The organism is Burkholderia sp. RF7-non_BP4 (genome assembly GCF_001521935.1).
Lineage (GTDB): Bacteria > Pseudomonadota > Gammaproteobacteria > Burkholderiales > Burkholderiaceae > Burkholderia > Burkholderia diffusa.
On record NZ_LOTA01000087.1, the window covers coordinates 1 to 114,460 of the forward strand.

Below are 114,460 nucleotides of genomic sequence, written 5' to 3' on the forward strand. Positions count from 1 at the left end.
CGCTTACGAATGTCGAACGTCGAGTGCAAAGCACTCGACGTACTGCGGTTGAAGTACCGCGTACGTGTGAGATACAGATCACAACCTAATTACTGCTTCTTCCCAGATTGGTTCTGTTGGCCATGCCAGCAGAACAACCCTCTTTGCCTGATGACCATAGCGAGTCGGTCCCACCCCTTCCCATCCCGAACAGGACCGTGAAACGACTCTACGCCGATGATAGTGCGGATTCCCGTGTGAAAGTAGGTAATCGTCAGGCTCCCTAAGCCAAGAACCCCCGCCCGAACAGGCGGGGGTTTTTGCATTGGCGCTGCGGAAATTTCCGATGTGCCTGACGTGGGTTGCAGCTCGTCCTGAAAGATTATATGGCAGTGGACCTGAATGACCTGGCCCGCCGCACTTGCAGAACTATCGTCGCTTGTCACAGTTACTAACGGTGCGGAGCATCGGGCACCGAGCTATCTAGACGGTGGTGACTTGCGACGTTCACCATGGGCAATGCGCGGATCACCTTGGGGCAATCTAAAGTGTGTCGGAGTGTGACGCATAATCAATGCGTGACGTACTTTTTATTGTCGCAGCAAAAGGGGGGGCAATGCCTGTGATTCTCCCGCCAAGACGGGTGTCGGGTGTCACAAATGTTGAAAAGTCGCCCCATTGAATTTATGGGAGTTTTTCACTAACTCTGTCACGGCGCTTCGAGCTTTTTGACTCGAATAGTGAAAAAACTCGGCAGCCACGCCACAAAACATGAAAATTTTTGCGGGTGGGCCGCAGAGGCCCGCAGGACAAGGCTCTGCGCGCGCGGGCTGAGCGTCGACTGACAGGCATGAATCGCACAAGCATCGCGAACGGCGGACAATCTGCGAGGGTGGGACGCCGCGTCCCGTGAGCCGGTTCCAACTGACCCTGGCCCCAAACACGGCTGGCCCCACTTCGATTCCTCTGTGGAGCACGGCCATGAAATCGGATCGGATCTGTGCTGCCTGCGGCACACCCTTCACTCCGCTCATACATATCCCGCATCAACGCTTCTGCTCAGCCAAGGCGTGCCAGCGTGCTCGCCGGCGCGCATGGCAGCACGAGCGCCTTCGAGTCGATCCCGACTATCGAGAGAATCAGATCCGGGCTCAGGCCAACTGGCGAGCCCGACATCCTGACTACTGGCGGCACTACCGCGAGACGCACCCGGCCTATCGCGATCGCAATTGCGCGATGCAGCGACGACGAAATGTGCGGCGCACTGCTAGTGCTGTTGCAAACATGGACGTGTGGCCGGCATGTCGCCCACTAGCATCTGGATTCTACATCCTGCGCAACGCGGTTGAGGCCGGCGTTGCAAAGATGAACGCGTGGACGGTGCACATCGCCGTGCTGTCTGAGCCGAGGCCAGTTCCGGCGTGATTGCAAAGAGATGACGTGTTCGACAAGGGTCTATGGCCTGCTACCTTGGCTGTGTACTCGCTCGCATTCGACGTCATTGCAAGGCGCGACGCGTTCGCCGATACAAGTCCTCGTAGCTGATGTCGGGGACGGCGCAGCGAGGAGCGGTTGCCGGTGGGAGCTGGATCGTGGACCTCGATTGCACATGCGAATCCGTTGATGAGCAGGCCTGCAGGATGCGGGCTGCTGAATACGTTCGGATGTCGACGGAGCACCAGCAATACTCGACGGAGAATCAGCGTGATCGCATTCGCGACTACGCTGCTCGTCGCGATCTCGAGATCGTGCGGACCTACGCCGACGAGGGCAAAAGCGGTTTGCGTATCGATGGGCGCCAAGCGCTGCAGCAACTGATCCGGGACGTGGAAACCGGCATGGCCGATTTCCAGGTGATCCTCGTCTACGACGTAAGCCGCTGGGGACGATTCCAGGATGCAGACGAAAGTGCCTATTACGAATACATCTGCCGGCGCGCAGGCATCCAGGTCGCCTATTGCGCCGAACAGTTCGAGAACGACGGCTCGCCAGTTTCGACGATCGTCAAAGGCGTGAAGCGTGCGATGGCCGGTGAGTACAGCCGCGAGTTGTCAGCGAAGGTCTTTGCGGGTCAGTGCCGATTGATCGAGCTGGGTTTCCGGCAAGGCGGCCCGGCGGGCTATGCGTTACGCCGGATCCTGGTCGACGAGCATGGCCTCATGAAGGGGGAATTGCAACGCGGCCAACACAAGTGCCTGCAGACGGACCGCGTCATTCTGATGCCGGGCCCGGACAGCGAGGTGCGTATCGTCAACCTCATCTACAGCTGGTTCATCAATGAGTCACTCAATGAGCACGAGATTGCCGCACGCCTGAACGGCATGAACGTTCAGACGGACCTTGGGCGACCTTGGACTCGGGCAACGATTCGGGAGGTGCTGACCAACGAAAAGTACATCGGCAACAATGTCTACAACCGTGTGTCGTTCAAGCTGAAGAAATCTCGTGTCACCAATCCGTCGGAGATGTGGATACGCAAGGAGGGTGCGTTCGAACCCATCGTGCCGAGCGAAACGTTCTATACCGCGCAGGGCATCATGCGGGCGCGCGCCCGGCGCTACTCGAGTGAGGAGCTTATCGAGCGTCTGCGAAACCTTTACCGAAGCCGAGGCTTTCTATCGGGCGTTGTGATCGACGAAACGGAGGGCATGCCGTCCACCTCGGTTTATGTGTATCGCTTCGGTAGCTTGATTCGTGCGTATCAGACGGTTGGCTTCACGCCAGGACGTGACTATCGTTATATCGAAACGAATCGCTTCATTCGGCAACTGCACCCAGAGATCGTTGCCGAGACCGAAAAGAAGATCGCGGATCTCGGCGGATCGGTATCGCGTGATCCGGCGACGGACCTGCTGACCGTGAATCGGGAGTTCACTGCCTGCATCGTGCTGTCACGGTGTCAGGTGCGCAGCAGCGGCCGTAACCGCTGGAAGGTCCGGTTCGACACGAGCCTGCTGCCTGATATCACGGTCGCAGTCAGGTTGGACCAGAGCAACTCGACGGCGCTCGACTACTACCTGCTGCCGCACATCGATTTTTGGCAGCCTCGTATCAGTCTCGCGGACTGGAATCCGATCGAGTTCGAGAGTTATCGCTTCGACACGCTGGACTACTTATACGGTATGGCACAGCGAGCTCGGCTGAGGAGAAGAGCATGACTCAGCGTGAACAGCCCGGTGAGGTTCGGATGATCCCCATCAGCCAGATCGAGGTGATCAATCCTCGCGAGCGTAATGGTCGAGTTTTCGACGAGATCGTCACCAACATCAAGACGATTGGCCTGAAGAAACCGATTCTGGTCACGCCACGGGCAACGGCAAGTGGCGTGGAGAAGTATCTGCTCGTGTGTGGCGAGGGCCGGCTGAAGGCGTTCCGATCGCTCGGCGAAACGACGATACCAGCGCTGGTGGTGAGCGTGAGCGACGAAGATGCGTTCATCATGAGTCTGACGGAGAACATCGCGAGACGGCAATGCCGACCGCTCGAGCTGCTCGCCGGCATACGCGAACTGCAGGAGCGCGGCTACGCACCGAAGGCGATCGCCGAGAAGACGGGACTCACGCAGCACTACGTGCAGGGGATCTTAACGCTGTTGCATCAGGGTGAAGAACGCCTTGTGATCGCCGTCGAGAAAGGTCGGATTCCGCTGAACGCGGCGCTTTCGATCGTCGGTGCCGGCGACGATGATGAGGCAATCCAGGCGGCACTGCAGGAGGCATATGAATCGGGGAGATTGCGCGGGCGCCAGTTGATGGACGCTCGGCGCGTCATCGAGCGGAGGAAAGCGCTCGGCCGCACGGCGAATCGAAACATGACGCGCAAGGTGATGGACGTGACCACATCGAGCCTCGTCCGAACGTATCAGCATGAAGTTGAGCGGCAGAAAACGATGGTGCGGAAGGCGGAGTTTACGCAGCAGCGATTGCTGTTCATCGTTGGTGCCCTCAGGCAGCTATTTGGGGATGAGAACTTCGTCAACCTGCTGCGCGCTGAGGAACTGGCGACGTTGCCGAAGTATCTGGCAGAACGTGTATGGCCGAGCGGGAGTCCAGCATGACCGGCGTAGCACTTGGGTTCATTCCGGAACCACTCTCCGTTCCGATCATGAGCATCCTGCCATCACGGCGCACGCCTGCCGGCATGATGAACTCGCGAAAGTTCAAGCAGATCAGAAGCTCCATCGAAGAGGTGGGCTTGATCGAGCCGCTTTCGGTGACGCCGGTCGATCAGGCATCGGGCAACCACGTCCTGCTCGATGGGCATCTGCGACTGATCGCGTTGCAGGAGCTCCAGTTCAACACCGTGTCGTGCCTCGTTGCCACGGACGATGAGAGCTACACGTACAACAACCGCGTCAATCGACTATCGACCATCCAGGAGCACTTCATGATTCGTCGGGCCGTTGAACGGGGGGTGTCCCCGGAGCGACTCGCGAAGGCGCTGTCCGTAGATGTATCGCAGATCATCAAGAGGATGGCATTGCTGGACGGGATTTGCGCTGAAGCGACTGAGCTTCTGAAGGATCGACAGTTTTCGCCGGAGCTCGCGCGAGCGCTGCGGAAGATGAAGCCGACGCGGCAAGTCGAATGTGTAGAGCTCATGGTGGCAGCAAACAACCTGTCTGTCTCGTACGCTGAAGCGTTGCTCGTCGCGACGCCGGCTTCGCGGCTGATCGAAGGGAAGAAACCGAGGAAGCTTGCCGGCGTGAGCCCCGAGCAAATGGCGAAGATGGAGCGGGAGATGAGCAATCTGCAGGGACAGTACAAGGTAGTCGAGCAGACTTACGGGCAGGACGTCCTCAACCTCGTGCTCGCAAAAGGCTACCTAACCAGGTTGCTTGCGAACGAGCCGGTGCGCCAGTACCTGCAAGTCCAACAGGCGGACTTGCTATGCGAACTCCAGTCGGTCGTGGACATGATCGCTCTGGAGCAGCCAGTGCTCGAAGACGTAAGTTAGGAAATATTCAGAAAACTAATTAATTCATGGCCGCTTGGGTGCAGTGTAGTTGCACGGAATTACTCCCTGAAGGGTCGGAAGAATGGCCTTTCGCTCTTCTACCTTCAAAAGACGTACTGGTCGCGGTTGTTTGTTTGGGTTGTCTTTTGAGCCCCAAATGCTCGTAAAAACATACGCATTTGATTGATCGGGCCCAATAAATACAATTTTTCTCAACTGGCCGGGGGGAGAGTCTTTTCCCGTGCAGGCTTTTTCATCAAACATATCAAACTCCCAGGCAAATTTTGAGATTGCCATTGTTTCAATGTCTGACATTCCAATTGCAGTTTGGGCTGCGTATGAGAGGCAGGTTGTAAAAAGAGCGGCAGTTGCAGTCGCGGCAGCGATGACGCGTTGCTTTATGGGAATTCTCTTGTTTTTGAGTTCAAATAAACCGAAAAGTAGAAAGATGATAAGTTGAAGGGTTAGGAGAAATAGCGCCGTCCAAAGCGAAAGAATGCCGATTGACGACATGAATGCACCTGCACTATAGGCAATAGGAAGATTCGCTGATGCGCCGAGGAAATGAGCGGATATCCGACTGGTTGCATCAGAGTGCCCGATCCAGATCAATATTGCCAGCCCTGTCCATCGAATCCAAACGCAAAACGGACAGTTTAGTGCTTCGACTAGAGTGCGTCTTCTGCAAAAATGAACTGCGAGCGCTGCTAAGGGTAGCATGCTCATTGCGATTAATGTGATTGTGGCGTTGAAGACATCAGTTTCTTTGTAATATAGAAGGAATAGTTTAACGGCAGATGCAAAGAGGATCGTGTGCAATAAAACTACTCGTGGCATGGAGAATTCTTTTGCAATTGATTCGCTAAAAGCATCTATCTTCTGAAGAAGATAGTTTCTCTCAATAAACAGCCGAGTCCTCTTTCTGACAAAAATCGCACAGCGCATCATGCTGGTGATGATCCAGCTGCGTCGGATAAATTGTGAAATTTTGCCCAGTATCAGTATCGTTGAAATTGCGGCGCCCGGTGTAGCTAATATTAGGGCGGTGCCGATTATAATTTTGATGGCGTATATAATCATTATATTTTCAGTGAATTGCGTGTGAGAGTGTCGCCGGGCTGTCGGTTCAAATATTTTTCCCGAGATGCAGAATGCGACTCTTAATTTTTGGCAAGCATACGTTGCGCGTGGGCGACATAGGCGAGCGGGCGATTCATCGAAGCCCGATTGCCTCGAATGCTGTTGATCGCTTGATAGGCGGCACCAGCGAGCGACAGCGCGGCACCTGCATACGCGGTCACGTTACCTGAGTTTGTTGCCTGAAGTGTCAGCCCGGCACCACATAATGGGACTAATGCGCCAAGGGCTACCGATCCGAACGACGGGCGCATAGCATCCTCGATTTCAGCGATATCGGGTTTGCAGTTCCGCAAAAATGCTTCGTTAGCACCGATACGGTCGTCCGCATTCGGAAGCGTTGCAACATAGACACAATGCGCTTCGATCCGAGCGCGCAGAGGGGGGAGAAGATGGCCGTATTGACTCTTGAATCGCAGAAGTTTGTCCAACTGCACGGGGCCAGTTGGCGTCGGAAGTAGGTGCTGCAACACGACTTCTCGAGCTTTTTGGCGATGAAGGTCCCGTGCCGACGACCTAGGGCGAGCCTGTAACCCGGCGGCAAAAGTCATCTTGTTGGTCACGGGCGTCGCATTGACCTCAGGAATCGCCCCCAAGCACGCAGCCAGATAGGACATGAACATGGTCGCCGTGGTTGTCTCCACGTCGTACCACGGCCAGTCGACTTCCTTGGCGAGGCCAACCTCCACTAAGAAGCGAGGTATTTCACCAAGCTTCTCGGCATGAATCCGGGTGGACGTGTGTCGGGAGGGAAGTTCTGGGGTGCGCGGGCGGAGCCACTTCAGCCGGTGTTCGATCAATGTGATGAAGCTGTCATCGAAGCGCTCTAAACGACGAATGTACGCAGCAGGTATTACTGGTTCCACAAGGCCTTCGCTGAGTAACTCCCGCATGAACCCGTTCATCTGTTCGGGACGGCGCATATGGTCCATCGGAACAATGGATGATAGCTTGTCCCAATACAAGAGCGACTTCACTGTCCACGCGTCGTCAGGAAGCGTGATGTAGGGAAAATAGAGTGCGTTGGCGCGCATGTGGTTATTGCAATCTATAGTTGTGTCGATTTACGACGAGGTTGTACGTCTTCCGACTAGCGCAAGCCGATAGCGCGCTCCATCGCTTCTTGGCGGGCCTGGAGAATCTGTCGCCGCTCCAATTCGCAATCAACCGCAAATTGAAGCAGATATTCGAAGGGGTCGATGCCCAAACTTTTTGCAACTTCCCCCAAGGCCGTGGCAGCTTCGATTCGGCGGAGTTCGTCAAGGTCAGCATCGATGGTATTGGCCACTTCTTGAGATAACTTGTCGACGCGTGCCCTAGCCGCGGGAAATTGCGACAAGAACCGTTCATAGCCGATAGAGATCTGCTGAGCTGATAGTGATGGTGAACTCATAGATGTATGTTCAGTGCTGAAGAGGTATTCCGAAAAAGATTCGATTCCGGTTGGCAGAATTCATTGAGCTGCTGGAGCAGCGAGGCAGCAGATGCCAGTCCGAAAGAACGTGCCTAACATAAAAGTGCGTCCCTCCGATGGCGATGCTCTGTACCGGGTTGGTTCATCTATTCCGGCTCGAGTCAACGAAGATGTCCTGGGGAAACGGTAGGTCGATTGTATCCATGGACGCATTCATTCAGTTTTCACGATAGCAGATTGCGCCAAAGACGAACATAAAAGCGGCCACAGCCACTAGCCAGGGAAGGACCTGGGTTCCATGTATGGCCTGCCACTTGCCAATTAAGAGAACCAACGTTGCTGCCGAGCAGTGAGTTAAGATCGAAGACACTTCGTCCGATATCTTGCCCGAGAAGCGGGCGGCCCATTGCTCGATCTTCACCGGACGTCCTCTGCCCGAACGGCGGCTTAACTTAATGCAGAGATAAAGGGCAATGATGAAAATCACGTCGACTAGGATTGCTGCGAAGCCGATCAAAAGGACGGCCGTTATGTCGACCGGTTGACCGGCGTCAATGCTTCCCACGGCGAGGAACGGGGAGGTAAAGCTGCGCCCGAACTCGTTGAACGCACTGATGAACAGTGGGGTTTTCAACAGGACTGCGACGGCGGCCCATATTACAAAAACTTGCGGCACCCTCCTCTTCATGAACTGACTGACTCTCGAGAGCGTAACGAAGCTCTTCATCATCTGCCGCCCATCGACTATTTGCCACTCGTCTTTTTTGGGCTTTGCGCTGTTCATTTTGATTGGTCCCCGGTTCGTATGGATTTCTTCGTCGTGCACTTAGCAAGAACTTCATTGTCAGTGTTCTGGACGTAAGTCGAACGGACAACACAAGCTTTGTGCTCCGTCAAAGCATACATTCTCAGCATATCAAGCTTCACGGCCGTCGATACTCGTTGATTGAACACGCCGCGGCGGGCATCTGGTAGGCCGCTCAGGGAAAGCGGCCACAATATGGCCATCACGTACGACAGCACGACCGCTTTGAAGGTCGTCTAGAACTTCCGCCCGCACTTTGCCATCTTTATCTGCATGAACAGCTACGTCCGCATTCGCGTACGCTCCAGCGATATTTTCGGGGCCGCTCTGGCGGATCATCTGAGCCGTGTTACGAGTACATCGACTGGGAGCGGAGGGTCCGAGCGATGGACCATCGCGTGACAGTTGGCGCACAAAGGGATCAAATCCTTGATCGGATCGATGACGTATGACGCGCCGATTGAGCTCAGCGGCCGCAGATGGTGCACGTGAATGTAACCGCGCCCGATGTCGCCGTAGACTGCCTCGAAGTCAAAGCCGCAAGCCGCACACCGATACCCGTGGAAGGCTAGACAGGCCTTGCGTGCGACGGGGTTACGCTCGTAAGCGTTTACCGTCACGCGCTTCATCGCACCTTCGAGGATCGCGGGCGGCACGACAGCAACCTCGTCCGTCGGAATTTCCTCGGCCAACGTGCCTTCACCTCCATGGGCGGCGTTCATAAAACGCCAGCGCACTCGAGCGGGTATCTCGTCCGATACAGATATGGCGCGTCCCAGACCGGCGTACGTAAAGTTGTCGCGATCATTCTGGCGCCAGAAAATGTGAACTTCCGAGTCAGGCGCAGTCATTTTGGCAATCATCGGCTGAGTTCGGTGACTCCTGGTTTTGCCGCTCCAAACCAACTCATCACCCTCGAAGCTGTTACCGTAATCGTGCCCAGTCCGGCCCGGCGCCCCGACGCCGCAGAAGACGAGATAGGTTCCATCATGTTGGACGTATCCCGTGAGCCAACTTCCGCCGCTCGGCAGATCGGGGAGTCCAACTGCCTGCGCGACATCGCGACGGCTATAGCTGCCTCCCACATCGAACTGAAATTTCATTTTTGTTCCCCGGACACACCTCGGTTTGGTGTCATGCTACCGCACAGGCGCTCTCGGCTTCCGTGCGATGTGTGCAACTGGCATTTGAAAGGTGCAATCCGGCAAAGATGCTTTTCGGGGGCGTTTGGATACGAGATGGAGCCGAGACGAAAGTGAGCCGGAATCGTAGTGCGGCAGTCGCACCGTTGATCAAACGGATGTCCGGACAGGCCTAAACCGTGCCCATCGCTATGGACTCAATGTCGTTTACGATGATCCGTTAACTATATACAGACGGTCGCCAAAAGCCTCGAACAATAACGACAAGAGGAGAAACAGATGAACGAAGCATTTAAGTCCGCAGGCACGGGGTTGCCGATGTGGACGTCGAAGGAAGACAAACGTGGCATCGATCCGCTGGGCATGCAGACCACCAGCGTCGCCCTTTACCAGGAACTGCTTCCGGGCATTAGCAACGTGACTTTGCGCATGCGTTATTACGGCTTCTATGCGTGGCTCGCGCAAAACTACGCTGAGCGGATCGGAGAGACGTCGGCGGAGAGCTGGTGCATTTGTCTACGGCGTGCTGAAGCGCTGTACGCTCTCATCGCGGCCGCGGAGAACAACGAGCGTGGTGTGGCGGGTGTCATCTGGGCGGGCAACAAGTTGGCGCAAACCGCTTCGGGAGATCTGGTGTTCCATCCGAACACAGACCGGGGCAGCCATCCGCAGTATCTGAAGCAGAAGTTCGGTGCCTTTGGTGCAGCTTATGGCTCGCAACTCGTCGAAATCGGGGCGCTGGAGTATGTCGACGCGCATCAGGTGCCGGTACCAACAGTGGATGTCGGCGACCAGCTTGCGAAGCTGTTCCACGCGTCGGTCTGCGACGCCGCCGAAGTCTTCTGGCATGCCGCTCGCGAGGGCACGGTCTCGCGGCAGGAGCTTGTAAGACTGGCGATCATGCTTCCGTCACGAATCGAAGCGGGCAGCGAGGAATGCCGTTTGTACCAGGACTTGCTGTTCGCCAAGCTTCACCCGAAGCGGCCAACGGCGGTCATGCGCAGCCAGACCTTGCGCCTGATCCTACGCGCGGCGCAGGCAAATGCCTCTGGCATTGACGTGGCGAAGGTACGCTGGACGCTTTATGCCGGGCGAAACGCGGAAGGCGAAACATTCGATGAAGTTCCTTCGACCGAGGACGAACGCCGTTTCGCGTGGAGCGTATATCACGCCAACGATCTTCTGCACGTCGCCTACGAGGCGATTCTCAGGTTCGTGCTCGATGTGCTCGCACTGACGCCCGCCGGCCTGCCACTGGAACACCTGGTCGCAAAAGTGGCCGAACGGCTGGCTGACTCGCTGACGCACCATGAGGCTGGTACGTGGGACGCGCTCCTGATGAACATCCGGCTTGCCGCCGATCCGTGGTCCGACAGCGATGCGCTCTCCGAATATCGGCTTCACAACGACGTGCTTGGCATAGGCGATTCGGACGAAACTGATGGAGATGCCATCGCCGCGCGGGCGGTCTTGCTGCTGGCGGTTCTGCACAAGCGGTGGGAAGACCGGCTGGAGCGCGTCAGGCTCTATTGCCCGATCGTCACGGAAGGTGAGTTCGTACAGTCCATCGTGACTGAGCTGTCTGACCTGCGCGCGCACGCGCATCTCCCTCTGTCCGAACTGCTCACGCGGTTGGTCCAGTGCAGGATCGTCGAGCGGCATCTTTGGGTGGCGATTCAGAAGTTCCGTGGACAGGGCGATTATACGTTCCTGCTCGAATGCGACGACGGGCGCGTGCGGCTGCGTCAGGGTACGGGGCCGGTACTGACCAATCCGCGTCTGTCGTCCGCACTTACTTTCCTCAGAGACCTGCACCTATTGAACGATGCAGGCCCGACTGCCGCCGGCCTTGAGGTACTCGCCGCATGAAGCTCTTCAACTCCTTTGCGGAAACTGGCTATCACACCACCATCGTGACGACGTTCGGCGTGGACTTCGCCGCCTACGAGTCGATCGCGCTGCCGCGCTTGCGCGAGGCGGGCAGCAGCAACAACGTTTTGGTCGCCGATGCGCGGATGGTCGCGCAGGCCATGGAAGGCGGCCTCCGGCGACCGCGGTTCGCTGGCCGCCGCTATTCGGTTGTCGGCATTCAGCCCGCTGGCGTCTTTCATCCGAAGCTAGTCCTTCAGCTTGGGAATGTGTCGGGACGGCTGATGGTCAGTTCCGCGAACATGACCGCGGCGGGCCTCGCGGGCAATCTCGAGGTCATCGGAGAAGTCAGGACCGATGAAACCGATCCGTCTGCTGTGCCGATCCTGCGCGCCGCACTCGACTACCTAGAGCGGTTACTGCCTGACGTGTCGGTGGCGCGGCGTCAGCTGGATTGGGCTTTGAAGCGGACGCGCTGGCTGGCGGAGGCAAAGCCTGGCGACGACACCGTGATGTCCGACGACGATGGCGTGCTGGCATTTCTCGCCAGCGGCGGGAGGCGCGGCATCGGTGCGCGCTTCATCGAGCGGATCGGCGCGCGACGGGTCACGCGTTTCATTGCGGTCAGCCCGTACTGGGACGCGGACCTCGGCACGCTCGATCGCTTCAGGCATGAACTTACGCCTGATAGGACGGCAGTCCTCCTGCGCCCCGACACACGGCTCTTTCCCGTGCATCGATGGCGGAGTGACGCGCACGTTAGCCTACACGACCTCAAGAACGTGAAGAGCGCAGGCTCCAGCCGCTTCGCGCACGCCAAGATTTTTATCGCCGAAACGGAGACGGCGGATTGCGTCCTGTTCGGTAGCGCAAATTGCACGACGGCGGCTCTGGGCGCGGAAGAAGACGGTGTCAATGAAGAAGCGTGCTTGTATCGCGAGACCGCGCCGGGCCGGGCGGCCGAGTTGCTCGGGTTGGAGAGTGTGCTGACCGATGCGACGGCCATTTCACCGGAGACGATCGCCTCATACCAGCCTGCCGACGATATCCCGATGGCAGAGTTTCAGCGCCGCCTGCCAGGACGCTTCGAACTCGTCGGCGACCGGCTGTACTGGTGGCCGCCAGCTGGGCTCGATGCAGTCCACGCGGAAATCGCGCTGTTTGATAGCACCGGCGCGCGCCTGACGGTCAGCCTTGAGCGCGTTGGAAGCGGTGCCGAATGTTTTTGCTATCGATGCCGCGCCGAGGCAGTACCTCATTTCGCGCAAGTGAGCGCGGGCGGCTTCGAGTCGTCACTCGCTATCGTGACCGTCGAGCAAGCCCTCAAGGAAGCGCAACGCCGCTTTAGGAGCCGTGCCGTCGATAACTCGCTCGCGTTACTGGACGACGAGGATGCCATCGAAGGGCTGTGGCTGCTTGAAGTGATTCAGAAACTCCAAGCGGCGGAGCGCGAGGCAGAGGCCACAGCCGGAGGCCGGGCATCCGGTCACGAAAGAGAGGAGCGCGACCAGCAGGGTGAAAAGGATGAAAGCGTTTCGCGCACGCTGAGTTACGAGCAGTTTATCGCTGGCCGCAGAAAGGCCGCTGACGGCGGAAACGATGCATTGGTCAGCCATCTGGCATCGTCGCATCAGGAGTCGGTGCGCGGGTTCCTGAATGCGCTCATCGGGCGCGGGAGGCTACCCGTTGAGACCGGCGACGAAGACGACGCGGCGGGCCAGAACTGGTCGCTTGGCGATGAGACGGCGAACGGCGACGGCGCGCTCGATACCGACGACCGGTTCGGCTCGGACGATCTGGTGTCGTCAATTAAAGTCGACGCCGCCGCGCAGCGTTTGCGACGTCAGCGCCAGTACGTCAACGATACGCAAAAGAGTCTCATCGAAGCCGTTGAAAACTTCATCGAACTGCTCCAGAGCGAAGCCTCGAAGCGCGATCTAGATGTGGTGGACCTACTGCGTTTGCGTGCGCTGCTCGTCGTGGTGTTGGGCGCCGGCAGCCGGAAATCCAACTTGATGCCCGGGGATACCAATGCGAAGGTGTCGCGGCAGCAAGTGCTGCCGAGTGCGGGCGATGCAAGCTGGCAGCGACGTGTCACCCGGCTGCTCTACGAGCTGTTCCGCACGAGGAGCAGCGGACAGCCATTGATTGCGCGGGTTGTCGTAGATCCCGGGCTCGGCGGCGGTCTGCCTGAGGATGTGCTCGAGTGCTGGGCGACGTGCTTCTGGGCCCTGTGCGCAATGCGCGTTTTTGTTAGTGAAGAGGGCATCCCGGTACAGAACGGGCCCCGAGAGGATCGATTGGCTGCGGCCCTCTATTGCTTCGCCTCTCTGCTGCCAGAAGAAGCAATTGGCGATGCTGTGAGGGAGGTCTTCGCAGGTATGTCCCATCGTTACGGAGCGCGCCTCGGTGTAAACGAAGCGGCGGTGCTTGAGGAGCATGCTCGCCTTTGCACACAAGCGCGGGAGATGGCTTAATTTGCGTGAAGACCAAGGGAACTAGCGAGAATTGTTCGCCCGCGACACGTCAGTATTGCTTCAGCAGGGCGAGGACCTACGAAGACTAAGTGCGGTCGCCTAGAATGATATCGGGTACCAGCCCAAGTGGTGATCGCGTAATCTCGATCCGTTTCTGTGAAGTTGAGTCTAGCCATGAGCAAGAGGACAACGATATTCCTCGACATCGATGGAGTCCTACATCCAAATTCCGTGGGCGAGCTCGAATACGGGCCCAACGGACCGATGGTGGTCGGACAGGGAGTTTGTTCACTGCAGACTAAGCTTGCCGAACGTGTCAGCGGGAAAGCGGTCGACATCGCAATCCACAGCACCTGGATCTATATGTTCGACCTCAAACGCTTGCAAGATGAGTATCTGCGCGAGCTGAGCGCAGCTACCAAAATTTATCTCACGAACCGGCGTATCGAGAGCCGCTCGCTACGGATAACGGACTATATGCGAAGGCGTCGGCTGACGTTAGCCGATGTCCTGATTCTGGACGACGCCCCCAAGGAATTCGCGTCGGCCCCGGAACTACTATCCCGCCTCGTTGTGTGCGATCCGGCCCGTGGGATAGACGATCCCGCCATACTTCAACAGATTGATGAGTTCGTTTCCTAAGCGATAGTGATCGATGTCAGTCTGAGCCGGACTTCGCAGGATGCGTAGACGCAGGTCCATCTTGCATCGCGTAATGCAGAGCGCGGGCATCGTGTAGCGCATGGTGGCGACCGCCGAACTGGGCGTAGTAGGATTCCAACCGAACCTGGTCGATCTGGTCACGTATGAGAAGCCCCTGCCAGCCACTCGGTACGCCATCGAGGAGATCTACAAGAAGATCCCAGTCTCCTGCGAAGTCCATGCAGAAGATGCCGCCCTTGAATAGGCGCAACCACTCGTGAAGCGCCAGCTGGAGATCTTGGCGAGAGAACACGCGGTCCGGATATCGACCTAGCTGCGGCAGCACCGCTTCATGGACAAATGCACTGCAGGCGCGTCGATCGAAGTCGTTGCACTCGGCGTAGAACTCCTGGCCATCGTCGGCGACCAACGCAACGCTGATTAGATTGCAGTCGATGAAGTCGGTGAACTCTGTATCAACAAAAATTCGCATTGTCCCTCCTTGGTGTTCACCACCGGATTGGTAACGATATAAGGACGACGTTTCGCGTTCGCCATGTGGGCTCGCGTTACTCTCTCGGCGCGGGCGCAAGCCGCGACTCGACGATCGAGAGAAACTCAGCAATCGAAAACCCGAGCCCTCTGCACAGCGCGGCGACTGTGTCGAGCGTTGGCGACCGGCGACCCTGCTCCAAGAGCGAGATGTACGTTCGGTCTAGGTTTACAGCAAACGCCAGCGTTTCCTGCGTGAGATTTTGAGATGTCCGGAGCGTTCGCAGTGTGAGGCCGAATGCGACGTTATGGTTGCCGCGCGCTGGATAGGTGTCTAACTTGAGACGATAAGGGGTATTGCTTTGCGAAGCGCTGCTGTGTATTTTCTCAAGATCGATAGGTTCGATTTTCATTGGGTTTGAAATTGTAGATTCGATTCTCAACTGCACGAACCGTCGCCGAGTGAAATCGCCCGGCGACGGTTCGTGCTCTTGCCGGTTCCTGCAGTAGTAGCGGCTACTTGTTAAGTAGCAGAGACATCTGCAACGCGATAGAAATACTGCCGTGAGCGATCCACGGACGGCCCCGTGATCGCATCGACCCCCCGTTCGCTGAGGCGGCGCAGAGCCGCCTTCGGAGAGACGTTCCAACGTTTGGCAATATCGACCAGTGAGACGTAGGTTGATCGGAACTTCACGACGTCATCTTTTGTGACCAGATCTATCGCTCGACCATTGACGCGATACACCTCATGAGGCAATAGACCGGATCGGATCAGGTGATACGCAACCTCCTCCTTTATTGAAAGCGCCTGTGCGACTACCTGGGCGCTCATCGTCGATGGGGGAAGACACTTCGCATCGCAGATAACCGAACGGACATCGTCCTTGTGCACCAGATATGCTCCAATTCCGCGCACGCCTGCTGCCTTTCCGAACGATCGGATTGCCCCGCTAAGCAGCGACTCGATGACCCTCAAGAACACCGCGTTATCTCTACACATGTGGCGGAGTACATGTCTGAGCAGCAGAGTCTCCTCGGGCGAATGGTCCGCGCGGTCGCATGCGGGAAGATCAAGCAGGCGGCGCACTTCGTGCACGGATATAGACCACTTGCTCCTATGATAATTTGGAGCTTCCCCGATCAAGCCGGCAGTCAGCAAGATGCGAATCCGGCGGCGGCTTATGCCAAGCAGTTCGCTAGTTGCATGTAGATCGATGGCATCGCGAAGAGCGGCCCTCGTCTGCGCAACACTGTTTGCATCCGCGACAGCAAAGCGTCGTCCAATCGGACTACGAAGAATGCGAGCATTGAGTCGGCCGGTGGAAATCAGCCGCCAGATCATGCTGCGCGAGCATCCCAACTCCCGGCGAATCTCGGATGCGGACAGCATGGTGTGCCACTTTCGCTTGCTGAACGCGCGATGCCGTCCGTCGATGGCCCCATACCAGTGGCCATCGAGGTGTGCTTCGAACTCTCGCCTCATGAAGTCGAATTCATCGCCTGCGAGTGTCTTGTAAAGCAAGCGATAAAGGGCGGAGTATTTTCGACGAATGCTCGTTTCGGTAGTGCCCTTTTCATCGTACTTGGCCATCATCGACCGGAAGCTATATGGCCAGTGCAGCATTAGCTGAGCGCATTGATCTACATAGGCTGCGGCTGTGGTCAAATTTTGAAGCCCGGGGGTCCGGCCATGACGATGCGTATGGAGAGCAGATATGTGCGGCGCCAATGCATGGAGTAGGCGCAAGAATTGAGTCTGCGAAAGGCGTGTAAAAGGCTGCACAAGACGGCGCGACGCTCGCTGCTCAGAACTCGCTAGCTGCCTCGAACCGTTGCCGCTGCACCATTGCATTAACGTCGTATGTGTTTCCGGTGCTCGCTCCATTGTCATCTCGGCAAACCTTCGACCACACGTGCACTGTATGTATGACCCGCTCCTCCACGTCGACACCTTGCCGCATGCGTCGCACGACTCTCTTAGCATCGCGTTGTGTGCAGGGCATGCTACGAAAACGCTTAGCGACCATGCTGACCGGATGTAGTGGTCCTCGGCTAGGCATGCTGGGCACCAGCGCATACGAGTTCTATTGAGCCATGACTCCTTTTCGGGCGAAGCGGTGTCGCCCTCCCGTTTAATCCATGAAGGCCACGGCTCCGGCAGGCAATTTAGTTGTTTGGCCGAAACGAGGGTTAACTCGGTAAGGTCCTTGATAGTGACGGGATTTTTTTGAAGCAAGTTCCTGACGAAGTCGAAGCTTCCCGAGTATCCATTGATACCCAGGAGCCGGCGCAGATACTCGGTGAGGCTTTCGTCTTCGTGAGGTGGATCGCGAAGTAAGAGAGGGGTGAGGTTCATCTTGCCCCCGTTCTCGATTGACGGCTCATCTTTGGTTTCACACCAATGCTCTCCGCCGCAAACGGTTCTAGCCGCTTGTCTAGGCGACGAAGACAGAAATCCTTGTTAAACGGATTGAGTCGGCCGTAACCAGCCTCCCAAATTTGTTCGACGAAGGATTGCTCTAGGATGGCTTCTGAAACTATTGTCGAATCGGAGCGGAATGCGAGCATCAGCGCACGTTGAAATAGCGAGACCAGATAGCCGATTCGACCATCGGTCGCGTAGTACAGTCGCTCGAGTGCCTCGCATGACGAGGGCTGGAGTGCGCATTGAATTGGTAGCGCGTCGAATAGCGTCGACACAAGAGTCATAAATTCCTGAACTCGTGTCTCGTTGTCGAACGTCATCGGATTCATGGGCAGAGCAGCCGAAAATCGCCGTCGAAGCTGCCCGTTTGTGGCGACAAGTACCTCAGCGCGGCGAATGCCGACAAGAACGACGGGCTTCGCGATTCGATCCGCAAAGTTCTTGATCCAATCGCCCACCTTGTAGATCGTCGGCGACTGCCCTCGATCGTGAACATGTTGCAACTCGTCGAGTATGACCATATCGACCGAACATGCGTGAATCAGACCGATCAATCGTTCTGTCTTCGACGAGTTGGTCCCTTTGGATGGAGCTGGGTCTCCAATTTTCGTCAGGAGACACTCGGCGACCGAGCTGATAGTCGCTAGTGCTGGGATAGAAGCATAGAGAACAGGAACGACGTCGCGGTGCGGTTCAGAGTAGCGCTGATTTTCGCCCTCGACAACTTTGCATACCGTAGTTTTGCCACATCCAGTTTCACCGTATATGGCCAAACATTCGACGAGCCCCGTTTTTCGGTACAGGGTCAGCGATTCCGATATGCTGCGATAGGCGGTCTCGAATTGTGGAAACATGAGGGTTTCACGGCGAAACCGATCCAAGGCATCCAACTGCTTCGCAGATAAGGCTGAGATTTCCTTCATTTTTCCACCCGTTAGATGATGTTTCGCTGGATTCGATGTAGCTTTGCAGCGGAATCGAGGGTGTTGACTGGGGAGTTCATCACGCGGGATTTCTGAGGGGGCGAGAGGCTCGGCGTCGCGTTGCCGGACGGTTTTTCGTTGCTCACCCCTAGCGCCTTTGCTGCCTTTCGGCGCTGCTGGAGATGCTTCGAGTTTGCGAGGCTGGACAGGGCATCGGCAATTTCGATGCGTGCTTCCATTAGGCTCTTGGCGTGCTCGCCGTTTTCCTCTCTATCGCGGCAGTACTTCTGGATCATTTGGTGCTGCGCCAGGCGAAGTCCGTTGGCGTAGTCTGCTTGGACGGCCGGCACGCGAATTTTTTCTTGCCCGTCGGGCGCCCAGAGCCATATCGAGCCGAGGTCTTCGGGGTCGTACGCAACTCGAACACGTACGCCTATGCCGTATGTAGAAATGATAGGTAGTAGATCGTCGCTAGCGTAGTAAAGGCCATTGAGCAACACACCGTCATGGCGCAGACTACGCTTCTTGTAGATTCCAAGGTGCAAAGCGATTTCTTCGGCTGACGCAGGAAGATTCTGAGATACGCCGGCGATTCCTTCTTCCCACTTTTTGCTCGGAGTAGTACCGATACCCTTGTGTACGGTTTGCGCGTAGACGTCAAGAAGCCACTTCTCAAACAGATGAGTGAATTCGGAAATTGTTAGAACCGCGCTGGTGAGGGGATCGTAGTCACCGCGAGCCGCGAAATGGGCAAGGCTGGTACCCGGCAATCTATGAGCAAAGGAATAATTGCACGTCTTCAGAAAGCGCTCTATCACGCCCTTGAACCGAGGTTGCCTCTTTGGGCAAAACAACAACTGAATTTGCAAATCGAAGCAGGCGGCAGCCAGGGAATCACTGTGAAATTCCGCGCCGTTGTCGCATACCAGCACTTCGAACCGACCGTAGCAAGGCCAAGGGTTCTGTACAGTCAGATTTGGCACAACGGCTCTAGCGGGCTTCTTTGGAAGAAGTGCATGTCGGACTGAGCGCATGACCGCCAGCGTTGATGTGTCATCAAAGCTAATGTAATAGCCTAATGGCATTCGGCTGAAGACGTCGATCAGCATTGTCAAGGTTGGTCGACCACACGGAAGCCACGTTTTTTCATCCACGAGAAACACGTCGAACGGTGTATGGTCGATTTCTACTCGCTCAAGGACGCGGGAAACTTGTACACCTCGGCGAACTATTCGATATCGGCGATCAGCAGCGGGTTTTCCTTCATTGAGTATCGTGATGTCATACTCAGGCACTCTGTCGAACAATCGATACAGAGTCCTCCTATCGGGAATCTGAAGATGCTCGTTTGCTGGAAGAAAGTGATTGGCTTGAGTAATTTTTTTCGAAAGGCGGTCCTTGACATTCGTCATCGCCAGTTTGCGGGCGGTGGCTGCTTCTTCAACAATGCTTTCCATGAAGAGGTCAATGACTTTCTGGTCCGTTCGCGGTTTGCGTGGGCCTTTGAGGTCGTGTCGGGGTATTAGCCTGCGGGGATCGTTTGAGGTTCCAATCGCTTCGCACCAACGATAAATGGTTGTGGGACTCGGAGGTTTTTTATCGTTGATTGTCTGGGCTACTTGCAGTATGAATGGCTGTAAAATTTTCGGTGTGTATGATGGGCGACCATTCGATAAAATGAGATCCACGTATGCTTTCCGCCGGAGTGCAGCTACTTGTACTGATTTTTTAAGCTCGCAAAACGGACGCCCATATCGGGAGCGCAAGGCGGTGTCGTCAGAAGGGGCATCTGCCTCGGTGATACGTCGGGGTACGGCCACCATTCGCCCCTCCGCGTAGGCCTCCAAAATCTCCTGCTTTGTCTTGCGGACCAGATCCAATGTCTCGCAATTCTCAAGTGTGATGCTTCCGTTATCGAGTGTGCGTTCGATACGAAATTTCGCGCCATCTATCTTAAAAACCTGTCCTTTCGTCAATGAGAAACCATTCATGCTTGCTCTCCAGAGATATGTTGACGGGTGTGTTTTGGTCGAGCGGACGATCGAGAGGACATGTCGCATGCCCACGCATAAGAAGATCGACGACGACATTCGAACCGAGGAATGAGATGAGTTCTCCTAACGTAGAAAGCTCAGAGCAAGTTCTATTCCTTAGGCTACGGCGAACCGCATCGTAGTCGACGGCTGAGAGTGGCGCTTCATAGCGCAGGCGCCGGAGGTTGGTCAATCGTGGTTGAGTGCGAATGAGCTCATCCGTCAGAACTAGGAATGACAATCCGAGCCGATCTATGTGCTCTTCGATGCGATCAAATTTGGCCCGGATCTCGGGGGCAGCGAGACGACGCGCTGGCTTGATCTCTACAAGGAATTGTCGTCCATCCGTCAGGTCTAGCTGATAGTCGGGGGTGTAAAGGCGGCTCCGGTCTCCATCGGGAAACGAAATGCGTGTTGGCTGTTCACGATAGGACGCGATTTGGGGGGACATCTCGAATAGGACACATGCATCTGCTTCCAGCAAGTGTTCATATCCGACCATTCGGTTATTTTTGCGACTCGGGAAGAGTCCACGCGGAATTCCTCCAGACCGCGTCACGATTTTGCGGACCGGGGTGTGCCCGGCAGACCACGGAATCGATATCGACCTCGTGTTCACTGCTGCTCCTTTTTTGGGTGTGAGCTGCCCCTCGACAACCGATCGTTGTCGAGAATTGCGCTGGCGATGGGCGAGCGCTATCCGCGACTCGACAAAGTTTGCTCGAATCGCATGGGGCAGCGGATTGAAAGAAAAAAGAAGGGCTTGACTCTGGGGGCGGAGCGGAGGAGACTCGAAATCGCCAAATCGCGAATCTTCTTTAGTTCCGACCACAGAGCGCTGCAGGCCCCTCGGGTTTGCGGCGCTTTTTCTTTACATGGCACCTCCTTCGATCTCATCGATGCTGCTTGGGGCGTCGTGTTTCCGGTTACGAACCAGAGCGGCGTGAACGCTCGCGATAATCTCGATGTCGTCGGGACTCAGGTGTGGCAAGTCCTCTGCAATTGCCATGAACACGGCGTGCTTGCGGGGCGGCAGCTCTCCAGGCAAGCGGAAAAATCGCTGCGACCTGCGTGCCACATTCATTAGTTGGCGAATACGCTCGCTGTCGAGCTCCAGGGCTCGACCTAGCATCTCCAAGAATGGTGAGCCATCTGGCGTCCGCCGTCCCGTCTCTACTGCACTGATGTACGTGTCGTCGACGCCCATGCGTGTTGCGAGCTCTGCCTGAGTCAGGCCGAGCTCGAAGCGGCGATCTCGAACGAAGTTTCCGAGGGCGGTCATTGGTCGACTACATTTGGAAGATGGGACGGTAACCTAGGATAACGAGCCCTTCATTCGCCAGCAATCGATAGGCATTGGCATGGGCCATTGATAATGAAACGTACAGAATGTGATGGTCGTCTTTGTTGAGATAAATTAAATATTTGTTTTTGTTCCAAAGATGAATGTGCCTGTCAATATTCTGACGGAAGAGCTTGTCTTTTGTTAATTGTGATGTTCGCCAGGCTGTGCCATCTTCAAGTGAATTTACAGGCACAACTCAGGACCCTTCGCACGCGAAGGTGTGCTCTAAGGGGATAATATTTTTCTATCACCGTTCGATTTCGTTAGGTGTATTCGTGGCGCTTCATGCGTTGCTTCGCCGTCCGTTGATCGACGGCGTATGCGTCGAGTAGGGAAATGATTCGAACGGAAAATGCGGCTTGGTAGCGGGGCCGAAGCTTGCGCACCGACGACAGCGTGGCGGTTCGAAGTGGCATCAAAATCTGCTGGTAACTTGTGCGCTTCGGCGAACTCAGTGGGGACGGGTCGACGTAGCCGCTTTAGCCAAAATGCGTAATTTTTGTGCGGTGATAGCCTCGCATCTTCCAAGTGTCGTCATCGGAGTAGATATGCAAGCGAGGCATCAGCATGACCGGCGGCGGACAGAGGTTTTGATCGTTGCGTGATCGCACGTCTTCTGCAGTCGCCCCATCGCCTGCCGTACGGGGCAGGATGCAAATGGAAACGTACGTATCCGTCAACGGTACCCCCTCGCCCAAGGGTATGTGCCGAAGTCGCGGTGTACGGCGTTGCGTGCTCGTACTGGTCTTGCAGCTATCCCTTCTGGGAATCGACCGCGTGCACATCTGTACCTTGAGTCGGTACTTGCCATCGATCGTTGATTTCCCGATGGTTTTCCTCACCGATTCTTCTTCGTTCCGCCCGGGCACGCTCCACCGGCAGAACGGTCTCGAAGAGGCATCAGTGCTCTGTCGCTGGCTCTGCCCGGAAACGGGGGCTACCGCCGGTCTGACTGTCTGCTCAGCCGGTCTCGGAAAGAGATGGCCGTCAAGCGACAGTCAAAGCGCTGATTGCCCCGATTGTGCCGGGCTGTACCGATATAATCCGAGGTCTGCGACACGCGGAAGCAAGCATGCTGCGAGTCGTTGATCCAATTGGATCAAGGAGTGCTTGAATGAAGCAGCCAACGGGCGCGCCTGACGTGGTTTTGATGAACTACCCGTGGCGGGCTGTCCGCCAAACCAACGGGCCATCTACCGCAGGAACAAATTCATGACCTCGACAGAAAATCAGGTCGAACAGGACCTGATCACCAAGCTCGGTGATCTCAAGTATAGCTACCGGCCCGAAATCCGCGACCGCGCTGCTCTCGAAGCCAACTTCCGTGCAAAATTCGAGGCGCTCAATCGGGTGCGACTGACAGACAGCGAGTTTCACCGCCTGCTCGATAGCATCACCACTCCCGATGTCTACAGCGCTGCTCAGACGCTGCGCAACGTCAATAGTTTCGAGCGCGACGATGGAACGCCGCTGAACTACACCCTCGTCAATATCCGCGACTGGTGCAAGAACGATTTCGAGGTGATCAACCAGTTGCGTATCAACACCGACAACAGCCATCACCGGTACGACGTGATGCTGCTGATCAACGGTGTGCCCGTGGTGCAGATCGAGCTGAAAACCTTGACCGTCAGCCCACGTCGGGCCATGCAGCAGATCGTCGATTACAAAAGTGACCCCGGCAACGGGTACGGTAGGACGCTGCTGTGCTTCATCCAGCTCTTCATTGTTAGCAACCGCACCGATACTTGGTACTTTGCCAACAATAACTCACGCCACTTCAGCTTCAATGCTGACGAACGATTCTTGCCCGTTTACCAGTTCGCGAGCGAGGACAACAAGAAGATTACGCAGCTGAACGGATTTGCCGAGAAATTTCTGGCCAAATGCACGTTGGGGCAGATGATTAGCCGCTACATGGTGTTGGTGGCCAGCGAGCAAAAGCTGCTCATGATGCGGCCGTACCAAATCTATGCCGTCAAGGCCATCGTGGACTGCATCCACCAGAACTGCGGCAACGGCTACATCTGGCACACCACCGGCAGTGGCAAGACTCTTACGTCGTTCAAGGCCTCCACCCTGCTCAAGGACAACCCGGACATCGACAAATGCTTGTTCGTGGTGGACCGCAAAGATCTGGATCGCCAAACTCGCGAAGAATTCAACCGTTTTCAGGAAGGGTGCGTCGAAGAGAACACCAACACGGAAACGCTGGTGCGCCGCCTGCTGTCTGATGACTACGTGGACAAGGTCATCGTCACTACCATTCAGAAGCTAGGTTTGGCGCTCGATGGCACTAACAAGCGCAACTACAAGGAGCGCCTTGAGCCACTGCGCAACCAGCGAATGGTGTTCATCTTTGACGAATGCCATCGCTCGCAGTTCGGCGAGAACCACAAAGCCATTAAGGAATTCTTTCCAAACGCCCAGTTGTTTGGCTTCACCGGCACGCCCATCTTCGAGCAGAATGCCAGCTATCAACAGGTCGAGGGGCAACAGGCCAGCTACCGCACCACAGATGACCTGTTCCAGCGCTGTCTGCACCAGTACACGATCACCCATGCCATCGAAGACCGTAATGTTTTGCGGTTCCACGTGGACTACTTCAAGCCCGAAGGCAGGAACCTGCCCACGCCAGGCGAAGGCTTGGCTAAGACTAAGGTCATCGAGACGATCCTCGCCAAGCACGATGCGGCCACCAATGGGCGCAAGTTCAACGCCGTATTGGCCACCGCCCGTATCAACGATGCCATAGAGTATTTTGACGCTTTCAAAACGCATCAGGCCAAGAAGCTGGAAGAGGACGACACTTTCCTGCCGCTAAACGTGGCTTGCGTGTTTTCCCCTCCGGCCGACGGCAACAAGGATGTGCAACAGATTCAGGAAGATCTGCCTCAGGAAAAGGAAGACAACCAAGAGGACCCAGAAGGCAAGAAAGCCGCGCTAACCCGCATCATTAGCGACTACAACGCTTGCTTTGGCACCAATCATCGCATCAGCGAATTTGACCTGTATTACCAGGATGTGCAAAAGCGCATCAAGGATCAGCAGTACCCCAATGCTGACCTGGCGCACACGCAGAAGATCGACATCACCATCGTGGTGGATATGCTGCTCACCGGCTTCGACTCCAAGTACCTCAATACCCTATACGTGGACAAGAACCTCAAGCACCACGGGCTGATTCAGGCGTTCTCGCGTACCAACCGCGTGCTCAACGACAGCAAGCCCTACGGGAACATTCTGGACTTCCGACAGCAGCAAAAGCCCGTGGAAGAAGCCATTGCACTCTTCTCTGGCGAGAAGATCGACAATCCGCGCGAGATTTGGCTGGTGGATTCTGCACCCAAGGTCATCGATGGTCTGCAGTCCGCTACCCAGAAGCTGGCCGACTTCATGCGATCGCAGGGCTTGGCCAATACACCCGAAGACGTGGTCAATCTTAGGGGAGATGCCGCGCGCAGCCAGTTCGTCAACCTGTTCAAGGAAGTGCAGCGCCTCAAGACCCAGTTGGATCAATACACAGACCTGAACGGGGAGCAGAAGGAGCAAATCGCCCGGATCGCACCACCCGACCAGTTGCAAGGCTTCAAAGGGATGTACCTAGAGACTGCCAAGCAGCTCAAGGAACAGCAGGACAAGCTAGGTGACCAAGCTTCGCCCGAAGTACAGCAGCTCGATTTCGAGTTTGTGCTGTTTGCGTCCGCAGTCATCGACTACGACTACATCATGGGGCTGATTGCCCGCATGACGCAGCAAAAGCCGGGCAAGGTCACCCTGAACCGCGAACAACTCATCGGCTTGATTCAGTCCGATGCCAAGTTCATTGACGAGCGAGAGGACATCGCCGAGTACATCCGTCGCCTCCCAATAGGGCAGGCGCTCGACGAAGCCACCATTCGGGGCGGCTATGAGCGCTTCAAAGCCGAGAAGAAGGCCAGCGAACTTACTGAGATCGCCGTCCGGTACGGGCTGGCTGCCGAGGCGCTGCAATTCTTTGTCGACGAGGTACTTCGACGCTGCGTCTTCGACGGGGAAGCTCTGAGCGAACTAATGGTGCCTCTGGGTTTGGGCTGGAAGGCGCGCACGCAGAAAGAATTAGCGCTGGTGGAAGAGTTGACGCCGCTACTGCGCAAGCTGGCGCAAGGGCGAGAGATTTCCGGATTGAGTGCATATGAGCAATGAGGACACGGGCGCAATGAGCGAAGCGAACAACGAGAAACGCGCGTTGGCGCCACGACTGCGTTTTCCTGAATTTCAGCAGGCGGGGGAGTGGGCGGAGAAGCTTCTGAACGATGTATGCGAGATTAATCCCGCCAAGACGACGAAGCATGACCATGACTCGGTAAGTTTTGTTCCTATGGCCGCGGTTTCCGAGGACGGTGGAATTAGCTGGTCAGAAATTCGAGCTTACGGTGATGTAAAAAAGGGCTACACATCCTTTGTTGATAAGGATGTGATTGTGGCAAAAATCACGCCGTGCTTTGAAAACGGAAAGGCTGCGCTGGCCGTTAATTTGGAAAATGGGGTGGGATTTGGGAGTACGGAGTTTCATGTTTTTCGTGCGCGAAATAAATGCCTTCCGGAATTTTTGTTCTTTCAAATTTATCGCGATGAGGTAAGGAGGATTGGAGAGAGAAATATGGTTGGGAATGCCGGGCAGCGGCGTGTCCCGTCATCGTTTTTTGAATCTCTTCCGTTTTATTTGCCACGCAGCGCGGAGCAGAAAAAAATCGCCGATTGTCTGTCTTCACTTGATGGGCTGATCGTGGCGGAAGGCGAGAAGCTGCGGGCTCTCAAGGCTCATAAGGATAGCCTGATGCAGCAGCTTTTCCCGCGCGAAGGCGAGGCTATTCCCCGACTACGCTTCTCGAGGTTTCACGGGGCGGGGGAGTGGAAAAAACGAAAGATATCCGCCTTGCTCACAAGATCGATTAATCCGGTCGATGTGGATGGCGATGCGATGTATCAGGAGATCGGTATTCGCTCGCATGGGAAAGGGGTATTTCACAAGGAATTTGTGAGTGGAAAATCTCTCGGGGCAAAAAGGGTTTTTTGGGTTAAGGAAAATGCTTTTATTGTAAATATTGTTTTTGCTTGGGAGCAGGCTGTTGCAGTAACGTCGGCGGCAGAAGGTGGAATGATCGCATCACATCGGTTTCCTATGTATGTGGCGAAGACGGGTAAGGCGAATGTTGAATTTATAAAATACTTTTTCCTGACAAAGAGAGGAAAGGAATTGTTGGGAATTGCCTCGCCTGGAGGCGCCGGTAGAAATAAGACTTTGGGGCAAAAGGAGTTCGAGAATTTGGAATTTATGTTGCCGCCGACAGTAGCTGAGCAAAACGAAATTGCGAATTTTCTATCTTCATTGAACGCGCTGATTACTACCCAAGGTCAGAAGGTCGACGCACTCAAGATCCACAGGAAGGGCTTGGCGCAGCAGCTGTTTCCCGTGTTGAACGAGGTGCAGGGATGAGGCCGGACCAAGCCTACGCCAATCTGCCAGCGCTGGCCGCGCAGCTGCGGCAAGTGTTGGAAGACAAGAAGACCATTCTGCTCTATGCCTACAACGGTACAGGCAAGACACGGCTGTCGATGGCATTCAAAGACATCGGCAAGGAGGGCGACGCTCGCGACACGCTCTATTTCAACGCATTCACCGAAGACCTGTTCCACTGGGACAACGATCTGGACGGCGACAGCGACCGCAGGCTCACGCTCAACGACGCCTCGCGCTTCTTCGCCGGCTTGGCTGAGCTTGAGATGGATAACCGTATCCGCCCATTATTACAGCGCTATGCGGACTTCGATTTCCGAATCGACACGCAGGAATGGGCGGTGCGCTTTTCGCGCACTGTGGCCGGACAGGTTATCGACAACATTAAGGTTTCGCGGGGAGAGGAAAACATTTTTGTCTGGTGTTTCTTCCTTGCCGTCGTCGAGCTGGCTATGGACCCTGAAATCGAGGCTTACCGCTGGGTCAAGTACCTCTATATCGACGATCCGATTTCATCGCTGGACGAGCACAACGCGATTGCTGTGGCCAACCACTTGGCTCAACTGCTCAAACGGCCCGATAGCAAGCTCAAGACCGTTCTTTCGACGCACCACACGCTGTTCTTCAACGTGCTGTGCAATGAGTTGAAGAATGCTAAGCGGTATTTCATCAACAAGAACTCAACCGGTGGCGGCTATGTGTTGCGGGAGGAGACGGGGGATACACCGTTTTTTCACCACGTTGCTGCCTTGGCCGAGCTGTATCAGGCCGCGCAGGACGACCGTCTGTTCACCCACCATTTCAATATGCTGCGCACGATCCTGGAGAAGACGGCGAGCTTTCACGGGCACAAAAACTTCTCGGCGTGCATTAAGCAAGAAGACGATGATCAAGATGGCATCTTGCATGCGCGCCTGATCAACATCCTGAGCCACGGCAATTATTCGCTCTACGAACCCCAGCAGATGCTGGACGAGAACAAAGCCTATTTCAAGAAGATCCTGCATGACTTCTTGAACCGCTATCCCTTCAATTCCGAATTATTCCCTCAGGCCGCTGAGGCAGCAGACACGCAATGACCGAATTCGAAAAAGAGAAACTGGGCAAGATCCTCTGGGCAATCGCCGATCAACTGCGCGGAGCGATGAACGCGGACGACTTCCGCGATTACATGTTGGCCTTCTTGTTCCTACGGTATCTGTCTGACAATTACGAGGCCGCGGCACAAAAGGAACTAGGGCCTGACTACCCCACCCAGTTTGATAGCTCGGTTTCCACGCCGCTGCAGCGTTGGTATGAGGGCAATCGAGAGGACGTGTCCGAGTTCGAAAAGCAGATGCGTCGCAAGGTGCATTATGTGATTGAGCCGCAATACCTGTGGGGCAACATCGCGAAGATGGCGCGCGAACAGGGTAAGTACCTGCTGGACACGCTTCAAAAGGGCTTTGAACACATCGAAACAAAGTCCTTCGCCAGCACCTTTCGGGGACTATTTTCCGAGATCAATCTAGCCTCGGACAAGCTCGGGAAGAGTTATGACGAGCGTAATGCGCGTCTATGCAAGATCATCAGCGAGATTGCCAAGGGGCTGATGCAGTTTTCCACTGACAGTGACGCGCTGGGCGATGCCTACGAATACCTGATTGGCCAGTTTGCCGCTGGCTCCGGCAAGAAAGCAGGAGAGTTCTATACGCCACAGCCCATTTCCAGCATTCTCTCGGCCATCGTTACGCTAGATGGGCAGGAGCCGGCGACCGGCCAGCGCAAGCATATGGACAGTGTGCTGGACTTTGCCTGCGGCTCGGGGTCGCTGTTGCTTAATGTGCGCCACCGCATGGGGCTACATGGTATCGGCAAGATTTACGGGCAGGAGAAGAACATCACGACCTACAACCTTGCGCGCATGAACATGCTGCTGCACGGGGTGAAGGATTCCGAGTTCGAAATCTTCCACGGCGACACCCTGCTCAACGAGTGGGACATGCTGCGTGAGACCAACCCAGCCAAGATGCCGAAATTCGACGCGGTGGTTGCCAATCCGCCATTCAGCTATCGCTGGGAGCCGTCCGAAGCGCTTGGTGAGGATGTGCGCTTCAAGAACCACGGCATGGCGCCGAAATCGGCAGCAGACTTTGCTTTTCTTCTGCACGGCTTCCACTTCTTGAGGCAGGACGGCGTGATGGCCATCATCTTGCCGCACGGTGTGTTGTTTCGTAGCGGGGCAGAGGCACGCATCCGTACCAAGCTGCTCAAGGACGGTCACATCGACACGGTGATCGGGCTGCCGGCCAACCTGTTTTTTTCTACCGGTATTCCGGTGTGCATCCTTGTGCTGAAGAAGTGCAAGAAGCCGGACGATGTGCTGTTCATCAACGCGGCTGAACACTTTGAGAAGGGCAAGCGGCAGAACCAGCTGCTACCTCAGCACATCGACAAGATCATCGACACCTATCAGTTCCGCAAGGAAGATGCACGCTACTCGCGGCGAGTGAGCATGGAGGAAATCGAGAGGAACGATTTCAATTTGAACATCTCGCGCTATGTGAGCACGGCGGAGATCGGGGAGGAGATCGACCTCACGGCAGTGCATGCTGAATTGGTTTCGCTGGATAAGAAGATCAGGAAAGCCACCAAGCGGCACAACGAGTTCCTCGCAGCCTTGGGATTGCCTTTGCTGCCATGACTATCCAAGGGCCGATGCTTAATCTGCGGTGGACTAGACTAAATCTGACCTGCTCCATTCGACAATGGTTTTTCGGTGCGATATGAAATCCCGGCGTGTAACCGAATATATCGAAATTTGTGTGCGGCCCGAAATGACTAGTAATTGGTTTTCGAGGGTTTTGATCCGTTGCCGAAGAACTCTTCGGAATCGAGAGCATTGATCGGGTGGGTCTAGGTAGATAGAAACTTCATTCGCAATGCGAAGGCTGAGAATTTGGTCTTCCTCTACAAGAAAGGGCTACAAGCGTTAGCTTGTAGCCCTTTGCATTTGTCGACAGGTGGAACTAATTCAGACTTGCGCGCAACGGCATCAAAATGCCGGCTGACGCGCTACATCAGCTCATATTCGACCTGTTCAGGCGCCGTCAGGGAATCTGCTATACAGCGATCGGACCTCTCTCTCGAGGATTTTCATTTATTCCGTCGTTAATTTTCAACATTTGTGGCATGTTTTTCACTTAATGTGTCACTCGACAACGGGAAAAGAAATTCACAGGCAATTGACAAAATTCGGCGAGTGATGATCGAAGAGACGGGGTGGATACTTGAGTCACTCGTATGTGTCGACATCGACTCCAACACAGTCAGACGAAGCAAGTGTTTAATGCCGATATCTAATTAGCATGCTCTCGAAGAATAGAAGGTGAAAAAATATCCGCGCTAACGTACCTTGCATCGCGCAATGCAATGCACGCATCGTTAGCGCTCAATATTCATTGAGCGACTACACTCCGTAATTTATTTCAAGTTTCCGATCGATTGATACAATTTTCAAACGTCAATATTCCCCGCCCGCAACGCATTGCTCTCAATAAACGCCCGCCGCGGCTCGACATCGTCCCCCATGAGGGTAGTAAAGATCCCATCCGCAGCAATCGCGTCTTCGATCTGCACACGCAGCAACCGCCGCACTGCCGGATCCATCGTCGTTTCCCACAGCTGCTCGGGGTTCATCTCGCCGAGCCCCTTATAGCGTTGCTTGGAGACGTTGCGTTCAGCATCCGCCAACAACCACTTCATCGCGCTCTTGAAGTCCTCCACGGCCATGCTGCGCTCACCGCGCTTGATGACCGCACCTTCCCCAATGAGCCCCTTGAACGTATTCGCGGTGGTCACGAGCTGCTGATAATCCGCCGTGTGCTGGAATTCCTGGTCGATGACCGAGACTCGCACGTTGCCGTGATGCGTGCGCTCGACATGCAGCGCCCGCTGTTCGCGAACCGGGTCATACGAAGGCACGACACGCACCTCGTTCTTCAGCGCTTCGTCATGCAATGCAGCGTGCAAAGCCTTCGCCGAAGCCTCAGTCGAAGCCTCAGTGGAGAGGTCGATCACCACCCCATCCATGACCGCTTCCAGCGCGGCCGGGTCATACAACCGGCTCAACCGCTCGATCACGCTCTGCGACAGCAGATACGACCGCGCCAGCTCCCCAAGCGCATCACCCGAAATCGCCGCAGCATTCTCACCCGGCACCAGCTCCGACCCTTGCAGCGCCAACCGCAGCATATGCGCGTTGAGCTCCACGTCATCCTTCAGATACCGCTCGTCCTTGCCCGCCTTGATCTTGTAAAGCGGCGGCTGCGCGATATACACATACCCGCGCTCGATCATGTCCGGCATCTGGCGATACAGGAACGTGAGCAGCAGCGTCCGGATGTGCGCACCGTCGACGTCCGCGTCGGTCATGATGATGATGCGGTGATAGCGCAGCTTGTCGAGGTTGTAATCATCCTTGCCGATGCCGCACCCAAGCGCGGTCACGAGCGTGACGATCTGTTCCGACGACAGCAGCTTGTCGTAGCGTGCCTTCTCGACGTTCAGCACCTTGCCGCGCAGCGGCAGGATCGCCTGGAACTTCCGGTCACGCCCTTGCTTTGCCGACCCACCTGCCGAGTCACCCTCGACGATGTAGATTTCGCACTTGGCCGGATCCTTCTCCTGGCAATCCGCGAGCTTGCCCGGCAGCCCGACGCCGTCGAGCACGCCCTTGCGTCGCGTCATCTCACGCGCCTTCCGTGCAGCATCCCGCGCCCGAGCAGCCTCAACGATCTTCCCGCAGATGATCTTCGCGTCGATCGGCGTTTCCAAAAGGAATTCTTCCAGCGCCTTCGCCACAACCTCTTCAACCGGCGCACGAACCTCAGAAGAAACCAGCTTGTCCTTCGTCTGCGAGCTGAACTTCGGCTCCGGCACCTTCACGGAAAGCACGCACGACAGCCCTTCGCGCATGTCGTCGCCGGTCGTCTCGACCTTCGCCTTCTTCGCGATTTCGTTGTCGGTGATGTACTTGTTGATGACGCGCGTCATCGCGGCCCGCAGGCCGGTCAGGTGCGTGCCGCCGTCGCGCTGCGGAATGTTGTTCGTGAAGCACAGCACGTTTTCGTTGTAGCTGTCGTTCCACTGCATCGCGACTTCGACGCCCACGCCGTCCTTCTCGCCGTTGGCAAAGAAAACCGTCGGGTGCAGGTTGGTCTTCGTCTTGTTGATGTACTCGACGAAGCCCTTCACCCCGCCGGCGAACGCGAAATCGTCTTCCTTGCCCGAGCGCAGGTCCGTGAGACGAATCCGCACGCCGTTGTTCAGGAACGAAAGCTCGCGCATCCGCTTCGCGAGGATGTCGTAGTGATACTCGACCGTGCCGAAAATGGTCGGATCGGCCATGAAGTGCACTTCGGTGCCGCGGTTCTCGGTATCGCCGACAACATGCATCGGCGACACTTCCACGCCGTCCACGGTCTCGAGCACGCGGTCCTGCGCGATGCCGCGATGGAACTCCATGAAACGCTTCTTGCCGTCGCGGCGCACGGTGAGGCGCAGCCAGCTCGACAGCGCGTTCACACACGACACGCCCACGCCGTGCAGGCCGCCGGACACCTTGTAGCTGTTCTGGTCGAACTTCCCGCCGGCATGCAGCTCGGTCATCACGATTTCAGCCGCGCTACGCTTCGGCTCGTGCTTGTCGTTCATCTTCACGTCGGTCGGAATCCCGCGGCCGTTGTCGGTCACGGAAATCGAGTTGTCGGCGTGAATCGTCACGTGGATGTCGTTGCAGTACCCGGCCAACGCTTCGTCGATCGAGTTGTCGAGCACCTCGAATACGAGGTGGTGCAGACCGGTGCCGTCAGACGTGTCGCCGATGTACATCCCGGGGCGCTTGCGCACCGCTTCCAGACCCTCGAGGATCTGGATCGACGAGGCGCCGTAGCTGCTGTTATCGGGTTGCGAATTGTGCTGTTCACTCATGGATATCTTCCGGTTCTGCGAGGCCACTCTCGTGGCGGCGCGGTGCGTTTCAGCGAGAGAAATCGCCGGGCCGCTCCAGTTTCCTGGCCCGTCCGAAGCGCCGAAAAGGCGCCAAAGGGACGGGTTGTCGGTTCGCCATAAAAACGCCAAAGGGGCTTGCCGCCCCCTGGTGTGTATCGTGATGTCGAGCGCGTCAGATGCGCATCGGCATCACGACATACTTGAACTCGTCGTTCTCGGGCACGGTAATCAGCGCGCTCGAGCTGGCGTCGCCGAGGCTCACCTGCACGGTGTCGACCTTCAGGTTCGCGAGCACGTCGAGCAGATACGTGACGTTGAAGCCGATGTCGACGGTATCGCCCTGGTAGGCGATTTCCAGTTCTTCCTGCGCCTCTTCCTGATCGGCGTTGGTCGACATGATCTTCAGCTGGCCCGGCGCGATGATGCAGCGCACGCCCTTGAACTTGTCCGAGGTCAGGATCGCCGCGCGCTGCAGCGAACGCTGCAGTTCTTCACGGCCGATCTCGAACGTGTTCTTGTGCGCCTTCGGGATCACGCGCTGGAAGTCGGGGAACTTGCCCTCGACGAGTTTCGACACGAGCTCGACCTGGCCGAACGTGAACTTGGCCTGGGTCTGCGCGATGTCGATGGTGACGGTGTCGTCGATGTCCTCGAGCAGGCGCTGCAGCTCGAGAATCGTCTTGCGCGGCACGATGACTTCCTGGCGGCCGAACGTGCCGCCTTCGAGCTTCATCGACGAGAACGCGAGGCGGTGGCCGTCGGTGGCCACGGCCATCAGCTGGTCGCCGTCGACGACGAGCAGCATGCCGTTCAGGTAGTAGCGGATGTCCTGCTGCGCCATCGCGAAGTGGACCATGCCGAGCAGCTGGCGGAACGACTTCTGCGGGACGGTGAGCGTGGCGCCGAAATCCTTCGCCTGCGCGACGGTCGGGAACTCGTCGGCCGCGAGCGTCTGCAGTGCGAAGCGGCTCTTGCCGGACTGAACGGTGAGGCGCTTGTCGGCGAGCGACAGCGTGACCTGGCCGTCAGGCATCGCGCGCAGGATGTCGAGCAGCTTGCGGGCCGCGACGGTGGTGGCCACCTGGTCGCCGCCGACGCCGAAATCGGCGCGCGTGGTGATCTGCAGCTCCAGGTCGGTCGACAGGAATGAAACGTCCGGGCCGTTCTTGGTGATCAGCAGGTTGGCGAGGATCGGCAACGTATGGCGGCGTTCGACGATGCCGCTGACCGTTTGCAGCGGCCTGAGGAGTGTGTCTCGTTCGGTCTTGACCAGTTGCATAGAGTTCCTTCGTTGAGTAACGGCCTGCAGCGCAGCAGCCTCGCAGCGCCCCGCCGGCCGGGCTCTTGGCCCGCCACCACCGGGGCGGTCAAACCAGTATTGTGCCTCAAAACCGAACCGCCCCCCTTAAATTGGGGCGGAGGCCGAATTATCAAGCCCGGTGCGCGCGCTCAGCCCTTCAGCGTCTGCTCCAGCACGTGCAGCTCGTGGTTGAGCTGCGCGTCCTTGCTGCGCTCGTCCGCGATCTTGCGCACCGCGTGCAGCACGGTGGTGTGATCGCGCCCGCCGAACAGCTCGCCGATTTCCGGCAGGCTCTTCTGCGTGAGCTCCTTCGCCAGGTACATCGCAATTTGCCGCGGCCGCGCGATGTTCGCCGGACGCTTCTTCGAATACATGTCGGCGACCTTGATGTTGTAGAAGTCGGCGACGGTCTTCTGGATGTTCTCGACCGAAATCTGCCGGTTCTGCACGGTCAGCAGGTCCTTCAGCGCTTCCTTGGTCAGCTCGATCGAGATCTCGCGGCCGTGGAACTTCGAATACGCGAGGATCTTGCGCAGCGCGCCTTCGAGCTCGCGCACGTTCGAGCGCAGGTGCTTCGCGACGAAGAACGCGACGTCCTCCGACAGGTTCACGCCTTCCGACTGCGCCTTGCGCATCAGGATCGCGACGCGCATTTCCAGCTCGGGCGGCTCGATCGCGACGGTGAGGCCGGAGTCGAAGCGCGAGATCAGGCGATCGTCGATGCCCGAGATCTCCTTCGGATACGTGTCGCTGGTGATGATCACCTGCGCCTTGTTCGCGACGAGCGCCTCGAATGCGTAGAAGAATTCCTCTTGCGTGCGCGACTTGCCGGAGAAGAACTGGATATCGTCGATCAGCAGCAGGTCGAGCGAGTGGTAATAGCGCTTGAAGTCGTCGAACGCCTTGCGCTGGTACGCCTTCACCACGTCGGACACGTATTGCTCGGCGTGGATGTAGCGGATCCGCGCGCCGGCCTTGTCGAGCAGCAACTGGTTGCCGATCGCGTGGATCAGGTGGGTCTTGCCGAGGCCGACGCCGCCGTAAAGGAACAGCGGGTTGTACGAGATGCCGGGGTTGTCCGCGACCTGGATCGCGGCGGCGCGCGCGAGCTGGTTCGCCTTACCCGTCACGAAGTTGTCGAACGTGAGCACGGGGTTCAGCTTCGAACGTTCGTACATCGAATCGGCTTCGCCGCCGTTCGCGGGTGCGGTGCCGGGGCCCGGGCGCCACGTGCGGCGGCCGGCGGCCGCTTCGTGCGCGGGCAGGCTCGGCAGGTCGATGTCGGCGTCGTCGGCGTTCAGGTGATGCGCGGCGGCCGCCGACGGCGTCATCGGCACGTCGGCCGGCGCGCTGGGCGCGGCGGCGGCATTCGCGGTCAGGTTGGCGGCGATCGCGGCGACCGTCGCGGCGGGCCCGCTCGGCGCCAGCGGCGCGCGCGGGGCGGCCGCGGCGCCTGCGGGGGCGCTGCGCATGCCGGCCTTCGGATCGAGGACGAACTGGATTTCGATCGGCGTATTCCAGAATTCGCGGGCCAGATCGGAGATCCGACCCGAAAACTGGCTCTTGACCCAGTCCAGCTTGAAGCGGTTCGGCGCGGCGATGGACAGCGTGTTCGCCGACGCATCGAAGGCCACCGGGGCCAAGGGTTTGATCCACGTCACGTACTGCTGGGGCGTCAGCTCGCGCTCCAGCAGTGCGGAACAGTGTTGCCAGAAATCGTTCATCAAGTAACTGTCGTTTTTTGCATGCACAGCGCGGCTCGCCGGCGCCCTTGTCGCGGTTGCGCAACAAGGCCCGAAGCGGTCGTGCGAGCGTGCCTCGGACGCCTGCTCACACAGTGTTGGCGGGGCAGGCGCGGGCCGAAGCGGCGTGCGGGATTCTTGGAGATAAGGCGAGATTCTACCGCCAAACGCGGCCACAGCGCGAGTTATCCACAGGCCGGGGTTGTGGGTCGCGGGGCCGGATCGGCGCGGGCCGGCACAGGCGGACGACTCCTAAAGTATTGACCGTCAAGAGAAAAACGGTTTAAATAGCGGGTTCCGCGAAAACCAATCCTGTATTCCCGGCGATTGCGTTCGCCCGAATGCCTCCGGTTAAGGGCACGCGGTCCCCTGAATTTCGACATTCTCGAACAAGTGAGAACATCATGAAACGTACTTACCAACCGTCCGTGACGCGCCGCAAGCGCACCCATGGCTTCCGTGTCCGCATGAAGACGGCAGGTGGCCGCAAGGTCATCAACGCTCGCCGCGCGAAGGGCCGCAAGCGCCTCGCCATCTAAGGCAGGTTGCGCGCTGTGTCCGCCGTCCGCAGTCCTGCGGAAGGTGCCGTCGAGCCGGGTGCGAATCCGTCGCAGACGAAAGCCGCCTTCCCGAAAGCTGCGCGACTTCTGAAAACGGATGAATTTTCATCCGTTTTTCGTTTGCGCCCCTGGCGGCGTTCCGCGCACTTCGTGATCTACGGCAAGCCGACCGGCCAGCCCGCCCGTCTGGGGCTCGTCATCGGCAAGAAGTATGCGCCGCGTGCAGTCACGCGCAACCTCGTGAAGCGGCTGGCGCGCGACGCGTTTCGCCTGCGCCGGGCCGAATTCGCCGGTTACGACCTGCTGCTGCGGCAGCACACGCGCTTCGACAAGAAAGCGCTGCCGAGTGCGGCTTCCGCCCCGCTCGCGGCGATGTGCGCGGCCGAAATCCGCGAACTGCTCGACAGGGCAGTCCGGGAGATCGCGCGCCGGGCGTCGAAGCCCGCGTCCGAGTGACGCATCCGTCCGTGGTGCGGCGTTCGCGCCCGCCCGGCCGGTTTTGACGCGGCGTCGAACGGCGCCGCCCAAGGTATGGAAACGGTATTGATCGCCTTGCTGCGCTTCTACAAGGTTGCCGTAAGCCCGATGCTCGGCAACCGTTGCCGTTTTTATCCTTCCTGTTCGGATTACGCGCGCGAGGCAATCCAGTATCATGGCGCCGCGCGCGGCACGTATCTCGCCGTCAGGCGCGTGTGCCGATGCCATCCGTTTTCCGCGGGCGGCATCGACCTCGTCCCGCCGCCCAACTCCGACACTCGCGCTCGCGGCGAAGCCGACGCGCGGTCCCATCGACTCTGAGACAACGCATGGATATCAAACGCACCGTCCTATGGGTGATCTTCTTCATGTCAGCTGTCATGCTGTACGACAACTGGCAGCGCGACCATGGACGCCCGTCGATGTTCTTCCCGAGCGCCACGCAGACGGCCCCCGCGGCTGCCGGCGGTGCATCGGGCACGGGCGCGACGACGACCGCAGGTGAAGTGCCTGCCGCAGCAGCAGGCGCCGCACCGTCGACGACGGCACCGGCCGCGCAGGCGCAGCTCGTGAAGTTCTCGACCGACGTGTATGACGGCGAAATCGACACGCGCGGCGGCACGCTCGCGAAGCTGACGCTGAAGAAGCAGGGCGACGGCAAGCAGCCGGACCTGTACATCACGCTGTTCGACCACACGGCCGGCCACACGTATCTCGCGCGCTCGGGCCTGCTCGGCGGCGACTTCCCGAATCACAACGACGTCTATACGCAGCTGAACCCCGGCTCGACGTCGCTGACGGGCGACCAGAACACGCTGAAGCTGTCGTTCGAATCGCCGGTGAAGGGCGGCGTGAAGGTCGTGAAGACCTACACGTTCACGCGCGGCAGCTACGTGATCGGCGTCGACACCAAGATCGACAACGTCGGCACGGCACCGGTCACGCCGACGGTCTACATGGAACTGGTGCGCGACAACACGGCCGTCGAAACGCCGATGTTCTCGCATACGTTCCTCGGGCCGGCGGTCTACACGGACGCGAAGCACTTCCAGAAGATCAACTTCAGCGACCTCGACAAGAACAAGGCCGACTTCGTGAACTCCGCCGACAACGGCTGGGTCGCGATGGTGCAGCACTACTTCGCGTCGGCCTGGATTCCGCAGCAGGGCGTGAAGCGCGATATCTACGCTGAAAAGATCGACCCGACGCTGTACCGCGTCGGCGTGAAGCAGCCGGTCGCGGCGATCGCGCCGGGCCAGTCGGCCGACGTGCAGGCACGCCTGTTCGCCGGTCCGGAAGAAGAGCGCATGCTCGAAGGCATCGCGCCGGGCCTGGAACTCGTGAAGGACTACGGCTGGGTGACGATCATCGCGAAGCCGCTGTTCTGGCTGCTCGAGAAGATCCACGGCTTCGTCGGCAACTGGGGCTGGGCGATCGTGCTGCTGACGGTCCTGATCAAGGCCGTGTTCTTCCCGCTGTCGGCCGCGAGCTACAAGTCGATGGCGCGCATGAAGGAAATCACGCCGCGCATGCAGGCGCTGCGCGAACGCTTCAAGAGCGATCCGCAGAAGATGAACGCCGCGCTGATGGAGCTGTACAAGACCGAGAAGGTCAATCCGTTCGGCGGCTGCCTGCCGGTCGTGATCCAGATCCCGGTGTTCATCTCGCTGTACTGGGTGCTGCTCGCCTCGGTCGAAATGCGCGGTGCGCCGTGGATTCTGTGGATTCACGACCTGTCGCAGCGCGATCCGTTCTTCATCCTGCCGGTGCTGATGGCCGTCTCGATGTTCGTGCAGACGAGCCTGAACCCGACGCCGCCGGACCCGGTCCAGGCGAAGATGATGAAGTTCATGCCGATCGCGTTCTCGGTGATGTTCTTCTTCTTCCCGGCCGGTCTGGTGCTGTACTACGTCGTGAACAACGTGCTGTCGATCGCGCAGCAGTACTACATCACGCGCAAGCTCGGCGGCGGCAAGAAGGCCTGACGCCCGCCGCACACGCGGGCGGCCAGCCGCCCGCGATGCACGTAAAAAAGCCGCATGGTTTATTCCATGCGGCTTTTTCGTTTCCGGAGGATGGAGACGCGGCGGCGTGTGAGGAGGTCGACCGCTGCCGTTCAGGCCTTCTTCGCGTCGATTTTCGCGTCGCTGCCGTAGAACTGCTCGATCAGTTCCTGAACGAGGTAACGTTGATGCGGCGGCAGCGCCTCGATCTTCGACGCGAGTTCGATCGTCTCGGGCGTCGGCGGATAGCGCTCGTCGCGCGGCAGCGGTTGCGGCGTCGGATGTTCGGTCACGCTCGGCGACGGGCCGTAATGCAGCCAATGCAGTTCGACGCGCAACCAGTCGGCGAGCGTTTCGAGTTTGTCCGGCGTCGGAATCGTCCGGCCGGTCAGCCATTTGTGCGCGGTCTGCGGTGAAACCGGCTGCGCGCCATGGTGACGCAGATTGAACCGGTTCGCGAGTTCGGTCGCGCCGGTGATCTTCTCCGGGCTGCGCCTCAAGGCGAATTTCAGGCGTTCCGAAAACGCTGATTTTTCTTCGGGTGTCGGCATGGGGGTGATTGTGCAATTCCACCGACGCCTTTCAGACAACCATATAGGCTAAACATAGCTCGTTTGGATGAATCCCAACCTGCCGCGGGCCGTGTCGAGGAATTGGGGGCGCAGCGTTGGGCCAATCCGGCAGGCCTGTTCGTCCGAATTGGACAGTATGTGCGAGCGTGGAATTGAGACTTGCCTTAGCTCCGTCGGGATAAATTCGGGCGATTCCGAAACCGACGCGGCGTCCGGTAGCGCGCCGGCCGGCACGCTACAATGCCGGCGTCCCGATGCCCGCACCGTTGCGCGGGCGCATCATTGCATCATTGACCATCCGTTCACCCGATTCCCATGCTTGCTACCGATTCCGATCCGATCGTCGCCATTGCCACCGCTGCCGGCCGGGGTGGCATCGGCGTCGTCCGCGTGTCGTTCGGGCGCGGCGGCGAGGCGGCCGCGTTGCCGCTGATCGACGCGTTGTGCGGGCAGCGGCTCGCGCCGCGCCATGCGAGCTACGTGCCGTTCCTCGACGAACACGGCGCGCCGCTCGACCGTGGGATCGCGCTGTATTTCCCCGCGCCGCATTCGTACACCGGCGAGCACGTGCTGGAACTGCAGGGGCATGGCGGGCCGATCGTGATGCAGCTGCTGCTGCAGCGCTGCCTGGATGCGGGGCGCGGCTTCGGGCTGCGGCTCGCGGAACCGGGCGAGTTCACGCGGCGCGCGTTTCTGAACGACAAGCTGGACCTTGCGCAGGCCGAGGCCGTCGCCGACCTGATCGAGGCGAGCACCGAAGCGGCGGCGCGCTCGGCCGGGCGCTCGCTCGACGGCGCGTTCTCGCGACAGATCCACGCGCTCGTCGAGGATGTGATCACGCTGCGGATGCTGGTCGAGGCGACGCTCGATTTCCCGGAAGAGGAAATCGACTTCCTGGAGGCGGCCGACGCGCGCGGCAAGCTCGCGAAGATCCGCGAGCAACTGGCGCACGTGCTCGGCGACGCGCGGCAGGGCGCGCTGCTGCGCGAGGGGTTGTCGGTCGTGCTCGCGGGGCAGCCGAACGTCGGCAAGTCGTCGCTGCTGAACGCGCTGGCCGGCGCGGAGCTGGCGATCGTCACGCCGATCGCGGGCACGACGCGCGACAAGGTCGCGCAGACGATCCAGGTCGAAGGGATTCCGCTGCACATCATCGATACGGCCGGGTTACGCGAGACGGAGGACGAAGTCGAGCGGATCGGGATCGCGCGGACATGGAGCGAGATCGAGCGCGCGGACGTCGTGCTGCACCTGCTCGATTCGCGCACGGGGATGACGGCGGACGACGAGTCGATCGCGGCGCGGTTCCCGGACGGCGTGCCGGTGGTGCGGGTGCTGAACAAGACGGATCTGACCGGCGTGCCGGCGTGCGTCGAGCATCCGGCGGCCGAAGGCGACCTGACCGAGGTGCACCTGTCGGCGAAGCGCGGCGACGGGATCGACATGCTGCGCGCGGAGTTGCTGCGAATCGCGGGGTGGCAGGCCGGGGCCGAAGGCGTTTATCTGGCGCGCGAACGGCATTTGATTGCGCTGCGGGCTGCGCAGGAGCATCTCGCGCAGGCGGCCGATCATGCGGAGCAGCGGGCGCAATCGCTCGATCTGTTTGCGGAGGAGCTGCGGTTGGCGCAGGAGCAGCTCAATGCGATTACCGGCGAGTTCACTTCGGATGATCTGCTGGGGGTGATTTTCAGCAGATTCTGTATCGGGAAATAAACGGCCGCCCGAGGTTGTCCGGGGTCGTCCCCCGGCAGTCCGGATCAATCGGCTGATCCGATCCGGACGGCGTCATCGCGGCAGCCGAAGCGGAATGCATCAATCCCAATGGCGATGATGATGGTAATACCCGCCATCACCGTAATACCCGCCACCATCAGGTACCACGATGCAGCCGCTCAACAACACGGCCACGCCGGCAATCAGCAAAAGGGTTTTCTTCATCGCGTTCACCTGCTCGGATTCGACATGAATCCAGCATAGCGAGCGCCGTCAACAGCGGCTGTAAGCGATCGTTTCCCGGTGCCGCAATCCGTAACGGCGGATTATTCCGGTCACAATGACCGTAACAAATCGCCAATCCGCAGACGTTTTCACGCCACGACGACGCAGTTTCGCCCCGCATCCTTCGCGTGGTACAGCGCGGCATCGGCAGCTTCGATCAATGCATCGGGCGTCGACAGATCCTCGGCCGACACCGTCGCGCAACCGACGCTGACGCTCACGCGCCCCGCCGGCGACGAAGGCATCGGGAGATCGAGCCGCAGCACCGCTTCGCGCGCTTCCTCGGCAACGACCCGCGCACCGCGCGCGCCGGTGTTCGGCAGCACGATCGCAAACTCCTCGCCGCCATAGCGCGCGACGATATCGGCGGGGCGTCGCACCGCACCGGCCAGCGCATTCGCGACGGCGATCAGGCATGCGTCGCCCTTCACGTGACCGTACGCGTCGTTGTAGGCCTTGAAGTGATCGACGTCGACCATCAGCAGCGACAACGGCTCGCTTTGCCGCCGCGCCTGCAGGAACAGCGTATGGAAATGATCGTTGAAGTGGCTGCGGTTGAACGCGCCGGTCAGCCCGTCGCGCGCGGACGAACGAACCAGCGTCGCATGTGCTTCGAACAGCTGCTGATACAGCTTCGTCACCTCCCATGCGAGCACGCACACCAGCACGCCGGGCGTGAACATGCTGAACACGCGCGCGAGATACCAGCCGACGGTGAAGCGGTTCGTGGTCAGCAGGTTCAGCGTCGTGTCGGTGAGGCCGGCGAGCACCGCGATCGCGACCCACAGGTCGAGCGTCGTGCGCAGCCGGCCGGCGGCCAGCACGGCGACGAGCGCGAGCGCATTCAGGATCCACACGACCAGCGCGATGCCGTTGATGGGCAGCTCGGCCGCGTCGGCCGGCGGATGGAACGCGGGCGGCAGGGCCACGTTCAACGCGAGCATGCACAGCAGCGCGGCCGCGACGGCCGGGCCGCCAACCAGCGCGAACGCCCACAGGCGCGTCTGCGCGGCGCCGACCGGCGCACGCGTGAGTCGCTCGCGCGCGAGCAGCGCGGCCATCACGAAGCAGGGAAAGCCGGCATGCCAGAAGACCCACATCCACGCGGCACTTTGCGGACGCGCGCCGAGCAAGCCCTGCGGCGCGAACACGCCGGGAAAGGTGAGCAGCTGCAGCGCGACGGCGAGTGCGGTGAATGCATAGGCGCCGCCGAGCGCACCGAGCACGGGCTGGCGGGTGACGGTGAATTGCGCGCCGAGGAAGAAGGCGGCGATGCTCGCGGTGGTGAACACGGTCAGCGCGCACATCGGCATGAACGGCTCGACGACCGGCAGCGCGACGTTCGCGTGCGGCACGGCGATCCCGAGCGCGAGCACGATGACGAGCGCCGTCAGCGCGCCGAACCAGAGCTGACGACGCGACGTGTGCTGGATCAGAATGCCTTCCATGGATTCCCCCCGGGCGCTCGTGCGGTCATGCCCGGTCTTGGCGCCGGGCAGCATGCATCCGGCCGCGATGCGACCGGTGCGCCCGATCCTATCGCGTTATTCGCGCGCGCTCAAATCCCGAGGCCGGGGCCGAAGTTGCCGGCGACCCAGCGCGTGACGGCATCGACGTCCGCGTAGTCCTGTTCGGGCAGGCCGTCGAGCATCGACAGCACTTCGTTGCTCGCGCCGGCGTCGCGCGCGGCGTCGACGATCGCATCCTTGTTCGCCGGGTAGCGGACGGCGGCCAGCACGTCGGCGATCTGCAGATCGATCGCTTCGCCGGGGATATCGTGCGGAGGGAGGGCGGATTTGTCGTTCACGTCGGCGTCTCGCTGGTTGAGCGGGAATCGGTTCTTCGCGGAAGGGGCCCCGTTCGGATCGGGGCGACCGGCCCGGACGGAGTGCCTGCGGGGATGGCGATCGACTCAGTGCCCGCGCCGCACGCGGCGCCACGGATGCTTCCAGTCGATATGCGGTGCGTTTTCGTCGCGCGGATGCTGGCGCCGATGTTCCTGCCACAGTTCGTCGGAGAACAGCGCAGCCACGATCACGAGTGGCAATACGAGAAAGATGCCGAGTATGACTTGCTCGATCACGATAGCCTCCTTGCGGTGGCAGGAACCCTTGTTCCCATTCTAGGCTCTGAACTTCGCCCGCGGACAACTTCTTGCAGCGCGGAACGCGCCTGTTCGCGGCACCGCCGCACGGACGCTTCACGCGCACGCGGGCATCAAAAAGGACACGAACATGCAACTCCAGAACGACAAGCACTCGCTTGCACTGCGGCCGCTGGAGCGCCAGGACCTGCGCTTCGTTCACGAGCTGAACAACGACGCGAAGATCATGCGCTACTGGTTCGAGGAGCCGTACGAAACCTTCTCCGAGCTGTCGCAACTGTATGACCGCCATGTGCACGACCAGCGCGAGCGCCGCTTCGTCGCGGTCGATCCGCAAGACGAACTGGTCGGCCTCGTCGAGCTGATCGAGCTCGACTACATCCATCGTCGCGGCGAGTTCCAGATCATCATCGCGCCCCAATGCCAGGGGCGCGGCTATGCGGGCCAGGCGACGCGCCTCGCGATCGAATATGCGTTCAAGGTGCTGAACATGCGCAAGCTGTACCTGATCGTCGACACGTCGAATGCGGCGGCAATCCACGTATACGAGAAATGCGGATTCCAGCACGAGGCGGAATTGAAGGAAGAATTTTTCGGAAATGGCGCGTATCACAACGCTTATCGCATGTGCATCTTCCAGCGCGATTATTTCGAGCGGCCGCAATCGGTCTGAATAAAGCCGGGTAAAAACAGTGGCGAAGACGCCCTGCGGCCACGCGCTGCGGGGCGCTCGCCCCGTTCGGGAAAATACGGGTAAATACGAGTGCGCTTATACCTGGCATTTTTCTTGTATCAGGTAATTCCGGTGCCGCACTGCGGTAAATTCATATCGTTTCGGATGACTTTATGTGCAATGCATCAAAACGATCCCGATATCGAAATGAATTATCCAAACCGTTCAACTCGCGTATTGCGATTTCGCTGACAGTCTTGCTGGACAGTACTTTGCGCCCGGCGGCGCGGGCAAATTCTCCCGACGGCAGATAACACCGCGTGCGCGCGGCAAGCAAAAAATCGGGTGCGCGCAGGGTGCGACAATTCGCCGCTATTGCGATCGCACAACAAATGTGCTTGATATCGCTTGCCGGTCTTCTAAAGTGAAAAACGCGGGTTCACGATCACCTTTAAACACATAGCTAACCGAGCCTGGTGCCCGCAAGCCTGGAGACAGAACATGATGAAACGTACCGGTGTCCTCTTTGCCCTTGTCGGCGCATTTTCCGTGGTGTCGATCGCCCAGGCGGGCGGCGATGCGGCTGTCCAGCCGAAGCAGGAAATCCAGCTGACGAAGAATGCGTGGGGCTGTCTGTCGAAAGACAATCTGGACTCCGTACTGAGTCACGAGCGTGACGGCAAGTCGCAGGCGAAGCAGCAGTATTTCGACGACTACCGTTGCCTGTCGGTGCCGGAAGGCCAACGCTTCCGCGTGGTGTCGGTCGATCAGGGCGACGTCCAGTTCGTCAGCGCCGACAACAGCGACCAGCAAGGCCTCTGGACCGATTCGCGCTTCGTCAAGCAGTAACCCGCACGCGCATCTCTCGCACGCGCACGCCGGCCGGAACCGCCGGCGGCGCGGCACGAACGCGGCCCGGCCGATGCCGGGCCGTCGTGCTGTGGAGCGTCCGTCACGCGCCGGGCGCCGCGCATTCGGTATCATCACGGCCCGACCGAACCGAATGCCCGCCCGGGCCGTATCCGCATGGCGCTGAAATCCACGATCTACAAAGCCGAGCTGCAAATCGCCGACATGGATCGGCACTACTACGCCGATCACGCGTTGACGGTCGCCCGTCACCCGTCGGAAACCGACGACCGGATGATGGTGCGCATCGTCGCGTTCGCGCTGTTCGCGCACGAGCGTCTCGAATTCTGCAAGGGGCTGTCGGACGTCGACGAACCCGATCTGTGGCAGAAGGACCTGACGGGCGCGATCGACGTGTGGATCGAGGCCGGCCAGCCCGACGAACGGCGCATCTCGAAGGCGGCCGGCCGCGCCGGGCAGGTCACGGTGATCGCGTACGGCGGCAAGACCTCGGACATCTGGTGGCAGGGCGTGCGCAGCAAGGTGGAGCGGCTGCGCAACGTCCAGGTGCTGTCGCTGGCCGACGGTGTCGCCGCCGCGCTCGGGCGTCTTGCCGAGCGTACGATGCGGCTGCAGTGCACGGTCCAGGACGGCGCCGCCTGGATCTCGAGCGCCGATCACGATCCCGTCGCGGTCGAATGGACGGTCCTGAAGGCGCGCGCCGACGCGTGACGGCCGGCGCTCAGCCGAGCGCGGCGGGCGGCCCCTTGAATTCCAGCATGTTTCCTTCGGGATCGAACAGATAGATCGACGGCCCGTAGCCGCCGGCGCCGTAACGTTCGGCGGGGGCGCCGGGGCGCGCGCCATGCGCGGCGAAATGCGCGATCAGTGCTTCGGGGTCGAATGGCTCGACGCGCAGGCAGAGGTGGTCGAGATTGCGGCCGGTGCCGGGTGGGCCGCTGTCGGGACGGTCGATCGGGCCGCCGACCGACAGCAGGTCGATCAGCGCGTCGCCGGCGCGCAACTGTACGAGGCCCAGGTCGGGTTGTTCCTTCTCCACGTGGCAGCCGACGGCATCGCAGTAAAAGTGCGTCATCGCAGCCATGTCGGTCACGCGTAGCACGACGTGATCGATCGCGCGGATGGTCGGTTTCATGAGCGGGCACTCCTTCGCGGATGGCGTGCACCGAGTGTAGACCGCGCCGGCGACATATGCCGGAACGCGGCACGATCGACGGACGAAAAAAAGCCCGTTCACGCAGAGCGGAACGGGCTTAATCCATATCAGGAGGAGACATGGAGGAGACAGTTCCAACTATACACACGGCGATGGTGCGTTGCAATATTCCGAGTGTAAAAAATGGTCAGGACGGCGATTTGTCGCATTCGCACTGCAGCAAATGGTGACGCGATGATGACGAAAGCGGCGTCGACGCAGCGCTTGCGCGGCTTTTCGTCCGATTGAACGGTTTCGATGCGCCTCCGATTGTGTCCCCGATTTCGTCGGCGCGAATCACAGAGCAAGATTCAGGGCGCGACGGCCCATGCCGATGTCTAGAGTAGGCACCATCTACACTGGAGAGTGCGAGGTTCAGATGAAAACCGCCTATTCGACCGACGATGCCCGCTGGGGCGCCGTGACCGCCCGCGATGCGCATGCGGACGGCGCGTTCTTCTATGCCGTGCGCACGACCGGCGTGTTCTGCCGCCCAAGCTGCGCGTCGCGGCTGCCGCGGCGCGAGCACGTATCCTTCTTTGCCGACCCGGCCGCCGCCCGCGCGGCCGGCTTCCGCCCGTGCAAGCGCTGCCAGCCGGAAGGGCTGCCGCGCGAGCTCGAGATCGTCAACCGCGCGTGCGCGGTGCTCGACGCGCATCCCGAGCGGCTCACGCTGCAGCAGTTGAGCGACGCCGTGCACGTGAGTCCGTTCCACCTGCAGCGGTTGTTCAAGCGCGTGGTCGGCGTGTCGCCGCGGCAGTATCAGGCCGCGCAGCGCGGCGCCGCATTGCGCGAGGCGCTGCAAAGCGGGCAGCCGGTCACGCAGGCGGCCGTCGACGCGGGGTTCAATTCGCCGTCGCGGCTCTACGCATCGGTGCCGCGCGAGCTGGGGATGGCGCCGTCCGCGTTCCGTCGCCAGGGCGCCGGCCTGCGCATCGATTATGCGACCGCGTCGACGCCGCTCGGCACGGTGCTCGTTGCCGCGACCGAACAGGGCATCTGCCGGATCGCGTTCGGCGACGAACCGGCGTCGCTCGTCGACGAACTGAAGGACGCGTTCGCGCGTGCCGAGCTGGTCGAATCGCCGTCGCGGCTCGCGCCGTTCGTCGCGCAGATCCGCGCGTATCTGGACGGCACGCGGCACGCGTTCGACCTGCCGCTCGACATCGCGCCGACCGCGTTCCAGCAGCGCGTGTGGGAAGCGCTGACGCATATCCCGTACGGCGAGACGCGCAGCTATTCGGAGATCGCCGAGGCGCTGGGCGCGCCGCGCGCGGTGCGGGCCGTCGCATCGGCCTGCGCGTCGAACCCGGTCGCGCTCGCGATCCCGTGCCACCGTGTCGTGCAGAAGGGCGGCGCGCTCGCCGGATACCGCTGGGGCGTGCGCCGCAAGGCGACGCTGCTCGCGTCCGAGGCGCGCCATGTGCGCGACGATGAAACCGAAGCCGTTGCGGAGGGCAACGCAGTTTGAGCATCGACAAAACCACGATGACGTCGATCGCGAACGGCGGCCACGTGCCGCCGTCCGCGCAGATGGCGCTGCGCTTCAAGGCGCCGTACGACTGGGCGCGCGTGCTGCGCTTCTTCAGCGGACGGGCGATTCCGGGTGTCGAACAGGTCGTCGACGGCATGTATCGCCGGATCGTCGACCTGAACGGCGACGCGGGCAGGCTCACCGTCACGAAGCATCCGCGCCGGCATTGCCTGATCGCGACGCTCGAGGGGGCGGCCGCGCGGCATGTCGACGATGCATTCGCGCACCGCGTCGCATCGATGTTCGACCTCGGCGCCGACCCGGCCGCGATCGGCGGCGGACTCGCGCGCGACCCGTGGTTCGCGCCGCTCGTCGAGGCCGCGCCAGGGCTGCGCGTGCCGGGCGCCTGGTCGGGGTTCGAGCTTGCGGTGCGCGCGATCGTCGGCCAGCAGGTGAGCGTGAAGGCGGCGACGACGATCGTCGGTCGGCTCGTCCAGCGGGCCGGCGAGCGCGTCGTGCACGACGACGGCATGGCGGCGCCGGACGGCGCCCCCGCGTGGCGTTTCCCGACGCCGGACGCGCTCGCCGCATGCGATCTGGAGAAGATCGGGATGCCCGGCAAGCGGGCGGCCGCGCTGACGGGCATGGCGCGCGCGGTGGCGGCCGGCCACGTGCCGCTCGATCCCGCGCAGGCCGATCTCGCGACGCTGCGCCGCGCGTGGCTCGACCTGCCCGGCATCGGCCCGTGGACCGTCGAATACATCGCGATGCGCGCGTGGCGCGACCCGGACGCGTGGCCGGCGTCCGATCTGGTGCTGATGCAGTCGATCGCCGCGCGCGATCCGTCGCTCGACCGGCTCGCGAGCCAGAAAAGCCGGACCGAAGGCTGGCGGCCGTGGCGCGCATATGCGGCGCTTCATTTGTGGAACGACGTGGCGGACCGGGCCGGCGGCGCGCGCGGCGGATGACGGTCGTCGCCGCAGGCCGGCGGGTGCGACCGGGCAGGGCCGCGACGCAACCCGCAAGGGGCGTCACGCCGGCAGTGATCGGTCGGTGATCCTCACGGTTGCGACGATTGACGGCGATGGGCGATCAACCGCTCCGGTGTCCGTCGCTCCGGCGCGTACGATCGGCCCGGGCGCGACGACGATGCATCGCGGGTTCGGCAGAACGGGTTGCACCTGATGGCGCTGCCGTGCTCGTCGCTCACGTTCCTTCCGACGAATGTCGCGTGATCGCCGCGTCCGTCGGCGCCGACGATGGTCGGCTGTGCGCGCGGCGTTCGCGGCGACCGGCCCGCCAGACGGCCCGCAGCGGCCGGCGCGCACCGCCCGGCGCCACCTCAAGCGCGTGTGACGGCGAGATGTTAAAGTGCCCGCTACCAACGAAGCGACCAATAATCCAGCCGGCCGCGTGCGGCATTCCGCGCGCGGCCGTCACGCACTTGCGTCTCCATGTCGAACACCATGACTCACCGCCAGTCCGAACTGCTGCTGAATCGTCTCGAAGCGCTGAGCTCGGGCCCGACGCGGCAGCATCTGCCCGACGGCCTGCGCGGCATCGAAAAGGAAAGCCTGCGCGTGACGCGCGACGGGATGATCGCGTTCACGCCGCATCCGCGCGCGCTCGGTTCGGCGCTCACGCACCCGTCATTGACGACCGACTATTCCGAAGCGCTGATCGAACTGATCACGCCGGCGGAAGGCGACGCGTCGGTCACGCTCGAACGTCTCGACGATCTGCACCGCTACGTGTATGCGTCGCTCGGCGACGAGATGCTGTGGAACGACTCGATGCCGGGCCTGTTGCCGGCCGATGATGAAATTCCGATCGCCGACTACGGCACGTCGAACATCGGCCGCCTGAAGACGGTGTACCGACGCGGCCTCGCGTATCGCTACGGCCGCACGATGCAGTGCATCGCCGGCATCCACTACAACTATTCGCTGCACGAGGAAGTGTGGCGGCGCCTGCATGCGGAAGAGGGCTCGACGGCCACGCTCGTCGATTATCAGTCGGAGCGCTATCTCGCGCAGATCCGCAATTTCCGTCGCCGCAGCTGGCTCCTGATGTACCTGTTCGGCGCATCGCCGGCGCTCGACGCGAAATTCCTGCGCGGCAAACCGCACAAGCTCGACGCGTTCGATGCCGATACGCTGTACCGGCCGTACGCGACGAGCCTGCGGATGAGCGACCTCGGTTACTCGAACACGACCGCGCAGGCCGCGCTGCACGTCGACTACAACACGCTGCCCGGCTATCTCGATGCGCTGTCGAAGGCCGTGAGCGAGCCGTATCCGCCGTACGAGGCGATCGGCACGCATCGCGACGGCGAGTGGATCCAGATCAACACGAACGTGCTGCAGATCGAGAACGAGTTCTACTCGACGATCCGGCCGAAGCGCGTCACGTATTCGGGCGAGCGTCCGCTGCATGCGCTCGCGTCGCGCGGCGTGCAATACATCGAAGTGCGCTGCCTCGATATCGATCCGTTCGAGCCGACCGGCATCGCGCTGGAGACCGCGCGCTTCATCGACGCGTTCCTGCTCGCCTGCGCGCTCGACGAAAGCCCCGCGCTCGACTGCGACGCGTACAAGGAAGCGAATGCGAACTTCGGCAGCGTGACGATGGAAGGGCGCAAGCCGGGGCTCACGCTGGTGCGCGACGGCCAGCCGGTCACGCTGCAGGCGTGGGCGGACGACTTGATGGCCGATATCGAGACCGTCGGGCGCCGTCTCGACGAGATCCGCGGCGGCGACGAGCATGCGCGTGCGATCGCCGCGCAGCGCGAGAAGCTCGCCGATCCGGAGCGCACGCCGTCGGCGCGCGTGCTGCGCATGATGCGCGAGAACGGGCAGTCGTTCCTCGCGTTCGCGCGCGCGCACAGCGAAGCGCATGCCGCGCATTTCCGCGCGAACCCGCCGTCGGCGGAAACGATGCGCGCCGAGCAGGCGCTCGCGGCGAAGTCGCTGGCCGAGCAGGCCGAGCTGGAAGCGAAGGAGGCCGGATCATTCGACGCGTTCGTCGCGGCCTATCGCGCCTATACGCTGAACCGCTTCAGCGTGTGATGGCCGTCGCCCGCTGCGCGTCGCGCGGCGGGCAGGCCGGCTGCGGGCCGGATGGTCGCGCGGTCATGCGCCCGGCCCGGTTCCAGCCGCTTCAGTGATGCGCGTACGTGTCGCGATCGACCACGCGCGGCAGCGCCGGCTTTCCTGATTCCACATTCGCATGGCCGTCGCTGCCGCGGCCGGCCGCGTCGCGCGCCTGTGCGGCGCGCTGCATGATCGCCTGCATGTTTTGCGGAAAGTCGGGACCGCTGGCGAGACTCGGCCGATAGCCGGCGGCCTGCAGTTCCGCGAGTTCCTGGCGAACTTGCGCGCGCGTCAGCGTCGGCGCAGCCTGCGCCTGGGCCTGGGCGGCGACGGCCGAGCCGATCAGCACCAACGCGTACGCCGCACGTTTCATGGTCTTCATCGTGTTTGCTCCGTGTGGGTTCCGGAGCCGCGCCTTCGTCGGCACGGACGGAATCGATGCAGCGAGTCTAGGCTTCGGATGCCAAACGAAACACCCTGCGTCCCGTCAGTCACCTTTGCCGGTTGAGCAACATTGCGCCGGCGGCTTGCTGGCGCGCGCGTCAGCGGGTCGCCAGCGGTCGTTCAGCGTGCGGCGGACGCCGTGTATCGGCACCGCGCGCATCGGGGTTGCCCTCCTTGTAGAAGCGCGATGCGCCTCCTAACCTCTTTTAAGCGACCGATCGGTCGGTGTTGCGGCATGGTTGCATGCGCAAGCGTCGGATGATCGTTGCGGCCGTGGAACGGACGTTTGAACGGGATCGAGGTGTGCGCAGGCGTTGATGCGCGAGCCCCGGTCGACCGAGAGGCAGGGGATCTGAGTAAGCGTCAAAGCGCCAACTCGGGTCGACCGCGAAGCATGGGATCGGAGTAAGCGCTAAAGCGCTAACTCCGATCGACACGGAGACACGAGACACGATGAATCCCACCGCAGCCCTGCCGCCCGGCATCCTGTTCGCGCAGCCGTTGACGCCCGTCGCCAACTCGCTGTTCCTGTCGTTTCTCGTCGCCGTGATCCCGATCGCGGTCGCGCTGATCGCGCTCGGCGTGCTGCGCCGGCCCGCGTGGCAGGCGTCCCTCGCCGGCCTCGTCGCCGGCCTCGCGGTCGCGATCGGCGCGTGGGGCATGCCGGCCAGCCTCGCGTTCGACGCGGTCGGCGCCGGCATGGCGCTCGCGGTCGTGCCGGTGATGTGGATCGTCTTCAACGCGCTGCTGCTGTACAACATCGCGGTGAAGTCGGGCCGCTTCGACCAGTTCCGGCAGTGGATGCTCGACAACCTGCCCGACGACCGCCGCCTCGTGCTGCTCGTCGTCGCGTTCTCGTTCGGCTGTCTGCTCGAAGGGATCTCCGGGTTCGGCACGCCGGTCGCCATCACCAGCGCGCTCTTGATCGCGCTCGGCTTCCCCGCGCTCGAAGCGCTCACCTACACGCTGCTGTTCAACACGGCGCCGGTCGCGTTCGGCGCGCTCGGCGTGCCGATCACCGTGCTCGGCGCGGTCACGTCGCTGCCGCCCGCGACGCTCGGCGCGATGGTCGGCCGGCAACTGCCGTTCTTCGCGCTGCTGCTGCCGTTCTACGTGGTCGGCGCGTACGGCGGCCTGCGCTCGATCGCGAAGCTGTGGCCCGCGCTGCTCGTGTCCGGCGGCAGCTTCGCGATCGCGCAGTTCGTCACGTCGAACTTCCTCGGCTACCAGCTCACCGACGTGCTGTCGTCACTCACGTCGCTGATCGTCACGATCGGCTTCCTGCAGGTGTGGAAGCCGCAACCCGATCCGCAATACGCGCTCGCGCGCAGCGTGCCAGCCGCGGCCGGCGCCGCGCGCGCGGGCTTCGGCGGCTGGCTGCCGTGGATCGTCGTGTCGGTGGTCGTGATCGTCTGGGTGCACGCGAACGTCGCGGCGATCGGCGACGTGAAGATCAAGTGGCCGGGCCTGCACAATACGGTGTTCGTGTCGCTGTATCACAAGCCGTATGCGGCGATCTGGGACTTCCAGCCGCTCGGCACCGGCACCGCGATTCTCCTGTCGGCGATCATCACGGCCGTGCTGACACGCACCGGCGTCGGCGCGTTCTTCGAATGCGTGGTCAAGACGTGGCGGCAGACGTGGATCGCGATCGTCACGGTGATGATGATCGTCGGGCTCGCGTATCTGCTGAACTATTCGGGCATCAGCTACACGCTCGGCACCGGCGTCGCGTCGACCGGCGCGCTGTTCCCGCTCGTGTCGGCGTCGCTCGGCTGGATCGCGGTGTTCCTGTCCGGCAGCGACACGTCCGGCAATGCGCTGTTCGGCAACCTGCAGGTGGTCGCCGCGAGACAGCTCGGCTTCGATCCGGTGCTGATGGCCGCGACCAACTCGTCGGGCGGCGTGATGGGCAAGATGATCTCGCCGCAGAACATCGCCACGGGCGTGTCGACGACCGACCTGAAGGGGCAGGAAGGCGTCGTGTTCGCGCGCACGTTCTGGCACAGCGTGATCCTCACGCTGCTGCTCGGCGTGCTCGTGTTCCTGCAGCAGCACGTGTTCACGTGGATGATTCCGGCGCTGCCGAAGTAGCGCACGGCGGGAAGCAAGAAGGCAGGCACGAGGAAAACAACGAGGGAAGGCGCGGAAAAAGCGCCGGAAAAGCACGGGGAATGTGCAGGGAAGTGCGACGGAAACTGCGCGAAACCGGTGAACGCGGGGCGGCTCAGCGCGCGTTCACCGGCCGTGTCGCGTGCATTGGCTCGTGCGTCGCGGCCTGCGCCGGCAGGATGCACGCGAGGAACGCATCGATCGCGGGGCTCTGGCGGCGCGCCTTCAGGTAGTACACGTATTCGTCGATCGTCGTGTCGACGCCGCGCAGCGCGACGACGCGCAAGTCCGGATGACGCTCGGCCTCGCCGCGCGGAAACAGGCTGCCGCCCACGCCATGCAGGATCGCCTCGCGGATCGCTTCGCGGCTGCCGATCTCGGCGACCGACGTGACCGCAACACCGGCCGCCGCGAGGATCGTCTCCGTGCAGCGGCGCGTGACCGATCCTTCCTCGCGCATCAGCAGCCGCACGTCGGCGAGCTGCACGGCGTCGATCGCGTCGAAGCGCGCGAGCGGATGGTCGCGATGCACGACGAGCACGAGCGGATCGGTGGAGATCACCTTGCGTTCGAGGCCGTCCGCGTCATTGCGCTGCGACGACACCGCGAGGTCGATGCGGAATTCCTGCAGCGCCTGCAGGATCTCCTCGGAATTGCCGATCCGGCACGTGAGCGCGATGGACGGATGCGCATACGAGAAGCGGCCGACCGCGTCCATGATGTAGTACGGCCCGGTCGCGCCGATCCGCAGATGTCCTTCGAACAGGCCGCCGACGTTGCGCAGCATGATGTCGGCCTGCGCCTCGAGCGCGATCATCTTCTCGACGAGCGGCAGCAGCTCGATCCCGGTCTCGGTGACTTCGAGCTTGCGGCCGCTGCGATAGAACAGCTCGACGCCGTACAACTGCTCGACCTGCCGGATCTGCGCGGCGATCGTCGGCTGGCTGACGCCCAGGTGGCGCGCGGCGCGCGTGATGCTGCCCTGCCGGACGGTCGCGTGGAACGCCTTCAGCTGATCGAACACGACTCGGCTTCTCCCCCCTCTTCATCGCGCGTCAGCGTAGCGCAGGCGTGTGTCGGCCGGATGAAAGGCGCGCCGGGCGCCGCTTCGAAAAAAAGCTGGGGGTGACCGCAAGAAACCTGCTGGAACCGGTCACGGCCGGGACACGCCGGTGCGGAGTAATAACGGCAACGCACCGACCGCCGGCCCCGCTCGACCGGCGCCACCCTTACCGACCCACAGGATTCTCTTCATGTCCGCCACCAACCGACGCGATTTCCTGCGCCTCGCCGCCCAGTCGGCCGGCGCGATGGCCGCCTACGCCGGCTTCCCGCCCGCGATCCGCAACGCACTGGCCATACCGGCCGCCTATCGCACCGGCACGATCCGCGACGTCGAACACGTCGTGATCTTCATGCAGGAAAACCGCTCGTTCGACCATTACTTCGGCGGGCTGCGCGGCGTGCGCGGCTTCAACGACCCGCGCCCGCACCTGCTGCCGAACGGTGCGCCGGTGTGGCAGCAGCCGCCGGCGTCGGTGTTCACGAAGAACTACCATTCGCGCGGGCTCGACCCGTCCGCGCCGTACGTGCTGCCGTTCTACCTCGACCCGAAGCAGACGACCGAATTCCAGCCGGGCACCAACCACGGCTGGAGCAGCGGCCACCTATCCTGGAACAACGGCCAGTGGGACCAGTGGGTGAACCAGAAGCAGGACGTGCTGACGATGGGCTACCTGAAGCGCCAGGATCTCACGTACCACTACGCACTGGCCGACGCGTTCACGATCTGCGACTCGTACTTCTGCTCCGCGCACGCCGACACCGCACCGAACCGCATCTATCTGTGGACCGGCACGATCGACTCGCGCAACGTGTACGGCGCGCAGCCGAACGGCCCCGGCATCGGCGAGCGCAACAACACGAACGGCTACACGTGGACGACCTACGCGGAACGTCTCGAGAACGCGAAGATCAGCTGGAAGGTGTACCAGGGCGGCACGGGCATTCCGGGCGACCCGACCGACAACTACACCGACAATTCGCTGATGTTCTTCAAGAAGTTCCAGGTGAAGGAAGGCGCGAGCGGCCCGCTGGTCGACAAGGGCGCGTCGGACCACACGCTCGCCGAGCTGAAGGCCGACGTGCAGGCGAACCGGCTGCCGCAGGTGTCGTGGATCGTCGCGCCTTACAAGTACAGCGAGCACCCGCAAGCGTCGCCGACGGACGGCGCGTTCTACATCAACATGGTGCTCGAGGCGCTGACGTCGAACCCCGAAGTGTGGGCGAAGACGGTGTTCATCCTCAACTACGACGAGAACGACGGGCTGTTCGACCACGTCGTGCCGCCGGTGCCGCCGGTCACGAGCGGCGTGGGCGGCCAGGGCATCGTGTCGTCGAACCTGCTGTCGAATCTCGGCGACGAACTGCTCGACCTGAACAAGTACCCGGGCGAGATGAGCCCACTCGTGCCGGGCGCGGACCCGGGCGGCATCCAGCCGATCGGCCTCGGGCCGCGCGTGCCGCTGATCATCATCTCGCCGTGGACGAAGGGCGGCTGGGTCTGCTCGGAGACGTTCGACCACACGTCGGTGCTGCGTTTCCTCGAAGCGCGCTTCGGCGTGCAGGAGCCGAACATCAGCGCGTGGCGCCGGTCGGTCTGCGGCGACCTCACGTCGGCGTTCGACTTCTCCGCGCGGCCCGATACGCGCACGGTGAGCTTCACGGTGCCGCAGCACATCGCCACCGCCGGCCAGGCGTACCAGGTGCCCGCGCAGCAGTCGATGCCGGCGCAGGAGCCCGGCACGCGTCCGGCGCGCGCGCTGCCGTACGAACTGTTCGTACATGCCCGCGTGAACGGGCGCGACGACCGCGTGTCGCTCGATTTCGCGAACTCGGGTGACGCGGGCGCCGCGTTCTACGTGTACGACCGCCGCAATCCGGCGACGCCGCCGCGCCGCTACGCGGTGTCCTCGCACGATCGCTTCGCCGATACCTGGAGCACGTCGGCCGCGCGCGGCGACTACCATCTCGCGGCCTATGGCCCGAACGGCTATCTGTGCGAATTCCAGGGCAACACGCGGCTGGCCGCGGACGGCCGCCACGCGAACCCGGAAGCGAAGATCGGCTACGACGTGCGCAATCGCCACGTGTACCTGCAACTGCGCAACAGCGGTCGTGCGGCATGCCGCGTGGTCGTCGACAACGCGTACAGCCATGCGCATGCGCGCACCTACACGCTGGAGCCGGGCGAGCGCGTCGAGGATCACTTCGAGTTGTCGTCGAGCCACGGTTGGTACGATCTGACGATCACCGCGACGACGCTGCGCGGCGGCGACGACAAGGTCGTGCGCCGTTTCGCGGGCCACGTCGAGACGGGCCGGCCGAGCCAAAGCGATCCGGGGCCGGTGAAGCAGACGGCCTGACGGCAGGCCTGCATCGTGCGGTCCGGCGTGCGCGCGCCGGCCGCACGCTGACCGCATGCCGGCACGAGGAACCGGTTTTTGGAAACTGAAAACTGTTGACAATATATCGGGCCGAGGGTATACAACGATCATTCGCCGACATGGCGCCCTCGTTCTCATCCGCGGCTTCGCTGCCTGCCCGATCATGACTGCCCCGAACGCGCTCAACGCCATCGAACTCCTGCAAAGCCAGTCGCTCGCGATGATTGTCCAGGACATGCTCGAGCGCGCGATCGTGTCCGGCGAATATGCGCCGGGCGAGAAACTCAACGAAGTCGATATCGCGACCAAGCTGAACGTGTCGCGCGGGCCCGTGCGCGAGGCATTCCGCGCGCTCGAGCAGGCCGGGCTGCTGCGCAACGAGAAGAACCGCGGCGTGACGGTGCGCGTCGTGCCGCTGCGCGAGGCAGAGGAAATCTACGAAGTGCGCGCGATGCTCGACGAGTCGGTCGCGCGCGCGCTCGCGAAACGCATTTCGCCCGACACGCTGAAGGTGCTGAAGGGCATCATCCAGTCGATGAAGGATGCGGCGAAGGCGCACGACGTCACGCGCTATACCGAGCTGAACGTGCAGTTCCACGACGCGATGGTGGTCGGGGTCGGCAATACGCACCTCACCGACACCTATCGCCGGCTCGTGCGGCAGCTCGGGTTGCTGCGCCAGGCCGCGATCGAGGCCGAGGAGGACGCGATCGCGGTGTCGGCGGCCGAGCACGGCAAGATCGTGCAGGCGCTTGCGAGCGGCGACGAAGAGAAGGCCGTCGCGCTCGTGCGCGAGCACCTCGCGCACGGCCTCGCGCGGATGCGCCGCACGCACGAGCAGGGGCTGCCCGCGGCGGGCAAGGCGGCGCGCGAGAAAGCCGCGCGCGTGTGACGCGGCCGCACGGGCGGTCGTACCAAAAGCAAAGGGACGCTTCGCAGCGTCCCTTTTTCGTTGCGCTTCGTTGCGCGTCGCGTCATCGCTTCGTCACGCCTTGTCGGCCTTGCCCGCCGCGCTCGCGAATTTCGCGAGCCACGTGTCGATCCTCGCCGGCCGTCGGCCCTCGTCTTCCGCGCGCTCCTTGCGGCGGATCGCATTGCGCACGACGTGCGCGCCGACATAGCGGATCGGCTCCGGCGGGAAATGGCCGAGCGGGCCGCGCACGATCGGACTGCGCGTCCATGCGTTGTCGAGGTCGAGCACCAGCGACGACAGGATCTGCCCGCCCATGTAGGTCGGCCCGACGCCGTTGCCCGAATAGCCGAAGCCGTAGAACACGTTCGGCGCGTCGTCGAGGCGGCCGAAGAACGGGAAGCCCGTCACCGAGCGGTCCGACGGGCCGTTCCAGCTTGCGGTGATCGGCACGCCGGCGAGCGACGGGAAGAATTCGCGCAGGCTCCGCGTGAGCTGCGCCTCGTACGGCGAGCGCCGGTCGAACACCGGCGCGATGCGGCTGCGCCACGAGAACGTGTTGCCGCCCTTGCCGAGCATCAGCCGGCCGTCGGCGGTCGTGCGGTAGTAATACACGAAGATCCGCGAATCGAGCACCGACACGCCGTCCACGAGCCCGGTCCGCTCGAGCAGTTCCGGGCATTTCTCGGTGATGACCATGTCGCTCGACACGACCGCGATCGTGCGTTCGAACTGCGGGAAGCGGCTCGCCATCCACGCGTTGATCGCGAACACCAGCTTGCTCGCGCGCACGCTGCCGGACGGCGTGCGCACGACGGCCGGCTGCCCCGGCGTGAAGTCGACGAGCGGCGTGCGTTCGTAGATCCGGATCCCCATGTCGAGCGCGACGCGGCGCAGCCCGCGCACGAGCTTGCCCGGATGCACGGTCGCGGCGATCGGCGAGTACACGCCGTCGAGATTGCGTGCGGAGCCCGAGCGGCGCGCGACGTCGGCGGCCGGCAGCGGCTCGTAGCTGTGGATGCCGCACGCGGCGAGCGCGTCGAGCACCGGCGCGAGCGTGCCGACCTGCGCGCGCGACGTCGCGGTGTACAGCGTGCCGTCGAGCCGCAGCTCGGCATCGATGCGATGCGCGCGGCAGAAGTCGGCGATGTGCTGGACGGCCGCCTCCGACGCCTTCACGAGCCGGATCGCCTCCGCTTCGCCGAACAGCCTCCGCAGCGTCAGGAATTTCGCGGACCATGTCAGCAGGCAGCCGCCGTTGCGCCCGCTCGCGCCGGCGCCGCACAGGTCGGCCTCGAGTATCGCGATGTCGAGCGCCGGGTTCTGCTGCTTCGCCTGGATCGCGGTCCAGAGCCCGGTGAAGCCGCCGCCGACGATACAGACGTCGGCCTGCGTCGCGCCCTGCAGCGCGGGGGCGAGATCGCCATCGTTGAACAGTGCTTGTTCGATCCAGAAGGGTCGCATCGGATGTCGTGCCGGTAAGGGGCGAAGATTGCCGTGCCGCGCACGGCGGGAAAACGAAAGCGAAAACGAAGCCGCCGCGCGGTGATGCGTGACGTCGAGCAGCGAGTGCATCGCGTCAGGTCGCTGCGTCGGCGGACACGCGCCGCACGCCCATCGCCTTCAGCGTGTCGGCGATCGCGGCGACCGCGCCGGGCATGCCGGCTTCGCCGAAGTGGCCGATGCAGCCGACGCGGAACGTGTCGACTTCCGTCAACTTGCCCGGATACGGAATGTAGCCGCGCTTTTTGACCTCCTGATAAAGGCGCTTGAAAGCGTAGTTCGGATCGTCCGGTGTTTTGCCTTCTGTTCTCTGCATGTTGTTGACAATCTACAAATCATCAATTTTAATGTCAAGCATGGAAAGGACCTCCTCGGCGCGGCGCGGGCGCCGACAGCTCGACCCCTTCGAACCGAAAGGACTGAACGTCATGACCGAAACGCCTGTCTCCGTGGAAGTGAACGGCCGCCGCTACAACTGGATGAGCCGCCCCGTGGTGGTGGTCTGCGTCGACGGCTGCGCCTACGAATATCTCGAGATGGCGGCCGAGGCCGGCGTCGCGCCGTTCCTGCGCACGCTGCTGAAGCCGGGCACGGCGCTCAAGGGCGAGTGCGTGGTGCCGAGCTTCACGAACCCGAACAACCTGTCGATCGTGACCGGCGTGCCGCCGGCGATCCACGGGATAAGCGGCAACTACTTCTACGATCGCGACACCGGCGCCGAGGTGCTGATGAACGATCCGAAGTATCTCGTTGCGCCTACCGTGCTCGCGACCTTCGCCGAACAGGGCGCGCGCGTCGCGGTCGTCACCGCGAAGGACAAGCTGCGGCGCCTGCTCGGCAAGGGGCTCAAGGGCATCTGCTTCTCGTCGGAAAAGGCCGACGAGGCGAGCCTCGAGGAAAACGGCATCGACAACGTGCTCGAGCTGGTCGGCAAGCCGGTGCCGAGCGTGTACAGCGCGGACCTGTCCGAGTTCGTGTTCGCGGCCGGCGTGCGCCTGCTCGAGACGCGCCCGATCGACCTCATGTACCTGTCGACGACCGACTACGTGCAGCACAAGTGCGCACCCGGCACCGATGGCGCGAACGCGTTCTACCAGATGATGGACGCGTACCTGAGGCGGCTCGACGCGCTCGGCGCGATCGTCGCGATCACGGCCGACCACGGGATGAACGCGAAGCACGACGGCGAGACCGGCGAGCCGAACGTGATTTATCTGCAGGAGCTGTTCGACGAGTGGCTCGGCCACGACGCCGCGCGCGTGATCCTGCCGATCACCGATCCGTACGTCGTGCATCACGGTGCGCTCGGCTCGTTCGCGACCGTCTACGTGCCGGCTTCCGCCGACGCCGACGCGCTGCGCGCGCGGCTCGCCGAGGTGGACGGCATCGAGATCGTGCTGACGGGCGCCGAAGGCTGCGCGCGCTTCGAGCTGCCGCCCGACCGGATGGGCGACCTGATCGTGATCTCGAAGCAGGACGTCGTGCTCGGCACGCGACGCATCAAGCACGACCTGTCGGGCCTCGACGTGCCGCTGCGCTCGCACGGCGGGATCTCCGAGCAGATCGTGCCGCTGATCTTCAGCAAGCCGGTCGCGACCGACGTCACGGGCCGCGCGCGACTGCGCAACTTCGACATCATCGACATCGCGCTCAATCATCTGCAGTGACGCGGACGCATCCGCCAGGGAGACATCATGAACGCCATTGCAGCCTCGACGGCGGCCCGCTCGCCTCATCGTGAAGCACTGCGAATCGATGGGGAGCGGATTCATCGCGACGCGGTGATCGAGGTCCGCAATCCGTACGACGGAACGCTGGTCGGCACCGTGCCGAAGGCGACGCTCGACGACGTGCGACGCGCATTCGCGGTCGCGCGTGCATACCGGCCGTCGCTCACGCGCCACGAGCGTGCGGCGATCCTGCGCCGCGCGGCCGACATCGTGCGTGCGCGCACCGCCGAGATCGCGGCGCTGATCACGGCCGAGGCCGGGTTGTGCATCAAGGATTCGACGTACGAAGCGGGGCGCGCGGCCGACGTGCTCACGTTCGGCGCGGGCGAAGTGCTGAAGGACGACGGGCAGATCTTCTCGTGCGATCTGACGCCGCACGGCAAGAAGCGTCGCGTGTACACGCAGCGCGAACCGCTGCTCGGCGTGATCTCCGCGATCACGCCGTTCAACCATCCGATGAACCAGGTCGCGCACAAAGTCGTGCCGTCGGTCGCGACCAACAACCGGATCGTCGTGAAGCCGTCGGAGAAGGTGCCGCTGTCGTGCTACCTGTTCGCGGACATCCTGTATGAAGCCGGCCTGCCGCCGCAGATGCTGCAAGTGATCACCGGCGACCCGAAGGAAATCGCGGACGAGCTGATCACGAACCCGGCGATCGATCTGATCACGTTCACCGGCGGCGTGTCGATCGGCAAGTCGATCGCGTCGCGGATGGGCTACCGGCGCGCGGTGCTCGAACTCGGCGGCAACGATCCGATCATCGTGATGGAAGACGCCGATCTCGACGAAGCGAGCACGCTCGCCGTATCGGGCTCATACAAGAACTCGGGGCAGCGCTGCACCGCGATCAAGCGCATGCTCGTGCACGAGGCGGTGGCCGATCGCTTCACCGAGCTGGTCGTCGAGAAAACCCGCGCATGGGCTTACGGGAATCCGGCCGATCCGTCGGTCGACATGGGCACCGTGATCGACGAAGCGGCCGCGAAGTTCTGCGAGCAGCAGGTGAACGACGCGATCGCACGCGGTGCGCGGCTTCTGGTCGGCAACGTGCGCGACGGCGCGTTGTATTCGCCGACGGTCGTCGATCGCGTGACGCCCGACATGCCGCTCGTGAAGTACGAAACGTTCGGGCCGGTGTCGCCGATCATGCGCTTTCGCGACATCGACGACGCGATCCGGATGTCGAACAGCACCGACTATGCGTTGTCGTCGTCGGTCTGCACGAACCGCTTCGACAGCATCACGCGCTTCATCACGGAGCTCGAGGTCGGCAGCGTGAACGTGCGCGAGGTGCCGGGCTACCGGCTCGAACTGACGCCGTTCGGCGGCGTGAAGGATTCGGGCCTCGGCTACAAGGAAGGCGTGCAGGAGGCGATGAAGAGCTTCACGAACACGAAGACCTATTCGCTACCGTGGTAAGCGGTGCATGATGCGGACCCGTCGGCCGCCACGCGACGGTCAATCCTCGTCTTCGTGATGGTGACGACGCCAGCCGCGATGCCAGCCGTTGTCGTGCCGGTAGTAGCGGTAACGGTAGTCGCCGTAGTACGGGCCGTAATAGACAGGTGCCGGCTCGTAAATCACGGGTGGCGGCGGCGCGTAGTAGACCGGCGGCGCTTCGATAACGGGGCCCGGCACCCCGAAATACACGCCGATGTCGGCACGCGCGAACGCACTTGCCGACAGGCAGGCGGCCGCGATGCCGAGAGCACTGGACAACAGGATGCGTTTCATTTTCCGTTCACTCCGCTCGCGGGCGGCAAGGCCCGCGAGCAATCGGTTCACCATGTCTTCATGGTACGTAGCGTTTGCCGAATGGGTGATACCGCAGCGTCGCTTCTGTAACTGCCGGTAACGAATCGTCGTACGATCGACGCGCTGCATCGCGACGGATTTCGTCTGCGGAATGGACGTGGCCGGCCGGCGCGTTCGTTATTCGACGCGCTCATATCGTTAGCGGATTTGCGTTTTTGCCGGATATCGGCGCGTCGGTAGAATTCGCGGACCTCTCGCGCGGCCGTTCGGGCCGGCGGGTCCACTCCCTTCCATCGTTCGGGGTCCGCACCATGAAATTCCTTCGCTCCATCCTGGTCGTTGCATTGCTGCAGGCCACTGCCGTCACGAGCGCGCTGGCGGCCGACGGTCTCGCGCAGATCAAGTCGGCCGGCGTGTTCCGGGTCGGCACCGAAGGCACTTATGCACCGTTCACGTATCACGATGCGTCGGGCAAGCTGACCGGCTTCGACGTCGACATCGCGACCGCGATCGCGCAACGGCTCGGCGTGAAGGCGGAGTTCGTCGAAGGCAAGTGGGACGGGCTGATCGCGGGCCTCGACGTGAACCGATACGACGCGGTCGTCAATGAAGTGTCGATCACCGATGCGCGCAAGGCGAAATACGATTTCTCGACGCCGTACATCACGTCCCACGCGGTGCTGATCGTGCGCGCGGACAACACGTCGATCCGCTCGTTCGACGACCTGAAGGGCAAGAAATCCGCGAACACGCTGACCAGCAATTTCGGCAAGCTCGCGGCCGCGCACGGCGCGGACGTGGTGCCCGTGCAGGGCTTCAACGAATCGATCGACCTGCTGAGCGCGGGGCGCGTCGACGCGACGATCAACGATTCGCTGTCGTACCTCGATTTCCGCAAGCACAAGCCCGACGCGAAACTGAAGATCGCGGCGACCGACACGAGCGGCGCCGGCGATGCATCGGGCGTGCTGCTGCGCAAGGGCAGCCCCGCGCTGGTGGCGGCGATCGACAAGGCGCTCGCGGACATCAAGGCCGACGGCACTTACGCGAAGATCTCGCAGAAGTACTTCGGCCGCGACGTGTCGCAGCCGTGACGCGAGGCTGACCGATGCCGCCCTGGCTGCACCTGATGGCGGAATCGCTGCGGCCCCTGCTGGTGGCGGGGCTCGTGTTCACGGTTCCGCTCACGCTCGCGTCGTTCGCGATCGGCCTGCTGCTCGCGTTCGGCGCGGCGCTCGCGCGCCTGTTCGGGCCGCGCTGGGCGCAGGCCGGCGTGCGTTTCTACATCTGGTTGTTTCGCGGCTCGCCGCTGCTCGTGCAGCTGTTCGTGATCTTCTACGGATTGCCGAACGTCGGCATCGTGCTCGATCCGCTGACCGCCGCCGTGATCGGCTTCTCGCTGAACGTCGGCGCGTACAACGCCGAGGTGATCCGCGGCGTGATCGAATCGATCCCGAAGGGGCAGTGGGAAGCCGCGTACTCGATGGCGATGACGCGCGCGCAGGCGCTGCGCCGCGCGATCCTGCCGCAGGCCGCGCGCGTCGCGCTGCCCGCGCTGTCGAACTCGTTCATCTCGCTGGTGAAGGACACGTCGCTCGCGGCCGTGCTGACCGTGCCCGAGATCTTCCAGGCTGCGCAGCGCATCGCGGCCGTCACCTACGAGCCGCTGATCCTCTATACCGAAGCCGCGCTGATCTATCTGCTGTTCAGCTCTGTGCTCTCGTCGCTGCAACGTCGGCTCGAGCTCCGCTTCGGGCGCCATGCGTTGTTCCACGCGGAGTTGCGATGATCCGTCTCGAACGCATCGACAAATCGTTCGGCGCGCAGCGCGTGCTGACCGGCATCGACCTCGCGTTGCAGCCCGGCAGCGTGACCGCGTTGATCGGGCCGTCCGGCAGCGGCAAGAGCACGCTGCTGCGCTGCGTGAACCTGCTCGAAGTGCCGGAGGCGGGCGTGCTCACGGTCGGCGATGCCCGCATCGACTTCGCGGCGGGGCGTCGCCCGTCGCGCGATCACGTGTTCGCGGTGCGCCGTCAGACCGGCATGGTGTTCCAGAACTTCCAGTTGTTTCCGCACCTGAGCGTCGTGCAGAACGTGATGGAAGGGCTCGTGACCGTGCAGCGCTGGCCGCGCGAGCAGGCGCGCGAACGGGCGCTCGCGTTGCTGGACAAGGTCGGTATCGCCGACAAGGCCGACGCATGGCCCGCGACGCTGTCGGGCGGCCAGCAGCAGCGCGTGGCCATCGCGCGCGCGCTCGCACCGTCGCCGCAGGTGCTGCTGTGCGACGAGCCGACGTCCGCGCTCGATCCTGAATTGTCCGTCGAAGTCGTCGAAGTGCTGCGCCAGCTCGCGCGGGAAGGCACGACGATGCTGATGGCCACGCACGACCTGCGCCTGGCGGCGTCGGTCGCGCACGATGCGGTGTTTCTCGCGGATGGCCGGGTGGTCGAGGCCGGCGCATCGCGCGAACTGTTCGGGCGGCCGCGCGATCCGCGCACCGCGAAGTTCGTCGCGACGCTCGCGCAGGGCGTGCCGGCCTTCTGATTTGCCACGTCACGCGGTTGCGTGGTCGATCATTGTTGTCCGTGTGCGTCGAGCACCGCGGCGACGATCGCCTCGGGCGCATCCTCCTGGACCAGGTGCCCCGCACACGGCACGCGGATCAACCTGCCGCCCGCGATGCGATCGGCGAGGGCCTGCCCCTGTTCGAGCGGAATCCACGCGTCGTCCTCACCCCACACGATGCGCACCGGAAAGTCCGGCGGCGCATAGCGTGCCTCGGCTTCCTCGATGTAACGCTGTCGCATTTGGGCGATCTGTCGATAGAACGCCGGCTGGCCGGTCGGCGTGAGCCATGGCGAGCGATAGATCGACAGCACGTCGTCGCTCAACGGTCGCGCGACGGCATGGCCGATGTAGGCCGACACGAGCGCATGGTGCGCATACGCCGGCAGCCCGGTGAACGCGGCTTCGTGCTGCGCGACATGCCGCACGAACGGCGAGCCTTGCGGCGCGATCGCGACCGGGTTCACGAGCGTCAGGTCCGAATACGCGATGCCGTCGAGGAAGTGCGCGCGCAGCACGGTCGCGCCGCCGTAATCGTGCGCAAGCACGCGCGGGCGCGAAATTTTCCATTCGTCGAGCAGGGCGCCGAACAGCACGTTCTGCCGGCCGAGCGAGACGTCCGCGTCGGGCATGTCCGACTGGCCGTAGCCGAGCAGGTCGTAGAAGAACACGCGATGGCGTCGCGCGAGCCATGGCGCGATCCGGCGCCACACCTGCGATGAAAACGGCGTGCCGTGCACGAGCACGAGCGGCGGCCCTTCACCGAGCGTGCCCCATGCGATCCGGTGACCGTCGAAAACGAAGCGATTGGCGAGATCGAGCATCGGTGCCTCCGTGCTAACCTGTTTGGGTTGATAACAGGTTACGCCTGTTCATCCGGATATGAAACCGATAGGTGGAAATAAATGGTTACTCGACGCGAGCCTGCGCGACAGGTGCACGCATGGACCGCGGCCGATTTCGTCGGCGGCCATCCGGCGCTGGATTTCCTGAACACTGTGGCCGACACGGGCAAGACGCGCGACGAGGACAAACTCGTCGACTGGGCGGCCGTGCGCGCATGGGCGGGGAAGTCGGGCTTGCTGGCCCGAGTCGACCTGACACGGTTTCTGCGTCATCCCCGGCAGGACGGCGCGGACGAACTCGCCGCGCTGCATGGTTTTCGCGAGGATGCATACGTGGCGCTCGCGCACCTGACGAGCGGTGGCGGCGGCAGCGCCGGCGCGCGGGCGGCGCATCGGCTCGCGGAGGCGATTCGCGATGCGATCGGGCGCAGCACGTTCGACGCGGTCGATGGCCGCTTCGCATGGCGGCCCGATGCGCGTGCGGCGTCGCGCTGGGTCGACGCGGCCGCGCTCGGGTTCGAGCATCTGCTGCGCGGCGACGACTTCGCGCGCGTGCGGCAGTGCGGCCGCTGTACGTGGTTCTTCGTCGATCGCGGCCGCGGCGTCGGGCGACGCTGGTGCGACATGCGCACGTGCGGGAATCGCGCGAAGGTGGAGGCGTTCAGGGAGCGGTGAGGCGCGGGCCGTGGTGTCGACGGCCCGGCTGCTCCGCGTTCGTCATTCCGTGAGTTCGTGCGGCCGATGGTCGGGCCACAGCGCACCGATGACGCACAATCCGGCGACGAGGAACGGCGCGCCGATCGCAAACAGGATCGCCGTGAGTCCCCACCGGTCCCAGAACCGGTCGATGACCGCGCGCTCGGGTATGACGGGGTCGTACAGCACGTTGACCACCTCGCCTTCGTACAGGCCGGGGCGCGATGAAGCCGAGCCTTGCGCGAACGTGACCGGGCGGCCGCTGTCCGTCGTGAACGCAATGGTCGCCGAATAGAGCGACGTGCGTGTGCGGGACGATTGGGCGGATTCGGTGATCTCGACGACGTGGCCGGTCGAGTGCGCGTAATGGCGGGCGATCTGCCATTGTCTCAGCCCGGCGGCGCCGGCGCCGGCCAGGAAGCCGGTGCCGATCGCGATCGGCATCAGCACGATCGCGATGTTCCAGCGGCGCCGGGCCGACTTGCCGGCGGCCGGTGCGGCAAGCGCGTCGGCGTGCCGGCTGCGGCGCTCGCTCCTGTACAGCAGGCTGCCGATCGCAAGCGACGCGACCGCGAGCAGTGTCGGCACCGCGACGGGAAACCAGCGTTGCGTGAAATCGTCGATCAGCGCGGGACGGTTCGGATGGGCCGGATCGACCAGGACGTCCACGCTTTCGCCGATGTCGTACGCCGGGACCACCGATGCGGTATTGCCGGCGACTTCACGGCGATGGCCGTCGTTCGCGAGATAGGCGACGATCGGGCGGTATCCGCGCATCGCGTCGCTGTCCTGCACGATGCGCACGACCGTGCCCGGCGTGCGGACCAGATCACCCACCGCATGGCTCGCGATGACGGCGAGCATCGCTGCGACCACGAGCAGTGCAACGCCGAGCGCGAGTGCGACGAGCGCTTCCTTACGTGGCATGGCCGGATTCGCGGTGCGCGTCGTGCGACGGGGCCGGATGCGATCGGGGGGATGGCGCGACTCGACGCGCGCGCCGCTGTCGGCGTGACCATGCCCTCTGAATGGTCGCGTCTCGCTCACATGATTCCATGTCTGACGTCCCATGCTCTCTCAGTGCCGGCGGCGATATGGCGATCGCCGTCCCGGTCGTGTGATATTTTGTCGGACGATTCTAGCGGAAAGTGCGCGGGCGAGGCATGTATGTAATTGCATGCCGTGACGCGGGGGAGTCAGGCGGGCGCCTGAACGGAAAAAGGCCGGTCAGCTTGCGCTGACCGGCCTTTTGAATTCCTGGTGGGGCGTGAGTGACTCGAACACTCGACCTACGGATTAAGAGTCCGCTGCTCTACCAACTGAGCTAACGCCCCCAACAGAAGAAAGATTATGCACGGGTATTTCGGTCTTGGCAAGTGCTTTCTGCAAATTTCCTGAAAATACTTCGTCACGGCCGCGGCGGCTCCCCGCGCGGTCACGAGCGATCGCAGTTGGCGCGCTCCCGGTATGATGACGTCCACACCTGTTGCGCGGCGGTCGCGCAACGTTTTCTGGACATTCGAAGATGGACGAAAACGCAGTCCGCGAATTGCTGGACCGCCTGCTGGCCCCGTGGGTCCGCTCGCTCGGTCTGGTCCCCGTATCGATCGGCGACGACAGCGTCACGATGCGCCTGCCGTTTTCCGGCGAATTCCGTCATTCGGGCGGCATCATCTGCGGGCAGGTGTTCACGGCCGCCGCCGACACCGCGATGGTGGTCGCGATCTCGGTCGCGCTCGGCGAGTTCCGGCCGATGACCACCGTGTCGCTGAACACGAATTTCATGCGTCCGGTGCGCAAGGGCGACGTGCTCGTCACCGCGCGCGTGCTGCGGATGGGCCGCAACCTGGTGTTCGGCGAAGTCGAGCTGTTCGACGAGGACGGCAAGATGGCCGTTCACGCAACGTCGACCTACGCGCTCGTCGGCTGAGCGGCGCGATGTTCGACCAGATCGTTTTCGCGGGCGGCGGCAATCGCTGCTGGTGGCAGGCCGGCTTCTGGGACGTTGCCCAGCCGGCGCTCGGCTTGCGTCCGCGCGTGATCGCCGGCATCTCGGCCGGCGCGGCGACCGCCTGCATGCTGTATACGCGCGACGCCGCGTGGGTGATGCGCTATTACGAGGAGGCGCTGCGCCACAACCGCAAGAACGCGTACTGGGGCAACCTGTTCGGGCGCGAGCCGGTGTTTCCGCATTACCGGATCTACCGTCAGGCGCTGCTCGACATCTACGGCGAGCCGTTCCCGCAACTTGCCGACGCGCCGGAGATCCGCATCGGCGTGTCGCACGTGCCGCGCTGGCTCGGCGCGCGCAGCGCGGTCGCGGCCGGCCTCGTTGCATACAACATCGAAAAGTACGTGCGCAAGACGCTGCACCCGACGCTCGGGCGCACGCTCGGCTTCCGGCCCGAGTTCGTGCGCGCGCAGGCATGCGCGAGCGTCGAAGAACTCGCCGACCTGATCCTGCAGTCGTCGTGCACGCCGCCGTTCACGCCGGTGCTGCGCCGCGGCGGCCGGCCGGTGCTCGACGGCGGCATGGTCGACAACGTGCCGGTCGACGCGCTCGACGCATCGCCGGGCGACGTGCTGGTGCTCGTCACCCGGCTGTATCCGCGCCCGCAGATGTTCACGGTCGCGCATGGCGACCAGCGGCGGCTCTATGTGCAGCCGTCGAGCAAGGTGCCGATTTCGAGCTGGGATTACACGAGTCCGTCGCAGATGCGGCATGCATACGACCTCGGACGGCGCGACGGCGAGCATTTCCTCACGCGCGTCGACGCGATGACGGGCGGCCGCGTGGCCGCCTGAAGGCGGGAACGGAGAAGCGGAGCCGCGCGGCGAACGCGGCTCGTGCCGGTCAGCGCACGCGGCGCGGCGTCAGCGCTTCCGGATTGACGACGCTCGACAGGTCGCCCTGGTCGAACGCGAGGATGTTCCGGAACGCCGCGCTGAAGTAGAGCTCGTAGCTTTCGCGCTCGACGTAGCCGATGTGCGGCGTGCAGATCACGTTTTCCATCCGCAGCAGGCTGTAGCCCTGCAGAATCGGCTCGCTCTCGAACACGTCGATCGCGACCATCCCCGGACGGTTGTGCGACAGCGCGTTGACGAGCGCGTTTTCCTCGAGCAGTTCCGCGCGGCTCGTGTTGACGAGCAGCGACGTCGGCTTCATCCGCATCAGGTCTTCCTGCTTCACGATCCCGCGCGTGTCGTCGTGCATGCGCAGGTGCAGCGACAGCACGTCGCTCTGCTCGAACAGCGCTTCGCGGCTCTCGGCGGCGGTGTAGCCGTCGGCGCGTGCGGCCTCGAGCGAATGCTCGCGGCCCCAGATCAGCACGTTCATCCCGAACGCCTTGCCGTAGCCGGCGACCAGCCGGCCGATCTTGCCATAGCCCCAGATGCCGAGCGTCTGGCCGCGCAGCACCTGGCCGAGACCGAAGTTCGGCGGCAGCGCCGACGTCTTCAGGCCCGACTGCTGCCAGGCACCCTGTTTCAGGTTCGCGACGTATTGCGGAATGCGACGCTGGGCGGCCATCACGAGCGCCCAGGTCAGTTCGGCGGGCGCGACCGGCGAACCCGTGCCTTCGAGCACCGCGATGCCGCGATCGGTACACGCTTCGAGGTCGATGTGGCTCGAGATACGGCCGGTCTGGCTGATCATGCGCAGGTTCGGCAGCTTGGCGAGCAATTGCGACGAAATCGGCGTGCGCTCGCGGATCAGCACGAGCGCCTCGACTTCCGCCAGGCGGCTCGCGAGTTGCCCCAGGCCGCGTACCGTGTTGTTGAAGACCTTCACGTCGTGCTCGGCGAGCATCTCGAAGCAGTTCAGCTTGCGGACGGCGTCCTGGTAGTCGTCGAGGATGGCAATTTTCATGATCAGCGGGAGTCGCGCGTTGAAAGCGGCAGTGGCGGCGGCGCACGTCGCGCACCCGTCCCGCCCGGCCGGGGCCGACATGATGCTACGTCGGCGGACGTCGTGGTGTCTTTTTAACAGGTTGTTACGCTCCGCCGCAATCGGCGCCGGCCAGACCCGGCGCCGCTCCCGTCGGCTGCGGCGGGGTGCGATGTTGTGTCGCATCAGACACGTCCTTCCTGATTCGGCCGCTTACCGGACGAGGTTCACCCAATTGTTGCTCCAATCAGAATAATTGGATCATCCATTCGCGATGAGTGAGGATTTTTGACTATTTTTGTCGTCAACGCAGGCCTTGTTGAGCAACTCTGCATCATTTCCGCTGTCGTAGGAGAATTACGCATATGCTTCAACTTTTTGAAGTTGTAACAGCGGCAGGAGTCGTTTATGGATCATTTGCAGTCGATGCGCGTGTTCGTCAAGGTTGCGGATCTCGGCAGTTTCGCGCGGGCCGCGAGTGCAATGGATATCTCCAACGCGGTCGCGACGCGTCACGTCGCCGATCTGGAAGGCCGGCTCGGCACGCGTCTGCTGAACCGCACCACGCGCAGCCTTTCGCTGACGGAGTCGGGCCAGGTCTACCTGGAGCGGGCGCGCCAGATTCTCGATGAGCTCGAGGATGTCGAACAGATGGTCGTCGCGCGCAATCACGAGCCGGTCGGCACGCTGCGCATCGTCGCGCCGGTCGTGTTCGGCCTGCACAACCTTGCGCCCGTCCTGCAGTCGTACACCGAGAATTTCCCGAAAGTGGTGCCGGATCTGACGCTGGTCGATCGCCAGGTCGATCTCGTCGAGGAAGGTTTCGACGTCGGCATCGTCGTCACGCGTCAGATGCGCAGCGCGAGCATCGTCACGCGCCGGCTGACCACGGGCTGCATGACCGTGTGCGCGACGCCGAGCTACCTGGAAAAGCACGGCGTGCCGACCCACCCGGAACATCTCGCCGAACACCCGGCGCTGAGCTTGCCGACCGAATACTGGGGCGACGAGCGCGTGTTCACGGGGCCGGACGGCGAAGTGCGCGTGCGCCCGACCAACGTGATCGTCGCGAACAACACCGCGATGCTGCGCCAGTTCGCGCTGCTCGGGATGGGTGTCGCGATCCTGCCGAGCTACCTGATCGGCAGCGACATCGCGCGCGGTGCGCTGGTGCGGCTGCTGCCGGATTTCCGGCTGCCGCAGGTCGAGATCAACATCGCATATCCGAGCCGGCGCCATCTGCCTGCGAAGGTGCGCACGTTCATCGACCACCTCGTCGAGTATTTCAGCCACTCGACCGACGCGACGATGGGCGAACAGTGGGCCGCACAGGGTGCTGCGCCTGCGCCGATCGGCGTCGAGACGCGTGCCGAGCCGCCCGAATCGACCGGCCCGAACCTGCAGCCGCGCCTCGCGCGTTCGCCGCGCGCGCGGGTTGCGGTGCCGTCGCCGCTGTAACGTCGCGGCGGTCGCGCACCGACACGGCCAGCATCAAGAAAAAACGCGGATCGAGCGATCGATCCGCGTTTTTTTTATCGCTGCTCGCATGGCCGTGCGTCCGAGGTGCGACGCGCCGGGGGGAGCCCCCGGCAGCCGGTGCATTACGAGCCGGTCTTGCGCGCCGTCGTCTTGCGGGCGGCGGTCTTGCGGGCCGGTGCCGGCTTCTCGTCGGCGCCTTCCGTGACGGTTTCGGCATCCTTCGTCGCCGATTTTGCCGTCTTCTTCGCGGCGGCAGCCTTCGGCTCCTTCTTCTCGAACTCGAAACCGATCTTGCCGTCCGGCTGCTTCACGAGGAAGGCCTTGAAGTTGCGCCCCGTGCGCGACGACTTGAAGTTCGGCAGCAGATCCGTGCGGCCGTCGGCCAGCAGCTTCGCCATCTGCTCGCGCGTGATTTCCTGCTGCAGGATCACCTTGCCCGAACGGAAGTCGCAGGTTTTCGGATTCGCGACCGAGTGCTCGCACACATAGCTCATCCCGTGCTCGAACACGCGGCCCTTGCACTTCGGGCACGCGCCGACCGGTTCCTGCGCGGAGAAGTCGGGCGCCTCGCCTTCTTCACCGCCCTGGTCCTGGCCGAAGTCGAACTCGAGCTTGTAGTTCTTCGTCTCGTCGTCGAACGAGAGCTTCAGGATCGCCGAGAACGGACGGCCCATCTTGCTGCGGAAGCCGGACAGCGGACCGATCGTCTTCTGCTGCAGCAGCTCCTCGACTTCCGCGATCTCGAACTGCCGGCTACCCGGAATCTTCGAGATCGAGAACTCGCACTTCGTGCACGCGAAGCGGCGGTAGTTTTCCTTCACCTGGCCGCCGCAGTTCGGGCATGGCGTCTCGAGCGTCGTGTAATCGCCGGGGATCGTGTCGGAATCGTATTCCTTCGCGCGCTTGACGATCTGCTGCGTCATGCGGGCGATTTCCTGCATGAACGCGTCGCGCCCGAGGTTGCCGCGCTCCATCTGCGACAGCTTGTATTCCCATTCGCCGGTGAGCTCGGGCGCGGTCAGCTCCTTCACGCCGAGCCCGCGCAGCAGCGTCATCAGCTGAAATGCCTTCGCGGTCGGGATCAGTTCGCGGCCTTCGCGCACGAGATACTTCTCGCCGAGCAGGCCTTCGATGATCGCCGCGCGCGTCGCCGGCGTGCCGAGGCCCTTCGCGGCCATCGCCTCGCGCAGCTCGTCGTCCTCGACGAGCTTGCCCGCGCCTTCCATCGCCGACAGCAGCGTCGCTTCCGAGTAGCGTGCGGGCGGCTTCGTCACGAGCGCGACCGCGGCGATCTCGTCCGTCTTCACCTTCTCGTCCTTCTGCACCGGCACGAGGTTCGCGTCCGCGCCTTCGGCGTCGCGGCCGTACACCTGCAGCCAGCCCGGCTCGACGAGCACCTTGCCTTCGGTCTTGAAGTGATGGCCGGCGACTTCGGTGATCCGCGTCGTGACGCGGAATTCGGCCGCCGGGAAGAACACCGCGAGGAAGCGCTTCACGACCATGTCGTACAGCTTCTGCTCCGGCTCGGACAGCGACTTCGGCGCCTGCAGCGTCGGGATGATTGCAAAGTGGTCGCTGATCTTTGAATTGTCGAAGATCCGCTTGTTCGGCTTCACCCAGCCCTTGTCGAGCACCTGCTTCGCGTGCGGCAGGTAGTTGTGGCTCTCCTTGAGCATCTCGAGCGTGGACTGCACCGTCGAGAGGTAGTCTTCCGGCAGCGCGCGCGCGTCGGTACGCGGGTAGGTCAGCACCTTGTGCTTTTCATACAGCGCCTGCGCGAGACCGAGCGTGTTCTTCGCGGAGAAGCCGAAGCGGCTGTTCGCTTCGCGCTGCAGGCTCGTCAGGTCGAACAGCAGCGGCGACAGCTGGGTCGACGGCTTCGATTCCTCGGACACCGTGCCGACCTGGTCGCGGCACGCGGCGACGATCGTTTCGGCGGCCGGCAGGCTCCACAGGCGGGAGTCGCGCTTTTCAGGATCGAATTCGTCGCGCTTGAATTTCGGGTCGAACCACTTGCCTTCGTAGAAACCGCCCGCGCACGCGAACTCGGCCTTCACTTCCCAGTAGTCGCGCGGGATGAAACGGCGGATTTTCTCTTCACGTTCGACGACGATCGACAACGTTGGCGTCTGAACGCGGCCGACGGTCGTCAGGAAGAAGCCGCCGCCCTTGCTGTTGAACGCGGTCATCGCCCGCGTGCCGTTGATCCCGACGAGCCAGTCGGCTTCCGAGCGGCAGCGTGCGGCGTCGGCGAGCGGCTGCATGTCCGTGTCGCTGCGCAGGTGCGCGAAACCGTCGCGGATCGCCTGCGGCGTCATCGACTGAAGCCAGAGGCGCTGGACCGGCTGTTTCGCCTTCGCGTGCTGCACGATCAGGCGGAAAATCAGCTCGCCCTCGCGCCCCGCGTCACATGCGTTGATCAGTCGGTCGACGTCCTTGCGCTTCATGAGCTTGGTCAGGACTTTCAGGCGCGACTCGCTTTTTGCGATCGGGTTCAGGTCGAAATGCGGGGGGATGACGGGCAGATGAGCGAAGCTCCATTTCCCGCGCTTGACCTCGTACTCTTCCGGGGCGGCGATTTCCAGCAGGTGGCCGACCGCGGACGACAGGACGAATTCGTCGCTCTCGAAGTATTCGTCATGCTTGGTAAAGCCGCCCAAAGCGCGCGCGATGTCGTTCGCGACAGAAGGCTTTTCCGCAATGATCAGTGCTTTGGACATGACAGATATGTGTTGGTAGACCGGGTTCGCCGGCGTGGGTCCCTTTTACGACGGCTTTATAGCACACGCCGCGGCGACGGCGGCGCGGCGTGCAAAAAGCGGCTCATCATAGTGGGGGGCCGCAACGGCGGCAAGCGCCCGGCGCGGCGGCACGCGCAACGGCGCGGAAAAGGCTGCCGGGCCGGTGCGCGGCTTACGCCTCGACATTCAGGATGTTGCGCAATTTCGGTGCGTGCGGCGCGCCGGGCACGGCGCTCAGGTCGGACAGCATCCGTTCGACGATCGCCGCGTGCGGCAGCACCGTGCCGAAGAAGCGCGCGGTGTTCGCGTCCTCGATCAGGATCGTCGGAAAATTCTCGACGTCGAGATCGTCGAGCCGGTCGGCATGGGTTTCGACGTCGATCCATGCGAAGCAGGCGTCGGGATGGGCGTCGGCGAGCTGGTCGAAGGCCGTTCGGTAGTCACGGCAGGTGCCGCACCATTCGGCACACAGGCAGGCGACCAGCAGCGTGTCGGGATCGGCGAGGCGCTCGGCGATCCGATCGGCATCGGTGTCGAGATTCAGCGCGGGCATGGAATTCCTCGGGGTTGCGTCGGCGGCACGGCCGCCTCTATGCGGGGGACTGTAGCACGCCGGACGCGGGCGGGGTGGGCGTTGCGTCAAGCCGCGCGAAGCGTCCGCCGGGCATGCTCGCAACGCGGCCGGCCAGTTCGAGCCCGAGTAGCGCGCGGTGCAGCGCGTCGTCGGACAGGCCGGTGTGCTCGGCAAGCCACTCGTAAGTAACGGGGCCGTATCCCAGTGCGGCGAGCACGGACTGTTCGACCGGGTTGTCGGTTGGCATGCCGTCGATCTCGGCGGGTGTGGCGACCGGAATGGCGGAACCTGTTTTCTCGATGTGCTCGCCCGCGCACCGCGCGGCGGTGTCAGTTGTTCCGCCGTTATCGGGGCGCGAACGCGAATTCTCCGCGCGGCCGGCGTGAACAGCCGGTTCGCCCAACCCGTATTCCTCGAGCACGTCGAGCGGCGTCGTGGTGAGCTTCGCGCCGTCGCGGATCAGCGCATGGCAGCCCTGCGCGAGCGGCGCGTGGATCGAGCCCGGCATCGCGAACACGTCGCGGCCCAGCTCGTTCGCGAGCCGCGCGGTGATCAGCGAGCCGGAGCGCGGCGCGGCTTCGACGACGAGCGCGCCGAGCGCGAGCGCAGCGATCAGCCGGTTGCGCTGCGGGAAATGCGCCGCCCGCGCGGGTGTGCCGAGCGGCCATTCGGAAACGATCGCGCCGCGTGCGGCAATCTCGTGCGCAAGGGTGCGGTGCCGAGCCGGGTAGACGAGATCGGCGCCCGTCGCGATCACCGCGACCGTGCCGGCGCGGCCGTCGAGCCCGCCGCGATGTGCGGCGCCGTCGATGCCGAGCGCGAGACCGGAGACGATCACGAGGCCCGCATCGGATAGCGTGTGCGAGAAGCGTGTGGCGTCCGCGAGCCCCTGCGGCGTCGCATGTCGGCTGCCGACCACAGCGAGCCCGCGCGCATGCAGCAAGTCGAGCCTGCCCTTTACATATAGCAGCGGCGGCGGATCGTGCAGGTCGCGCAGCCGCGGCGGATAGGCGGGATCGTTGAGCGTGACGAGCGCGTTGCCCGGTGCGTCGAGCCATGCCAGTGCGGCGTCGGTGCGGGCGTCGAGGTCGTTCGGCTGGCTGGTGCGCACCGCCCGCGCGGCGGCAGCGCTGCTCGCCGCACCGATGGCCTGGTCGGATGCGCGCAGCAGCGCCGTCGGCGAGCCGAATGCATCGAGCAGTGCACGCAGCACGGCGGGCGGGAGTCCCGGTGCATGCGCGAGCTGCAGCCACGCACGCAACGCGGAGGTCGTCAGCGCTTGCGGCGACATGAGGTTCCCCTCGAATGCGACGGCCAGCGAACAGCGTGGCGCCATGATAAAATTTTCATCATCCGAAATACTCGACAGGGCCGCGCGCACGAGCGTCCGGCCAATTGCAGGAGGCAGACCCGCGGCATCGACATACCGCGCGTCCGCCTCATCTTCATTGCATCCCGGCGGCGGCGCCAGCCGGCCGGATGGCCGATGCGGCGCGCCGCTCCACCGAATACCGAACACCATGGCTTTGCTGAACATTCTTCATTACCCCGACAAGCGGCTGCACAAGGTCGCCAAGCCCGTCGACAAGGTCGACGACCGGATCCGCAAGCTCGTCGCCGACATGGCCGAAACCATGTACGCCGCGCCGGGCATCGGCCTCGCGGCGACGCAGGTCGACGTGCACGAGCGCGTGATCGTGATCGACGTCTCCGAGGAGAAGAACGAGCTGCGCGCGTTCATCAACCCCGAGATCGTCTGGTCGAGCGACGTGAAACAGATCTACGAGGAAGGCTGCCTGTCGGTGCCCGGGATCTACGACGAAGTCGAGCGTCCCGACCACGTGCGCGTGCGTGCGCTCAACGAGCAGGGCGAAACCTTCGAGCTCGACTGCGAGGGCCTTCTCGCCGTGTGCGTGCAGCACGAGATGGATCACCTGATGGGTCGCGTGTTCGTCGAATACCTGTCGCCGCTGAAGCAGACCCGTATCAAGACGAAGATGAAGAAACTCGAACGCGCGATGTGACGCGCGTTTGCCCAGCCCGATCCCGAACGCTGTCATGACCCATACGTTGCGCGTGATTTTTGCCGGCACGCCGGAATTCGCCGCGGCCGCACTCGCCGCGATCCACGAGGCCGGTTTCCCGGTGCCGCTCGTGCTCACCCAGCCCGACCGCCCCGCCGGGCGCGGGATGAAACTGCAGGCGAGCGCCGTGAAGCGCTATGCCGTCGAGCACGGGATGCCCGTCGCGCAGCCGACGTCGCTGCGCCGCGCGGGCAAATACCCGGAGGAAGCGGCCGACGCGATCGAGCTGCTGCGCGCGACACCGCACGACGTGATGGTGGTCGCCGCATACGGCCTGCTGCTGCCGCAGGAAGTGCTCGATATTCCGCGCGCCGGCTGCATCAACATCCACGCGTCGCTGCTGCCGCGCTGGCGCGGCGCCGCGCCGATCCATCGCGCGATCGAGGCCGGTGACGCCGAGACGGGCGTCACGCTGATGCAGATGGACGTCGGCCTCGACACCGGCGCGATGATCGAGGAGGCGCGCCTCACGATCGCGCCCGACGATACGACCGCGACGCTTCACGACCGGCTGGCCGCCGACGGTGCGCGCCTGATCGTCGACGCGCTGGTGCGGCTCGAGCGCGACGGCGCGCTGCCCGCCATTCCGCAGCCGGCCGACGGCGTGACCTACGCGGAAAAGATCGGCAAGCACGAAGCGGCGCTCGACTGGCGCAAGCCGGCCGACGTGCTCGCGCGCCAGGTGCGCGCGTTCGACCCGTTTCCGGGCGGCGTCGCGATGCTCGACGGCGCGGCAATCAAGCTGTGGGCGGCCGAGCCGGTGGCGGCGCGCGGCGCGCTTGTCGACACGGCGCCCGGCACGATCGTCGAGGCTGCGCCGGAAGGCGTGGTCGTCGCCTGCGGCGGTGGTGGCGCGCTGCGCGTCACGCAACTGCAGAAGCCGGGCGGCAAGCGGCTGCCCGCGCGCGAATTCCTGGCCGGCTCGCCGCTCGCCGCGGGCCAGCGCTTCGCGTTGCCCGACGGGCTTTGAGCGTCATTCGACCCGACATGCCGGTCATGCGCAATCGGCCGAATGGCCGAGTCGCGCGGCGCGGCAGGCGCGCGTAGAATTTCCCTGCGCTTTCCGGTTTCGAGGTTCTCATGCTTGGCATCACCCATTTCGGCTTTTTCGTGCTCGCGGTTTTCCTGTTGAACGTCACGCCCGGCCCCGATACGGCGTACATCGTCGGCCGCAGCGTCGCGCAGGGCCGTGGCGCGGGGCTGATGTCCGCGCTTGGCATCTCCGCCGGCTGCTGCGTGCACGCGCTTGCGTGCGCGTTCGGCCTGACCGCGCTGCTCGCGGCGTCGGCCGCCGCGTTCACGGTGATCAAGCTGGTCGGTGCCGCTTACCTGATCTACCTCGGCGTGCGCATGATCCTCGCGAAGCAGGCCGCCGCGCCGGCAGGCGCCGAGGCGGCGCGGGCCACGGCGGCGCGGCCGCTGCGACAGCTGTTCATGCAGGGTTTCTGGACCAACGTGCTGAACCCGAAGGTCGTGCTGTTCTTCGTGTCGTTCTTCCCGCAGTTCGTGTCGGCCGACAGCCCGCACAAGGCGCTGGCGTTCCTGGCGCTCGGTTCGGTGTTCGTCGCGATGAGCACGGTCTGGACCTGCATCGTCGCGTGGGTCGCGGGCAGCGTCACGCAGCGCTTTTCCGGCAAGCCGGGCGTCAGGAAGTGGCTTGACCGCACGGTGGGCAGCGCCTTCGTCGGCCTCGGGCTGCGGCTCGCGGCGACGCAACGCTGAAATTGAATTTTTCCGGCAAGACCTTATCTAACAAATCACTTACAATTTTCCGCCGTGCATCGTGATGTGCGGCGGGTCCCCTGACGGATAAGGAGTGGGTATGTTCAATTGGGTCAAAACGGCGATGCTGATGGCCGCGATCACGGCCCTGTTCATCGTGATCGGCGGCATGATCGGCGGCTCGCGCGGCATGACGATCGCGCTGCTGTTCGCGCTCGGCATGAATTTCTTCTCGTACTGGTTCTCCGACAAGATGGTGCTGCGCATGTACAACGCGCAGGAAGTCGACGAGAACACGGCGCCGCAGTTCTACCGGATGGTGCGCGAACTCGCCACGCGCGCGAACCTGCCGATGCCGCGCGTCTATCTGATCAACGAGGACGCGCCGAACGCGTTCGCCACGGGTCGCAACCCCGAGCACGCGGCGGTCGCCGCGACGACGGGCATCCTGCGTGTGCTGTCCGAGCGCGAGATGCGCGGCGTGATGGCGCACGAGCTCGCGCACGTGAAGCATCGCGACATCCTGATTTCGACGATCACCGCGACGATGGCGGGCGCGATTTCGGCGCTGGCCAACTTCGCGATGTTCTTCGGCGGTCGCGACGAAAACGGCCGTCCGGCCAACCCGATCGCGGGGATCGCGGTCGCGTTGCTCGCACCGATCGCCGGTGCGCTGATCCAGATGGCCATCTCGCGCGCGCGCGAGTTCGAGGCCGACCGCGGCGGCGCGCAGATCTCCGGCGATCCGCAGTCGCTCGCCACCGCGCTCGACAAGATCCATCGCTATGCGGCGGGCATCCCGTTCCAGGCGGCCGAAGCGCATCCGGCTACCGCGCAGATGATGATCATGAACCCGCTTCACGGCGGTGGTCTGCAGAATCTGTTCTCCACGCACCCGGCGACCGAGGAGCGCATCGCGCGTCTGATGGAGATGGCGCGTACCGGCCGCTTCGACTAAGCCGCGTCGCGCTCGACACGTCACCCCGCATGCCCTGCGCTGCGGGGTGTTTCATTTGTGCGCCCCGTAAAGGGGACGCATGACCTCACGCTACAATGCGCGGTTTGGAATCGCGGCGGCCACGCGGCCGCAGGGTTCCCGCCGCTCGCGGCGCCCGTTTGCCGATTTTGCTCCGATGACACGAACCCGCTCCTCCGCTCAGTCTTCCTCCGGCCGCGCCGCGCGCCTGTCCGCGCTGCATCTCGCGCCCGATTCGCTGGGCTTCGCACTCGACGCGGCCGCGCAGGCCGTCGATGCGGTGCGGCGCGGCACCGCGCTGCCGGCGGCACTGGCCGCGGTGTTCGCGCAGATGCCGGCCGGCGCGCAGGCGCTGGCGCGCGGCGCGACGCAAGACGTCGCGTACCGGACGATGCGTCGTCTCGGCAGTGCGGACTGGCTGATCGGCCGGCTCGTCAGCAAGGCGCCGCCCGCGCATGTGCATGCGGTGCTCGCCGGTGCGCTCGCGCTGCTGCTCGATCCGGAGGAAGCGGCCGCATATCCGGCATTCACGATCGTCGACCAGGCCGTGACCGTGATCGGCTCACGGCGCGAATTTGCGTTCGCGAAGGGGCTGGTCAACGCCGTGCTGCGGCGTTTCCAGCGTGAGCGCGACGCGCTCGTCGCGGCGATGCAGGATGATCCCGTCGCACGCTGGAATTACCGCACCTGGTGGGTCGATGCGGTGAAGCGCGCGTGGCCGGACGCCTGGCAGGCGATTCTCGCGGCCGGCGAGCGCCAGGGGCCGCTGACGCTGCGCGTGAACGCGCGCCGCGCGACCGTCGATGCGTATCTCGACACGCTGCGCGCGAGCGGAATCGACGCGACCGCGATCGGCCGCCATGCGGTGCGGCTCGCGTCGGCGCTGCCGGTTGACCGCATTCCGGGCTTCGCCGACGGCGTCGTATCGGTGCAGGATGCCGGTGCGCAGCTCGCGGCCGAATGGCTCGGTGCGCGCGACGGCATGCGCGTGCTCGACGCGTGCGCGGCACCGGGCGGCAAGACCGGGCATATCCTCGAACTGGCCGACGCCGAAGTCGTTGCGCTCGAAAGCGACGCGACCCGCGCGGCGCGCATCGGCGAGAACCTCGCGCGCCTGTCGCTCGCGGCGGACGTGCGCGTCGGCGATGCGGGCGCGCCGGGCGCGTGGTACGACGGCCGGCCGTTCGACCGCATCCTCGCCGACGTGCCGTGCTCGGCGTCCGGCATCGTGCGCCGTCATCCCGATATTCGCTGGCTGCGTCGCGAAGCCGACATCGCCGCGCTCGTCGCGGAGCAGCGCCGCATCCTGACGGCGTTGTGGCCGCTCGTGAAGCCGGGCGGCGAACTGCTCTACGTGACCTGTTCGATCTTCCCCGAGGAAGGTGAGTTGCAGGCTCGCTGGTTTGAAGCGGCCTGTGAAGATGCGGTACGATTGGACGCGCCCGGCCAACTGCTGCCGGGCGGCGTGCACGGCGGGGCGGCCGGCGCACTCGACCAGAACACCGATCACGACGGATTTTTCTACGCGCGGTTTCAGAAACGGTGACGATCAAACACCTTTTTCCACTTCGGCTCGCGGCCGTCCTGCTGGTCGCGTTGACGCTGTGCCTGACTGTCGTTCGGCAGGCGCGCGCCGAGTCGATCGCCGTGCAGCGCGCATCGCTGCAGGCTGACGGAAGCGGCTGGAGCCTCGATGCCCGCTTCGATTTCGAGCTGAATCCGAACCTCGAGGATGCGGTCAACAAGGGCATCCCGCTTTACTTCACGACCGACTTCGAACTGGGCCGCGCGCGCTGGTACTGGTTCGACGAGCAGCCGGTGTCGGTGTCGCAGACGATCCGACTGTCGTTCCAGCCGCTCACGCGCGAGTACCGCGTGTCGACGGGCGGGCTGCAACTCGGCTTCCCGTCGCTGAAGGACGCGCTCGCGGTCGTCCGGCACATCACGTCGTGGCACGTGATCGACCGCAACCAGGTGCGCGCCGGCGAAACCTACACCGCCTCGGTGCGGATGCAGCTCGATACGGCGCTGATGCCGAAGCCGTTCCAGGTCGACGCGGTGAACAACCGCGACTGGACGCTCGGGTCGGACTGGAAGCGCTTCACTTTCACGGTGACCGAACGTGCTAAATAAAGTGCGCCGCGCGGCCAGCGGGAAGAGCCTCCTCGTTCGCGTGATCGTCTCGACCGTCGCGCTCACGGCGCTGCTGCTGCTCGTGCTGCTCGCGGCCGCGAGCGCGAACACGGAATTCTTCGACCGCTACTACTCGTGGCTGTACGCGATGAACATCATCGTCGCGCTCGTGTTCCTGCTGGTGGTGCTCGGTCTGATCGGGATGATCGTCGTGCGCCTGAGGAAGGGCAAGTTCGGCACGCGGCTCCTCGCGAAGCTCGCGGTGTTCTTCGCGCTCGTCGGCGTGGTGCCGGGCGGGATCATCTACATCGTGTCGTACCAGTTCGTGTCGCGCAGTATCGAGTCGTGGTTCGACGTGAACGTCGAGACCGCGCTGACGGCCGGCCTGAACCTCGGCCGCGGGATGCTCGACGCGTCGCTGTCCGACCTGCAGACGAAGGCGCGGCTGATGTCGGACCAGCTCGCGAGCGTCGATGCGAACACGAACGGCACGACGCTCACGCTCTTGCGTCTGCGCGACCAGTTCGGCGTGCAGGATGCGACGATCGTCGAGCCGAGCCGCGGCGGCTCCGGCGCGGCGCCCGAGCTGCACATCGTCGCGCAGGCGTCGGGCAATTTCGCCGCGCTGATTCCGGACGACCTGCCGACGCCGCTGATGCTGAGCCAGGCGCGCGAACACGGCGCGTATGCGGCGATCGAGGGCGAGGTCGACGGCGACCCGCGCGCGCACGGCGCGAAGGGCGCGCTGCGGCTGCGCGTCGTGCGGCCGATTCCCGATGCGACGACGTCGCTGCTGCAACCGGCGGAGCGATTCCTGCAGCTCACGCAGCCGGTGCCGCCCACGCTTGCGCACAACGCCGACGCGGTGCAGCGCGCGTATCGCGAATATCAGGAAAAATCGCTCGGCCGCACCGGGCTGCGCAAGATGTACATCGGCACGCTGACGCTCGCGCTGTTCCTCGCGACCTTCATCGCGATGATGCTCGCGCTCGCGCTCGGCCAGCAGCTCGCGCGGCCGCTGTTCCTGCTCGCGCAGGGCACGAAGGAGGTCACGGAAGGCGACTACACGCCGAAGCGCGAGATCAAGTCGCGCGACGAGCTCGGCTTCCTCACGCAGTCGTTCAATGCGATGACGCGCCAGTTGTCCGAGGCTCGGCAGGCGGTCGAGAAGAACCGCATCGCGCTCGAGCATTCGAAGACGTATCTCGAGAGCATCCTCGCGAACCTGACGGCCGGCGTGTTCGTGCTCGATCGCCAGTTCCGGCTGACGACGGCCAACCGCGGCGCCGAGCGGATCTTCCGGCAGCCGTTCAGCTCGATGATCGGCACGGCGCTCGACCGGATCGGCGTCGTCGCGGAATTCGGTGCGATGGTGCGCAAGGCGTTCGCCGATCGCGAAGCCGCTTCGGACGGCGGCAGCGGCGATCGCGGTCACTGGCAGCAGCAGTTCGCGATCGAGGTGCCGGGCGAAGCCGATCCGCTGACCTTGCTCGTGCGCGGCACGCGACTCGTGTCGACGGTCGAGGGCGAGGCCGACGATCCGCAGACGTCCGGCTACGTCGTCGTGTTCGACGACATCTCCGACGTGATTTCCGCGCAGCGTTCGGTCGCATGGGGCGAGGTCGCGCGACGGCTCGCGCACGAGATCAAGAACCCGCTGACGCCGATCCAGCTGTCGGCCGAGCGGCTGCAGATGAAGCTGTCCGACAAGCTCGCACCGCCCGATGCGGACGTGCTCAAGCGCGGCGCGACGATGATCGTCAACCAGGTGGCCGCGATGAAGCGGATGGTCGACGACTTCCGCGAATATGCGCGCACGCCGCCGGCGGTGCTCGCAAACCTGCAGCTGAACGAACTGGCGAGCGAGGTGCTCGGGCTGTATGGTGTCGGCGAAGGCAAGAGCGCGATCGTCGCCGAACTCGCGCCGTCGCTGCCGGTGATTCGCGGCGACGCGACGCAACTGCGCCAGGTGATTCACAACCTGCTGCAGAACGCGCAGGATTCGGTCGCGGAAGTCGCGCATCCGCGTGTGTTGATCGAAACCAAGACAGTAGAATATGGCGATCCCGACGCCGAGGGCAAAACGCGCGTCGCGGTACGTCTTACCGTGTCCGACAACGGGCCCGGTTTTCCGGCACGCATCCTGACCCGTGCGTTCGAGCCGTACGTGACGACGAAGGCGAAGGGCACGGGGCTCGGGCTGGCCACGGTCAAGAAAATCGTCGACGAGCACGGTGCGCGGATCGATCTGCGCAATCGCATGCACGGCGAGACCGTCGAGGGTGCGCAGGTGTCGATCCTGTTCCTGCAGATGGCGAGCGATACGCCAGGCGCCGAATCCGGCGCGCAGGGCGGGACGGCTCCCGCCAAGACAAAAGCAAGTGTGCAGACAAAGGCAGCGTAAATGGCAACCATCCTGGTGGTAGATGATGAAATGGGCATCCGGGAATTGCTCTCGGAGATCCTCAGCGATGAAGGACATGTCGTCGAGGCGGCGGAGAACGCGCAAGCCGCGCGGGAATACCGCCTGAATCAAGCGCCCGATCTCGTGCTGCTCGATATCTGGATGCCCGATACCGACGGCGTCACGCTGCTCAAGGAATGGGCGGCGCAGGGCCTGTTGACGATGCCCGTGATCATGATGTCCGGGCACGCGACGATCGACACGGCCGTCGAGGCGACGAAGATCGGCGCGCTCGATTTCCTCGAGAAGCCGATCGCGCTGCAGAAGCTGCTGAAGTCCGTCGAGCACGGTCTCGCGCGCGGCGCGGCGCCGGTGTCCGTCAACGCGGCGGCGAAAGCCGGTATCGGGCAAGCATCGGGGCCGGCGGCCGTCGCATCCGCGGCTGCGCTGCCGACGCTCGGCGACGACATGGTCACGGCGCTCGGCCTCGCGGGCCAGACGGCCGCGATTCCGTTCGACATCCCGTTGCGCGAAGCGCGCGACGCATTCGAGCGCGCGTACTTCGAATATCACCTCGCGCGCGAGAACGGCAGCATGACGCGCGTCGCGGAGAAGACGGGCCTCGAGCGCACGCACCTTTATCGCAAGCTCAAGCAGCTCGGCGTCGAGCTCGGCAAGAAGCCGTCCGAAGGCGCCGCATAAAATATTTCGCGAAAACACTTGCGCAAGTGATGAGGGCTGGATATAATTTCTCTTCTTCGTTGGCCCGGTAGCTCAGTTGGTAGAGCAGCGGATTGAAAATCCGCGTGTCGATGGTTCGATTCCGTCCCAGGCCACCAGCAGTTCCAACCCCAAGAATCGGAAGGTTCTTGGGGTTTTTCGTTTGTGGTGGGTTTGCGCGGCATCGGCGGCGCGCCCGGCAGCATTCGCCGGGGCGTGATAAAATCCGTGCCCGCTCAATGACTTAGCGCATCGCTTCATGCGCACGGCAGGGCAGCCCGCAGGCGCCGCCGTGACGCGCGGCAACGATGCCGCGCGATGGGCGGTATAAGCGCGCCGCCGCGTTCGCGGCCGACCGCGCTGCCTATACTGGTCGAGCCGGCGCAGGCCGGCACGCGTCGGGCCGTCCGGCGGCAGCCGGCCCCGGGGCGCAGCGCGACGCGAGCCTACACATTCACGGAGTATCACGGTGATTCGGACAGACGCTAAAGACGGCGCGCTCGTGTTGTTTTCCGGCGGGCAGGACTCGGCCACGTGCGTGGCCTGGGCCCTGGAACGCTATCAGACGGTCGAGACGCTCGGCTTCGATTACGGCCAGCGCCATCGCGTCGAACTCGAATGTCGCGAAGGCGTGCGCGATGCGCTGAAGCACCGGTTTCCCGCATGGGCGGGCCGCCTCGGCGACGATCACATGATCGATCTGTCGGTGCTCGGCGCGATCAGCGATACGGCGATGACGCGCACGATCGAGATCGAGACTGCGGCGAACGGATTGCCGAACACGTTCGTGCCGGGCCGCAACCTGCTGTTCATGACGATCGCGGCCGCGATCGCCTATCGCCGCGGTCTGCGCGTGCTGGTCGGCGGGATGTGCGAGACCGATTTCTCGGGCTACCCGGACTGCCGCGACGACACGATGAAGGCGCTGCAGGTCGCGCTGAACCTCGGGATGGATACGCGCGTCGTGCTCGAAACTCCGCTGATGTGGCTGGACAAGGCGCAGACGTGGCAACTCGCCGAGCAACTCGGCGGCGAGGCACTAGTCGAGCTGATCCGCGTCGAGACGCACACGTGCTACGTGGGCGAGCGCGCGGAGCTGCACGACTGGGGTTTCGGCTGCGGCGAATGCCCGGCCTGCAAGCTGCGCAAGCGCGGCTACGAGGCCTACCTGAAGGGCGAGCGGGTGACCGAAGCACCGCTGTGACGCGGGTGCGGCGGCAGCGCCGGATGAATAACGGATTCTGATCGACAACGAGCGGCGCGAGCCGGACGAAGCACGATGACTTACGCGGTCAAGGAAATTTTCTACACGTTGCAGGGCGAGGGCGCGAACGCGGGCCGTCCGGCCGTGTTCTGCCGGTTCGCCGGCTGCAATCTGTGGTCGGGCCGCGAAGAGGATCGTGCGGACGCCGTGTGCCGTTTCTGCGATACGGACTTCGTCGGCACCGACGGCGAGAACGGCGGCAAGTTCAAGGACGCCGAAGCACTCGTCGCGACGATCGCCGGCCTGTGGCCGGACGGCGAAGCGCATCGCTTCGTCGTCTGCACGGGCGGCGAGCCGATGCTGCAGCTCGACCAGCCGCTCGTCGACGCGCTGCATGCGGCGGGCTTCGAGATCGCGATCGAGACCAACGGCTCGCTGCCGGTGCTCGAGACGATCGATTGGATCTGCGTGAGCCCGAAGGCCGACGCGCCGCTCGTCGTCACGAAGGGCAACGAACTGAAGGTCGTGATCCCGCAGGACAACCAGCGGCTTGCCGACTACGCGAAGCTCGATTTCGAGTATTTTCTCGTGCAGCCGATGGACGGCCCGTCACGCGATCTCAATACGAAGCTCGCGATCGACTGGTGCAAGCGGCATCCGCAGTGGCGGCTGTCGATGCAGACCCACAAATATCTGAACATTCCCTGAGCCACGGCTTTTGACATCGTGCTGATTACCCGAAAACTCGAATTCGACGCGGGCCACCGCATTCCCGATCACCGCAGCCAGTGCCGGAACCTGCACGGCCACCGCTACGTGCTCGAAGTCACGCTGCGCGGCGATCTCGTCGATACCGAGGGGGCGCCCGACCGCGGCATGGTGATGGATTTCGCCGACGTGAAGGCGCTCGCGGTCGAGCACCTCGTCAACAAGTGGGATCACGCGTTCCTGGTCTACGCGCGCGACGAAGTCGTGCGCTCGTTCCTCGAGCAGATGGCCGACCACAAGACCGTCGTGCTCGACCGGATCCCGACCGTCGAGAACCTCGCGGCGATCGCGTTCGACATCCTCGCGAACGTGTACGACGCGCACTACGGCGTGAACCTGCGCCTGGAACGCGTGCGCTTGTACGAAACGCCGAACTGCTGGGCCGACGTCGAACGCCAGCCCGGTCGCTGATCCTGCCGTTTCGGCAGCCTCGCCAACCGGCGCGGGCTGCCTGCCACCGCGCCGTGCGGCCTTGTCCGGCGCCGCTCTCCGCCTGTTCCCACATTCCGCGTAACGCCGCGCTATGATCGCTGCGTGGCACCGGAAAACGCATCCGTGCGCCAGCGCGCTGCCCGCGCTGTCAGATCGGCCGCCCACGGCCGACTGACGTTCCAGGGCCCCGTGTTGCGCCCGCTTCGCTTGTTGCTTGTCCCGTTCGATTGCCGTTCCGTCCCGGAGGCCGTATCGATGAGCACGCTCACCAATTCCCTCAAACAACGTCTGCATGACGGCGACGAGCCGCTGTACGGCCTGTGGCTGTCGCTCGGCTGCGAAACGGCCGCGGAAGCGCTCGCGCACGCCGGCTACGACTGGCTCTGCATCGACATGGAGCACGCGCCGAACGACAGCCGCGACGTCGCGTCGCAACTGCGCGCGCTGGCCGCCGCGCACCTGCCGAGCGAGCCCGTCGTGCGCGTGCCGGGGCGCGAGCCGTGGCTCGTGAAGCGCGCGCTCGACGCCGGCGCGCGCACGCTGATGTTCCCGTGCATCGAGACGCCCGACGAGGCCGCGCACGCAGTGCGGCTCACGCGCTTCCCGTCGCCGGATTCCCCCGACGGGCTGCGCGGCGTGGCCGGCATGGTGCGTGCGGCGGCGTTCGGCATGCGCCGCGATTACCTGCAGACGGCGAACGCGCAGGTCGCGGTGATCGTGCAGATCGAATCGGCGCGCGGTATCGATGAAGTCGAGCGGATCGCCGCGACGCCGGGCGTCGATTGCCTGTTCGTCGGCCCGGCCGATCTGGCGGCGAGCCTCGGGCATCTCGGCGACAGCCGCCACCCGGACGTCGAAACCGCGATGGCGCGCGTGCTCGCGGCCGGCAAGCAGGCCGGCGTCGCGGTCGGCATCTTCGCGAACGATACCGCGACCGCGCGCCAGTATCGCGAGGCCGGCTACCGGATGATCACGCTGTCGGCCGACGTGAGCTGGCTGCTGCGCGCGACGCGCCAGGCGCTGCAGGAGGTGCGGTCATGAACGGCGGCGACGGCGCGAGGCCCGGCAGCGCGCGGCGTACGGCCGGCGTATGCGCGCGGATCGGCACGATGCTCGGGCTGTGGGCCGTGTGCATCGCGGCGGTCGCGCAGAATGCGCCGCACGCGAAGCCGGACCCGGCGCGCGAGACGCAATCCGCGGTGGCCGACTACAACGCCGGCGACTATCGCGCGGCGCTGGTGCAGTTTCACGACGCGGCCGAACGCGGCGACCGGCTCGCGCAGTTCAACTACGCGATGATGCTGCTCACCGGCGTCGGCGTGACCGCGAACGTCGACGAAGGGCTGCGCTGGCTGAAGCGGGCGGCCGACGCGAACATGTCGCATGCGCAGTACGTGTACGGGCGGATGTTCGACGACGGCGAGTTCGTCGCGCGCAATCCGGCCGAAGCGCACCGCTGGTTCCTGCGTGCGGCGAAGCAGGGGCACGTGCAGGCCGAGCTGTCGCTGGCGAACCAGTTTCTCGACGGGCGCGGCACGCCGCGCGACAACCGGCAGGCGTTCGCGTGGTACAAGCAGGCAGCCGACGCGGGCGAGCCGACCGCGCAGTACGTGACCGCATCGTTCTACGAGCGCGGCGGCGACGGCGTCACGCAGAACCTGAACATCGCGCGCGCGTATTACGCGGCCGCGGCGGCGCAGGGCGACGAGACAGCCGGACTGAAATTCAAGGAGCTGAGCGCGCGCCTGAAGACGCCGGAGCCGGCATCGGGCGCCGGCGCGGACCACGGGAGCCCGCGCGCGCCGCCGCAGTGAGCGGGCGGCACGCACCGCATTCGACCTGCCCAAGGAAAAACGGCGCACGAGGCGCCGTTTTCTTTGCCGCAGACTGCTCTGCCGGCGGCCGCGTACCGTGCCGCGGCGTCAGCTCTTCATCAGCCGCCGCTGTCGCCCGACGCTCATGATCATCCCGATCGCGATGCCGAGCGTCGTGAGCGCGGTGCCGCCGTAGCTCATGAACGGCAAAGGCACGCCGACGACGGGCAGCACGCCGCTCACCATCCCGATGTTGACGAACGCATAGACGAAGAACGCGAGCGTGAGCGAGCCCGCGAGCAGCCGGCCGAACAGCGTCGCGCCCTGCGCGGCGATGTAGAGCCCGCGCGCGATCAGCGCCATGTAGAGCGTCAGCAGCACGAGGCCGCCTGCGAGCCCCCATTCCTCCGAGAACACCGCGAAGATGAAGTCGGTGTGTTTCTCCGGAATGAACTCGAGGTGGGCTTGCGTGCCCTTCAGATAGCCCTTGCCGAGCACGCCGCCCGAGCCGATCGCGATCACGGCCTGGATCGTGTGGAAGCCCTTGCCGAGCGGGTCGGAAGTCGGGTCGAGCAGCGTGCACACGCGGTGCTTCTGGTAGTCGTGCATCAGCGGCCACTGCACGTCGGGCTGGCAGATGCGCTCTTCGAACACGGCGATCGAGCCGACCGCGATCACGCCCGCGACGAGCACCGGCACGATCAGCTTGAACGACAGGCCGGCGAGGTAGATCACGAAGAAGCCGGCCGCGAACACGAGCAGGCCCGTGCCGAGGTCGGGCTGCTTGGCGATCAACCCGACCGGCACCATCAGGATCCCGAACGCGGCGACGAAGTCGTACCAGCGCAGCCCGCCTTCGCGGCGCTGGTAATACCACGCGAGCATCAGCGGTGTCGCGATCTTGAGGATTTCCGACGGCTGGATCACGACGCCGACGTTCAGCCAGCGCTTCGCGCCCTTCTTGGTCATCCCGAACAGCGCGACCGCGATCAGCAGCGCGACCCCGAACGAATACAGCGGGACCGCGAAGCGCATCAGCGTCGTCGGCGGAATGTTGGCGATCACCCACATCAGCACGAACGTCAGCAGGATGTTGCGCAATTGGTCCTCGACGCGGCCCGGCATGTCGATCGACGCGCTGTACAGCGTGACGATGCCGACGCACAGCAGCAGGAACACGATGAGGGCGAGCGGGCGGTCGAAGCCCGCGAACATCTGCTTGATCTTGTCGAGCCAGGCGCGCTTGTCGAATTGCATGCCTTTCTCCGTTAATGAGCGGTGCCGGCGTTCGCCGCTTTCGCGGCGGCCAGGGCACGGGAGTTGTCGTCGCGCGGCGCGGTGGCGAGCGGCTGCGCGTCGCTGGCGGGCCGGCGCGGCCGGTGCGGGCGCCGGATCGGCGGCAGGCTCGCGGGCATCGGCGCTGCCGCGCTCGCGACGGCCGGTTGCGCCACGCTTGCCCCGGCCGCACCCGATGCAGCGGGCGCCGACGCGGCCGATGCCGCATCCGCCGCGCTGGCCGCGGTCGGCACGACGGGCTGCGCAAGCGCCTTGAAGCCGGCCGCGACGGACACGGTCTTCGAGGCATCGCCGATCACCGGTGCGTTGATCGGCTCGGTCGCCGACGCAGCGGCGGCGACGGCGGCCGCCTCGTTCTCCGGTTTCTGGCGATCGACGAGGTAGAAATCGAGCACGCGGCGTGCGATCGGGCCCGCGGCCTGCGCGCCCCAACCGCCGTTCTCGACGACCAGCGCGATGGCGATCTGCGGATGGTCGACCGGCGCGTACGCGATGAACAGCGCGTGGTCGCGCAAGTGCTCGGCGAGCAGGTGGCCCTTGTAGTTCGAGCCCTGCAGCGAGAACACCTGCGCGGTGCCGGTCTTGCCGGCCGCGAGGTAGGGCGCGCCGCGGAACACCTTGTACGCGGTGCCGGACGGGTTCTCGATCACGTTCTCCATCCCGCGCTTCACGACGTCGATGTCGGCCTGCTTGAGCGGAATCGTTTCGCTTTCCTTCGGCACGGTCAGATGGCGCCCGCGCGTGATGGGATCTTCGACTTCCTTCACGAGGTGGGGCTTCATCACGACGCCGTTGTTCGCGAGCGTCGCGGTGGCGTGCGCGAGCTGCAGGATCGTGAACGAGTTGTAGCCCTGGCCGATCCCGAGGCTGATCGTCTCGCCGTCGAACCACTTCTGCTGCGCGGCCTTCTTGAACGCTTTCTTCTTCCAGTCGGTCGACGGCAGGATCCCGCGCGCTTCGCCCTGGATGTCGATGCCGGTGATCTGGCCGAAACCGAACGGCTTCATGAAGTTCGCGATCGCGTTCACGCCGAGGTCGCGCGCGAGCATGTAGAAGTAGGTGTCGTTCGACACCATGATCGCCTTGTTCATGTCGACCCAGCCCTGGCCCGAGCGCACGTCGTTGCGGAACGTGTGGCCGCCGAACGTGAAGTAGCCGGGATCCTGGAAGCCCCAGCCCGGCGAACGCTTGCCGAGCGTCAGGCCGGCCAGCGCCATGAACGGCTTGTACGTCGAGCCGGGCGGGTAGGTGCCGTGCAGCGGGCGGTTCAGGAGCGGCTTGTCGGTGGAGTTGTTCAGCTCGTCCCAGGTCTGCTGGTCGATGCCGTCGACGAACGAGTTCGGGTCGAAGCTCGGCGACGACACGAACGCGAGCACGTCCCCCGACTTCGGCTCGATCGCGACGAGCGCGCCGCGCTTGCCGGCAAACGCCTGCTCGGCGACCTGCTGCAGCCCGATGTCGAGCGACAGCACGAGGTTGTTGCCGGGCGTCGCCTGCGTGCGCGACAGCGTGCGCACGGGCCGGCCGCCGGCCGTCACCTCGACTTCCTCGAAGCCCGTGAGGCCATGCAGCTCGGTTTCGTAGCTCTGCTCGACGCCGATCTTGCCGATGTAGTCGGTGCCCTTGTAGTTGTTCGCGTCGCGACGCGGATCGTAGTGTTCCTGGTCGCTGTCGTTGTCGTCGCTGATCGCGTCGATGCGATCCTGGTCGCGCTTCGAGATGCGGCCGATGTAGCCGATCACGTGCGCGGCCGTCGTGCCGAGCGGGTATTGGCGGAACAGGCGCGCGCGCACGTCGACGCCGGGGAAGCGGAAGCGCTGCGCGGTGAAGCGCGCGACTTCCGCGTCGGTGAGGCGCGTGCGGATCGGCAGGCTCTCGAAGTTCTTCGAGTCTTCCTGCAGCTTCTTGAAGCGGCGGCGGTCGCGCGCGTCGATCGGGATGATCGCGGACAGCTTGTCGATCGTGTTGTCGAGCGTGTCGTCGAGCTTCGACGGCGTGATCTCGAGCGTGTATGCCGAATAGTTCTTCGCGAGGACCACGCCGTTGCGATCGGTGATGATCCCGCGGTTCGGCACGATCGGCGCGACCGAAATGCGGTTTTCCTCGGCCTGCAGCGCGTATTTGCCGTGCTGCATCAACTGCAGGTAGAAGAAGCGGCTCGCGAGCAGCCCGAAGCAGACGAACACGAACACGCCCGCCGCCGCGACGCGCAGGCGGAACTTCGAGAGCTGCTGTTGGGTGTCGTTGAATTCGGTCATGCGGTTACGATCGGTCTGGCCCGTGCACGGCGAGCGCGCGCGGGCGAGGCGCCGCCCCGGAGCGCGGCGCGCGGGCGTGGGGGCGGCGGGTATTCAAGGTCGGTCCGGCTCAGATGGGGCGCGTATCGTCCGGGTCGACCGGGCGGCGTTGCGGCATCAGCAGCAGGTGGCTCGCGATCGGCCACAGCGCGGCCTCGACGAAGCCGTCCACCAGATAGCGCCAGCCGGGAAACGCGGCGCCCATCACGAGGCGGATCACGAACGGCACCAGCTGCGCGACGACGAGCAGCGGCGTGACGTACAGCACCTGTACGCCGATCGGCATCCACAGCACGCGGCGGTGGATCGTGATCGCGCCGTACGACAGCAGCGTATAGGCAAGCGCGTGCTCGCCGAGCAGCCCCGCGTCATGCACGTCCATCAGGATGCCGAGCGCGAACGCGACGCCCATCCCGACCTTGCGCGGCTGGTGGATGTTCCAGAACAGCAGCACGAGCGCGACGAAATCGGGCACGCCGGGCAGGCGGCCCCACGGCATCAGGTTCAGCAGGAACGCGGCGGCGAGGCTGAAGACGATGAAGTACGGGTTGACCGGCTGCAGGATGTATTGCGGGCGGTTCATCGCTGGGCTCCTGATTGCCCGGCCGCGGGCTTCGCGGGCGCGACGGCGGGCTTGGCCGGAGCGACGGGTGCCGACGGCGCGGGTTTCGCGCCGGGCGCGGCCGCGGCGGCCGCCTTCGCGTTCGCGTCGGCCTTTTCGGCCTTGTCGCCCTTCGCGGCGGCCTTGGCGCCCTTCTTGCCCTTCGCGTTCTTCTCGGCGGCCGGATCGGGCTCGGCCGGGCGCGGCGGGACGTCGTTCTGGTAGTGCAGCACCAGCATCTGGCGCGCGCCGCGCACGGCGGCGACCGGCGCGCAGGTCACGCGCGCGAACGCGGTATCGGCGAGCTTGTCGACGCGCACGACCTTCGCGACCGGCAGGCCCGGCGGGTACACGCCGTCGAGGCCGCTCGTGACGAGTTCGTCGCCGGCGACGAGGTCCGAGCTCGTCGGCACGAAGCGCAGGTCGAGCGAGTCGCCCTTCGGCGTGCCGTAGATCACGCTGCGCAGGCCGGTGCGCAGCACCTGCACGGGAATCGCGAGATCGCGGTCGGTGATCAGCGTGACTTCGGCCTGCAGCGGGAACACGCGCGTGATCTGGCCGATCACGCCGTCCTCGCTGACGACCGGCGCGCCGTTCTGGATGCCCTGCTGCGAACCTTGTCCGATCACGATCTTCTGTGTGAACGGGTCGCTGGTGTCGTACTGGATTTCGACGGGCGTCGATTGCGTCGCGATGTGCTGGCGCAGCTCGAGCACCGCGCGCAGGTGCATGTTTTCCTGCGTGAGCACCGCGGCCTGGTTGGCCTGCGTGGACAATTGCAGGTTGCGCTTGCGCAGCGCGTCGTTCTCGTGGCGCAGCGATGAACCCGTGACGGCGATGTCGGCCGCGCCCATGAACAGGTCACGCGGCACGAGCGCCGCGCGCTGCAGCGGGTACAGCACGGTGCCGAGCACGCCGCGGACGATTTCGAGCGTGCTGAAGCGCGCGTCCGACACGAGGAGCGCGATGGCGAGGGCGACGAAGAAGATGAGCCGCGCGAGCGCGGGCGGACCTTGCTTGAAGAGGGGCGGCGGACTGTATTCCATGGTCGGCGCCGGGCGCGTGTGATCGGTTAAATAATGCTCAGACGCGCAAACGGCGCGGCGGTTCGTTCTGAACGAGCGATCCGGCCACGCCGCGGGTGCGTCATATCAAGCGGGACTGCTTAGGCGATCACTCGTACGAGAAGATGCTGCCCAGCTTGTCCATGCGCTCGAGCGCCATGCCCGAACCGCGTACGACGCAGGTGAGCGGATCTTCGGCGACGAGCACCGGCAGGCCGGTTTCTTCCGCGAGCAGGCGATCGAGGTCGCGCAGCAGCGCGCCGCCGCCCGTCAGCATCATCCCGCGCTCGGCGATGTCGGCGCCGAGCTCCGGCGGCGTCTGCTCGAGGGCGATCTTCACCGACGACACGATCTGGTTCAGCGGATCGGTCAGCGCTTCGAGGATTTCGTTGCTGGAGATCGTGAAGCTGCGCGGAATGCCTTCCGACAGGTTGCGGCCCTTCACTTCCATTTCCTTGACTTCGGAGCCCGGGAACGCGGAGCCGATTTCCTTCTTGATCGCCTCGGCGGTCTGTTCGCCGATCAGCATCCCGTAGTTGCGGCGGATGTAGTTGACGATCGCCTCGTCGAACTTGTCGCCGCCGACGCGCACCGAGCCTTTATAGACGATGCCGCCGAGCGAGATCACGCCGACTTCCGTCGTGCCGCCGCCGATGTCGACGACCATCGAGCCCGTGGCTTCCGACACCGGCAGGCCCGCGCCGATCGCGGCCGCCATCGGCTCCTCGATCAGGTAGACCTGCGACGCGCCGGCGCCATGCGCCGCTTCCTTGATCGCGCGACGCTCGACCTGGGTCGAGCCGCACGGCACGCAGATGATGATGCGCGGCGACGGCGAGAACATGCGCGACTCGTGCGCCGTCTTGATGAACTGCTTGATCATCTGCTCGGTGACGGTGAAGTCGGCGATCACGCCGTCCTTCATCGGGCGGATCGCCTCGATGTTGCCCGGCACCTTGCCGAGCATCTGCTTGGCTTCCTTGCCGACCGCCTGGATCGTCTTCTTGCCGTTGGGGCCGCCTTCCTGACGAATCGACACGACGGACGGCTCATCGAGCACGATGCCCTTGCCGCGCATGTAGATCAGGGTGTTTGCGGTGCCGAGGTCGATCGCCAGATCGTTGGAGAAGTAGCTGCGCAAAAAACCGAACATTCAGAATCCTGTTTCGCTCTGGGCCGGCCCTGCATAGCGAACGCTGAGGGCGGCAGCGGAAAAAATAACAGCCTCGGGAAGCGTGGCGGAAGCGGCCGCCGCGGCGCACGAAGCTGCGAGTGATGTCTACCGGGGATCGCACGAAGCACGCACGGCTTGCCGAAGCGGGGCGAAACGGTGCGGGAAAAGGCTGCCGGGTTTGGGTCGAACGCGTAATGATACCTTATAATTTCACGGTATTTGAATCGAAACGGACGGTATTTTTGCCGCTTCGGCCCCGATTTTTGAGGGTGGGATCGCACCCTCCAACCCCCCGCCGCAGCGCGGTTTTCGATGCGCTGCGCAGCCTTGTTTTTCCGGTGATCGCATGGCCCTGACCCTGACCGATGTGAAACGCATCGCGCACCTGGCGCGACTCGAAATGGCCGACGCCGACGCCGAGCATACGCTCGGCCAGCTCAATGAATTCTTCGGCCTCGTCGAGCAGATGCAGGCGGTCGACACCGCCGGCATCGCGCCGCTCGCCCACCCGATCGAACAGATCCAGGAAGTCGCGCAGCGCCTGCGCGACGACGCCGTGACGGAAGTCGTCAATCGCGACGACAACCAGCGTCCGGCGCCGGCCGTCCAGGACGGCCTCTATCTCGTGCCGAAGGTGATCGAGTAAGCATTCGATGACAAGCGCGCCGCCTTCGCGCCGCGCGCCACCCAGAATTCCCAGGAAAACCACTCAATGCACGCAAAAAGCCTGACCGAACTGCGCGCCGCGCTCGCCGCCAAGGAATGCTCGGCCGTCGAGCTCGCGCAGCTCTACCTGAAACGGATCGACGCGGCACGCGACCTGAACGCGTTCGTCCATGTCGACGCCGACCTCACCCTCGCGCAGGCGAAGGCCGCCGACGCCGAACTCGCGCGCGGCGCGGGCGGCGCGCTGACCGGCCTGCCGATCGCGCACAAGGACGTGTTCGTCACGCGCGGCTGGCGCTCGACCGCCGGCTCGAAGATGCTCGCGAACTACGAGAGCCCGTTCGACGCGACCGTCGTCGCCCGCCTGCAGGCGGCCGGCATGGTCACGCTCGGCAAGACCAACATGGACGAGTTCGCGATGGGCTCGTCCAACGAAAATTCGGCGTTCGGCGCCGTGAAGAACCCGTGGGACACGAACGCCGTGCCGGGCGGCAGCTCGGGCGGCAGCTCGGCGGCCGTCGCCGCGCGTCTCGCGCCGGCCGCGACCGGCACCGACACCGGCGGCTCGATCCGCCAGCCCGCGTCGTTCGCGGGCGTGACGGGCATCAAGCCGACCTACGGCCGCGTGTCGCGCTACGGGATGATCGCGTTCGCGTCGTCGCTCGACCAGGGCGGCCCGATGGCGCAAAGCGCGTCCGACTGCGCGCTGCTGCTGAACGCGATGGCCGGCTTCGACGAGCGCGACTCGACGAGCCTCGAGCGCGACGACGAAGATTTCACGCGCCACATCGGCCAGCCGTGGACGCCGGGCAACGATGCGGGCAAGCCGCTCGCGGGCCTGCGCATCGGCCTGCCGAACGAATATTTCGGCGACGGCCTCGCCGACGACGTGCGCGCGTCGATCGACGCGGCGCTCAAGCAGTACGAGGCGCTCGGCGCGACGCTCGTGCCGGTGTCGCTGCCGAAGACGGAACTGTCGATCCCCGTGTATTACGTGATCGCGCCGGCCGAGGCGTCGTCGAACCTGTCGCGTTTCGACGGCGTGCGCTTCGGCCACCGCGCCGCGCAGTACGGCGATCTGCTCGACATGTACAAGAAGTCGCGCGCGGAAGGCTTCGGCCCCGAGGTGAAGCGCCGTATTCTCGTCGGCACCTACGTGCTGTCGCACGGCTACTACGACGCGTACTACCTGCAGGCGCAGAAGATCCGCCGCATCATCGCGAACGATTTCCAGGAAGCGTTCAAGTCCTGCGACGTGATCATGGGCCCGGCGTCGCCGACGGTCGCATGGGATCTCGGCGCGAAGGGCGACGATCCGGTGCAGATGTATCTCGCGGATATCTACACGCTGTCGGTGAGCCTCGCAGGCCTCCCCGGCATGAGCGTGCCGTGCGGCTTCGGCGCCGGCGCGAACGCGAAGCGCCCGGTCGGTCTGCAGATCATCGGCAACTATTTCAACGAAGCCCGGATGCTGCAGGTCGCCGACGCGTTCCAGCGCGCGACCGACTGGCACAAGCAAGTTCCGGCGGGGGTGTAAGCATATGACTCAATGGGAAGTCGTCATCGGTCTCGAGACGCACGCGCAACTGTCGACCGTCTCGAAGATTTTCTCCGGCGCGTCGACGCAGTTCGGCGCCGAGCCGAACACGCAGGCCTGCCCGGTCGACCTGGCGCTGCCGGGCGTGCTGCCGGTGCTGAACCGCGGCGCGGTCGAACGCGCGATCCGCTTCGGCCTCGCGATCGGTTCGACCATCGCGCCGCGCAGCATCTTCGCGCGCAAGAATTATTTCTACCCCGATCTGCCGAAGGGCTATCAGATCAGCCAGTACGAGATTCCGGTCGTGCAGGGCGGCCAGATCACGATCCAGGTGCCCGCCAACGAAAAGGCCGGCAAGGAAGCGTACGAGAAGACGGTCAACCTGACCCGCGCGCACCTCGAGGAAGACGCGGGCAAGTCGCTGCATGAAGACTTCGCCGGGATGACGGGGATCGACCTGAACCGCGCGGGCACGCCGCTGCTCGAGATCGTCACCGAGCCGGAAATGCGCAGCGCGGCCGAGGCCGTGGCCTACGCGAAGGCGCTGCACGCGCTCGTCGTGTGGCTCGGCATCTGCGACGGCAACATGCAGGAAGGCTCGTTCCGCTGCGACGCGAACGTGTCGGTGCGGCCGGTCGGCCAGGAGAAGTTCGGCACGCGCGCCGAGATCAAGAACCTGAACTCGTTCCGGTTCCTCGAGGAAGCGATCAACTACGAAGTGCGCCGCCAGATCGAGCTGATCGAGGACGGCGGCGAGGTCGTGCAGGAAACGCGCCTCTACGATCCGGACAAGCGCGAGACGCGTTCGATGCGCAGCAAGGAAGACGCGCACGACTACCGCTACTTCCCCGACCCCGACCTGATGCCGCTCGTGATCGGCCGCGACTGGGTCGAGCGCGTGCAGGCCGGGATGCCCGAGCTGCCGGCCGCGATGCAGCAGCGTTTCGTCGAGCAGTACGGCGTGTCCGCGTACGACGCGGGCGTGCTGACGTCGAGCAAGGCGATGGCCGCGTACTTCGAGGCCGTGGTCGCGAAGGCCGGTGCGGCGAACGCGAAGATCGCCGCGAACTGGCTGATGGGCGACGTGTCGTCGCAGCTGAACCGCGACGGCATCGAGATCGACGCGATTCCCGTCTCGGCCGCGCAGCTCGCGCTGGTGCTGCAGCGCATCGCCGACGGCACGATCTCGAACAAGATCGCGAAGGAAATCTTCGCGACGATCTGGGACGAGAAGGCGACCGACGAAGGCGCGGCCGACCGCATCATCGACGCGAAGGGCCTGAAGCAGATCTCCGACACCGGCGCGCTGGAAGCGATCATCGACGAGGTGCTGGCGGCGAACGCGAAGTCGGTCGAGGAGTTCCGCGCCGGCAAGGAAAAGGCGTTCAACGCGCTGATCGGCCAGGCGATGAAGGCGACCAAGGGCAAGGCCAATCCGCAGCAGGTCAACGAGTTGCTGAAGAAGAAGCTCGGCTGAGCATGGCCGCGCGCCTGAACCGCGCCTGACGACGGGCCGCCGCCGAACCTGTTCGGGGCGGCCCGTCGTTTTGGTGCATGCGGTATCGTGTGCGCGTGTGCGTCGCACCGTCCAACGGAGGAACGAATGGCGAAACAACCGTCGCTCGACGATTTCCGCGTGCCGTACAGCACGCGCGAGAAGGAAGCCGCCGCATTCACGCTCGATGCGTTCGATCCGGCCGCGAAGCCGTTCTCGTCGGGGTCGAAGGATGCCGACCGCGAACGGCTGTCGGCCGTGTCGACCGAGCTCGACGTACAGCAGGAGCGCCTGCACACGCAGCAGAAGAAGCGTGTGCTGCTCGTGCTGCAGGGGATGGATACCAGCGGCAAGGACGGCACCGTGCGCGCGGTGTTCCGCGAGGTCGACCCGCTCGGCCTGCGCGTCGTGTCGTTCAAGGCGCCGACGCCGATCGAGGCCGTGCACGACTTCCTGTGGCGCGTGCATCTGCAGGCGCCGGCCGCGGGCGAACTCGCGATCTTCAACCGCAGCCACTACGAAGACGTGCTCGTGCCGCGCGTGCTCGACGCGATCGACAGCAAGGAATGCGAGCGCCGCTACCGGCAGATCCGCGATTTCGAGACGATGCTGTTCGAGAACGGCACGACGATCATCAAGTGCTTCCTGCACATCTCGAAGGACGAGCAGCGCGAGCGGCTGCAGGCGCGCATCGACGATCCGACCAAGCACTGGAAGTTCGACATCGCCGATCTCGACGCGCGCAAGCACTGGGACGCGTACCAGTCGGCGTACCGCGACGCGCTCGCCGCGACGTCGGCCGAGCATGCGCCGTGGTACGTGATCCCGGCGAACTCGAAGACCCATCGCAACGTGATGATCGCCGAGCTGCTGCTGCGCACGATGACCGACATGAAGCTCGAATTCCCGCCGCCGAAGCCGGAACTCGAGGGCGTGAAGATCCGCTAGGCTGCGATCCTGTAACAACATCGAACTGAACTGAACAACGGAACCCGACATGATGCGAGTGATTACCGCCAACCTGAACGGCATCCGCTCCGCCGCGAAGAAGGGCTTCTTCGAATGGCTCGGCGAACAGAACGCCGATTGCGTGTGCGTGCAGGAAATCAAGGTATCGGCCGACGACCTGCCGGCCGAATTCGTCGAGCCGCACGGCTTCAGGAGCTACTTCCACCACGCCGAGAAAAAGGGCTACAGCGGCGCGGGCGTGTACAGCCGCCACGAGCCCGATGACGTGATCATCGGCTTCGGCAGCAGCGAATTCGACGCCGAGGGGCGCTACGTCGAGGCGCGCTACGGCAAGCTGTCGGTCGTGTCGGTGTACGTGCCGTCCGGCTCGAGCGGCGAAGAGCGGCAGCAGGCGAAGTACCGCTTCATGGACGAGTTCATGCCGCACCTCGCCGAGCTGAAGAAGAAGCGCGAGGTGATCCTGTGCGGCGACGTGAACATCGTGCACAAGGAAATCGACATCAAGAACTGGAAGAGCAACCAGAAGAACTCGGGCTGCCTGCCGGAAGAGCGGGCGTGGCTCACGCAGTTGTTCGACGATGTCGGCTACGTCGACGTGTTCCGCACGCTCGACCCGCGCCCCGAGCAGTACACGTGGTGGAGCAACCGCGGCCAGGCGTACGCGAAGAACGTCGGGTGGCGGATCGATTACCAGATCGCGACGCCGGGCGTGGCCGGCACCGCGAAGCGCACGTCGATCTTCAAGGACATCAAGTTCAGCGATCACGCGCCGCTGACGGTGGATTACGACTACAAGAAGTGAGCGTCGGCGCGGCGCGACGCCGCGCGCGTCGCCGTCGAGCCGTCCGGTCGCCGGATGCGAAAACGGGCCGCATGTCGAACATGCGGCCCGTTTCGTCTGGCGCGTTGCTTACTGCTTGATCGACGCCATGTCGATCACGAACCGGTACTTCACGTCGCTCTTCAGCATCCGCTCGTAAGCGGCATTGATCTGCTGCATCGGAATCGTTTCGATATCCGACGTGATGCCGTGCTCCGCGCAGAAGTCGAGCATTTCCTGCGTCTCCGCGATCCCGCCGATCAGCGAACCCGCGAGGCGGCGGCGCTTGAAGATCAGGTTGAACACCTGCGGCGACGGATGGTCGTGCTCCGGCGCGCCGACGAGCGTCATCGTGCCGTCGCGCTTCAGCAGGTGCAGGAACGGGTTCAGGTCGTGCTGTGCGGCGACCGTGTTCAGGATGAAGTCGAAGCTGTTCAGGTGCGCGTTCATCTGCGCCTCGTCCTTCGAGATCACCACTTCATGCGCGCCGACGCGCTTGCCGTCCTCGACCTTCGACGGCGACGTCGTGAACAGCACGACGTGCGCGCCCATCGCGCGCGCGAGCTTCACGCCCATGTGGCCAAGCCCGCCGAGGCCGACGATCCCGACCTTCTTGCCGGGGCCGACGTTCCACTGGCGCAGCGGCGAATAGGTCGTGATCCCCGCGCACAGCAGCGGCGCGGCGCCGGCCGGGTCGAGCGTCTCGGGCACGCGCAGCACGAATGCCTCGTCGACCACGAGTTGCGTCGAATAGCCGCCGTACGTGACGTCGCCGGTCACGCGGTCCTGGCCGTTGTACGTGCCGACGAAGCCGTTTTCGCAATACTGCTCGAGGCCTTCCGCGCAGCTCGGGCAGGTGCGGCACGAGTCGACGAGACAGCCGACGCCGACCAGCTCGCCGACCTTGAAGCGCGATACCTGCGGGCCGGTCGCGGTCACGCGGCCGACGATTTCATGGCCCGGCACGACCGGGTAGATCGTGTTGCGCCATTCGTTGCGGGCCTGGTGCAGGTCCGAGTGGCAGACGCCGCAGTAGAGCACCTCGATCTGGACGTCGAGGTCGCGCAGCGCGCGGCGCTGGAATTCGAACGGGGCGAGCGGCGACTGCGCGTCGGTCGCCGCGTAAGCGTAGGTTGTGCTCATGCAGGGGCTCCTTGTCCGGGAAAACGTCCGGCGAATCAGACTGCCGCCGCATCATGTGGCGACGCGGCGAGACAGGTGCCCATCGTAAGGAGCGAGCCGCGTCGGCGAAATACACGAAGGTCTCGAAGATTTGCCTATTCCTCTCGAATTACACGCGAACGGCCGTCAAAATGCTTTCACGGTGCTACATTGCAAGCCTGATTCTCTTGCCGGACAGGACGACGCCGATGAGCTTCCAGCCCCTTTTCGACGACGCGGGCGACCGTGTGCGGCGCCGCATGATCGAGCTGCATGCGCGCCTCGCGCCGAACGACGGCGATACGCAGGCGGCGCTCGACGGCGTGCGCTTCTTTCGCGTGAGCCGCCCCGTGCCGCGCATGCCGGTGCTGTACGAGCCGAGCATCATCGTCGTGTGCCAGGGCCGCAAGCTCGGCTATCTCGGCGACCGCTCGTTCGTCTACGACGCGCAGCAGTATCTCGTGCTGTCGGTGCCGCTGCCGTTCGAATGCGAGACCTTCGCGAGCATGGACGAGCCGTTTCTCGCGATCTCGATCCGCGTCGATCTCGCGGTGATCGCCGAGCTCGCGATCCTCCTCGACGAGACGCTCGGTGCGGCGGTCAGCGAGCCGCACGGCGTCTATTCGACGCCGCTCGATGCGCCGCTCGCCGACGCGGTGGTGCGGCTGCTCGAAGCGCTCGCGTCGCCGCACGACACGCGCGTGCTCGGGCCGGCGATCATGCGCGAGATCGCGTACCGCGTGCTGACGGGCGCGCAGGGCGACGCGATTCGCGCGGCGCTCGTCCAGCAACATCATTTCGGCCGCATCGCGAAGGCGCTGCGGCGCATTCATGCGGACCTGAAGGCCGATCTCGACGTCGAGACGCTCGCGCGCGAGGCCGGGATGAGCCTCGCGGTGTTCCACGCGCAGTTCAAGCACGTGACGGCGACGTCGCCGATGCAGTACGTGAAGGCCGCGCGCCTGCATCAGGCGCGGTTGATGATGGTGCAGGACGGCCTCGGGGCCGGTGCCGCCGCGGCGCGGGTCGGCTATGCGAGCGCGTCGCAGTTCAGCCGCGAGTTCAAGCGGCTGTTCGGCCGCAGCCCCGGAGACGACGTGCGCTGGATGCGCGAAAGCGGCACCAGGCCCGTCGAGTCGGAAGTCGGCGCGTAGCGCCAGGGCTCATGTGCCGGCGATGCGCGGCAGGGAAACTGCCGGATGCCGCGCTCAGCGCCGCACGATCTTGCGCCGCTGCGCGCTGATGCCCGCGTAGTCGGGCAGCGTGTCGACCCGTTTGCCGACTGCCTTCGCATACAGCGGCATCAGGTCCGGTAGGCGGTTCAGCAGGTCCTGCCGCCGCGTGGCGCTGTACGGGTGCGTGTAGATGAAGCCCGACGTCCTGTTCGCGCGCGTCGCCGCCGCGAGCTTGTCCCACAGCGTGATCGCCGCGCGCGGATCGAAGCCCGCGCGGGCGGCAATGTCGCCGCCGATCACGTCGGCTTCGGTTTCGTCGGTCGGGTCGTAGCGCAGCGTCTGCAGACGCGCGCCGAGATTCAGCGCCTGCGGCAGCGGATCGCCGACGCCGAACAGCGGCGGCAGCGAGGCCGCGCGCAGCGACGTTTGCGACGTCGTGCTGAAATTGCTGCGTGCGTGTTCGCGCAGCGCATGCGCGATGCCGTGCGCGAGCAGCACGCCGAACTCGTCGTCGTTCAGGCGGACGCGATCGAGCAGTCCGCCGTACACGAGCACCTTGCCGCCCGGCAGGCACGTGACGCGGATGTCGCGCGAGCGGATCGCGTTGACGTCCCATGTCCAGGTCTTCACGCGATCGTTCCACTTCACCGAATACGGCGCGAGCTTCGTGACGATCGCGCGCAGCCGCTTCACGCGCGGCTGGTTCGCGGGCAGCAGGCGGTCGCTGTCGGCGGCAGCCTGCACGATCTGCGCGTATTCGCTCGCGGTGAGTTGTTCGAGCAGCGGCGACGGGATCAGCGTGCGGAACGCGATCGCGTTGCCGTAGCGCACCTGCTGCGACGTCGGGGCATAGGCCTTCGCGGGCACGGCGGCGCCGGTCGGCTGCGCGGCTTCGGCGGCGGATTGCGCACCGGCAGCGGCGGGCGTGGCGGGTGTGGACGGTGCAGCCGGCGCGGTGGCGGGCGCGGCCGCACTCGTGTCGGCTGCCTGTGCGCTTCCCGCCGCGCTGCACGCCGCGATGCCGACGCTCAGCGCGGCGGCGACGCGTGCCGCGCGATGCAGTCGATCATTGCGCACGGCTGGCCTCGCCGTTGCGCGCGGTGCCGTTCCACGGCGCGATCTTGAACAGCAGCAGCATGCCGGGGATCGCGAGCGCGGTGCACACGATGAAGTAGTCGAACCAGCCGATCTTCGCGACGATGAAGCCGCTCGCGGCCGATGCGAGCGTGCGCGGCACGGACGCGAGGCTCGTGAACAGCGCGAACTGCGTGGCCGTGTAGCGCGGGTCGGTCGTGCTCGCGATATACGCGACGAACGCGGCCATCGTCAGGCCGGTGGTGAACGTTTCGGCGGCGTAGACGAGCGCGAGCGCGACCGTCATCGGGCTCAGATGCGGCGTGACCTCGAAGCCGAAGATCGACAGGAACGACGCGAGCGCGTGACTTGCCGCGACCGTGAAGTCGTAAATCACCGCGAGCACCGGCGAGCCGGGGCCGACCTGTGCGAGCCACGCGAAGCCGAGCGTCGACACCATCTGCAGCGCGCCGAAGATCCACAGCCCGCGGCCGATGCCGATCTTCACGAGCCAGATGCCGCCGATGATGCCGCCGGCGACGCTCGCGACGAGCGCGGTGGTTTTCGCGACGATGCCGATTTCGGTGCGCGAGAAGCCGATGTCGAGGAAGAACGACGTCGACAGCGTGGTCGCCATCGTGTCGCCGATCTTGAACAGGAAGATGAACGCGATGACGAGCAGCGCGCCGCTCCAGCCGTCGCGCTGGATGAATTCGCGGAACGGCAGCACGATCGCGTCGCGCAGGTTGCGCGGCGGCGCGCCGACCACCTCGGGCTCGCGCACGAGCAGCGTCATCAGGATGCCCGGCAGCATGAATGCGCCGGTGATCGCGAACACGACGTCCCACGGCATGTGGTCGGACAGGATCAGCGCCAGCGAGCCGGGGATCAGCGCGGCGAGCTTGTACGCGTTCACGTGCACGGCGTTGCCGAGGCCCTGCTCGGTGTCGCGCAGCAGTTCGCGGCGATACGCGTCGATCACGATGTCGGAGCTTGCGCCGAAGAACGCGACGAGCGTCGTGAGCGCAGCGACCGTCCAGATCGAGTCGCGCGGCGACACGAAGCCGAGCGCGGCGATCGCGCCGGCGACCAGCACCTGCGTGAGCAGCATCCAGCCGCGCCGGCGGCCGGGCCGCCAGCCGGGCAGGCGCGGGATGAAGCGGTCCATCAGCGGCGCCCACAGGAACTTCCACGTATACGGGAACTGGATCAGCGCGAACAGGCCGATTTCCTTCAGGTTCACGCCTTCGGAGCGCAGCCATGCCTGCACGAGGTAGACGAGCGTGAACAGGGGCAGCCCCGACGTGAAGCCGAGGAACACGCAGATCAGCATGTGCGTGTTCAGATAGGCGCGCCAGCCGGGATGATCCTCGTGAGCAGTGAGTGCGGGCGCCTCGTGTGGCGTTTTGGACATGGACGGAAACCGGGTAGCGTTGACTTGATTGCGGCGGCAGCGCAGGCGGCGCGGGCGGCGCAGGAGGGGCGGCCGCACGCGGGTGCGGGCCGGATCATCCGTCAACGGCTCCCCGGCTCAGCTGCGCTTGACGCGGTAGACAGCAAGACTACCACGCCAGTTCGCTCCCCATCGAATCGGCTGGCCTTCGTGCAGCACGATGCGGTCGAGGATCGTGACGCCGACTTCGGGCGCGAGCGCCTCGAAATCCTTGATCGTCAGCACCCGGACGTTCGGCGTGTTGTGCCACTGGTAAGGCAGCGACTTCGACACCGGCATCCGGCCGCGCAGCACCGACAGCCGGTGCGCCCAGTAGCCGAAATTCGGGAACGACACGATGCATTCGCGTCCGACACGCGCGGTTTCGCGCAGGATCGCGGCCGTCTGGTGGATCGTCTGCAGCGTTTGCGACAGGATCGCGAAATCGAAGCTGTGATCCTCGAACAGGCGCAGGCCGTCCTCGAGGTTCTGCTGGATCACGTTGATCCCGTTCTTCGCGCTCGCGAGCACGCCCGCGTCGTTCAGTTCGATCCCGTAGCCGGACACGTCCAGTTCCTCGGACAGCAGCGACAGCAGCGAGCCGTCGCCGCAGCCGAGATCGAGCACGGTCGCGCGCGGTTCGACCCAGCGGGCGATCGCACGGAAGTCCGCGCGTGCGGACAGGGAGTTCAGCGCTTGCTGGTTCATGCACCCACCTCGTTGGCGATTCGTTCGTAATACGCGCGGAGCAGGTTGTGGTAGCGCGCGTCGTCGAGCAGGAACGCGTCGTGGCCGTGCGGCGCGTCGATCTCCGCGTAGCTGACCGTGCGCTTGTTGTCGAGCAGCGCCTTCACGATCTCGCGCGACCGCGCGGGCGCGAAGCGCCAGTCGGTCGAGAAGCTCGCGATCAGGTACTTCGCCTGCGTGTGCGCGAGCGCGGCCGTCAGGTTGCCGTCGAACGCCTTCGCCGGGTCGAAGTAGTCGAGCGCGCGCGTGATCAGCAGATAGGTGTTCGCGTCGAAGTAGTCGGCGAACTTGTCGCCCTGGTAGCGCAGGTACGACTCGACCTCGAATTCGACGTCGAAGCTGAAGTTGTACGCGTCGAGCGCGCCGTCCGCGCGGCGCAGCGCACGGCCGAATTTCTCGGCCATGTCGTCGTCGGAAAGATACGTGATGTGGCCGATCATCCGCGCGACGCGCAGGCCCCGCTTCGGCTTCACGCCGTGCGCGTAGTAGTCGCCGCCGTGGAAGTCGGGATCGGACAGGATCGCCGAGCGCGCGACCTCGTTGAACGCGATGTTCTGCGCGGACAGCTTCGGCGTCGATGCGATGTCGATACAGTGGGCGACGCGGTCCGGATACATCAGGCTCCATGCGAGCGCCTGCATCCCGCCGAGGCTGCCGCCCATCACGGCGGCGAAGCGCTCGATGCCGAACGCGTCGGCGACGCGCGCCTGCGCATGCACCCAGTCCTCGACGGTGACGACCGGAAAGCGCGCGCCATACGGCTTGCCGGACGACGGATCGATGCTCATCGGGCCGGTCGAGCCGAAGCACGAGCCGAGGTTGTTCACGCCGATCACGAAGAAGCGGTTGGTGTCGAGCGGCTTGCCCGGGCCGACCATGTTGTCCCACCAGCCGGTGCTGCGCGGGTCGTCCGCATAGATGCCGGCGACGTGGTGCGACGCGTTGAGCGCGTGGCAGACGAGCACCGCGTTCGAGCGCGCGGCGTTGAGCTCGCCGTACGTCTCGACGACGAGCTGATAGTTGCCGATCACGCTGCCGCTTTGCAAGCGCAGCGGTTCGGCGAAGTGCATGGTCTGTGGAGCGACGATGCCGATCGATTCCATTCGTTCCGCCTTATGACTGGGCGGCTAAACGGTGTCGGCGATGCGCGGAGGCGAAGGTGCGCGGCTGACGACCTCTTTAGCCGCATTTATAGTGAACCGCCGGGACGAAGACGCATCAAGGCCCTGGTCGGTTCGCGCGCCCGCAATCGAGTCAGCAAATCGGCGCGCTTCCGACCTGCCGCCAAGGAGGCGGCAGGTCGGAGGAGTATAGCGGAATTCCGCGGAGCGCGGATTTCGCGGGCCGGCTGCCCCGGCTACTGCAGGATCAGCCGCAAATGCGCATCGGCCTGTTCGCCGGGCGGCCTCTGGAACCCGCCTTTCGCGAACCGGTGCCACTTGCCGATCACGTAGCTGACGAGCAGGCTCGCGCGCGCGGCGGGATCGTAATCGGCCGGCAGCACGAACGGCGCGGCGCCATCGGGCGCCTGCGCCTCGGTACGCGCGACCCGCAGGCACTGCTTGACGGTCGCCTCGATTCGGTCGAGCAACTGGTTCACGCGCTCGGTGAGCCGCTCGTCCTCGCCGACCAGCGCCTCGCCCGTCAGCACGCGCGTCATGCCCGGATTCTTCGCGGCGAAATTGAGCATCGTCAGCGCGATCGTGCGCGCCTGCTGCACGCCGTTCGGCTCCTTTGCGACGATCTGGTTGACGAGCCCGAACAGCGCCTGCTCGATGAACTCGATCAGGCCTTCGTACATCTTCGCCTTGCTGGTGAAATGCCGGTACAGCGCGGCTTCCGACACGTCGAGGCGGGCCGCGAGCGCAGCCGTCGTGATTTTTTCGGGCTTCGGCGCCTCGAGCATCGCGGCGAGCGTCTGCAGGATCATCACGCGGCGCTCGCCCGGTTTCGGGCGCGCGCGGGACGGTGTGGCCCGGTCTTCCGTTACGGCTTGGTCCTGCGGGTAAGTCGGCTGCATTTCTGTCGCCCCGATCGTGTGCCCAGTCGGAGCGATTTTAACGAACGAATGCGCTGGTCGACATATTGGGGGCGGCCGATGTTCGGCAGATGGCCCGGCAGGTGCCCGGTGATCCACACCGTGCCGATGCCGAGGCGCTTGTAGCGCTTCAGGTGGCTGCGGGTATCTTCGACGAGGATCGCGTCTTCGAACCGCGCATGCGCGGCGCGCAAAATCCGGCGCAGCATCGTGTGGTCGGGCTTTGCGCGCCATGTGCGACGGTCGCGCATGTGCTCGATCGCGATCACGCGCTCGAACAGCCGCTCGATGCGCAACTCGCGCAGCACCGCGCGCGCGTAGTTCTCGGGCGCGTTGGTCAGCACGAACTTGCGGCCCGGCAGCGCGGCGACGATGCGCGCGAGGCCGCGCTCGGCGCGCAGCATCGCGGGCAGGTCGGAAAACGTGTGGACGACGCGCAGGAAGTCGTGCGGATCGATCGGGTGATGGCGCGCGAGGCCGAGGAGCGCGGCGCCGTAGCGCTGCGTGTAGCCGGTGCGCAGCCGGTCGGCTTCGGCACGCCCGACGTGGAGCGTGTCGACGATGTACTGCGTCATCGCGCGGTTGATCTCCGGAAAGATCGCGTGCGATGCGTGATGGAGCGTGTTGTCGAGATCGAACAGCCAGACGGGCGCGCCGGCGCGCGGCCGGCTGCGGGAGATGCGCCGGCGTCGCAGCGACGCCGGCAGGTCGGGGCCGGTGGTTGTGCGGCGCGCGCTCAATGCGAGCGGATCATCGTGCCGAACGGCTGCTCGGTCAGGATTTCGAGCAGCACCGAGTGCTCGATGCGGCCGTCGACGATGTGCACCGACTTCACGCCGCTCTTCGCGGCGTCGAGCGCCGACGAGATCTTCGGCAGCATGCCGCCCGAGATCGTGCCGTCCGCGAACAGCGCGTCGATCTCGCGCGCCGACAGGTCGGTCAGCAGGTTGCCGTCCTTGTCCATCACGCCGGGGATGTTGGTCATCATCAGCAGCTTCTCGGCGTTCAACACCGTCGCGAGCTTGCCTGCGACGAGGTCCGCGTTGATGTTGTACGACAGGCCGTCCTCGCCGAAACCGATCGGCGAGATCACCGGGATGAACGCGTCGTCCTGCAGCGCCTTCACGACCGCCGGGTTGATCGCCTCGACTTCGCCGACCTGGCCGATGTCGATGTACTGGCCCGGGTTGTCGCGGTCCGGCATCAGCAGCTTGCGTGCGTGGATCAGGCCGCCGTCCTTGCCCGTCAGGCCCACCGCATGGCCGCCGAAGTGATTGATCAGCATCACGATGTCCTGCTGGACTTCGCCGCCCAGCACCCATTCGACGACTTCCATCGTCTCTTCGTCGGTCACGCGCATGCCCTGGATGAAGGTGCCGGCCTTGCCGATCTTCTTCAGCGCGTGATCGATCTGCGGCCCGCCGCCGTGGACGATCACCGGATTGATGCCGACCAGTTTCAGCAGGATCACGTCGCGCGCGAAGCCTTGCTTGAGCCGCTCTTCCGTCATCGCGTTGCCGCCGTATTTGATCACCACGGTCTTGCCGTGGTAACGGCGGATGTACGGCAGCGCCTCGGCGAGGATTTCTGCCTTCAGCGTGGGGGCGATCTGCGAGAGGTCGATGGGCTCGGACATGGCGGCGGCTCTGGCTGGGAACGGTTGAAACAGGGCGAATTGTACAGGAGTGGCGCAGCGCAGCATCGGGTTTTTGGGCTGGCCGGACGGCCGATCGCACGGGCCGGTCGCCACGCGCGGCGGCCCGCCGGCCATGGTGCCGGACCCCGCGCGGGGCCCCCGTGGCGGCGGCGTGGACAGCGCGACTCGACCCGCGTTGGCGGCCCGCATCGGCCGATCGGCCGACGTGCAAAATCCGCCTGCCGCGCTATGCTTGTCGCGTAGGGTGACTTCATGCCCGCTTCCGCGTTTCCGCCATGACCGATACCGCCGCCGACGCCCGTTCGACTCCGCGCCGTGCGCGCTGCCCGCACTGCGGGCGCGGCTTCGACTGCGGCGCCGGCACGCAGCCGTTCGACTGCTGGTGCGCGTCGATGCCGACCCTGTCCGGCGGCGCGCCGCCGGCGCCCGGTACGCGCTGCCGCTGCCCGGAGTGCCTCGCCGACGAGATCGCCCAGCGCATGGCACGCGCGGCCGGCTGACGGCGCAGGCCCGTGCAATCCGGCTCGACGCCGGCTCGCCCGGTGCTCCGTCCGTCTTCACTGATCCGGCCCCCGGTAGAGGTGCCGGGCGCTAAACGGGTAAACTGCTCGGATGCAACGAATTACCACCACCGGGCGCGTCAACCTCAGTCACCTGTTCTGGCTGCGCAATCTCGCGATCATCGGCCAGCTCGTGACGATCGGCGTCGTGCAGACCTATTTCGGCGTGCATCTGCCGTTGCCGGCGATGCTGATGGTCATCGCGCTCGAAATCGTTTTCAACGCGCTGACCTGGGTGCGCGTGCTGCGCGCGCGGCCCGAGACCAATTTCGAACTGCTCGGCCAGCTGTGGGTCGACCTCGGCGCGTTGTCGGCGCTGCTGTTCCTGTCGGGCGGCACGACCAACCCGTTCGTGTCGCTGTACCTGCCGTCGCTCGCGATCGCGGCGGCCGTGCTGCCGTGGCACCTGATGATCTGGCTCGCGGCGTTTGCGGTCGCGTGCTACGCGGCGCTCGGCTTCGATTCGGTGCCGCTCAACATGGACAATCCGGCGAACCTGTTCGACTACTACCGCACGGGGATGTGGGCGAACTTCATGGTCAGCGTCGGGCTGATCGCATGGTTCGTCGCGCGTATGTCGAACGCGTTGCGCCAGCGCGATGCGGCGCTCGGCGAAGCGCAGGCGCACCTGCTGCGCGACGAGCGGGCGGTCGCGCTCGGCGTGCAGGCCGCCACCGTCGCGCACGAGATGGGTACGCCGCTGTCGACGATCGCGATGCTCGCGGAGGAGCTGCGCGACGCGGCCCGCGCCGATCCGGGGCTCGCGCGCTACGAGGCCGACCTGAAGGTGCTGGAAGAACAGATGACGCTCTGCACGTCGGCGCTTGCGCGCCTGCGCAGCCGGGCGAGCGCGCCGGCGAGCCGCCAGCCGGTGGACGACTGGCTCGACACGTTCGTCGAGCACTGGCGCCTGCGGCATCCGCACGTGCAGTTCGAACTGCTCGGCGCGCGCCCGTCGGGCGTCGGACTCGACGACACCGTCGCGGCCGGCCAGATCCTGACGATCCTGCTCGACAACGCCGCGCGGGCGAGCCCGCACCGCGTGACGCTGGCCGCGAAGCTCGCGCACCACGAGCGGGCTGCGGACCAGATCGAATTCGAGGTATGCGACGACGGCCCCGGCATTCCGGCCGCGTTGCGCGAATCGCTCGGCTCGATGCCGGTCGACAGCACGCAGGGCGGGCACGGGGTCGGCCTGTACCTTGCGTTCAGCGCGGCCGTGCGTCTCGGCGGCGAGATCGAGCTGTCCGATGTCACGCCGCGCGCGACGGGCGGCAACGGGCGCGCCGGTGGCGGCGCGAACGGGCACGCGGCAGCTGCGTCGGGCCAGCGCGCGACCGAACGAGCGGCGACCCCGCCGGACGGCCGCCCGGCCGGCACCCCCGGCCGCGGCACGCGCGCGGTGCTGCGCCTGCCGGTGGCGCGAATCGCGGTGCCGGTCGCCTCAACCAACACGTAGACGGAGAAACCACATGAGCGAGAACAATTTCCTGGTGATCGACGACAACGAGGTGTTCGCGGGCACGCTCGCGCGCGGCCTCGAGCGCCGCGGCTACGCGGTCCAGCAGGCGCACGACAAGGAGGCGGCGCTGCGGCTGGCGGCCGGCGGCAAGTTCCAGTTCATCACCGTCGACCTGCATCTCGGCGACGATTCGGGCCTGAGCCTGATCGCGCCGCTGTGCGACCTGCAGCCCGACGCGCGGATTCTCGTGCTGACCGGCTACGCGAGCATCGCGACCGCCGTGCAGGCGGTGAAGGAAGGCGCCGACAACTATCTGGCGAAGCCGGCGAACATCGAGTCGATCCTGGCAGCTCTGCAGACCAACGCGAGCGAAGTGCAGGCCGACGAGGCGCTCGAGAATCCGGTCGTGCTGTCGGTCGACCGGCTCGAATGGGAGCACATCCAGCGCGTGCTGGCGGAGAACAACAACAACATCTCGGCGACCGCGCGCGCGCTGAACATGCACCGCCGCACGCTGCAGCGCAAGCTCGCGAAGAAGCCGGTGCGGCAGTAAAGGGGCGCGGCGGCATCGGCCGGACGCACCAACGAAAACGGGCGGCCCGCCGGGCCGCCCGTTTCGCATTCGACGCCGCGCGCGTTACAGCACGTAGCGCGACAGGTCTTCGTCCTGCGACACTTCGCCGAGCGCGCGATCGACGTACTTCGCGTCGATCGTCACGCGCTCGCCGGCGTGGTTGCCGGCCGAGAACGACACTTCCTCGAGCAGCTTCTCGATCACCGTGTACAGCCGGCGCGCACCGATGTTCTCGGTCTTCTCGTTGACCGCGTACGCGATCTCGGCGAGGCGGCGGATGCCGTCTTCGGCGAACTCGAGCTGCACGTCTTCGGTGGCGAGCAGCGCCTGGTACTGCTTGACGAGGCTCGCGTCGGTCGCGACGAGGATCGCCTCGAAATCCTTCACCGACAGCGAGTCGAGCTCGACGCGGATCGGAAAGCGGCCCTGCAGTTCGGGAATCAGGTCGCTCGGCTTCGCGAGATGGAACGCGCCGCTCGCGATGAACAGGATGTGATCGGTCTTCACCATCCCGTACTTCGTGTTGAC

At 64.0% G+C, this 114,460-nt stretch carries 100 protein-coding genes, 2 tRNA genes, 1 rRNA gene and 2 pseudogenes (1 of these 105 cut by a window edge); 57 read left to right on the plus strand and 48 right to left on the minus strand.

Going from position 1 to position 114,460, the window contains the following annotated elements; genetic code table 11:
• Positions 1-146: 146 nt before the first annotated feature.
• The 4 genes from rrf (at position 147) to WS49_RS26325 (ending at position 4,935) form a co-directional block, all read left to right on the plus strand.
• Positions 147-259 (plus strand): 5S ribosomal RNA (gene rrf, locus WS49_RS26310).
• Positions 260-1,523: 1,264 nt separating this feature from the next.
• Entirely contained in the window at positions 1,524-3,137 is a 1,614-nt protein-coding gene (locus WS49_RS26315; RefSeq protein WP_059534812.1) for a recombinase family protein, read from the plus strand.
• Entirely contained in the window at positions 3,134-4,036 is a 903-nt protein-coding gene (locus WS49_RS26320; RefSeq protein WP_059534815.1) for a ParB/RepB/Spo0J family partition protein, read from the plus strand. The genes WS49_RS26315 and WS49_RS26320 overlap by 4 nt, the downstream gene beginning before the upstream one ends.
• Positions 4,033-4,935, plus strand: coding sequence for a plasmid partitioning protein RepB C-terminal domain-containing protein (locus tag WS49_RS26325; RefSeq protein WP_059535124.1), 903 nt, complete (start codon positions 4,033-4,035; stop codon positions 4,933-4,935). The genes WS49_RS26320 and WS49_RS26325 overlap by 4 nt, the downstream gene beginning before the upstream one ends.
• 24 nt (positions 4,936-4,959) lie before the next feature.
• Here the strand turns inward: WS49_RS26325 and WS49_RS35365 are convergent, their stop codons facing one another.
• From WS49_RS35365 to WS49_RS26345, 5 genes are all read right to left on the minus strand, one after another.
• Positions 4,960-6,015 carry a hypothetical protein gene (locus tag WS49_RS35365; RefSeq protein ID WP_156441459.1) on the minus strand — a complete coding sequence of 352 codons (1,056 nt, stop codon included), beginning with the start codon at positions 6,013-6,015 and terminating at the stop codon, positions 4,960-4,962.
• A gap of 80 nt (positions 6,016-6,095) precedes the next feature.
• Positions 6,096-7,106 carry a hypothetical protein gene (locus WS49_RS26330; protein WP_059534817.1) on the minus strand — a complete coding sequence of 337 codons (1,011 nt, stop codon included), beginning with the start codon at positions 7,104-7,106 and terminating at the stop codon, positions 6,096-6,098.
• 56 nt (positions 7,107-7,162) lie between these two features.
• On the minus strand, positions 7,163-7,465 hold the full coding sequence (locus tag WS49_RS35370; protein ID WP_156441460.1) for a DUF6388 family protein: 303 nt from the start codon (positions 7,463-7,465) through the stop codon (positions 7,163-7,165).
• Between the two features lie 238 nt (positions 7,466-7,703).
• Positions 7,704-8,270 carry a hypothetical protein gene (locus tag WS49_RS26340; protein WP_059534821.1) on the minus strand — a complete coding sequence of 189 codons (567 nt, stop codon included), beginning with the start codon at positions 8,268-8,270 and terminating at the stop codon, positions 7,704-7,706.
• A gap of 356 nt (positions 8,271-8,626) precedes the next feature.
• Positions 8,627-9,394, minus strand: a complete 768-nt coding sequence (locus WS49_RS26345) for an HNH endonuclease (RefSeq protein WP_059534823.1) — start codon at positions 9,392-9,394, stop codon at positions 8,627-8,629.
• A gap of 318 nt (positions 9,395-9,712) precedes the next feature.
• Here WS49_RS26345 and WS49_RS26350 point away from each other — a divergent pair, with 318 nt between their 5' ends.
• The 3 genes from WS49_RS26350 to WS49_RS26360 all read left to right on the plus strand — a co-directional run bounded on the left by WS49_RS26350 (position 9,713) and on the right by WS49_RS26360 (position 14,421).
• Positions 9,713-11,302, plus strand: a complete 1,590-nt coding sequence (locus WS49_RS26350) for a hypothetical protein (protein WP_156441461.1) — start codon at positions 9,713-9,715, stop codon at positions 11,300-11,302.
• Positions 11,299-13,779: a hypothetical protein gene (locus WS49_RS26355; RefSeq protein ID WP_059534827.1), complete on the plus strand. Its 2,481-nt coding sequence runs from the start codon at positions 11,299-11,301 to the stop codon at positions 13,777-13,779. Before WS49_RS26350 ends, WS49_RS26355 begins: the two co-directional genes overlap by 4 nt.
• 174 nt (positions 13,780-13,953) lie before the next feature.
• On the plus strand, positions 13,954-14,421 hold the full coding sequence (locus WS49_RS26360) for an HAD domain-containing protein (RefSeq protein ID WP_059534829.1): 468 nt from the start codon (positions 13,954-13,956) through the stop codon (positions 14,419-14,421).
• Between the two features lie 16 nt (positions 14,422-14,437).
• On the opposite strand, the gene WS49_RS26365 is transcribed toward WS49_RS26360, so the two are convergent.
• The 8 genes and pseudogenes from WS49_RS26365 to WS49_RS26395 form a co-directional block, all read right to left on the minus strand.
• Positions 14,438-14,914 (minus strand): 3'-5' exoribonuclease, encoded by a 477-nt coding sequence (locus WS49_RS26365; RefSeq protein ID WP_059534832.1) that lies wholly within the window; start codon positions 14,912-14,914, stop codon positions 14,438-14,440.
• A 76-nt stretch (positions 14,915-14,990) separates the two neighbouring features.
• Entirely contained in the window at positions 14,991-15,326 is a 336-nt protein-coding gene (locus WS49_RS34305; protein ID WP_082725584.1) for a helix-turn-helix domain-containing protein, read from the minus strand.
• 110 nt (positions 15,327-15,436) lie between these two features.
• A complete protein-coding gene (locus tag WS49_RS36255; protein ID WP_059596288.1) occupies positions 15,437-16,510 on the minus strand; it encodes a hypothetical protein in 1,074 nt (357 codons plus the stop codon).
• A gap of 396 nt (positions 16,511-16,906) precedes the next feature.
• A pseudogene (locus WS49_RS36580) lies at positions 16,907-17,272 on the minus strand (TniQ family protein); the annotation flags it as partial.
• Complete coding sequence (locus WS49_RS32855) at positions 17,269-18,264, minus strand: TniB family NTP-binding protein (RefSeq protein ID WP_063888614.1); 996 nt, start codon at positions 18,262-18,264, stop codon at positions 17,269-17,271. The gene WS49_RS32855 and the pseudogene WS49_RS36580, both read right to left, overlap by 4 nt.
• Positions 18,265-18,275: 11 nt before the next feature.
• Complete coding sequence (locus WS49_RS34315) at positions 18,276-20,255, minus strand: Mu transposase C-terminal domain-containing protein (protein ID WP_179949286.1); 1,980 nt, start codon at positions 20,253-20,255, stop codon at positions 18,276-18,278.
• Entirely contained in the window at positions 20,218-20,799 is a 582-nt protein-coding gene (locus tag WS49_RS36585) for a TnsA endonuclease N-terminal domain-containing protein (protein WP_082725587.1), read from the minus strand. Before WS49_RS36585 ends, WS49_RS34315 begins: the two co-directional genes overlap by 38 nt.
• A gap of 369 nt (positions 20,800-21,168) precedes the next feature.
• The gene (locus tag WS49_RS26395) at positions 21,169-21,579 is read right to left on the minus strand and encodes a helix-turn-helix domain-containing protein (RefSeq protein ID WP_059534842.1); all 411 of its coding nucleotides are present in this window, start codon (positions 21,577-21,579) and stop codon (positions 21,169-21,171) included.
• Positions 21,580-22,854: 1,275 nt separating this feature from the next.
• On the opposite strand from WS49_RS26395, the gene WS49_RS26400 reads away from it, so the two are divergent.
• Genes WS49_RS26400 through WS49_RS26415 form a run of 4 tightly spaced genes read left to right on the plus strand, consistent with a single transcriptional unit; the run spans position 22,855 to position 29,825 of the window.
• Positions 22,855-25,827, plus strand: coding sequence for a type I restriction endonuclease subunit R (locus WS49_RS26400; RefSeq protein ID WP_059535128.1), 2,973 nt, complete (start codon positions 22,855-22,857; stop codon positions 25,825-25,827).
• A 13-nt stretch (positions 25,828-25,840) separates the two neighbouring features.
• Entirely contained in the window at positions 25,841-27,121 is a 1,281-nt protein-coding gene (locus tag WS49_RS34325) for a restriction endonuclease subunit S (protein ID WP_179949288.1), read from the plus strand.
• Positions 27,118-28,221 (plus strand): AAA family ATPase, encoded by a 1,104-nt coding sequence (locus WS49_RS26410; protein ID WP_059534846.1) that lies wholly within the window; start codon positions 27,118-27,120, stop codon positions 28,219-28,221. Before WS49_RS34325 ends, WS49_RS26410 begins: the two co-directional genes overlap by 4 nt.
• Complete coding sequence (locus WS49_RS26415) at positions 28,218-29,825, plus strand: type I restriction-modification system subunit M (RefSeq protein ID WP_059534848.1); 1,608 nt, start codon at positions 28,218-28,220, stop codon at positions 29,823-29,825. Before WS49_RS26410 ends, WS49_RS26415 begins: the two co-directional genes overlap by 4 nt.
• An 812-nt stretch (positions 29,826-30,637) precedes the next feature.
• Here the strand turns inward: WS49_RS26415 and gyrB are convergent.
• The 3 genes from gyrB to dnaA form a co-directional block, all read right to left on the minus strand.
• Entirely contained in the window at positions 30,638-33,112 is a 2,475-nt protein-coding gene (gene gyrB, locus WS49_RS26420) for a DNA topoisomerase (ATP-hydrolyzing) subunit B (RefSeq protein WP_059534850.1), read from the minus strand.
• A gap of 193 nt (positions 33,113-33,305) precedes the next feature.
• Positions 33,306-34,412: a DNA polymerase III subunit beta gene (gene dnaN / locus WS49_RS26425; RefSeq protein ID WP_006756934.1), complete on the minus strand. Its 1,107-nt coding sequence runs from the start codon at positions 34,410-34,412 to the stop codon at positions 33,306-33,308.
• A 170-nt stretch (positions 34,413-34,582) separates the two neighbouring features.
• A complete protein-coding gene (gene dnaA / locus WS49_RS26430) occupies positions 34,583-36,157 on the minus strand; it encodes a chromosomal replication initiator protein DnaA (RefSeq protein WP_059534852.1) in 1,575 nt (524 codons plus the stop codon).
• A gap of 422 nt (positions 36,158-36,579) precedes the next feature.
• On the opposite strand from dnaA, the gene rpmH reads away from it, so the two are divergent.
• The 4 genes from rpmH (at position 36,580) to yidC (ending at position 39,197) form a co-directional block, all read left to right on the plus strand.
• On the plus strand, positions 36,580-36,714 hold the full coding sequence (rpmH, locus tag WS49_RS26435) for a 50S ribosomal protein L34 (RefSeq protein ID WP_004198824.1): 135 nt from the start codon (positions 36,580-36,582) through the stop codon (positions 36,712-36,714).
• Positions 36,715-36,729: 15 nt separating this feature from the next.
• Positions 36,730-37,191: a ribonuclease P protein component gene (gene rnpA / locus WS49_RS26440; protein ID WP_031401531.1), complete on the plus strand. Its 462-nt coding sequence runs from the start codon at positions 36,730-36,732 to the stop codon at positions 37,189-37,191.
• A 75-nt stretch (positions 37,192-37,266) separates the two neighbouring features.
• Complete coding sequence (yidD, locus tag WS49_RS26445) at positions 37,267-37,533, plus strand: membrane protein insertion efficiency factor YidD (RefSeq protein ID WP_006750110.1); 267 nt, start codon at positions 37,267-37,269, stop codon at positions 37,531-37,533.
• Positions 37,534-37,541: 8 nt separating this feature from the next.
• On the plus strand, positions 37,542-39,197 hold the full coding sequence (gene yidC / locus WS49_RS26450; protein ID WP_059534854.1) for a membrane protein insertase YidC: 1,656 nt from the start codon (positions 37,542-37,544) through the stop codon (positions 39,195-39,197).
• 131 nt (positions 39,198-39,328) lie between these two features.
• Here the strand turns inward: yidC and WS49_RS26455 are convergent, their stop codons facing one another.
• The gene (locus tag WS49_RS26455; RefSeq protein ID WP_059534856.1) at positions 39,329-39,766 is read right to left on the minus strand and encodes a helix-turn-helix domain-containing protein; all 438 of its coding nucleotides are present in this window, start codon (positions 39,764-39,766) and stop codon (positions 39,329-39,331) included.
• 336 nt (positions 39,767-40,102) lie between these two features.
• Here WS49_RS26455 and mnmE point away from each other — a divergent pair, with 336 nt between their 5' ends.
• Positions 40,103-41,497 (plus strand): tRNA uridine-5-carboxymethylaminomethyl(34) synthesis GTPase MnmE, encoded by a 1,395-nt coding sequence (mnmE, locus tag WS49_RS26460; RefSeq protein ID WP_059534858.1) that lies wholly within the window; start codon positions 40,103-40,105, stop codon positions 41,495-41,497.
• A gap of 99 nt (positions 41,498-41,596) precedes the next feature.
• Here mnmE and WS49_RS36260 read toward each other — a convergent pair whose 3' ends face one another.
• The 4 genes from WS49_RS36260 to WS49_RS35755 form a co-directional block, all read right to left on the minus strand.
• Complete coding sequence (locus WS49_RS36260; RefSeq protein ID WP_256980637.1) at positions 41,597-41,722, minus strand: hypothetical protein; 126 nt, start codon at positions 41,720-41,722, stop codon at positions 41,597-41,599.
• A 149-nt stretch (positions 41,723-41,871) separates the two neighbouring features.
• A complete protein-coding gene (locus WS49_RS26465) occupies positions 41,872-43,230 on the minus strand; it encodes a GGDEF domain-containing protein (RefSeq protein WP_059534860.1) in 1,359 nt (452 codons plus the stop codon).
• A gap of 110 nt (positions 43,231-43,340) precedes the next feature.
• On the minus strand, positions 43,341-43,589 hold the full coding sequence (locus tag WS49_RS26470; RefSeq protein WP_059534862.1) for a DUF2795 domain-containing protein: 249 nt from the start codon (positions 43,587-43,589) through the stop codon (positions 43,341-43,343).
• A 105-nt stretch (positions 43,590-43,694) separates the two neighbouring features.
• On the minus strand, positions 43,695-43,865 hold the full coding sequence (locus WS49_RS35755) for a hypothetical protein (protein WP_006489933.1): 171 nt from the start codon (positions 43,863-43,865) through the stop codon (positions 43,695-43,697).
• A gap of 151 nt (positions 43,866-44,016) precedes the next feature.
• On the opposite strand from WS49_RS35755, the gene speG reads away from it, so the two are divergent.
• The 3 genes from speG (at position 44,017) to WS49_RS26485 (ending at position 46,140) form a co-directional block, all read left to right on the plus strand.
• Positions 44,017-44,559 (plus strand): spermidine N1-acetyltransferase, encoded by a 543-nt coding sequence (gene speG, locus WS49_RS26475; RefSeq protein ID WP_059534864.1) that lies wholly within the window; start codon positions 44,017-44,019, stop codon positions 44,557-44,559.
• Between the two features lie 501 nt (positions 44,560-45,060).
• Complete coding sequence (gene sap1 / locus WS49_RS26480; protein ID WP_044848669.1) at positions 45,061-45,408, plus strand: surface attachment protein Sap1; 348 nt, start codon at positions 45,061-45,063, stop codon at positions 45,406-45,408.
• Between the two features lie 177 nt (positions 45,409-45,585).
• Entirely contained in the window at positions 45,586-46,140 is a 555-nt protein-coding gene (locus WS49_RS26485; protein ID WP_006498691.1) for a YaeQ family protein, read from the plus strand.
• A 10-nt stretch (positions 46,141-46,150) separates the two neighbouring features.
• Here the strand turns inward: WS49_RS26485 and WS49_RS26490 are convergent, their stop codons facing one another.
• Positions 46,151-46,564 (minus strand): VOC family protein, encoded by a 414-nt coding sequence (locus WS49_RS26490; protein WP_059534865.1) that lies wholly within the window; start codon positions 46,562-46,564, stop codon positions 46,151-46,153.
• A gap of 439 nt (positions 46,565-47,003) precedes the next feature.
• Here WS49_RS26490 and ada point away from each other — a divergent pair, with 439 nt between their 5' ends.
• The 3 genes from ada (at position 47,004) to gshA (ending at position 51,166) form a co-directional block, all read left to right on the plus strand.
• Complete coding sequence (gene ada, locus WS49_RS26495) at positions 47,004-48,095, plus strand: bifunctional DNA-binding transcriptional regulator/O6-methylguanine-DNA methyltransferase Ada (protein WP_059534867.1); 1,092 nt, start codon at positions 47,004-47,006, stop codon at positions 48,093-48,095.
• A 17-nt stretch (positions 48,096-48,112) separates the two neighbouring features.
• Positions 48,113-49,066 (plus strand): DNA-3-methyladenine glycosylase family protein, encoded by a 954-nt coding sequence (locus WS49_RS26500; RefSeq protein ID WP_373557209.1) that lies wholly within the window; start codon positions 48,113-48,115, stop codon positions 49,064-49,066.
• 486 nt (positions 49,067-49,552) lie between these two features.
• Entirely contained in the window at positions 49,553-51,166 is a 1,614-nt protein-coding gene (gshA, locus tag WS49_RS26505; RefSeq protein WP_059534871.1) for a glutamate--cysteine ligase, read from the plus strand.
• A gap of 91 nt (positions 51,167-51,257) precedes the next feature.
• On the opposite strand, the gene WS49_RS26510 is transcribed toward gshA, so the two are convergent.
• The gene (locus WS49_RS26510) at positions 51,258-51,572 is read right to left on the minus strand and encodes a DUF4148 domain-containing protein (RefSeq protein WP_059534872.1); all 315 of its coding nucleotides are present in this window, start codon (positions 51,570-51,572) and stop codon (positions 51,258-51,260) included.
• A gap of 515 nt (positions 51,573-52,087) precedes the next feature.
• Between WS49_RS26510 and WS49_RS26515 the strand changes: the two genes are divergently transcribed.
• Entirely contained in the window at positions 52,088-53,728 is a 1,641-nt protein-coding gene (locus tag WS49_RS26515) for an L-lactate permease (RefSeq protein ID WP_059534874.1), read from the plus strand.
• Positions 53,729-53,861: 133 nt separating this feature from the next.
• On the opposite strand, the gene WS49_RS26520 is transcribed toward WS49_RS26515, so the two are convergent.
• Positions 53,862-54,770 (minus strand): LysR family transcriptional regulator, encoded by a 909-nt coding sequence (locus WS49_RS26520; RefSeq protein WP_059534876.1) that lies wholly within the window; start codon positions 54,768-54,770, stop codon positions 53,862-53,864.
• A gap of 229 nt (positions 54,771-54,999) precedes the next feature.
• On the opposite strand from WS49_RS26520, the gene WS49_RS26525 reads away from it, so the two are divergent.
• Positions 55,000-57,171, plus strand: coding sequence for a phosphocholine-specific phospholipase C (locus WS49_RS26525; RefSeq protein ID WP_059534878.1), 2,172 nt, complete (start codon positions 55,000-55,002; stop codon positions 57,169-57,171).
• A gap of 184 nt (positions 57,172-57,355) precedes the next feature.
• Positions 57,356-58,084 carry a phosphonate utilization associated transcriptional regulator gene (locus WS49_RS26530; protein WP_059534880.1) on the plus strand — a complete coding sequence of 243 codons (729 nt, stop codon included), beginning with the start codon at positions 57,356-57,358 and terminating at the stop codon, positions 58,082-58,084.
• Positions 58,085-58,177: 93 nt separating this feature from the next.
• On the opposite strand, the gene WS49_RS26535 is transcribed toward WS49_RS26530, so the two are convergent.
• On the minus strand, positions 58,178-59,566 hold the full coding sequence (locus WS49_RS26535; protein WP_059534882.1) for an FAD-dependent oxidoreductase: 1,389 nt from the start codon (positions 59,564-59,566) through the stop codon (positions 58,178-58,180).
• A gap of 115 nt (positions 59,567-59,681) precedes the next feature.
• Positions 59,682-59,897 (minus strand): annotated as a pseudogene (locus tag WS49_RS26540) (2-aminoethylphosphonate--pyruvate transaminase); the annotation flags it as partial.
• 136 nt (positions 59,898-60,033) lie between these two features.
• Here WS49_RS26540 and phnA point away from each other — a divergent pair.
• Complete coding sequence (phnA, locus tag WS49_RS26545) at positions 60,034-61,272, plus strand: phosphonoacetate hydrolase (protein WP_059534886.1); 1,239 nt, start codon at positions 60,034-60,036, stop codon at positions 61,270-61,272.
• Between the two features lie 27 nt (positions 61,273-61,299).
• Complete coding sequence (phnY, locus tag WS49_RS26550) at positions 61,300-62,754, plus strand: phosphonoacetaldehyde dehydrogenase (protein WP_059534889.1); 1,455 nt, start codon at positions 61,300-61,302, stop codon at positions 62,752-62,754.
• 39 nt (positions 62,755-62,793) lie between these two features.
• On the opposite strand, the gene WS49_RS36590 is transcribed toward phnY, so the two are convergent.
• Entirely contained in the window at positions 62,794-63,219 is a 426-nt protein-coding gene (locus WS49_RS36590; protein WP_373557207.1) for a hypothetical protein, read from the minus strand.
• 182 nt (positions 63,220-63,401) lie between these two features.
• On the opposite strand from WS49_RS36590, the gene WS49_RS26560 reads away from it, so the two are divergent.
• Genes WS49_RS26560 through WS49_RS26570 form a run of 3 tightly spaced genes read left to right on the plus strand, consistent with a single transcriptional unit; the run spans position 63,402 to position 65,634 of the window.
• Positions 63,402-64,184, plus strand: coding sequence for an amino acid ABC transporter substrate-binding protein (locus WS49_RS26560; RefSeq protein WP_059534891.1), 783 nt, complete (start codon positions 63,402-63,404; stop codon positions 64,182-64,184).
• A gap of 14 nt (positions 64,185-64,198) precedes the next feature.
• Positions 64,199-64,879, plus strand: a complete 681-nt coding sequence (locus WS49_RS26565) for an amino acid ABC transporter permease (protein WP_059534893.1) — start codon at positions 64,199-64,201, stop codon at positions 64,877-64,879.
• Positions 64,876-65,634, plus strand: a complete 759-nt coding sequence (locus tag WS49_RS26570) for an amino acid ABC transporter ATP-binding protein (RefSeq protein ID WP_059534895.1) — start codon at positions 64,876-64,878, stop codon at positions 65,632-65,634. Before WS49_RS26565 ends, WS49_RS26570 begins: the two co-directional genes overlap by 4 nt.
• A 29-nt stretch (positions 65,635-65,663) precedes the next feature.
• Here WS49_RS26570 and WS49_RS26575 read toward each other — a convergent pair whose 3' ends face one another.
• A complete protein-coding gene (locus WS49_RS26575; protein WP_059534897.1) occupies positions 65,664-66,479 on the minus strand; it encodes an alpha/beta fold hydrolase in 816 nt (271 codons plus the stop codon).
• An 81-nt stretch (positions 66,480-66,560) separates the two neighbouring features.
• Here WS49_RS26575 and WS49_RS26580 point away from each other — a divergent pair, with 81 nt between their 5' ends.
• Positions 66,561-67,175: a CGNR zinc finger domain-containing protein gene (locus WS49_RS26580; RefSeq protein ID WP_059534899.1), complete on the plus strand. Its 615-nt coding sequence runs from the start codon at positions 66,561-66,563 to the stop codon at positions 67,173-67,175.
• A 42-nt stretch (positions 67,176-67,217) separates the two neighbouring features.
• On the opposite strand, the gene WS49_RS26585 is transcribed toward WS49_RS26580, so the two are convergent.
• Together WS49_RS26585 and WS49_RS26590 are read right to left on the minus strand one after the other, a co-directional pair.
• Positions 67,218-68,267 carry a DUF3592 domain-containing protein gene (locus tag WS49_RS26585; RefSeq protein WP_059534901.1) on the minus strand — a complete coding sequence of 350 codons (1,050 nt, stop codon included), beginning with the start codon at positions 68,265-68,267 and terminating at the stop codon, positions 67,218-67,220.
• 187 nt (positions 68,268-68,454) lie between these two features.
• Positions 68,455-68,530, minus strand: a tRNA-Lys gene (locus tag WS49_RS26590).
• A 191-nt stretch (positions 68,531-68,721) separates the two neighbouring features.
• Here WS49_RS26590 and WS49_RS26595 point away from each other — a divergent pair.
• Complete coding sequence (locus WS49_RS26595; protein WP_059534903.1) at positions 68,722-69,126, plus strand: PaaI family thioesterase; 405 nt, start codon at positions 68,722-68,724, stop codon at positions 69,124-69,126.
• A gap of 8 nt (positions 69,127-69,134) precedes the next feature.
• Positions 69,135-70,001 (plus strand): patatin-like phospholipase family protein, encoded by an 867-nt coding sequence (locus tag WS49_RS26600; RefSeq protein WP_059534905.1) that lies wholly within the window; start codon positions 69,135-69,137, stop codon positions 69,999-70,001.
• Between the two features lie 49 nt (positions 70,002-70,050).
• On the opposite strand, the gene WS49_RS26605 is transcribed toward WS49_RS26600, so the two are convergent.
• Positions 70,051-71,064 (minus strand): D-2-hydroxyacid dehydrogenase family protein, encoded by a 1,014-nt coding sequence (locus WS49_RS26605; protein WP_057924643.1) that lies wholly within the window; start codon positions 71,062-71,064, stop codon positions 70,051-70,053.
• Between the two features lie 426 nt (positions 71,065-71,490).
• On the opposite strand from WS49_RS26605, the gene WS49_RS26610 reads away from it, so the two are divergent.
• The gene (locus WS49_RS26610; protein ID WP_059534907.1) at positions 71,491-72,540 is read left to right on the plus strand and encodes a LysR family transcriptional regulator; all 1,050 of its coding nucleotides are present in this window, start codon (positions 71,491-71,493) and stop codon (positions 72,538-72,540) included.
• 143 nt (positions 72,541-72,683) lie between these two features.
• Here the strand turns inward: WS49_RS26610 and WS49_RS26615 are convergent, their stop codons facing one another.
• The 3 genes from WS49_RS26615 to dprA form a co-directional block, all read right to left on the minus strand.
• The gene (locus WS49_RS26615; RefSeq protein WP_059534909.1) at positions 72,684-75,281 is read right to left on the minus strand and encodes a DNA topoisomerase III; all 2,598 of its coding nucleotides are present in this window, start codon (positions 75,279-75,281) and stop codon (positions 72,684-72,686) included.
• A gap of 193 nt (positions 75,282-75,474) precedes the next feature.
• Complete coding sequence (locus WS49_RS26620; RefSeq protein ID WP_059534911.1) at positions 75,475-75,855, minus strand: thioredoxin family protein; 381 nt, start codon at positions 75,853-75,855, stop codon at positions 75,475-75,477.
• Positions 75,856-75,892: 37 nt separating this feature from the next.
• Positions 75,893-77,212, minus strand: a complete 1,320-nt coding sequence (gene dprA, locus WS49_RS26625; RefSeq protein WP_059534913.1) for a DNA-processing protein DprA — start codon at positions 77,210-77,212, stop codon at positions 75,893-75,895.
• A 184-nt stretch (positions 77,213-77,396) separates the two neighbouring features.
• Here dprA and def point away from each other — a divergent pair, with 184 nt between their 5' ends.
• The 14 genes from def (at position 77,397) to WS49_RS26695 (ending at position 90,133) form a co-directional block, all read left to right on the plus strand.
• Entirely contained in the window at positions 77,397-77,900 is a 504-nt protein-coding gene (def, locus tag WS49_RS26630; RefSeq protein ID WP_059534915.1) for a peptide deformylase, read from the plus strand.
• A 34-nt stretch (positions 77,901-77,934) separates the two neighbouring features.
• A complete protein-coding gene (gene fmt / locus WS49_RS26635; protein ID WP_059534917.1) occupies positions 77,935-78,930 on the plus strand; it encodes a methionyl-tRNA formyltransferase in 996 nt (331 codons plus the stop codon).
• 110 nt (positions 78,931-79,040) lie between these two features.
• Positions 79,041-79,682: a LysE family translocator gene (locus WS49_RS26640; RefSeq protein WP_059534919.1), complete on the plus strand. Its 642-nt coding sequence runs from the start codon at positions 79,041-79,043 to the stop codon at positions 79,680-79,682.
• A gap of 100 nt (positions 79,683-79,782) precedes the next feature.
• The gene (gene htpX, locus WS49_RS26645) at positions 79,783-80,640 is read left to right on the plus strand and encodes a zinc metalloprotease HtpX (protein ID WP_006485774.1); all 858 of its coding nucleotides are present in this window, start codon (positions 79,783-79,785) and stop codon (positions 80,638-80,640) included.
• A 175-nt stretch (positions 80,641-80,815) separates the two neighbouring features.
• Entirely contained in the window at positions 80,816-82,204 is a 1,389-nt protein-coding gene (gene rsmB, locus WS49_RS26650) for a 16S rRNA (cytosine(967)-C(5))-methyltransferase RsmB (RefSeq protein ID WP_059534921.1), read from the plus strand.
• On the plus strand, positions 82,201-82,791 hold the full coding sequence (locus tag WS49_RS26655; RefSeq protein WP_059535132.1) for a DUF4390 domain-containing protein: 591 nt from the start codon (positions 82,201-82,203) through the stop codon (positions 82,789-82,791). The genes rsmB and WS49_RS26655 overlap by 4 nt, the downstream gene beginning before the upstream one ends.
• Positions 82,781-85,195, plus strand: coding sequence for a sensor histidine kinase EsaS (gene esaS / locus WS49_RS26660; protein WP_059534923.1), 2,415 nt, complete (start codon positions 82,781-82,783; stop codon positions 85,193-85,195). The genes WS49_RS26655 and esaS overlap by 11 nt, the downstream gene beginning before the upstream one ends.
• Entirely contained in the window at positions 85,196-85,897 is a 702-nt protein-coding gene (gene esaR, locus WS49_RS26665) for a response regulator transcription factor EsaR (RefSeq protein WP_059534925.1), read from the plus strand.
• A 61-nt stretch (positions 85,898-85,958) separates the two neighbouring features.
• Positions 85,959-86,034, plus strand: a tRNA-Phe gene (locus tag WS49_RS26670).
• A 350-nt stretch (positions 86,035-86,384) separates the two neighbouring features.
• On the plus strand, positions 86,385-87,119 hold the full coding sequence (gene queC, locus WS49_RS26675; protein WP_059534927.1) for a 7-cyano-7-deazaguanine synthase QueC: 735 nt from the start codon (positions 86,385-86,387) through the stop codon (positions 87,117-87,119).
• Positions 87,120-87,194: 75 nt separating this feature from the next.
• Complete coding sequence (queE, locus tag WS49_RS26680; RefSeq protein ID WP_059468636.1) at positions 87,195-87,827, plus strand: 7-carboxy-7-deazaguanine synthase; 633 nt, start codon at positions 87,195-87,197, stop codon at positions 87,825-87,827.
• 18 nt (positions 87,828-87,845) lie between these two features.
• Positions 87,846-88,298, plus strand: coding sequence for a 6-carboxytetrahydropterin synthase QueD (gene queD, locus WS49_RS26685; protein WP_044847357.1), 453 nt, complete (start codon positions 87,846-87,848; stop codon positions 88,296-88,298).
• Between the two features lie 276 nt (positions 88,299-88,574).
• A complete protein-coding gene (locus WS49_RS26690) occupies positions 88,575-89,360 on the plus strand; it encodes an HpcH/HpaI aldolase family protein (protein WP_059534929.1) in 786 nt (261 codons plus the stop codon).
• Positions 89,357-90,133 carry a tetratricopeptide repeat protein gene (locus tag WS49_RS26695; RefSeq protein ID WP_059534931.1) on the plus strand — a complete coding sequence of 259 codons (777 nt, stop codon included), beginning with the start codon at positions 89,357-89,359 and terminating at the stop codon, positions 90,131-90,133. Before WS49_RS26690 ends, WS49_RS26695 begins: the two co-directional genes overlap by 4 nt.
• A gap of 108 nt (positions 90,134-90,241) precedes the next feature.
• Here the strand turns inward: WS49_RS26695 and rodA are convergent, their stop codons facing one another.
• The 5 genes from rodA to WS49_RS26720 all read right to left on the minus strand — a co-directional run bounded on the left by rodA (position 90,242) and on the right by WS49_RS26720 (position 96,544).
• Complete coding sequence (gene rodA / locus WS49_RS26700) at positions 90,242-91,390, minus strand: rod shape-determining protein RodA (protein ID WP_059534933.1); 1,149 nt, start codon at positions 91,388-91,390, stop codon at positions 90,242-90,244.
• 11 nt (positions 91,391-91,401) lie between these two features.
• Complete coding sequence (gene mrdA, locus WS49_RS26705) at positions 91,402-93,687, minus strand: penicillin-binding protein 2 (protein ID WP_059534935.1); 2,286 nt, start codon at positions 93,685-93,687, stop codon at positions 91,402-91,404.
• Between the two features lie 109 nt (positions 93,688-93,796).
• Positions 93,797-94,309 carry a rod shape-determining protein MreD gene (mreD, locus tag WS49_RS26710; RefSeq protein ID WP_009687274.1) on the minus strand — a complete coding sequence of 171 codons (513 nt, stop codon included), beginning with the start codon at positions 94,307-94,309 and terminating at the stop codon, positions 93,797-93,799.
• Positions 94,306-95,373 carry a rod shape-determining protein MreC gene (mreC, locus tag WS49_RS26715; protein WP_059534937.1) on the minus strand — a complete coding sequence of 356 codons (1,068 nt, stop codon included), beginning with the start codon at positions 95,371-95,373 and terminating at the stop codon, positions 94,306-94,308. Before mreC ends, mreD begins: the two co-directional genes overlap by 4 nt.
• A 127-nt stretch (positions 95,374-95,500) precedes the next feature.
• Positions 95,501-96,544, minus strand: coding sequence for a rod shape-determining protein (locus tag WS49_RS26720; RefSeq protein ID WP_004189550.1), 1,044 nt, complete (start codon positions 96,542-96,544; stop codon positions 95,501-95,503).
• Positions 96,545-96,911: 367 nt separating this feature from the next.
• Here WS49_RS26720 and gatC point away from each other — a divergent pair, with 367 nt between their 5' ends.
• From gatC to WS49_RS26745, 5 genes are all read left to right on the plus strand, one after another.
• On the plus strand, positions 96,912-97,211 hold the full coding sequence (gene gatC / locus WS49_RS26725) for an Asp-tRNA(Asn)/Glu-tRNA(Gln) amidotransferase subunit GatC (protein WP_006407213.1): 300 nt from the start codon (positions 96,912-96,914) through the stop codon (positions 97,209-97,211).
• A gap of 66 nt (positions 97,212-97,277) precedes the next feature.
• The gene (gene gatA / locus WS49_RS26730; RefSeq protein WP_059534939.1) at positions 97,278-98,768 is read left to right on the plus strand and encodes an Asp-tRNA(Asn)/Glu-tRNA(Gln) amidotransferase subunit GatA; all 1,491 of its coding nucleotides are present in this window, start codon (positions 97,278-97,280) and stop codon (positions 98,766-98,768) included.
• Between the two features lie 4 nt (positions 98,769-98,772).
• Entirely contained in the window at positions 98,773-100,245 is a 1,473-nt protein-coding gene (gatB, locus tag WS49_RS26735) for an Asp-tRNA(Asn)/Glu-tRNA(Gln) amidotransferase subunit GatB (RefSeq protein ID WP_059534941.1), read from the plus strand.
• A gap of 126 nt (positions 100,246-100,371) precedes the next feature.
• Positions 100,372-101,211 (plus strand): polyphosphate kinase 2 family protein, encoded by an 840-nt coding sequence (locus tag WS49_RS26740; RefSeq protein WP_059534943.1) that lies wholly within the window; start codon positions 100,372-100,374, stop codon positions 101,209-101,211.
• A gap of 49 nt (positions 101,212-101,260) precedes the next feature.
• Positions 101,261-102,034: an exodeoxyribonuclease III gene (locus tag WS49_RS26745; protein WP_059534945.1), complete on the plus strand. Its 774-nt coding sequence runs from the start codon at positions 101,261-101,263 to the stop codon at positions 102,032-102,034.
• Positions 102,035-102,142: 108 nt separating this feature from the next.
• Here WS49_RS26745 and WS49_RS26750 read toward each other — a convergent pair whose 3' ends face one another.
• On the minus strand, positions 102,143-103,195 hold the full coding sequence (locus WS49_RS26750; protein ID WP_059534948.1) for an NAD(P)-dependent alcohol dehydrogenase: 1,053 nt from the start codon (positions 103,193-103,195) through the stop codon (positions 102,143-102,145).
• A 227-nt stretch (positions 103,196-103,422) separates the two neighbouring features.
• Between WS49_RS26750 and WS49_RS26755 the strand changes: the two genes are divergently transcribed.
• Complete coding sequence (locus tag WS49_RS26755) at positions 103,423-104,367, plus strand: AraC family transcriptional regulator (RefSeq protein ID WP_059534954.1); 945 nt, start codon at positions 103,423-103,425, stop codon at positions 104,365-104,367.
• A 54-nt stretch (positions 104,368-104,421) separates the two neighbouring features.
• Here WS49_RS26755 and WS49_RS26760 read toward each other — a convergent pair whose 3' ends face one another.
• The 7 genes from WS49_RS26760 to argB form a co-directional block, all read right to left on the minus strand.
• Positions 104,422-105,465, minus strand: coding sequence for a M48 family metallopeptidase (locus tag WS49_RS26760; protein ID WP_059534955.1), 1,044 nt, complete (start codon positions 105,463-105,465; stop codon positions 104,422-104,424).
• Positions 105,455-106,876, minus strand: a complete 1,422-nt coding sequence (locus WS49_RS26765) for an AmpG family muropeptide MFS transporter (RefSeq protein ID WP_059534957.1) — start codon at positions 106,874-106,876, stop codon at positions 105,455-105,457. Before WS49_RS26765 ends, WS49_RS26760 begins: the two co-directional genes overlap by 11 nt.
• 117 nt (positions 106,877-106,993) lie before the next feature.
• Positions 106,994-107,602, minus strand: a complete 609-nt coding sequence (gene metW, locus WS49_RS26770; RefSeq protein WP_044847830.1) for a methionine biosynthesis protein MetW — start codon at positions 107,600-107,602, stop codon at positions 106,994-106,996.
• Complete coding sequence (gene metX, locus WS49_RS26775; RefSeq protein WP_059534960.1) at positions 107,599-108,744, minus strand: homoserine O-succinyltransferase MetX; 1,146 nt, start codon at positions 108,742-108,744, stop codon at positions 107,599-107,601. Before metX ends, metW begins: the two co-directional genes overlap by 4 nt.
• A 254-nt stretch (positions 108,745-108,998) precedes the next feature.
• The gene (gene slmA, locus WS49_RS26780; protein ID WP_059534962.1) at positions 108,999-109,661 is read right to left on the minus strand and encodes a nucleoid occlusion factor SlmA; all 663 of its coding nucleotides are present in this window, start codon (positions 109,659-109,661) and stop codon (positions 108,999-109,001) included.
• Positions 109,628-110,419: a pyrimidine 5'-nucleotidase gene (locus tag WS49_RS26785; RefSeq protein ID WP_059534963.1), complete on the minus strand. Its 792-nt coding sequence runs from the start codon at positions 110,417-110,419 to the stop codon at positions 109,628-109,630. The genes slmA and WS49_RS26785 overlap by 34 nt, the downstream gene beginning before the upstream one ends.
• Positions 110,416-111,315, minus strand: a complete 900-nt coding sequence (gene argB, locus WS49_RS26790) for an acetylglutamate kinase (RefSeq protein WP_059534964.1) — start codon at positions 111,313-111,315, stop codon at positions 110,416-110,418. The genes WS49_RS26785 and argB overlap by 4 nt, the downstream gene beginning before the upstream one ends.
• Before the next feature lie 296 nt (positions 111,316-111,611).
• On the opposite strand from argB, the gene WS49_RS26795 reads away from it, so the two are divergent.
• The 3 genes from WS49_RS26795 (at position 111,612) to WS49_RS26805 (ending at position 113,911) form a co-directional block, all read left to right on the plus strand.
• A complete protein-coding gene (locus WS49_RS26795) occupies positions 111,612-111,836 on the plus strand; it encodes a cysteine-rich CWC family protein (RefSeq protein ID WP_059534966.1) in 225 nt (74 codons plus the stop codon).
• A gap of 112 nt (positions 111,837-111,948) precedes the next feature.
• The gene (locus tag WS49_RS26800; RefSeq protein ID WP_059534968.1) at positions 111,949-113,355 is read left to right on the plus strand and encodes an ATP-binding protein; all 1,407 of its coding nucleotides are present in this window, start codon (positions 111,949-111,951) and stop codon (positions 113,353-113,355) included.
• 13 nt (positions 113,356-113,368) lie between these two features.
• The gene (locus tag WS49_RS26805; RefSeq protein WP_044847841.1) at positions 113,369-113,911 is read left to right on the plus strand and encodes a response regulator transcription factor; all 543 of its coding nucleotides are present in this window, start codon (positions 113,369-113,371) and stop codon (positions 113,909-113,911) included.
• A gap of 84 nt (positions 113,912-113,995) precedes the next feature.
• On the opposite strand, the gene hslU is transcribed toward WS49_RS26805, so the two are convergent.
• On the minus strand, positions 113,996-114,460 hold the 3' end of the coding sequence (hslU, locus tag WS49_RS26810) for an ATP-dependent protease ATPase subunit HslU (protein WP_059534970.1). The gene runs 879 nt beyond the window's last position; 465 of the gene's 1,344 nt are visible here — the last part of the coding sequence; the start codon falls outside the window, past its right edge; it ends in the stop codon at positions 113,996-113,998.

Bases quoted from the DNA above. Each gene is read 5' to 3' on its own strand.
- WS49_RS26755 (WP_059534954.1), top strand. From the start codon at position 103,423: ATGAGCTTCCAGCCCCTTTTCGACGACGCGGGCGACCGTGTGCGGCGC.
- WS49_RS26600 (WP_059534905.1), top strand. From the start codon at position 69,135: ATGTTCGACCAGATCGTTTTCGCGGGCGGCGGCAATCGCTGCTGGTGG.
- metX (WP_059534960.1), bottom strand. From the start codon at position 108,744: ATGGAATCGATCGGCATCGTCGCTCCACAGACCATGCACTTCGCCGAA.
- WS49_RS26615 (WP_059534909.1), bottom strand. From the start codon at position 75,281: ATGTCCAAAGCACTGATCATTGCGGAAAAGCCTTCTGTCGCGAACGAC.
- WS49_RS34305 (WP_082725584.1), bottom strand. From the start codon at position 15,326: ATGAAAATCGAACCTATCGATCTTGAGAAAATACACAGCAGCGCTTCG.
- WS49_RS36585 (WP_082725587.1), bottom strand. From the start codon at position 20,799: ATGGTCGGATATGAACACTTGCTGGAAGCAGATGCATGTGTCCTATTC.
- mnmE (WP_059534858.1), top strand. From the start codon at position 40,103: ATGCTTGCTACCGATTCCGATCCGATCGTCGCCATTGCCACCGCTGCC.
- WS49_RS36255 (WP_059596288.1), bottom strand. From the start codon at position 16,510: ATGATGGCCAAGTACGATGAAAAGGGCACTACCGAAACGAGCATTCGT.
- WS49_RS26455 (WP_059534856.1), bottom strand. From the start codon at position 39,766: ATGCCGACACCCGAAGAAAAATCAGCGTTTTCGGAACGCCTGAAATTC.
- yidC (WP_059534854.1), top strand. From the start codon at position 37,542: ATGGATATCAAACGCACCGTCCTATGGGTGATCTTCTTCATGTCAGCT.
- WS49_RS26605 (WP_057924643.1), bottom strand. From the start codon at position 71,064: ATGAAAATTGCCATCCTCGACGACTACCAGGACGCCGTCCGCAAGCTG.
- gshA (WP_059534871.1), top strand. From the start codon at position 49,553: ATGTCGAACACCATGACTCACCGCCAGTCCGAACTGCTGCTGAATCGT.
- WS49_RS34325 (WP_179949288.1), top strand. From the start codon at position 25,841: ATGAGCGAAGCGAACAACGAGAAACGCGCGTTGGCGCCACGACTGCGT.
- sap1 (WP_044848669.1), top strand. From the start codon at position 45,061: ATGATGAAACGTACCGGTGTCCTCTTTGCCCTTGTCGGCGCATTTTCC.
- WS49_RS26415 (WP_059534848.1), top strand. From the start codon at position 28,218: ATGACCGAATTCGAAAAAGAGAAACTGGGCAAGATCCTCTGGGCAATC.
- WS49_RS26485 (WP_006498691.1), top strand. From the start codon at position 45,586: ATGGCGCTGAAATCCACGATCTACAAAGCCGAGCTGCAAATCGCCGAC.
- gatC (WP_006407213.1), top strand. From the start codon at position 96,912: ATGGCCCTGACCCTGACCGATGTGAAACGCATCGCGCACCTGGCGCGA.
- WS49_RS26515 (WP_059534874.1), top strand. From the start codon at position 52,088: ATGAATCCCACCGCAGCCCTGCCGCCCGGCATCCTGTTCGCGCAGCCG.
- WS49_RS26570 (WP_059534895.1), top strand. From the start codon at position 64,876: ATGATCCGTCTCGAACGCATCGACAAATCGTTCGGCGCGCAGCGCGTG.
- WS49_RS26330 (WP_059534817.1), bottom strand. From the start codon at position 7,106: ATGCGCGCCAACGCACTCTATTTTCCCTACATCACGCTTCCTGACGAC.
- WS49_RS26740 (WP_059534943.1), top strand. From the start codon at position 100,372: ATGGCGAAACAACCGTCGCTCGACGATTTCCGCGTGCCGTACAGCACG.
- WS49_RS26525 (WP_059534878.1), top strand. From the start codon at position 55,000: ATGTCCGCCACCAACCGACGCGATTTCCTGCGCCTCGCCGCCCAGTCG.
- gatB (WP_059534941.1), top strand. From the start codon at position 98,773: ATGACTCAATGGGAAGTCGTCATCGGTCTCGAGACGCACGCGCAACTG.
- WS49_RS35365 (WP_156441459.1), bottom strand. From the start codon at position 6,015: ATGATTATATACGCCATCAAAATTATAATCGGCACCGCCCTAATATTA.
- mreD (WP_009687274.1), bottom strand. From the start codon at position 94,309: ATGAACCGCCCGCAATACATCCTGCAGCCGGTCAACCCGTACTTCATC.
- WS49_RS26580 (WP_059534899.1), top strand. From the start codon at position 66,561: ATGGTTACTCGACGCGAGCCTGCGCGACAGGTGCACGCATGGACCGCG.
- WS49_RS26795 (WP_059534966.1), top strand. From the start codon at position 111,612: ATGACCGATACCGCCGCCGACGCCCGTTCGACTCCGCGCCGTGCGCGC.
- WS49_RS32855 (WP_063888614.1), bottom strand. From the start codon at position 18,264: ATGAAGGAAATCTCAGCCTTATCTGCGAAGCAGTTGGATGCCTTGGAT.
- WS49_RS26510 (WP_059534872.1), bottom strand. From the start codon at position 51,572: ATGAAGACCATGAAACGTGCGGCGTACGCGTTGGTGCTGATCGGCTCG.
- WS49_RS26490 (WP_059534865.1), bottom strand. From the start codon at position 46,564: ATGAAACCGACCATCCGCGCGATCGATCACGTCGTGCTACGCGTGACC.
- WS49_RS26360 (WP_059534829.1), top strand. From the start codon at position 13,954: ATGAGCAAGAGGACAACGATATTCCTCGACATCGATGGAGTCCTACAT.
- gyrB (WP_059534850.1), bottom strand. From the start codon at position 33,112: ATGAGTGAACAGCACAATTCGCAACCCGATAACAGCAGCTACGGCGCC.
- WS49_RS26745 (WP_059534945.1), top strand. From the start codon at position 101,261: ATGATGCGAGTGATTACCGCCAACCTGAACGGCATCCGCTCCGCCGCG.
- dprA (WP_059534913.1), bottom strand. From the start codon at position 77,212: ATGGCGCCACGCTGTTCGCTGGCCGTCGCATTCGAGGGGAACCTCATG.
- ada (WP_059534867.1), top strand. From the start codon at position 47,004: ATGAAAACCGCCTATTCGACCGACGATGCCCGCTGGGGCGCCGTGACC.
- fmt (WP_059534917.1), top strand. From the start codon at position 77,935: ATGACCCATACGTTGCGCGTGATTTTTGCCGGCACGCCGGAATTCGCC.
- yidD (WP_006750110.1), top strand. From the start codon at position 37,267: ATGGAAACGGTATTGATCGCCTTGCTGCGCTTCTACAAGGTTGCCGTA.
- WS49_RS26765 (WP_059534957.1), bottom strand. From the start codon at position 106,876: ATGTCCAAAACGCCACACGAGGCGCCCGCACTCACTGCTCACGAGGAT.
- metW (WP_044847830.1), bottom strand. From the start codon at position 107,602: ATGAACCAGCAAGCGCTGAACTCCCTGTCCGCACGCGCGGACTTCCGT.
- speG (WP_059534864.1), top strand. From the start codon at position 44,017: ATGCAACTCCAGAACGACAAGCACTCGCTTGCACTGCGGCCGCTGGAG.
- WS49_RS26640 (WP_059534919.1), top strand. From the start codon at position 79,041: ATGCTTGGCATCACCCATTTCGGCTTTTTCGTGCTCGCGGTTTTCCTG.
- def (WP_059534915.1), top strand. From the start codon at position 77,397: ATGGCTTTGCTGAACATTCTTCATTACCCCGACAAGCGGCTGCACAAG.
- mrdA (WP_059534935.1), bottom strand. From the start codon at position 93,687: ATGACCGAATTCAACGACACCCAACAGCAGCTCTCGAAGTTCCGCCTG.
- WS49_RS26620 (WP_059534911.1), bottom strand. From the start codon at position 75,855: ATGCCCGCGCTGAATCTCGACACCGATGCCGATCGGATCGCCGAGCGC.
- WS49_RS26750 (WP_059534948.1), bottom strand. From the start codon at position 103,195: ATGAGCACAACCTACGCTTACGCGGCGACCGACGCGCAGTCGCCGCTC.
- WS49_RS26340 (WP_059534821.1), bottom strand. From the start codon at position 8,270: ATGAACAGCGCAAAGCCCAAAAAAGACGAGTGGCAAATAGTCGATGGG.
- WS49_RS26690 (WP_059534929.1), top strand. From the start codon at position 88,575: ATGAGCACGCTCACCAATTCCCTCAAACAACGTCTGCATGACGGCGAC.
- rsmB (WP_059534921.1), top strand. From the start codon at position 80,816: ATGACACGAACCCGCTCCTCCGCTCAGTCTTCCTCCGGCCGCGCCGCG.
- WS49_RS26560 (WP_059534891.1), top strand. From the start codon at position 63,402: ATGAAATTCCTTCGCTCCATCCTGGTCGTTGCATTGCTGCAGGCCACT.
- rodA (WP_059534933.1), bottom strand. From the start codon at position 91,390: ATGCAATTCGACAAGCGCGCCTGGCTCGACAAGATCAAGCAGATGTTC.
- WS49_RS26800 (WP_059534968.1), top strand. From the start codon at position 111,949: ATGCAACGAATTACCACCACCGGGCGCGTCAACCTCAGTCACCTGTTC.
- WS49_RS26610 (WP_059534907.1), top strand. From the start codon at position 71,491: ATGGATCATTTGCAGTCGATGCGCGTGTTCGTCAAGGTTGCGGATCTC.
- WS49_RS26320 (WP_059534815.1), top strand. From the start codon at position 3,134: ATGACTCAGCGTGAACAGCCCGGTGAGGTTCGGATGATCCCCATCAGC.
- WS49_RS26350 (WP_156441461.1), top strand. From the start codon at position 9,713: ATGAACGAAGCATTTAAGTCCGCAGGCACGGGGTTGCCGATGTGGACG.
- WS49_RS26535 (WP_059534882.1), bottom strand. From the start codon at position 59,566: ATGCGACCCTTCTGGATCGAACAAGCACTGTTCAACGATGGCGATCTC.
- gatA (WP_059534939.1), top strand. From the start codon at position 97,278: ATGCACGCAAAAAGCCTGACCGAACTGCGCGCCGCGCTCGCCGCCAAG.
- slmA (WP_059534962.1), bottom strand. From the start codon at position 109,661: ATGCAGCCGACTTACCCGCAGGACCAAGCCGTAACGGAAGACCGGGCC.
- WS49_RS26465 (WP_059534860.1), bottom strand. From the start codon at position 43,230: ATGGAAGGCATTCTGATCCAGCACACGTCGCGTCGTCAGCTCTGGTTC.
- WS49_RS26805 (WP_044847841.1), top strand. From the start codon at position 113,369: ATGAGCGAGAACAATTTCCTGGTGATCGACGACAACGAGGTGTTCGCG.
- WS49_RS36590 (WP_373557207.1), bottom strand. From the start codon at position 63,219: ATGCAGCGCGTCGATCGTACGACGATTCGTTACCGGCAGTTACAGAAG.
- WS49_RS26565 (WP_059534893.1), top strand. From the start codon at position 64,199: ATGCCGCCCTGGCTGCACCTGATGGCGGAATCGCTGCGGCCCCTGCTG.
- WS49_RS26325 (WP_059535124.1), top strand. From the start codon at position 4,033: ATGACCGGCGTAGCACTTGGGTTCATTCCGGAACCACTCTCCGTTCCG.
- htpX (WP_006485774.1), top strand. From the start codon at position 79,783: ATGTTCAATTGGGTCAAAACGGCGATGCTGATGGCCGCGATCACGGCC.
- WS49_RS26500 (WP_373557209.1), top strand. From the start codon at position 48,113: ATGACGTCGATCGCGAACGGCGGCCACGTGCCGCCGTCCGCGCAGATG.
- rpmH (WP_004198824.1), top strand. From the start codon at position 36,580: ATGAAACGTACTTACCAACCGTCCGTGACGCGCCGCAAGCGCACCCAT.
- WS49_RS26595 (WP_059534903.1), top strand. From the start codon at position 68,722: ATGGACGAAAACGCAGTCCGCGAATTGCTGGACCGCCTGCTGGCCCCG.
- WS49_RS35370 (WP_156441460.1), bottom strand. From the start codon at position 7,465: ATGAGTTCACCATCACTATCAGCTCAGCAGATCTCTATCGGCTATGAA.
- WS49_RS26345 (WP_059534823.1), bottom strand. From the start codon at position 9,394: ATGAAATTTCAGTTCGATGTGGGAGGCAGCTATAGCCGTCGCGATGTC.
- WS49_RS26410 (WP_059534846.1), top strand. From the start codon at position 27,118: ATGAGGCCGGACCAAGCCTACGCCAATCTGCCAGCGCTGGCCGCGCAG.
- argB (WP_059534964.1), bottom strand. From the start codon at position 111,315: ATGTCCGAGCCCATCGACCTCTCGCAGATCGCCCCCACGCTGAAGGCA.
- WS49_RS36260 (WP_256980637.1), bottom strand. From the start codon at position 41,722: ATGAAGAAAACCCTTTTGCTGATTGCCGGCGTGGCCGTGTTGTTGAGC.
- queE (WP_059468636.1), top strand. From the start codon at position 87,195: ATGACTTACGCGGTCAAGGAAATTTTCTACACGTTGCAGGGCGAGGGC.
- WS49_RS26585 (WP_059534901.1), bottom strand. From the start codon at position 68,267: ATGGGACGTCAGACATGGAATCATGTGAGCGAGACGCGACCATTCAGA.
- phnY (WP_059534889.1), top strand. From the start codon at position 61,300: ATGAACGCCATTGCAGCCTCGACGGCGGCCCGCTCGCCTCATCGTGAA.
- WS49_RS26355 (WP_059534827.1), top strand. From the start codon at position 11,299: ATGAAGCTCTTCAACTCCTTTGCGGAAACTGGCTATCACACCACCATC.
- dnaA (WP_059534852.1), bottom strand. From the start codon at position 36,157: ATGAACGATTTCTGGCAACACTGTTCCGCACTGCTGGAGCGCGAGCTG.
- WS49_RS34315 (WP_179949286.1), bottom strand. From the start codon at position 20,255: ATGAATGGTTTCTCATTGACGAAAGGACAGGTTTTTAAGATAGATGGC.
- WS49_RS26530 (WP_059534880.1), top strand. From the start codon at position 57,356: ATGACTGCCCCGAACGCGCTCAACGCCATCGAACTCCTGCAAAGCCAG.
- WS49_RS26575 (WP_059534897.1), bottom strand. From the start codon at position 66,479: ATGCTCGATCTCGCCAATCGCTTCGTTTTCGACGGTCACCGGATCGCA.
- esaR (WP_059534925.1), top strand. From the start codon at position 85,196: ATGGCAACCATCCTGGTGGTAGATGATGAAATGGGCATCCGGGAATTG.
- phnA (WP_059534886.1), top strand. From the start codon at position 60,034: ATGACCGAAACGCCTGTCTCCGTGGAAGTGAACGGCCGCCGCTACAAC.
- WS49_RS26400 (WP_059535128.1), top strand. From the start codon at position 22,855: ATGACCTCGACAGAAAATCAGGTCGAACAGGACCTGATCACCAAGCTC.
- WS49_RS26695 (WP_059534931.1), top strand. From the start codon at position 89,357: ATGAACGGCGGCGACGGCGCGAGGCCCGGCAGCGCGCGGCGTACGGCC.
- WS49_RS26365 (WP_059534832.1), bottom strand. From the start codon at position 14,914: ATGCGAATTTTTGTTGATACAGAGTTCACCGACTTCATCGACTGCAAT.
- WS49_RS26720 (WP_004189550.1), bottom strand. From the start codon at position 96,544: ATGTTCGGTTTTTTGCGCAGCTACTTCTCCAACGATCTGGCGATCGAC.
- WS49_RS26395 (WP_059534842.1), bottom strand. From the start codon at position 21,579: ATGACCGCCCTCGGAAACTTCGTTCGAGATCGCCGCTTCGAGCTCGGC.
- mreC (WP_059534937.1), bottom strand. From the start codon at position 95,373: ATGGAATACAGTCCGCCGCCCCTCTTCAAGCAAGGTCCGCCCGCGCTC.
- dnaN (WP_006756934.1), bottom strand. From the start codon at position 34,412: ATGCAACTGGTCAAGACCGAACGAGACACACTCCTCAGGCCGCTGCAA.
- WS49_RS26315 (WP_059534812.1), top strand. From the start codon at position 1,524: ATGTCGGGGACGGCGCAGCGAGGAGCGGTTGCCGGTGGGAGCTGGATC.